This window comes from Paenibacillus sp. F024 (assembly GCF_057814255.1).
The window spans coordinates 288,358-402,946 of sequence record NZ_JBVASZ010000001.1; the positions used below are offsets into that span (position 1 = coordinate 288,358).

Annotated in this window: 124 protein-coding genes and 2 pseudogenes (2 of these 126 running past the window's edge); 16 read left to right on the plus strand and 110 right to left on the minus strand. The window is 49.8% G+C overall.

All coding sequences use genetic code 11. The features are described from left to right. From ACZYR9_RS01390 to sucC, 51 genes are all read right to left on the minus strand, one after another. Window positions 1-580, minus strand: the 5' portion of a protein-coding gene (locus ACZYR9_RS01390; RefSeq protein WP_488976658.1) for a phosphatidate cytidylyltransferase. Its footprint begins 209 nt before the window's first position; only the first 580 of its 789 coding nucleotides appear in the window; the start codon lies at window positions 578-580; the stop codon falls past the left edge of the window. Window positions 581-598: 18 nt separating this feature from the next. Beyond that, window positions 599-1,366 carry an undecaprenyl pyrophosphate synthase gene (uppS, locus tag ACZYR9_RS01395; protein WP_488976659.1) on the minus strand — a complete coding sequence of 256 codons (768 nt, stop codon included), beginning with the start codon at window positions 1,364-1,366 and terminating at the stop codon, window positions 599-601. 58 nt (window positions 1,367-1,424) lie between these two features. Further along, window positions 1,425-1,979 (minus strand): ribosome recycling factor, encoded by a 555-nt coding sequence (gene frr / locus ACZYR9_RS01400; protein ID WP_488976660.1) that lies wholly within the window; start codon window positions 1,977-1,979, stop codon window positions 1,425-1,427. A gap of 2 nt (window positions 1,980-1,981) precedes the next feature. Further along, the gene (gene pyrH / locus ACZYR9_RS01405; protein WP_488976661.1) at window positions 1,982-2,707 is read right to left on the minus strand and encodes a UMP kinase; all 726 of its coding nucleotides are present in this window, start codon (window positions 2,705-2,707) and stop codon (window positions 1,982-1,984) included. Between the two features lie 97 nt (window positions 2,708-2,804). Next, a complete protein-coding gene (gene tsf, locus ACZYR9_RS01410; protein ID WP_488976662.1) occupies window positions 2,805-3,455 on the minus strand; it encodes a translation elongation factor Ts in 651 nt (216 codons plus the stop codon). Between the two features lie 93 nt (window positions 3,456-3,548). Further along, on the minus strand, window positions 3,549-4,247 hold the full coding sequence (gene rpsB, locus ACZYR9_RS01415) for a 30S ribosomal protein S2 (RefSeq protein ID WP_488976663.1): 699 nt from the start codon (window positions 4,245-4,247) through the stop codon (window positions 3,549-3,551). Between the two features lie 256 nt (window positions 4,248-4,503). Then, window positions 4,504-4,995 (minus strand): hypothetical protein, encoded by a 492-nt coding sequence (locus tag ACZYR9_RS01420; RefSeq protein ID WP_488976664.1) that lies wholly within the window; start codon window positions 4,993-4,995, stop codon window positions 4,504-4,506. After that, window positions 4,988-5,605, minus strand: coding sequence for a hypothetical protein (locus ACZYR9_RS01425; protein WP_488976665.1), 618 nt, complete (start codon window positions 5,603-5,605; stop codon window positions 4,988-4,990). The genes ACZYR9_RS01420 and ACZYR9_RS01425 overlap by 8 nt, the downstream gene beginning before the upstream one ends. Window positions 5,606-5,630: 25 nt before the next feature. After that, the gene (locus ACZYR9_RS01430; protein ID WP_488976666.1) at window positions 5,631-5,954 is read right to left on the minus strand and encodes a hypothetical protein; all 324 of its coding nucleotides are present in this window, start codon (window positions 5,952-5,954) and stop codon (window positions 5,631-5,633) included. Between the two features lie 45 nt (window positions 5,955-5,999). Beyond that, window positions 6,000-7,409 carry a flagellar assembly protein A gene (locus tag ACZYR9_RS01435; protein ID WP_488976667.1) on the minus strand — a complete coding sequence of 470 codons (1,410 nt, stop codon included), beginning with the start codon at window positions 7,407-7,409 and terminating at the stop codon, window positions 6,000-6,002. 22 nt (window positions 7,410-7,431) lie between these two features. Beyond that, on the minus strand, window positions 7,432-8,214 hold the full coding sequence (locus ACZYR9_RS01440; RefSeq protein WP_488976668.1) for a FliA/WhiG family RNA polymerase sigma factor: 783 nt from the start codon (window positions 8,212-8,214) through the stop codon (window positions 7,432-7,434). An 18-nt stretch (window positions 8,215-8,232) separates the two neighbouring features. Next, window positions 8,233-8,649, minus strand: a complete 417-nt coding sequence (locus ACZYR9_RS01445; RefSeq protein WP_488976669.1) for a hypothetical protein — start codon at window positions 8,647-8,649, stop codon at window positions 8,233-8,235. Between the two features lie 3 nt (window positions 8,650-8,652). Further along, the gene (locus ACZYR9_RS01450) at window positions 8,653-9,147 is read right to left on the minus strand and encodes a chemotaxis protein CheD (RefSeq protein ID WP_488976670.1); all 495 of its coding nucleotides are present in this window, start codon (window positions 9,145-9,147) and stop codon (window positions 8,653-8,655) included. Further along, window positions 9,144-9,731 (minus strand): chemotaxis protein CheC, encoded by a 588-nt coding sequence (locus ACZYR9_RS01455; RefSeq protein WP_488977124.1) that lies wholly within the window; start codon window positions 9,729-9,731, stop codon window positions 9,144-9,146. The genes ACZYR9_RS01450 and ACZYR9_RS01455 overlap by 4 nt, the downstream gene beginning before the upstream one ends. Window positions 9,732-9,769: 38 nt before the next feature. Next, window positions 9,770-10,231: a chemotaxis protein CheW gene (locus tag ACZYR9_RS01460; protein ID WP_488976671.1), complete on the minus strand. Its 462-nt coding sequence runs from the start codon at window positions 10,229-10,231 to the stop codon at window positions 9,770-9,772. A 46-nt stretch (window positions 10,232-10,277) separates the two neighbouring features. Next, window positions 10,278-12,335, minus strand: a complete 2,058-nt coding sequence (locus tag ACZYR9_RS01465) for a chemotaxis protein CheW (protein WP_488976672.1) — start codon at window positions 12,333-12,335, stop codon at window positions 10,278-10,280. Between the two features lie 13 nt (window positions 12,336-12,348). Further along, complete coding sequence (locus tag ACZYR9_RS01470) at window positions 12,349-13,470, minus strand: protein-glutamate methylesterase/protein-glutamine glutaminase (protein ID WP_488976673.1); 1,122 nt, start codon at window positions 13,468-13,470, stop codon at window positions 12,349-12,351. 58 nt (window positions 13,471-13,528) lie between these two features. Continuing rightward, on the minus strand, window positions 13,529-14,401 hold the full coding sequence (locus ACZYR9_RS01475; RefSeq protein ID WP_488976674.1) for a MinD/ParA family protein: 873 nt from the start codon (window positions 14,399-14,401) through the stop codon (window positions 13,529-13,531). Next, window positions 14,398-15,684: a flagellar biosynthesis GTPase FlhF gene (gene flhF, locus ACZYR9_RS01480; RefSeq protein WP_488976675.1), complete on the minus strand. Its 1,287-nt coding sequence runs from the start codon at window positions 15,682-15,684 to the stop codon at window positions 14,398-14,400. The genes ACZYR9_RS01475 and flhF overlap by 4 nt, the downstream gene beginning before the upstream one ends. Next, window positions 15,681-17,714 (minus strand): flagellar biosynthesis protein FlhA, encoded by a 2,034-nt coding sequence (gene flhA, locus ACZYR9_RS01485; RefSeq protein ID WP_488976676.1) that lies wholly within the window; start codon window positions 17,712-17,714, stop codon window positions 15,681-15,683. The genes flhF and flhA overlap by 4 nt, the downstream gene beginning before the upstream one ends. A gap of 24 nt (window positions 17,715-17,738) precedes the next feature. Further along, window positions 17,739-18,830, minus strand: a complete 1,092-nt coding sequence (flhB, locus tag ACZYR9_RS01490) for a flagellar biosynthesis protein FlhB (protein ID WP_488976677.1) — start codon at window positions 18,828-18,830, stop codon at window positions 17,739-17,741. Between the two features lie 20 nt (window positions 18,831-18,850). After that, on the minus strand, window positions 18,851-19,630 hold the full coding sequence (fliR, locus tag ACZYR9_RS01495) for a flagellar biosynthetic protein FliR (protein ID WP_488976678.1): 780 nt from the start codon (window positions 19,628-19,630) through the stop codon (window positions 18,851-18,853). Between the two features lie 11 nt (window positions 19,631-19,641). Then, window positions 19,642-19,911 carry a flagellar biosynthesis protein FliQ gene (fliQ, locus tag ACZYR9_RS01500; RefSeq protein ID WP_488976679.1) on the minus strand — a complete coding sequence of 90 codons (270 nt, stop codon included), beginning with the start codon at window positions 19,909-19,911 and terminating at the stop codon, window positions 19,642-19,644. A gap of 23 nt (window positions 19,912-19,934) precedes the next feature. After that, window positions 19,935-20,699, minus strand: coding sequence for a flagellar type III secretion system pore protein FliP (gene fliP, locus ACZYR9_RS01505; RefSeq protein ID WP_488976680.1), 765 nt, complete (start codon window positions 20,697-20,699; stop codon window positions 19,935-19,937). Continuing rightward, on the minus strand, window positions 20,696-21,172 hold the full coding sequence (gene fliO, locus ACZYR9_RS01510; RefSeq protein WP_488976681.1) for a flagellar biosynthetic protein FliO: 477 nt from the start codon (window positions 21,170-21,172) through the stop codon (window positions 20,696-20,698). The genes fliP and fliO overlap by 4 nt, the downstream gene beginning before the upstream one ends. A 221-nt stretch (window positions 21,173-21,393) precedes the next feature. Next, window positions 21,394-21,756, minus strand: coding sequence for a response regulator (locus tag ACZYR9_RS01515; RefSeq protein ID WP_488976682.1), 363 nt, complete (start codon window positions 21,754-21,756; stop codon window positions 21,394-21,396). Between the two features lie 31 nt (window positions 21,757-21,787). Next, the gene (gene fliY, locus ACZYR9_RS01520; protein WP_488976683.1) at window positions 21,788-23,077 is read right to left on the minus strand and encodes a flagellar motor switch phosphatase FliY; all 1,290 of its coding nucleotides are present in this window, start codon (window positions 23,075-23,077) and stop codon (window positions 21,788-21,790) included. Continuing rightward, window positions 23,067-24,065, minus strand: coding sequence for a flagellar motor switch protein FliM (fliM, locus tag ACZYR9_RS01525; RefSeq protein WP_488976684.1), 999 nt, complete (start codon window positions 24,063-24,065; stop codon window positions 23,067-23,069). Before fliM ends, fliY begins: the two co-directional genes overlap by 11 nt. A 51-nt stretch (window positions 24,066-24,116) precedes the next feature. After that, on the minus strand, window positions 24,117-24,596 hold the full coding sequence (locus ACZYR9_RS01530; protein ID WP_488976685.1) for a flagellar basal body-associated FliL family protein: 480 nt from the start codon (window positions 24,594-24,596) through the stop codon (window positions 24,117-24,119). Beyond that, complete coding sequence (locus ACZYR9_RS01535) at window positions 24,597-24,818, minus strand: flagellar FlbD family protein (protein ID WP_488976686.1); 222 nt, start codon at window positions 24,816-24,818, stop codon at window positions 24,597-24,599. 57 nt (window positions 24,819-24,875) lie between these two features. After that, window positions 24,876-25,709 (minus strand): flagellar basal body rod protein FlgG, encoded by an 834-nt coding sequence (gene flgG / locus ACZYR9_RS01540; RefSeq protein WP_488976687.1) that lies wholly within the window; start codon window positions 25,707-25,709, stop codon window positions 24,876-24,878. A 98-nt stretch (window positions 25,710-25,807) separates the two neighbouring features. After that, window positions 25,808-26,185 carry a TIGR02530 family flagellar biosynthesis protein gene (locus ACZYR9_RS01545; protein ID WP_488976688.1) on the minus strand — a complete coding sequence of 126 codons (378 nt, stop codon included), beginning with the start codon at window positions 26,183-26,185 and terminating at the stop codon, window positions 25,808-25,810. Beyond that, window positions 26,186-26,629, minus strand: a complete 444-nt coding sequence (flgD, locus tag ACZYR9_RS01550) for a flagellar hook assembly protein FlgD (RefSeq protein WP_488976689.1) — start codon at window positions 26,627-26,629, stop codon at window positions 26,186-26,188. Between the two features lie 42 nt (window positions 26,630-26,671). Then, window positions 26,672-28,150 (minus strand): flagellar hook-length control protein FliK, encoded by a 1,479-nt coding sequence (locus tag ACZYR9_RS01555; protein WP_488976690.1) that lies wholly within the window; start codon window positions 28,148-28,150, stop codon window positions 26,672-26,674. A 22-nt stretch (window positions 28,151-28,172) separates the two neighbouring features. Further along, entirely contained in the window at window positions 28,173-29,087 is a 915-nt protein-coding gene (locus ACZYR9_RS01560) for a hypothetical protein (protein WP_488976691.1), read from the minus strand. Window positions 29,088-29,110: 23 nt separating this feature from the next. Continuing rightward, window positions 29,111-29,551: a flagellar export protein FliJ gene (fliJ, locus tag ACZYR9_RS01565; RefSeq protein WP_488976692.1), complete on the minus strand. Its 441-nt coding sequence runs from the start codon at window positions 29,549-29,551 to the stop codon at window positions 29,111-29,113. Window positions 29,552-29,559: 8 nt separating this feature from the next. Then, a complete protein-coding gene (gene fliI / locus ACZYR9_RS01570) occupies window positions 29,560-30,879 on the minus strand; it encodes a flagellar protein export ATPase FliI (protein ID WP_488976693.1) in 1,320 nt (439 codons plus the stop codon). A 4-nt stretch (window positions 30,880-30,883) separates the two neighbouring features. After that, window positions 30,884-31,705: a FliH/SctL family protein gene (locus ACZYR9_RS01575; RefSeq protein ID WP_488976694.1), complete on the minus strand. Its 822-nt coding sequence runs from the start codon at window positions 31,703-31,705 to the stop codon at window positions 30,884-30,886. Then, window positions 31,698-32,714, minus strand: a complete 1,017-nt coding sequence (gene fliG, locus ACZYR9_RS01580) for a flagellar motor switch protein FliG (protein WP_488976695.1) — start codon at window positions 32,712-32,714, stop codon at window positions 31,698-31,700. Before fliG ends, ACZYR9_RS01575 begins: the two co-directional genes overlap by 8 nt. Window positions 32,715-32,727: 13 nt before the next feature. Continuing rightward, window positions 32,728-34,323 carry a flagellar basal-body MS-ring/collar protein FliF gene (gene fliF / locus ACZYR9_RS01585; protein ID WP_488976696.1) on the minus strand — a complete coding sequence of 532 codons (1,596 nt, stop codon included), beginning with the start codon at window positions 34,321-34,323 and terminating at the stop codon, window positions 32,728-32,730. Between the two features lie 46 nt (window positions 34,324-34,369). Continuing rightward, window positions 34,370-34,666 (minus strand): flagellar hook-basal body complex protein FliE, encoded by a 297-nt coding sequence (gene fliE / locus ACZYR9_RS01590; protein WP_488976697.1) that lies wholly within the window; start codon window positions 34,664-34,666, stop codon window positions 34,370-34,372. A gap of 22 nt (window positions 34,667-34,688) precedes the next feature. Then, the gene (flgC, locus tag ACZYR9_RS01595) at window positions 34,689-35,144 is read right to left on the minus strand and encodes a flagellar basal body rod protein FlgC (protein WP_488976698.1); all 456 of its coding nucleotides are present in this window, start codon (window positions 35,142-35,144) and stop codon (window positions 34,689-34,691) included. 3 nt (window positions 35,145-35,147) lie between these two features. After that, the gene (gene flgB, locus ACZYR9_RS01600; protein WP_488976699.1) at window positions 35,148-35,546 is read right to left on the minus strand and encodes a flagellar basal body rod protein FlgB; all 399 of its coding nucleotides are present in this window, start codon (window positions 35,544-35,546) and stop codon (window positions 35,148-35,150) included. A gap of 235 nt (window positions 35,547-35,781) precedes the next feature. Next, window positions 35,782-36,555, minus strand: a complete 774-nt coding sequence (codY, locus tag ACZYR9_RS01605) for a GTP-sensing pleiotropic transcriptional regulator CodY (RefSeq protein WP_488976700.1) — start codon at window positions 36,553-36,555, stop codon at window positions 35,782-35,784. A gap of 23 nt (window positions 36,556-36,578) precedes the next feature. Then, window positions 36,579-37,976: an ATP-dependent protease ATPase subunit HslU gene (hslU, locus tag ACZYR9_RS01610; RefSeq protein WP_488976701.1), complete on the minus strand. Its 1,398-nt coding sequence runs from the start codon at window positions 37,974-37,976 to the stop codon at window positions 36,579-36,581. A 21-nt stretch (window positions 37,977-37,997) separates the two neighbouring features. Further along, complete coding sequence (hslV, locus tag ACZYR9_RS01615; RefSeq protein ID WP_488976702.1) at window positions 37,998-38,543, minus strand: ATP-dependent protease subunit HslV; 546 nt, start codon at window positions 38,541-38,543, stop codon at window positions 37,998-38,000. 121 nt (window positions 38,544-38,664) lie between these two features. Beyond that, entirely contained in the window at window positions 38,665-39,993 is a 1,329-nt protein-coding gene (gene trmFO / locus ACZYR9_RS01620) for an FADH(2)-oxidizing methylenetetrahydrofolate--tRNA-(uracil(54)-C(5))-methyltransferase TrmFO (protein ID WP_488976703.1), read from the minus strand. A gap of 51 nt (window positions 39,994-40,044) precedes the next feature. Continuing rightward, window positions 40,045-42,144 carry a type I DNA topoisomerase gene (gene topA / locus ACZYR9_RS01625; RefSeq protein ID WP_488976704.1) on the minus strand — a complete coding sequence of 700 codons (2,100 nt, stop codon included), beginning with the start codon at window positions 42,142-42,144 and terminating at the stop codon, window positions 40,045-40,047. Window positions 42,145-42,185: 41 nt separating this feature from the next. Continuing rightward, the gene (dprA, locus tag ACZYR9_RS01630) at window positions 42,186-43,289 is read right to left on the minus strand and encodes a DNA-processing protein DprA (protein WP_488976705.1); all 1,104 of its coding nucleotides are present in this window, start codon (window positions 43,287-43,289) and stop codon (window positions 42,186-42,188) included. Window positions 43,290-43,395: 106 nt separating this feature from the next. Further along, window positions 43,396-44,328, minus strand: coding sequence for a succinate--CoA ligase subunit alpha (gene sucD / locus ACZYR9_RS01635; protein ID WP_488976706.1), 933 nt, complete (start codon window positions 44,326-44,328; stop codon window positions 43,396-43,398). Window positions 44,329-44,386: 58 nt separating this feature from the next. Then, window positions 44,387-45,547: an ADP-forming succinate--CoA ligase subunit beta gene (sucC, locus tag ACZYR9_RS01640; RefSeq protein WP_488976707.1), complete on the minus strand. Its 1,161-nt coding sequence runs from the start codon at window positions 45,545-45,547 to the stop codon at window positions 44,387-44,389. 273 nt (window positions 45,548-45,820) lie between these two features. Here sucC and ACZYR9_RS01645 point away from each other — a divergent pair. Together ACZYR9_RS01645 and ACZYR9_RS01650 are read left to right on the plus strand one after the other, a co-directional pair. Continuing rightward, window positions 45,821-46,715: pseudogene (locus ACZYR9_RS01645) on the plus strand (IS1595 family transposase). Window positions 46,716-46,735: 20 nt separating this feature from the next. Beyond that, window positions 46,736-46,966, plus strand: a complete 231-nt coding sequence (locus ACZYR9_RS01650; protein ID WP_488976708.1) for a hypothetical protein — start codon at window positions 46,736-46,738, stop codon at window positions 46,964-46,966. Window positions 46,967-47,158: 192 nt separating this feature from the next. Here the strand turns inward: ACZYR9_RS01650 and ACZYR9_RS01655 are convergent, their stop codons facing one another. After that, window positions 47,159-47,416, minus strand: coding sequence for a hypothetical protein (locus tag ACZYR9_RS01655; RefSeq protein WP_488976709.1), 258 nt, complete (start codon window positions 47,414-47,416; stop codon window positions 47,159-47,161). Between the two features lie 174 nt (window positions 47,417-47,590). Here ACZYR9_RS01655 and ACZYR9_RS01660 point away from each other — a divergent pair, with 174 nt between their 5' ends. Further along, window positions 47,591-49,162, plus strand: coding sequence for a YifB family Mg chelatase-like AAA ATPase (locus ACZYR9_RS01660; protein WP_488976710.1), 1,572 nt, complete (start codon window positions 47,591-47,593; stop codon window positions 49,160-49,162). Here ACZYR9_RS01660 and ACZYR9_RS01665 read toward each other — a convergent pair. From ACZYR9_RS01665 to ACZYR9_RS01810, 30 genes and pseudogenes are all read right to left on the minus strand, one after another. Then, on the minus strand, window positions 49,159-49,533 hold the full coding sequence (locus ACZYR9_RS01665; RefSeq protein ID WP_488976711.1) for a YraN family protein: 375 nt from the start codon (window positions 49,531-49,533) through the stop codon (window positions 49,159-49,161). The genes ACZYR9_RS01660 and ACZYR9_RS01665 overlap by 4 nt on opposite strands. Beyond that, window positions 49,530-49,826, minus strand: a complete 297-nt coding sequence (locus ACZYR9_RS01670; RefSeq protein WP_488976712.1) for an EscU/YscU/HrcU family type III secretion system export apparatus switch protein — start codon at window positions 49,824-49,826, stop codon at window positions 49,530-49,532. The genes ACZYR9_RS01665 and ACZYR9_RS01670 overlap by 4 nt, the downstream gene beginning before the upstream one ends. Then, entirely contained in the window at window positions 49,823-51,646 is a 1,824-nt protein-coding gene (locus ACZYR9_RS01675) for a hypothetical protein (RefSeq protein ID WP_488976713.1), read from the minus strand. Before ACZYR9_RS01675 ends, ACZYR9_RS01670 begins: the two co-directional genes overlap by 4 nt. 360 nt (window positions 51,647-52,006) lie before the next feature. After that, window positions 52,007-52,678: a ribonuclease HII gene (gene rnhB, locus ACZYR9_RS01680; RefSeq protein WP_488977125.1), complete on the minus strand. Its 672-nt coding sequence runs from the start codon at window positions 52,676-52,678 to the stop codon at window positions 52,007-52,009. A 660-nt stretch (window positions 52,679-53,338) separates the two neighbouring features. After that, window positions 53,339-53,766, minus strand: a pseudogene (locus ACZYR9_RS01685) (SRPBCC family protein). Window positions 53,767-53,909: 143 nt separating this feature from the next. After that, the gene (locus tag ACZYR9_RS01690) at window positions 53,910-54,665 is read right to left on the minus strand and encodes a spermidine synthase (RefSeq protein ID WP_488976714.1); all 756 of its coding nucleotides are present in this window, start codon (window positions 54,663-54,665) and stop codon (window positions 53,910-53,912) included. 89 nt (window positions 54,666-54,754) lie between these two features. Then, a complete protein-coding gene (gene ylqF / locus ACZYR9_RS01695) occupies window positions 54,755-55,639 on the minus strand; it encodes a ribosome biogenesis GTPase YlqF (RefSeq protein ID WP_488976715.1) in 885 nt (294 codons plus the stop codon). A gap of 44 nt (window positions 55,640-55,683) precedes the next feature. Beyond that, a complete protein-coding gene (lepB, locus tag ACZYR9_RS01700) occupies window positions 55,684-56,262 on the minus strand; it encodes a signal peptidase I (RefSeq protein WP_488976716.1) in 579 nt (192 codons plus the stop codon). 72 nt (window positions 56,263-56,334) lie between these two features. After that, window positions 56,335-56,676 (minus strand): 50S ribosomal protein L19, encoded by a 342-nt coding sequence (gene rplS, locus ACZYR9_RS01705; protein ID WP_488976717.1) that lies wholly within the window; start codon window positions 56,674-56,676, stop codon window positions 56,335-56,337. A 169-nt stretch (window positions 56,677-56,845) separates the two neighbouring features. Then, window positions 56,846-57,316: a hypothetical protein gene (locus ACZYR9_RS01710; protein ID WP_488976718.1), complete on the minus strand. Its 471-nt coding sequence runs from the start codon at window positions 57,314-57,316 to the stop codon at window positions 56,846-56,848. Window positions 57,317-57,495: 179 nt separating this feature from the next. Beyond that, window positions 57,496-57,672: a hypothetical protein gene (locus ACZYR9_RS01715; protein ID WP_488976719.1), complete on the minus strand. Its 177-nt coding sequence runs from the start codon at window positions 57,670-57,672 to the stop codon at window positions 57,496-57,498. A gap of 17 nt (window positions 57,673-57,689) precedes the next feature. Continuing rightward, the gene (locus ACZYR9_RS01720) at window positions 57,690-57,968 is read right to left on the minus strand and encodes a hypothetical protein (RefSeq protein ID WP_488976720.1); all 279 of its coding nucleotides are present in this window, start codon (window positions 57,966-57,968) and stop codon (window positions 57,690-57,692) included. A gap of 200 nt (window positions 57,969-58,168) precedes the next feature. Continuing rightward, window positions 58,169-58,933 (minus strand): tRNA (guanosine(37)-N1)-methyltransferase TrmD, encoded by a 765-nt coding sequence (gene trmD, locus ACZYR9_RS01725; protein ID WP_488976721.1) that lies wholly within the window; start codon window positions 58,931-58,933, stop codon window positions 58,169-58,171. Further along, window positions 58,930-59,454: a ribosome maturation factor RimM gene (rimM, locus tag ACZYR9_RS01730; protein WP_488976722.1), complete on the minus strand. Its 525-nt coding sequence runs from the start codon at window positions 59,452-59,454 to the stop codon at window positions 58,930-58,932. The genes trmD and rimM overlap by 4 nt, the downstream gene beginning before the upstream one ends. Window positions 59,455-59,525: 71 nt before the next feature. Next, window positions 59,526-59,756 carry a KH domain-containing protein gene (locus tag ACZYR9_RS01735; protein WP_488976723.1) on the minus strand — a complete coding sequence of 77 codons (231 nt, stop codon included), beginning with the start codon at window positions 59,754-59,756 and terminating at the stop codon, window positions 59,526-59,528. Between the two features lie 22 nt (window positions 59,757-59,778). Beyond that, window positions 59,779-60,051 (minus strand): 30S ribosomal protein S16, encoded by a 273-nt coding sequence (rpsP, locus tag ACZYR9_RS01740; protein ID WP_159886997.1) that lies wholly within the window; start codon window positions 60,049-60,051, stop codon window positions 59,779-59,781. 39 nt (window positions 60,052-60,090) lie between these two features. Further along, window positions 60,091-61,458 (minus strand): signal recognition particle protein, encoded by a 1,368-nt coding sequence (gene ffh / locus ACZYR9_RS01745; RefSeq protein ID WP_488976724.1) that lies wholly within the window; start codon window positions 61,456-61,458, stop codon window positions 60,091-60,093. 28 nt (window positions 61,459-61,486) lie between these two features. Then, window positions 61,487-61,837 carry a putative DNA-binding protein gene (locus ACZYR9_RS01750; protein ID WP_488976725.1) on the minus strand — a complete coding sequence of 117 codons (351 nt, stop codon included), beginning with the start codon at window positions 61,835-61,837 and terminating at the stop codon, window positions 61,487-61,489. Between the two features lie 157 nt (window positions 61,838-61,994). Next, entirely contained in the window at window positions 61,995-62,999 is a 1,005-nt protein-coding gene (gene ftsY, locus ACZYR9_RS01755; RefSeq protein WP_488976726.1) for a signal recognition particle-docking protein FtsY, read from the minus strand. Window positions 63,000-63,074: 75 nt separating this feature from the next. Next, window positions 63,075-66,650, minus strand: coding sequence for a chromosome segregation protein SMC (smc, locus tag ACZYR9_RS01760; protein WP_488976727.1), 3,576 nt, complete (start codon window positions 66,648-66,650; stop codon window positions 63,075-63,077). Between the two features lie 122 nt (window positions 66,651-66,772). Further along, window positions 66,773-67,477 carry a ribonuclease III gene (rnc, locus tag ACZYR9_RS01765; RefSeq protein WP_488976728.1) on the minus strand — a complete coding sequence of 235 codons (705 nt, stop codon included), beginning with the start codon at window positions 67,475-67,477 and terminating at the stop codon, window positions 66,773-66,775. Between the two features lie 88 nt (window positions 67,478-67,565). Further along, the gene (gene fabF, locus ACZYR9_RS01770; RefSeq protein WP_488976729.1) at window positions 67,566-68,804 is read right to left on the minus strand and encodes a beta-ketoacyl-ACP synthase II; all 1,239 of its coding nucleotides are present in this window, start codon (window positions 68,802-68,804) and stop codon (window positions 67,566-67,568) included. Between the two features lie 125 nt (window positions 68,805-68,929). Then, complete coding sequence (acpP, locus tag ACZYR9_RS01775; protein WP_079157628.1) at window positions 68,930-69,163, minus strand: acyl carrier protein; 234 nt, start codon at window positions 69,161-69,163, stop codon at window positions 68,930-68,932. 161 nt (window positions 69,164-69,324) lie between these two features. After that, window positions 69,325-70,065, minus strand: a complete 741-nt coding sequence (gene fabG / locus ACZYR9_RS01780; protein WP_488976730.1) for a 3-oxoacyl-[acyl-carrier-protein] reductase — start codon at window positions 70,063-70,065, stop codon at window positions 69,325-69,327. A 24-nt stretch (window positions 70,066-70,089) separates the two neighbouring features. Beyond that, complete coding sequence (fabD, locus tag ACZYR9_RS01785; protein ID WP_488976731.1) at window positions 70,090-71,031, minus strand: ACP S-malonyltransferase; 942 nt, start codon at window positions 71,029-71,031, stop codon at window positions 70,090-70,092. 30 nt (window positions 71,032-71,061) lie between these two features. Beyond that, a complete protein-coding gene (locus ACZYR9_RS01790; protein ID WP_488976732.1) occupies window positions 71,062-72,048 on the minus strand; it encodes a beta-ketoacyl-ACP synthase III in 987 nt (328 codons plus the stop codon). A 4-nt stretch (window positions 72,049-72,052) separates the two neighbouring features. After that, window positions 72,053-73,051, minus strand: coding sequence for a phosphate acyltransferase PlsX (plsX, locus tag ACZYR9_RS01795; RefSeq protein WP_488976733.1), 999 nt, complete (start codon window positions 73,049-73,051; stop codon window positions 72,053-72,055). Beyond that, window positions 73,035-73,643, minus strand: coding sequence for a transcription factor FapR (gene fapR / locus ACZYR9_RS01800; RefSeq protein ID WP_488976734.1), 609 nt, complete (start codon window positions 73,641-73,643; stop codon window positions 73,035-73,037). The genes plsX and fapR overlap by 17 nt, the downstream gene beginning before the upstream one ends. 217 nt (window positions 73,644-73,860) lie before the next feature. Continuing rightward, window positions 73,861-74,034: a 50S ribosomal protein L32 gene (rpmF, locus tag ACZYR9_RS01805; RefSeq protein WP_488976735.1), complete on the minus strand. Its 174-nt coding sequence runs from the start codon at window positions 74,032-74,034 to the stop codon at window positions 73,861-73,863. A 36-nt stretch (window positions 74,035-74,070) separates the two neighbouring features. Then, the gene (locus tag ACZYR9_RS01810; protein ID WP_488976736.1) at window positions 74,071-74,598 is read right to left on the minus strand and encodes a YceD family protein; all 528 of its coding nucleotides are present in this window, start codon (window positions 74,596-74,598) and stop codon (window positions 74,071-74,073) included. Window positions 74,599-74,738: 140 nt separating this feature from the next. Between ACZYR9_RS01810 and ACZYR9_RS01815 the strand changes: the two genes are divergently transcribed. Next, window positions 74,739-75,989, plus strand: a complete 1,251-nt coding sequence (locus ACZYR9_RS01815; protein ID WP_488976737.1) for a nucleotidyltransferase — start codon at window positions 74,739-74,741, stop codon at window positions 75,987-75,989. Here the strand turns inward: ACZYR9_RS01815 and ACZYR9_RS01820 are convergent. Then, window positions 75,986-77,068, minus strand: coding sequence for a SepM family pheromone-processing serine protease (locus ACZYR9_RS01820; RefSeq protein WP_488976738.1), 1,083 nt, complete (start codon window positions 77,066-77,068; stop codon window positions 75,986-75,988). The two genes, ACZYR9_RS01815 and ACZYR9_RS01820, sit on opposite strands and share 4 nt — an antisense overlap. Window positions 77,069-77,205: 137 nt before the next feature. On the opposite strand from ACZYR9_RS01820, the gene ACZYR9_RS01825 reads away from it, so the two are divergent. Further along, the gene (locus ACZYR9_RS01825; RefSeq protein ID WP_488976739.1) at window positions 77,206-78,465 is read left to right on the plus strand and encodes a nucleoside recognition domain-containing protein; all 1,260 of its coding nucleotides are present in this window, start codon (window positions 77,206-77,208) and stop codon (window positions 78,463-78,465) included. Between the two features lie 27 nt (window positions 78,466-78,492). Here the strand turns inward: ACZYR9_RS01825 and coaD are convergent, their stop codons facing one another. From coaD to ACZYR9_RS01840, 3 genes are all read right to left on the minus strand, one after another. Continuing rightward, window positions 78,493-79,017: a pantetheine-phosphate adenylyltransferase gene (gene coaD, locus ACZYR9_RS01830; RefSeq protein ID WP_488976740.1), complete on the minus strand. Its 525-nt coding sequence runs from the start codon at window positions 79,015-79,017 to the stop codon at window positions 78,493-78,495. A gap of 40 nt (window positions 79,018-79,057) precedes the next feature. Beyond that, window positions 79,058-79,618, minus strand: a complete 561-nt coding sequence (rsmD, locus tag ACZYR9_RS01835) for a 16S rRNA (guanine(966)-N(2))-methyltransferase RsmD (protein ID WP_488976741.1) — start codon at window positions 79,616-79,618, stop codon at window positions 79,058-79,060. 490 nt (window positions 79,619-80,108) lie between these two features. After that, complete coding sequence (locus ACZYR9_RS01840) at window positions 80,109-80,339, minus strand: helix-turn-helix domain-containing protein (protein ID WP_488976742.1); 231 nt, start codon at window positions 80,337-80,339, stop codon at window positions 80,109-80,111. A 228-nt stretch (window positions 80,340-80,567) separates the two neighbouring features. Between ACZYR9_RS01840 and sda the strand changes: the two genes are divergently transcribed. Together sda and ACZYR9_RS01850 are read left to right on the plus strand one after the other, a co-directional pair. Further along, window positions 80,568-80,717, plus strand: coding sequence for a sporulation histidine kinase inhibitor Sda (gene sda, locus ACZYR9_RS01845; RefSeq protein ID WP_488976743.1), 150 nt, complete (start codon window positions 80,568-80,570; stop codon window positions 80,715-80,717). A gap of 230 nt (window positions 80,718-80,947) precedes the next feature. After that, window positions 80,948-81,415: a glycine zipper domain-containing protein gene (locus tag ACZYR9_RS01850; protein ID WP_488976744.1), complete on the plus strand. Its 468-nt coding sequence runs from the start codon at window positions 80,948-80,950 to the stop codon at window positions 81,413-81,415. 448 nt (window positions 81,416-81,863) lie between these two features. Here the strand turns inward: ACZYR9_RS01850 and ACZYR9_RS01855 are convergent, their stop codons facing one another. Beyond that, entirely contained in the window at window positions 81,864-82,820 is a 957-nt protein-coding gene (locus tag ACZYR9_RS01855) for a 3'-5' exoribonuclease YhaM family protein (RefSeq protein WP_488976745.1), read from the minus strand. A gap of 687 nt (window positions 82,821-83,507) precedes the next feature. Here ACZYR9_RS01855 and ACZYR9_RS01860 point away from each other — a divergent pair. From ACZYR9_RS01860 to ACZYR9_RS01870, 3 genes are all read left to right on the plus strand, one after another. Further along, complete coding sequence (locus ACZYR9_RS01860; RefSeq protein WP_488976746.1) at window positions 83,508-83,705, plus strand: Spo0E family sporulation regulatory protein-aspartic acid phosphatase; 198 nt, start codon at window positions 83,508-83,510, stop codon at window positions 83,703-83,705. Window positions 83,706-84,209: 504 nt separating this feature from the next. Beyond that, window positions 84,210-84,356 carry a hypothetical protein gene (locus ACZYR9_RS01865; protein WP_488976747.1) on the plus strand — a complete coding sequence of 49 codons (147 nt, stop codon included), beginning with the start codon at window positions 84,210-84,212 and terminating at the stop codon, window positions 84,354-84,356. A 565-nt stretch (window positions 84,357-84,921) separates the two neighbouring features. Next, window positions 84,922-85,119, plus strand: a complete 198-nt coding sequence (locus ACZYR9_RS01870) for a hypothetical protein (protein ID WP_488976748.1) — start codon at window positions 84,922-84,924, stop codon at window positions 85,117-85,119. Window positions 85,120-85,309: 190 nt separating this feature from the next. Here ACZYR9_RS01870 and ACZYR9_RS01875 read toward each other — a convergent pair whose 3' ends face one another. After that, complete coding sequence (locus tag ACZYR9_RS01875; protein ID WP_488976749.1) at window positions 85,310-86,359, minus strand: alpha/beta fold hydrolase; 1,050 nt, start codon at window positions 86,357-86,359, stop codon at window positions 85,310-85,312. A 361-nt stretch (window positions 86,360-86,720) separates the two neighbouring features. Between ACZYR9_RS01875 and ACZYR9_RS01880 the strand changes: the two genes are divergently transcribed. Both ACZYR9_RS01880 and ACZYR9_RS01885 read left to right on the plus strand, forming a co-directional pair. Further along, complete coding sequence (locus tag ACZYR9_RS01880) at window positions 86,721-86,975, plus strand: hypothetical protein (RefSeq protein ID WP_488976750.1); 255 nt, start codon at window positions 86,721-86,723, stop codon at window positions 86,973-86,975. A 598-nt stretch (window positions 86,976-87,573) separates the two neighbouring features. Further along, window positions 87,574-87,789 (plus strand): hypothetical protein, encoded by a 216-nt coding sequence (locus tag ACZYR9_RS01885; RefSeq protein WP_488976751.1) that lies wholly within the window; start codon window positions 87,574-87,576, stop codon window positions 87,787-87,789. Window positions 87,790-87,845: 56 nt separating this feature from the next. Here the strand turns inward: ACZYR9_RS01885 and ACZYR9_RS01890 are convergent, their stop codons facing one another. Continuing rightward, window positions 87,846-88,112 carry a DUF1292 domain-containing protein gene (locus tag ACZYR9_RS01890; RefSeq protein ID WP_488976752.1) on the minus strand — a complete coding sequence of 89 codons (267 nt, stop codon included), beginning with the start codon at window positions 88,110-88,112 and terminating at the stop codon, window positions 87,846-87,848. Between the two features lie 152 nt (window positions 88,113-88,264). Between ACZYR9_RS01890 and ACZYR9_RS01895 the strand changes: the two genes are divergently transcribed. Continuing rightward, the gene (locus ACZYR9_RS01895; RefSeq protein WP_488976753.1) at window positions 88,265-88,441 is read left to right on the plus strand and encodes a hypothetical protein; all 177 of its coding nucleotides are present in this window, start codon (window positions 88,265-88,267) and stop codon (window positions 88,439-88,441) included. A gap of 6 nt (window positions 88,442-88,447) precedes the next feature. Here the strand turns inward: ACZYR9_RS01895 and gloA2 are convergent, their stop codons facing one another. Then, window positions 88,448-88,834, minus strand: a complete 387-nt coding sequence (gene gloA2, locus ACZYR9_RS01900) for an SMU1112c/YaeR family gloxylase I-like metalloprotein (protein ID WP_488977126.1) — start codon at window positions 88,832-88,834, stop codon at window positions 88,448-88,450. Window positions 88,835-89,194: 360 nt separating this feature from the next. Beyond that, window positions 89,195-90,166, minus strand: a complete 972-nt coding sequence (locus tag ACZYR9_RS01905) for a hypothetical protein (protein WP_488976754.1) — start codon at window positions 90,164-90,166, stop codon at window positions 89,195-89,197. A gap of 224 nt (window positions 90,167-90,390) precedes the next feature. Here ACZYR9_RS01905 and ACZYR9_RS01910 point away from each other — a divergent pair, with 224 nt between their 5' ends. Beyond that, window positions 90,391-91,677 carry a DNA polymerase IV gene (locus ACZYR9_RS01910; RefSeq protein WP_488976755.1) on the plus strand — a complete coding sequence of 429 codons (1,287 nt, stop codon included), beginning with the start codon at window positions 90,391-90,393 and terminating at the stop codon, window positions 91,675-91,677. Beyond that, window positions 91,674-92,018: a YolD-like family protein gene (locus tag ACZYR9_RS01915; protein ID WP_488976756.1), complete on the plus strand. Its 345-nt coding sequence runs from the start codon at window positions 91,674-91,676 to the stop codon at window positions 92,016-92,018. Before ACZYR9_RS01910 ends, ACZYR9_RS01915 begins: the two co-directional genes overlap by 4 nt. A 139-nt stretch (window positions 92,019-92,157) precedes the next feature. Here ACZYR9_RS01915 and ACZYR9_RS01920 read toward each other — a convergent pair whose 3' ends face one another. The 12 genes from ACZYR9_RS01920 to ACZYR9_RS01975 form a co-directional block, all read right to left on the minus strand. Next, window positions 92,158-93,498, minus strand: coding sequence for a right-handed parallel beta-helix repeat-containing protein (locus tag ACZYR9_RS01920; RefSeq protein WP_488976757.1), 1,341 nt, complete (start codon window positions 93,496-93,498; stop codon window positions 92,158-92,160). Window positions 93,499-93,610: 112 nt separating this feature from the next. After that, window positions 93,611-93,898, minus strand: a complete 288-nt coding sequence (locus tag ACZYR9_RS01925; protein WP_488976758.1) for a stage VI sporulation protein F — start codon at window positions 93,896-93,898, stop codon at window positions 93,611-93,613. A 103-nt stretch (window positions 93,899-94,001) separates the two neighbouring features. After that, a complete protein-coding gene (locus ACZYR9_RS01930) occupies window positions 94,002-94,238 on the minus strand; it encodes an NAD(P)-dependent oxidoreductase (protein ID WP_488976759.1) in 237 nt (78 codons plus the stop codon). A gap of 15 nt (window positions 94,239-94,253) precedes the next feature. After that, the gene (locus tag ACZYR9_RS01935; protein ID WP_488976760.1) at window positions 94,254-95,345 is read right to left on the minus strand and encodes a zinc-dependent alcohol dehydrogenase; all 1,092 of its coding nucleotides are present in this window, start codon (window positions 95,343-95,345) and stop codon (window positions 94,254-94,256) included. Between the two features lie 27 nt (window positions 95,346-95,372). Next, on the minus strand, window positions 95,373-96,692 hold the full coding sequence (locus ACZYR9_RS01940; RefSeq protein ID WP_488976761.1) for a Rieske 2Fe-2S domain-containing protein: 1,320 nt from the start codon (window positions 96,690-96,692) through the stop codon (window positions 95,373-95,375). A 33-nt stretch (window positions 96,693-96,725) separates the two neighbouring features. Beyond that, entirely contained in the window at window positions 96,726-97,646 is a 921-nt protein-coding gene (locus tag ACZYR9_RS01945) for a LysR family transcriptional regulator (protein WP_488976762.1), read from the minus strand. 113 nt (window positions 97,647-97,759) lie between these two features. Continuing rightward, entirely contained in the window at window positions 97,760-99,697 is a 1,938-nt protein-coding gene (locus ACZYR9_RS01950; RefSeq protein WP_488976763.1) for a TRAP transporter permease, read from the minus strand. Between the two features lie 39 nt (window positions 99,698-99,736). After that, a complete protein-coding gene (locus tag ACZYR9_RS01955) occupies window positions 99,737-100,795 on the minus strand; it encodes a TAXI family TRAP transporter solute-binding subunit (RefSeq protein ID WP_488976764.1) in 1,059 nt (352 codons plus the stop codon). A 627-nt stretch (window positions 100,796-101,422) separates the two neighbouring features. Beyond that, entirely contained in the window at window positions 101,423-103,477 is a 2,055-nt protein-coding gene (gene recG, locus ACZYR9_RS01960; RefSeq protein ID WP_488976765.1) for an ATP-dependent DNA helicase RecG, read from the minus strand. A 1-nt stretch (window position 103,478) separates the two neighbouring features. Further along, on the minus strand, window positions 103,479-104,330 hold the full coding sequence (locus ACZYR9_RS01965; protein ID WP_488976766.1) for a DegV family protein: 852 nt from the start codon (window positions 104,328-104,330) through the stop codon (window positions 103,479-103,481). Window positions 104,331-104,372: 42 nt separating this feature from the next. Then, complete coding sequence (locus tag ACZYR9_RS01970) at window positions 104,373-106,130, minus strand: DAK2 domain-containing protein (protein ID WP_488977127.1); 1,758 nt, start codon at window positions 106,128-106,130, stop codon at window positions 104,373-104,375. Window positions 106,131-106,254: 124 nt separating this feature from the next. Then, on the minus strand, window positions 106,255-106,617 hold the full coding sequence (locus ACZYR9_RS01975; RefSeq protein WP_488976767.1) for an Asp23/Gls24 family envelope stress response protein: 363 nt from the start codon (window positions 106,615-106,617) through the stop codon (window positions 106,255-106,257). 189 nt (window positions 106,618-106,806) lie between these two features. On the opposite strand from ACZYR9_RS01975, the gene rpmB reads away from it, so the two are divergent. Continuing rightward, the gene (gene rpmB, locus ACZYR9_RS01980) at window positions 106,807-106,995 is read left to right on the plus strand and encodes a 50S ribosomal protein L28 (protein WP_488976768.1); all 189 of its coding nucleotides are present in this window, start codon (window positions 106,807-106,809) and stop codon (window positions 106,993-106,995) included. A 192-nt stretch (window positions 106,996-107,187) separates the two neighbouring features. Here the strand turns inward: rpmB and spoVM are convergent, their stop codons facing one another. The 7 genes from spoVM to rsmB form a co-directional block, all read right to left on the minus strand. Further along, complete coding sequence (gene spoVM / locus ACZYR9_RS01985; protein WP_014652194.1) at window positions 107,188-107,268, minus strand: stage V sporulation protein SpoVM; 81 nt, start codon at window positions 107,266-107,268, stop codon at window positions 107,188-107,190. 418 nt (window positions 107,269-107,686) lie between these two features. Then, on the minus strand, window positions 107,687-108,343 hold the full coding sequence (gene rpe / locus ACZYR9_RS01990) for a ribulose-phosphate 3-epimerase (RefSeq protein WP_488976769.1): 657 nt from the start codon (window positions 108,341-108,343) through the stop codon (window positions 107,687-107,689). A 1-nt stretch (window position 108,344) separates the two neighbouring features. Continuing rightward, on the minus strand, window positions 108,345-109,253 hold the full coding sequence (gene rsgA / locus ACZYR9_RS01995) for a ribosome small subunit-dependent GTPase A (RefSeq protein ID WP_488976770.1): 909 nt from the start codon (window positions 109,251-109,253) through the stop codon (window positions 108,345-108,347). Beyond that, window positions 109,253-111,379: a Stk1 family PASTA domain-containing Ser/Thr kinase gene (pknB, locus tag ACZYR9_RS02000; RefSeq protein WP_488976771.1), complete on the minus strand. Its 2,127-nt coding sequence runs from the start codon at window positions 111,377-111,379 to the stop codon at window positions 109,253-109,255. Before pknB ends, rsgA begins: the two co-directional genes overlap by 1 nt. A 7-nt stretch (window positions 111,380-111,386) precedes the next feature. After that, on the minus strand, window positions 111,387-112,157 hold the full coding sequence (locus tag ACZYR9_RS02005; protein WP_488977128.1) for a Stp1/IreP family PP2C-type Ser/Thr phosphatase: 771 nt from the start codon (window positions 112,155-112,157) through the stop codon (window positions 111,387-111,389). Between the two features lie 8 nt (window positions 112,158-112,165). Then, window positions 112,166-113,215 (minus strand): dual-specificity RNA methyltransferase RlmN, encoded by a 1,050-nt coding sequence (gene rlmN / locus ACZYR9_RS02010; RefSeq protein WP_488977129.1) that lies wholly within the window; start codon window positions 113,213-113,215, stop codon window positions 112,166-112,168. Between the two features lie 121 nt (window positions 113,216-113,336). Next, window positions 113,337-114,589, minus strand: partial view of a 16S rRNA (cytosine(967)-C(5))-methyltransferase RsmB gene (gene rsmB / locus ACZYR9_RS02015; RefSeq protein WP_488976772.1) — the 3' portion only. 208 nt of this gene lie beyond the right edge of the window; only the last 1,253 of its 1,461 coding nucleotides appear in the window; its start codon lies beyond the right edge, outside the window; its stop codon occupies window positions 113,337-113,339.

The window sequence follows — 114,589 nt, forward strand, 5'->3', positions numbered from 1 at the left end:
TCAGCTCAGGTCTAAACCAGGCAAAAAGCAGCGCAACAAGGATCGAAATCACAATTCCGCCAATGGCGCCTTCCACTGATTTTTTGGGACTGATGGCCGGCCAAAGCGGTGTTTTCCCCAGCTTGGATCCAACAAAGTAGGCGCCGGAATCCGTCGACCATATGCAAAGAAAAACAAGCAATGTCCAGAACAAACCGTTGGCGGGCAGATCCCTTGTAGCAATCATATAATGAAAGCCGATACCGATATACACCATGCCGATAAAGGCCATTGCTATATGATCAATCGTTATTTTGTTTTTGGATATGACCGTCGCGGCCATAAAAAGGAACATAAGCAGCCAAACCAGCTGACTTAACGTGACGCCGGTATTATGCCACTGAAGCGTAAGAGCAAACACCCCTAAATAGCCAATGAATTCAATGGTTTTGTTCCCCTTGAGTCCGGTCATCCGCAGAAACTCATCATAACCGATCATCGACAATATCAATAGAAGTCCGGCAAACCAATAACCGCCCAAGTACAGCATGATAAAAAAAGCGATCCCTGCGACGACTCCCGTGACGATTCTCTGCTTCAATTCCATTCCTCCATAGCACTACAAACCGCCGTATCTTCTGGCCCTGCGCTGATATTCTTGAATCGCTTCATAGAAGTGCAGCTCTGTAAACTCAGGCCAACAAAGATCTGTAAACCACAACTCCGAGTAGGCAAGCTGCCACAGCATGAAATTACTGATGCGTTTCTCACCGCTGGTGCGGATCAGCAAATCAGGGTCCGGGAGAGGATCGGTTAGCAGATATTTTGCGAACATCGATTCATCGATACCATCCGGATTAATTTTGTTTTCTTTCGCATCTTGTACAAGCTGTCGAATGCCGCTAAGCATTTCTTTCCGACTGCCGTAGTTCAGCGCAAAATTCAAAATAAGACCTGTATTCTTTTTCGTCTGCTCAATCGCGTCTTCAATGGCTTTTAGCGTATAATCCGGGAGACCTTCCTGCCAGCCGGTCATACGGATTTGGACGTTGTTGGCTATCAATTCGTCGATTTCCTTGGGGAAAAATTCAAGTGGAAGTTTCATTAAATAGTCGACTTCTTCTTTAGGCCGCTTCCAGTTTTCCGTGGAAAAGGCATACATCGTCAGCACCTGCACACCAATGCTGTTCGCCGCCATCGTAATTCTCTTCACATTTTTCATCCCGGAATGGTGTCCGGCAACCCGCGGCAGTCCTCTCTTTTGCGCCCATCGGCCGTTACCGTCCATAATCACGGCCACATGGTTTGGAATATTGTCCGCATCGAGCTGACGGGCAACGTCCTCACCCACCGGTTTGCTTCCAAACCATTTCTTGAAAGGTATCATGCTTAATCCCCCATCAGGAAAGACTAAAAGCCCCCTCAAATAAGGGGGTCTTTACCAATTACACTTCCATAATTTCTTTTTCTTTTGCTGCGAGCACCTTATCGACTTCAGCGATATGCTTATCCGTAAACTTCTGAATATCATCTTGATGACGACGGGATTCATCTTCGGAAATCCCCGTCTTTTCCAGCTTCTTGATGTCGTCATTGGCATCGCGTCGAATATTCCGGATGGCTACTTTGGCTTCCTCGCCGAACTTCTTTGTCATTTTTACGAGCTCTGCACGACGCTCTTCCGTCAATGCCGGAATTACGATACGAATCGAGCTTCCGTCATTGGAAGGCGTGAGGCCAAGATCCGATTTCAGAATCGCTTTCTCAATCGCGGCCACCGAGCTTTTGTCCCATGGCTGGATCATGAGCGTCCGGGAGTCCGGCGTGTTAATATTGGCCAACTGGTTCACCGGTGTCATCGCACCATAGTACTCAACCTGTACACGATCAAGCAGCGCCGGCGTTGCGCGGCCTGCACGAAGCGATGCCAGCTCCTTCTTCAGCGCGCCAATCGCCTTTTCCATACGGTCTTCCGCATTTTTCTTTATCGATTGAGGCATCGTTACACACTCCCTTTAACTATCGTACCGATTTTTTCACCGAGTACCACCCGCTTGATATTCCCGCTTTCCGTAATGGAGAAAACGACCAACGGAATGTTGTTGTCCATGCATAAGGAGGATGCGGTGGAATCCATTACACCCAAATTTTTATTGAGCACTTCAAGGTAGGTGAGCGTTTCGAACTTTTCAGCGTCCGCATGCTTGAACGGGTCTGCGGAATAAACGCCGTCGACTTTATTTTTCGCCATGAGTATAACTTCCGCTTCAATTTCAGCGGCTCTGAGCGCTGCTGTCGTATCCGTGGAGAAGTATGGGTTTCCTGTTCCCGCCGCGAAGATCACTACTCTTCCTTTTTCCAAGTGACGCATCGCTCTCCGGCGAATATAAGGCTCGGCTACCTGCTGCATCGTAATCGATGATTGAACGCGGGTCGGCACTCCGATCGTCTCCAGGGCATCCTGAAGCGCCAGCGAATTCATAACGGTCGCAAGCATTCCCATATAATCTGCTGTCGCACGGTCAATGCCTCTTGCACTTCCGGCAATCCCGCGCCAAATATTTCCGCCGCCGACAACAATGGCAACTTCGACGTTCAGGTCCACAACTTCCTTCACCTGCTGGGCAATGGATGTAATCATTTCAGCATCAATGCCATACCCCTGCTGTCCGGCCAAAGCTTCACCGCTAAGTTTCAAAACAATTCTTTTATAAATCGGATGTTCCAAGCAACAACCCTCCGTTTCAATCAGAACGCATTCCCTCTCCTGTTTAAAAAAGAAGGAACACCAAGTGTTCCCACGTTTCCTTGCTTATTTAATTGAATTATTTTTTTACTTGCGACATAACTTCTTCAGCGAAGTTTTCTTGTTTCTTCTCAAGACCTTCTCCGAGCTCGTAACGAACAAAGCGGCGGATCGAGATGTTCTCACCGATGGTAGCAACTTTCTCGTTCAACAGCGCGCTGATCTTTTTATCCGGATCTTTAATGAAGGATTGCTCCATCAAGCAGAATTCTTCGTAGAATTTGCTCATACGGCCTTCCACCATTTTTTCTACAATGTTAGCCGGCTTGCCTTCATTCAGAGCCTGGTTTTTCAAAATTTCACGTTCTTTTTCCAGGTCTTCTTGAGGAACTTCTTCACGGCGAACGTATTTCGGACTTGCTGCAGCGATTTGCATCGCGATGTCACGAGCAAATTCTTTAAAGGAGTCGGTTTTAGCTACGAAGTCGGTTTCGCAGTTGATTTCAACCAATACGCCGATTCTTCCGCCGCCATGAATATAGGATTCCACGACGCCTTCGGTTGCAATACGGCCTGCTTTATTCGCTGCTGCCGACAAGCCTTTCTCGCGAAGGATTTCAGCCGCTTTCGTCAAATCACCGTTTGCTTCTTCCAATGCTTTTTTGCAATCGAGCATACCTGCTCCGGTTTTCTCACGCAATTCTTTTACTGATGCTGCATTAACTGCCATGATTTGGCCTCCTCGAGTTCATTATGTAACCCCAAAAAAAGGGCGGTGAAAGGATTTTGCACCTTCAAACCACCCTTTCATGTATTCAATGCATTAGGCTGTCGTTTGTTCGCCTTGGTGAGCTTCGATTACTGCATCAGCGATTTTGGCTGTGAGCAATTTCACTGCACGGATAGCATCGTCGTTACCCGGAATGACATAGTCGATTTCGTCCGGATCACAGTTCGTATCAACGATACCGACGATCGGAATACCCAGCTTGCGAGCTTCGGCAACAGCGATCCGCTCTTTACGAGGATCGATGACAAACAGAGCGCTCGGCAAACCTTTCATATGCTTGATACCGCCCAAGAATTTCTCCAGGCGATCTTTTTCCTTGCGAAGAATGATAACTTCTTTCTTAGGAAGCACATCGAACGTGCCGTCTTCTTCCCATCTTGCCAGTTCATGCAGACGGTTAATCCGGTTTTCAATCGTTTTGAAGTTCGTCAGCGTACCACCCAACCAACGTTGGTTGATGTAGTACATTCCGCAGCGCTCTGCTTCTTCCTTAACGGAATCTTGAGCTTGCTTCTTCGTGCCTACGAACAAGATTGTACCGTTCTCTTCAGCAACCGATTTGACGAAGTTATAAGCTTCCTCAACTTTTTTGACCGTTTTTTGCAGGTCAATGATGTAAATTCCGTTTCTTTCGGTGAAGATGTATCGATCCATTTTCGGATTCCAACGACGGGTTTGATGACCGAAGTGTACCCCAGCTTCAAGCAGCTGTTTCATGGAGATTACTGCCATCCTCACGCACCTCCTCTAGATTGGTTTTTTTGGCTTCCTCCGCCAATATCATCTTCTCAGCAAAACTCCGTGCATCCGCAGGCAGTATAACGATGTAACTGCCATTGCGATTGAAATCAGAGCACCCTTGCCGGAATTAATCAGCGTGTGGATTTTAACACCGACAATTACTATACCATAACTGACATTGGTATGCAACACCCGTGATTTTCATCTTAAACACGACAAAATCGGACCCTTTCAACCGGTTCCGATCCTATGGTGTCGTCAGGTTCGTAATGACTTCGGTAAGCTCTACCGGGCTCTTGAATACATGAATGCCGACAACAATTTTATCATTTAATCGCTTGCTTCGCATCTCATCCTCGAATGCTTTTCTGTCCGATATCACACCGCTTGCCATAAGCATATCCGCCACATTGGCTGCAGTCAAACCGCTGGATATATAAACGTAAGTTTCCTTGACCGGCTCGGGAGCAGGCTGCGGCTCAGCCGCTTGCTTCTCCTTTGCTTCCTGCAGTTTTTGCGCAACCAAAGCGTCGGCTTGCGTCTGATCGTATATTTTCTTGTCTTTGTCATACACCTGAAAATATTGGGATGCGGCTTCCTTCAGCTGCGCCGGGTTCATTTCATCCATAGGCGGACCGGACATTTCGGCCGCAGGAGCCGCATTCATCAATTGAAGAAGCACCGCACCCAAAATCAAGCCGGCGCCGAGTCCGGTGAGCATCGATTTATTGTTAGCCATCGGAAAGCTCCTCCTGTTTGGCCAATTGAAGAATCAGGTTGATTTCTCCTTTGTTCTTACCAAGCTTTTTGGCAATATAATCGGTTGATTTGCCCTGCTGATGCAATTCAAACAGTTCGCTGTACCGTTCTTTCATATTTGTCACGAAGGTTGCGGCAGACGGCTCCGGTATGACCATTTCATGCAGGGCTGCCTCTTTCGAGGATTCAGCATCCTGTTCGTGGATGTTCGGAGCGTTCGCATCGCCGGCGTGAGCCAAACTGCCTGGCGTTTTAACGGTTGGTCCCGCCTGCAGCTGCTCCTGAGCGTATACGAGGCGGCTCATCTCCTGCTGGAGCTGCAGCCCCTGCTTCTCAAGCGTCTCTATGCGGTAAACAAGCTGGGCGGTATGCAGCTCGAATTCCTTCTTCGTTTCGGCAAACATCTGAATTAATGCCTTGTTCTGCTCGTCCAGTTCGGCGGCAAAATGATCCATGGTTTCTTCCATTTCACTGAGCATGCTGCCCCCGTGAGATTGGCTTCCTTGGTTTGCCGCGCTTCTGGGAACGATTCTGGCATACACAATCAGTACGAGACCGACCAGCACAATATAAATCCAAGGTTGGTTCACTGCATTCACCTTTTTCACACATGGGTTAAAGCGACAAATCGATATGCTGTCCTTTGAACGGATGATCTCTTCGGGGCTCACGCTTGACGTCGCTCTGACCGGCTGACTTGCCGTTTCTGCGGCTGCCGCCTTGGCCGCTCTGCCGCCTTGACCCATCGTCCTTCACTGCAGAGCCGCTTGTTTCCTCAGCTTTGGCAGTAACATGTCGCTCTTTCAACGTACTTTTCTCAGCATCATTCGAGAGCAACGCCTGATCTTGTACAGGCTTGTTCATCATCTGATGCTGCTTTAATCCAACTTCATCGTTCTTATGAAGAGCAAACTGCATCTCAATGGATTTTAAGCTCATTTCACAAACCCTCCTTCAATAACGGGGGCCTCAACGGTTCAGCCGTTAAACGATAGGAAGCATGGCAATATCTCCGTCAAGCAATTGAAACTTCACCTTCTGGGATGTATCCTTGACGAATTTCGTATAGCGGCCGATTACAATTTTCGCTCCGCTGTAAATCGTTGAGACGACTTCCACCTTGGCTCTTTCCGAGTCCTCCAGCGACTTTTCGATTTCGAAAATTCGATTTTTGGATACAGTCATCTCTTCAGCAGCCTGTTTTTTATTATGAGTGAGTTTTACGCGCATAGCCACCTTATCCGGTCCAAGCTGACCGGCGGCAGCTAACTGATCCAGCAGTGTCAGCGCTTTTTCCGTCTTTTCCATATTCTCGCTCATGGTTCTAAGGTGCGTACGAAGCTGCTGCAGCTCATTGCGAAGCTCAGGGAGCACGCCTACCTCAATGACCGTTGTCGTGGACATGGAATTTCCTATGGTTCGAGCAGAGACGCCCTCTCCCGCCTGAATCATTCCGCCGACAATAAGACCTTTTGTCCCCTTGCAAATCACCTGCTTGCCCGCACGGATCTGCGAATGCATGATGCTTTGACTGACCAGAACTTCTTCTCCCGCTTCCACCGTTGCGTCTTGAACAAAGGAGCTTTTCACCCGGACTCCCGCACGAACGACACTTTTGTTATGTCCGAGTATGCCGGCGGTAATTTCGATGGAGCCTCCCGCTTCCAGATCGGCGCCGTCCACGCTGCCGGTGATCCGGATGTCGCCGGATGCTTTGATCCGAAAGCCTGGAAGCACACCGCCGCGGATGACAACCGATCCGACGAAGTCAATATTGCCTATATTATAGTCCACGTCCCCGTTCACTTCAAAAATAGGAAATACGTTGATTTTATCTCTATCCGTTTTCGTCACCATACCATCTATAGCTGCGTACATGGCCGTTTGCTCCGGATCCACAACGACGTTTTTGCCTATTTTAAACCGGGCTTCTTTGCCGTCTTTAGCGAACAAGGCCTCACCTGTAACCGCTCTGCCCTGCGTGCCAGGTTTGGCAGGTATCCTTTGAGCGATCAACTGTCCCTTGCGTACATTGTGGATCGACGTTACTTCTTTGAAATCCACCTTGCCGTCGCCAAGCTCTGCCGGTCTTTTGGACTGATCGTCCAGGTTGTACATCATGTGGATAAACCCGTCCTGACCGTCAATTGGAGAGTGGCCCTGAGCAATTAATGTCTTCGAATAGAAAAATGCGCTAGGGTCCTTTACTATGGAAGCAAGCTTTTCCTCATCGATTCCGAACACGATGTGATGCGATTTCAAAAACTCCTCCAGCTCTTCCCTTGAAACCTGAAGGGATTGTTCATGGTTCGTAAACTGTAAAAATGCGGACAACTTATCGTCTGACAATGTGATATCCAAATAAAAGCTGATCGGCAACGCCGCATCGCTCATCGTTTCTCCTCCTGCCCGTTCGTTAATCGTATAACAATTGGCTCTTGTGCCGACTTAAAGCGCCCTTTAAGCGAAGGATCGCTTTGGAATGCAGCTGGGAAATTCTTGAAGGAGAAAGACTCATGACTTCGGCAATCTCGCTTAAAGACAATTCTTCATAATAAAATAGCGAAACTACCGTTCTTTCCTTTTCCGTCAGTCTCTCTATCGCCTTTGCCAGCGTTTCCTTCAAGTATACCTCGTTCACTTTGAATTCAGGGTTTTTAGCCTTCTCATCAATTAATAATGAAAGCCTGGTCTCCGCATCCTCTTCCCTAATCGGATCATCAATGGAACAAACGGTTGAAACGGCAATGTCCTGCACGATCTGTTGAAAGTCGTTTTCGCTGACTCCCAAATAGCTGCTGATCTCGTGGTCCGAAACAGAGCGTAGATAACGCTGTTCCAGTACCTGATAAGCTTCCTCGACTTTTTTTGCTTTCTCTCGCACCGAGCGGGGAACCCAATCTCCTTGTCGCAGACCATCGATGACGGCTCCCCGGATTCGCCACGAAGCATAGGTTTCAAATTGCAGTCCACGCTGGTAATCAAATTTTTCAATGGCATCGATAAGTCCCATCACTCCGAAGCTGGACAAATCTTCTTTGGAAACATTTTTGGGCAGACCGGTGGAGAGACGGCTGGACACGTATTCCACAAGCGGCAAGTACGTTTCGATCAATGTTTTTTTTGCATCCAATCTCTTTTCTTCTCTCCATTGTACCCAGACGTCCATGTTGGCTAAGTGGGATTTTTGGCTGATCATGACGGATTGTCACCACCCTTATTCATCAGTCATTCGACGAACCGCTTGCGCCATCTCTTCAGGATTCGGCTCCTGTTTAACCCGAAGCTTTGGAGGATTCAAGGGAGAAAAGTCATTCAACTCTGCGGCTTTCGGATCGATTCCGGATTTTAAAAGCTCACGAAGCTCCTCATCCTGATCAGGAGTCACCGCATCGACTGCAGTACCTTTCCCTTCCACTTCCTCTGTTTCCTGGCTTTGTGCAGATAAACGATCCAGTCCGGCAAAGGTGCCCAGCAGAAAACGACACAAAAACATAAGACCAAAAAGTATCGCAAAACTGTAAAAGCTTCGAATGATCGTTGTTAGCCAAATATTATTGGACATGGAAAGCACAAAAGTGACAATAAACGCCAATGCACCTATGAAAAAATTCCATCGAATCGATCCAATCATGGTTCACAATTCCTTCACGCCGTGTTGTACGCTGCGAACGGTGAGAATGCCCGTTTGGCAATCAAACTCAATCGTTCTGCCATAATTAGCGCCGGTATCTTCCGCCTTAACGGGAATGCTATAGCTTTGGAGCACTGCTTTACAGGATTCCACATTCCGTGGACCGATCCGCATGGTATCGGATTGGGTCCCGAACGAAAACATTTGTGCCCCCCCGGCCATTTTGGCTTCCATACGTCGAATCTCCGCGCCAAGCGCCAGCATCAAACGGATCATTTCCGGAAGGGCAGAGTCCGCATATTTGGCGATATTGAGCTTCCCTTCTCTGGCAATATCCGAGCTGGGAAGCATGACATGCGCCATGCCCGCCACTTTCGCTTTGGCATCGTATAAGGTAACGCCTACGCAAGAACCTAAACCCGTTGTTTTCAGCACGCCGGTCATGTGTGCAACATTCAGGTCGGCCATCCCAACTTTAATGAGGTTGTCTTGAATCATGGAGTCTGTACTCCCAAAGCGACAAAAATTCGTTCGAACGATTCCGGATCCGGGATCAGGAAAAAATGACCCTGGATTTCGTCATGACCGTCCAAAAATTTCGTATCAATAAGCAGGGCTTGATCTCCCATTTGACCGAATTGGAGCAAGCCGTAGCTTAGAATCGCTCCCGCCATATCAATAGAAAGTGAAGGTACGGTGGGATACATGTTCAGGTTTGTAAAATCCGCCAGTGAAGTTAAATAGGAACCCGCCAATATATTGCCGATTTCGTTCAATGCCGAAAGTTCCATCTCCGAGTAGCCTTCATCGCCGCCAAGCTCAATTCCAACCAAATTTCGAAGCAGCTTTTTGGCGGAATCGATAGCTAGAATGAAGAACAGATTACCGGGCGTTTCCCCTTCCACGCGAAGGAAGATCGCGATGACAACCTCTTCAGAGCCGCCAACGCTTTCTGCGACCTCCTCAAACGGAAGCAGCCGTACATTGGGTACAAGCATATCGACCGGCTTATCAAGCAGCTTGGATAAGGCCGTTGCGGCATGTCCCGCGCCAATGTTCCCCACTTCCTTCAGAACATCCATCTGGAATTCCGCAAATGAGTTGAAAGCTTCCACTAAATCTACTCCTCTATACTTCCCAATTGGATGATTTCACTTTTATTGAGCACTTCCTTAAGATTGAGGAGCACCAGCAATCGCTCGTCACTCACTTTTGCGATGCCTTGTAAATATTTCGCTTTGATTCCCCCTACGATTTCCGGCGGATCCTCGATACTGTCACTGTCGATGTCGATAACGTCGTTGGCCGAATCCACGATCAAGCCGACCTCCAGATCTCCTACAGCTACGATAATGATTCGCGTGTTGTCCGTATATTCGCTCAACGGAAAACCAAAACGGCCATGCAGATCAATAACCGGCGTTACGACACCCCGCAGATTAATGACTCCACGGACGAATTCCGGTGTTTTGGGAACGCGGGTCATCGGCTGCATCCGTTCGATCGTCCGTACACTGTCGACCTCCACCCCATATTCTTCATGCGCTAGTGAAAAAACAATCACTTTTAACTCCTGTCCCATACTATCAGCCTCCTAAAGTTATCGTGAGAAGCGAGAATTGCCGCCTTTATTTAATTAATGCGTTCGTATCAATGATCAAAGCGACCTGTCCGTCACCCAGAATAGTGGCCCCCGATACCGCAAACAGGTTCGTTAAATATTTGCCCAGCGATTTCAAGACAATTTCCTGCTGACCAATAAATTCGTCCACGACAAGGGCTGCCAGTTTATCTCCCTTGCGGATCACCACCATTTGCATTTCCGCATCCGCCTCTTTAGTAAAGCCCGGTACGTCAAACAGCTGAGCCAAGTGAATAAGCGGAATAACCGTGCTTCGGTAGTTGATCATGGCGCTGCCGTGCACAACGCGAATTTGATCGTTTTTGACAGCCATCGTTTCGACAATGGAAGAAAGCGGGATGGCGTATTTTTCTTCCCCCAACCGGATAAGCATGGCGGAGATAATCGAGAGCGTCAGCGGTAGCTGGACCGTAAATTTCGTTCCTTTACCCCATTTGGCGTTGACGTTGACCTGTCCGCCTAAACTCTCGATTTTCGTTTTAACGACATCCAGTCCTACGCCGCGGCCGGAAATATCCGATATCTTGTCCGCTGTGCTAAACCCGGGGGCAAACAGGAGCTGATATACCTCCTCGTCGGATAATCTCTCGGATTGCTCGGTCGTGATGACGCCATTCTGAATGGCTTTGCTGAGTACCTTATCTCTGTTAATCCCGCGGCCGTCTTCTTCAATTTCGATAAATACATGGTTGCCGCTGTGATAGGCACGCAGATAGATCGTTCCGGTCTCCGGCTTGCCGATCTGCAAACGTTCCGCAGCCGGTTCAATACCGTGATCTACGGCGTTCCTCAACAAGTGGACCAGCGGATCGCCAATTTCGTCTACAACCGTACGGTCCAATTCGGTATCGGCGCCGGTAATGATCAGGTCCACCTTTTTATCGAGCGTCTTGGCCACATCGCGAATCATCCGCGGGAAGCGGTTGAATACCGAATCGACAGGAACCATGCGCAGCTTCAGGACGATGCTTTGCAAATCGCTGCTCACTCTGGCCATGTGCTCTACGGTTTCCGTAAGATCGCTCCTGCGGATCTCGCTGGAAAGCTGTTCCAGTCGAACGCGGTCGATCAGCAATTCACTGAACAAATTCATCAGTGTATCGAGGCGTTCAATATCCACCCGGATCGTGCGCCCTGCTACAGGTGTTCCTCCCCCCGAAGCAGCCTTCTTCGCTTCGGTCTTCGGCGCCTCCTGCATTGAAGCCGAGGCTTCGCTTACGGCAGGCTTAGCTTGAGCCTGCGGAGGCTCAGGAGCGTTCATCAGCTCATTGAGCTTGGACTGGTCCATAAGGACAACATCTACGTTGTCGATTTCAGAGACGCCGGCGATTTGACTTTTAAGCTGGTCTTGGTCCATCTGTGAAATATAATATACGGTGAAGGAATGGTCGAATCGTTCCTGCTCAATGTCTTCGACGGGAGGATTGGACTTAATGACCTCGCCGTTTTGCTCCAGCACGCTAAACACCATATATGCTCTGGCCGCTTTCAATACACAATCCTGACGAATGGCTACTACAATTCGAAAAACGGGCATACCCGCTTCGATCGATTGCTGCAAAATGGAGAATTGAAATTCATCCAGCTCATTACTTTTCCCGGACTTACCGGCATTCGCTGCAGATGACCCTGCTGCGCCCGCAGCAAAACCGTTCTTAAGATAATCACCGGATACAATCGACTTCAGCTCGGAGACGATGTCTGTGACATCCGCTTTTCCGGTACCTCCCTGGATAATATCCTCCACCATCGTTTCCAGCGCATCCAGGCTTTTAAAAGTGCAATCGAATATGAACGAATCCATTTTTAATTTGTGATTCCGAACCAAATCAAGCACGTTCTCCATCTCATGGGTAAGCGAGGCCAGATCCTCAAAGCCCATGGTCGCCGACATCCCCTTCAGCGTGTGAGCGGAGCGAAAAATATGCTGCACGATGCTCACGTCCTCCGGGCTGTTCTCAAGGCCAAGTAAATGCTCGTTCATCGCCTGCAAATGATCTCTGGATTCATCAATAAACATTGAGAGATACTGATTCATTTCCATAACCACACCTCCATCATTGATCGTTGTTATATATATTTCCGGGTAGTGAAGACTGCCCTCCGACGGCTTGTACCAATCTGGAGGCAATTTGCTGCAGCGGCAACACGTGGGTTATACATCCCAATTCAACCGCGGCCCGAGGCATCCCGTAGACGACACAAGTCTGTTCCGCTTCGGCAATGGTAGTTACGGCCCCCGCCTGCTTGAGTGCCAGCATCCCTTTTGAACCGTCTGCTCCCATTCCGGTCATAATCACAATATGCCGCTTCAATTCCTTAAGCGGCAGCAGCGATTCGAACAAGACATCCACAGAAGGACGGTGCCCGTTGCGCTGTTCCTCTTTCGACAGATGAATTTTGTAAGAATTCGTCCCGTTTCTGGCCGCAGTCATATGAAAACCGCCAGGAGCCACATACGCCGTTCCGCTTTCCAGTACCATCCCGGCCTCCGCTTCTACGATCCGCAGATAGGAGTCGGAATTCAGTCTCTGGGCAAGCGATTTGGTGAAATTAGGCGGCATATGCTGTACGATGAGAATCGGGGCGCGGAAGCCGTCGGGAATTTGGGATAATACCTGGTGCAGCGCTCTTGGACCGCCTGTAGATGTACCAATCGCCACCAGATGCTCAAACGGAGTTGGCTTGTGCGCTGATCTTTTCTCCTTTATTACAGCCGGTTTCACGGGCTGTGATAACGATGATGCCGGATGAGTAGGAGCGTGAACGCCCCTCACCTTCGTTCTAACGGCAACCCGTAGTTTCTCCAACAGATTCTGCTTCACCTTGTATAAATCAAGCGAAATCGAGCCGGAGGGCTTGCCGACGAAATCAAATGCCCCCAGTTCCAATGCGCGGATCGTCTCCATTGCACCAGCCTGTGTCAAGCTGCTAAGCATAATCACCGGCACGGGATGCTCTTTCATGATCGCCCGAAGCGCTTCAAGGCCGTTCATCTCGGGCATTTCAATATCCATGGTCACGGCATGCGGCTTCAGCTTTTTGACCATTTCTATCGCTTCACGGCCATTCCTGGCCGTCCCTACTACACGAAGTTCCGGATCCTCCGTGATAAAATCCGAAATAATTTTTCTCATAAACACTGAGTCGTCCACTACCAAAACATCAAACGGCGGCATCACTTCACTCCTCTTCGTTGTCTAGGTCAGAGGATCGTAAGCCCCTACCATAACCGTACTATTGCTTCAATAACCCGAACATCTTGGTAAGGAAGCCCTTGACTGCTCCTGCTTGCGACTCCGCAGGAGGTTGATTGGCGATAAAATGATCGGCCAATTCGCCAATCGATTTGGAAGCGGCACTATACGGAAAGGCAACGGTAAATGGAACTTGTTTCTTAACCGCTTTGGAGACGTTGCTGTCGTCATATACATACCCCAGTGTCGGAATGTCCAAATTCAGGAACTGTCGGGCAACCATCCTGATTTTGTCTGCCGTCTGCCTCCCCTCCTTCCAATCCGTTATCCGGTTTACCACCAAGCGGAACGCTACTTGATAGTTCATCGAATGGACCATCTTGATGATGGCATAGGCATCCGTGATCGATGTAGGCTCCGGAGTCGTGACAACAATGGTTTCCTCTGCGGCAACAATGAATTTTAACGTTTCCTTGGACAAGCCGGCTCCCGTATCAAACAGGATGAAATCAACATGACCGGTCAATTGATTAACTTGATCCGCAAAGTAATCGAGCTGCTCCTCGGACAAACGAATCAAATCGTTAAATCCCGATCCCCCTGCAATAAACTGCAAATCGTTGGGTCCGGTCTGAATAATTTCCCAGATCGTTTTTTCTCTTTTCAATAGGTGATATAAGTTGAATTTGGAGGATATCCCCATTAACACGTCGATATTGGCAAGACCGATATCAGCGTCAAAGACCAGCACTTTGTACCCTTTTTTCTGCAGCGATAAAGCGAAATTGAGCGTAAAATTCGATTTGCCCACACCGCCTTTACCGCTTGTCACCGTAATGATGCGTGTCGCTTTGTTTTTCAACTCGCTTTGATGCCGAATCAGATTACGCAGCCCTTGCGCCTGATCACTCATGACTTGCCCGCCCCCAGAATCAGATCGATCATTTGATGTTCATTCAGTTCTTGTATGTCGTCTGGTACGCTCTGTCCGTTAGCGATGTAAGAAGTTTGAAGCCCGAATTCGTGAATCAGGTTCACTACGGATCCATAAGAGTCCGTCTCATCCATTTTGGTGAACAGCACCTTATCCAGTTTGAATTTGCAGAAATTGTTGGTAATGGCCTGCATATCTTTATACTTGGTTGTCATGCTGAGCACCAGATACGTTTCGCTCTTCCCGTTGGATTTCAGAAGCGCATTCAGCTCTGAAACATACATCTCGTTACGGAAATTTCTCCCTGCCGTATCCATGAAAATCAAATCGCAATCCTTTAATTGCTCAAAGGCCTTATTCAAATCCAAAGGTGAAAAAACAACTTCAAGCGGTACGTTCAATATGGTTGCGTAAGTTTTCAACTGTTCAACCGCAGCAATCCGGTACGTATCTGAAGTAATAAACCCGACCTTGCGGTGGTGCTTTAGCACCTGCTCCGCGGCCAGCTTGGCGATCGTCGTCGTTTTGCCGACGCCTGTCGGTCCGACGAAGTGAACGACCCGGGTATCGGCGGCAATGGCTTTTTGCTTGGAATTGAACAACATGGCCTCCAGCTGCCTTTTTAGGCAGTGATAGACCCACTCCTCGGTCAGTTCCGCTCCTTGTGCTTCCGCCGCTTCCGATACATTTAGTAAAAGCTCATGCACGAGCAGGGGATCTACTTCTTGGCGCAACAGCCTTGCTTCGAACTCTTGCAGCACCGGATCCATAGCTTGCTGAACAGCGCTTTGCTGGGTAAGCTTAAGCATCATTTCTTTCATTTGCTTAATTTCATCCATCAGTACATCTTCTCTTGGTTTGACCATTGTGGTCCCCGCAGGTTCGATGGGGGCAGCAGAAGGTTGTTTGGCCGCTGGCAGTACATCGGGCACTTCGGGAAAAGACAGCGACGAAGATTCTTGCCGCCCCAGCTGAGCACCGTAAGCAGCAGCGCCGAATTTCATGGGATAAGCGGCAGCCGGTTCAGGCTCCGTTTTCGGGATGGCCGCTGTCACCGCCGCTTTGGGAGAATGGGCTCCGCCTCCGGAACCAGCGGTGTCCGTCGCTGCAATGACCTCGATCTTCTTCTTCGTGAACATCCCGAGAAAACCGCCGGAACGAATTTCTTTCGTATTTATGATGACAGCGTCTTTCCCAAGATCTGTCCGAATTTTTTGAAGGGCATCCGGCATCGAATCAACGACGTACCGCTTTACTCTCATAGATTCACAACCCCCATACTTTGAATTTCAACGCTCGGCTCGAGCTCGCTGTATGACAATACAGGAATATCCTGCATCGTGCGCTCCAGCAATTGGCGGAGATACATCCTGATGGTCGGCGAAGTCAACACCACAGGCTGCTGGCCCGCTTGAATCAGCTTGGTAACCTGATCGTTAATTCGTTGATAGATCACTTGAGTGGACGTGGGATCCAATGCCAGATAGCTGCCTTGATCCGATTGCTGGACCGACTCTGCAATTTTCTTCTCCAGGGTTGGTCCAACGGTAATCACCTTAAGAGAATCACCGCTTGTCGTAAACTGTTGAGTAATTTGTCTGGACAGCGCCTGTCTTACATATTCCGTTAAGATTTCCGTATCTTTGGTATAAGTACCGTAATCGGCCAGCGTCTCAAGAATCGTAACCAAATCACGCACCGATATTTTTTCACGGAGAAGCTTGACAAGCACCTTCTGTACATCTCCCAGCGATAAGACGTTGGGTATAAGCTCGTCCACAAGCGCAGGATAGTTTTCCTTGACGTTCTCAACGAGCGCTTTGGTTTCTTGTCTGCCAAGAAGCTCGTGCGCATGCTTTTTGATGATCTCGGTCAAATGCGTTGCTACAACCGAAGGCGGATCTACCACGGTGTACCCGGACAGCTCGGCGCGCTCCTTTGTACTTTCATCAATCCACAGGGCCGGCAATCCGAATGCAGGCTCCAGAGTATCAATCCCAGTAATGGAATCATCTTCGATCCCCGGACTCATCGCCAAATAATGATTCAGCAGAAGATCACCGCGAGCTACGGTATTCCCTTTGATCTTAATCACATATTCATTGGGCCTGAGCTGAATATTGTCGCGAATCCGTATGACCGGAACGACAACGCCAAGCTCCAGCGCGCATTGTCTGCGGATAAGGATAATCCGGTCCAACAAGTCTCCCCCCTGCTGTGTATCCGCCAGAGGGATTAAGCCGTAGCCGAATTCGAATTCTATCGGATCCACCTGCAGCAATCCGATGACGCTTTCCGGGCTGCGGACCTCTTCGATTTGCTGCTCTTCTTCAAGCTGAACCTCTTCTTCTTGCTTGCGGGTCAAATTCTGCTGCATTCGGTATGCGGCAAAAGCCAGCAATATCGCAATAGGAAAGGTCGTGATGACATGAATCGGAGTAAAAATGCCGAGTGCCGCAACGGTACCTGCTACGATATAAAGCAGCTTTGGATAAGAAAACATTTGGCCTGCAAGATCCTGTGCCAGATTGCCATCGGACGCCGCGCGGGTAACGATAATTCCCGCCGCCGTAGAAATGAGCAGTGCAGGGATTTGGCTTACCAGCCCGTCGCCAATCGTCAGAATCGAGTACAGTGCCCCTGCTTCGGACAGGGACATATCATGCATAGCCATCCCGATGATCAGACCGCCGAGAATATTGATGATCAGCATGATGATGCCGGCAATGGCGTCTCCCTTGACGAATTTGCTGGCACCGTCCATCGCGCCGTAGAAGTCGGCTTCACGAGCGATCTTCTCGCGTCTTTCCTTGGCTTGCTGCTCATTAATCATCCCCGCGTTCAAATCCGCGTCGATACTCATTTGCTTACCGGGCATCGCATCGAGCGTAAAGCGTGCAGCGACCTCGGCAACGCGCTCAGAACCTTTGGTAATGACGATAAATTGAACTAACACCAATATAAGGAAGACAACAAAACCAACGACGATGTTGCCCCCTGCTACGAACTCACCAAAGGTTCTGACCACACTACCGGCATCACCGTTTGCCAGAATGTTTCTCGTGGTGGATACGTTGAGGGCCAAACGAAACAACGTTGTGATCAGCAGCAGAGACGGAAAGATGGAAAATTGAAGAGCATCCTGCGTATTCATGCCAATCAATATAATCAGCAAAGCTGCAGAAATATTAATGATGAGAAGAAAATCCAGCAGCCAAAGCGGCAGCGGAATGACCATCATGAGAACAATACCGATTACACCTATAAGAACGACTAAATCTCTGGCTCTCACTCCGTTACCCTCCTTTCCTTATCTCTAGTTCGCTTTACCCTTTAATTTGTATACATAGGCAAGCACTTCAGCTACAGCCTGGAACATATCGGCAGGAATAGCGTCGCCGATTTCCACTTGAGCATACAGCGCCCGGGCCAGTGCTTTGTTTTCCATCGTAATGACTCCATTATCCTTAGCAATCTGCCTAATCTTAAGGGCAATATAATCCGTTCCCTTGGCAATGACGGTCGGCGCTTGCATTTTGCCTGCATCATATTTAATGGCTACCGCAAAATGAGTCGGGTTGGTAATGACTACGTCCGCTTTCGGTACCTCCTGCATCATCCGCTGCAGCGCCATCCTCCGCTGCTTTTCACGGATTTTACCTTTAATAAGCGGATCACCCTCCGATTTTTTGTATTCGTCCTTAATGTCTTGCTTAGACATCCGAAGACTCTTGGCATGCTCGTAACGCTGGTACATATAATCGAAGATCGCCAGAACAATTAGAATCAAGCCAATCTTAAGCCCGAGAGAAATGGTGATCGACCATGTAAACATCGCAATTTCTTCAAGCGGCATCTGCGCCAGTCTCATGATGTAATCCTTCTGCGCCATCAGCGTCATATAAACGACAACCCCGATAATCGACATCTTAAGCACCGATTTCAAAAAGTCGACTACCGCCCTCATCGAGAATAGCTGTTTCACGCCTTGAATGGGGTTGATTTTATTAAATTTCATCATGAGCGGGTCAGTGGCAAGAAGAAACCCGAACTGCAAATAATTACCGAGTATGGCGATCACGACGGCAATCAAAAAAATCGGCCCGACGATCAGCAGAAGCTGATAAGCAATCTTCTCAAACAACACGATAACGTTACCGGGAGTAAGATTGAGAAGGAGAAAGTCATGAAGTGTCGATTGGAATACCCCGATCAAATGTTCCTTCATAAATACTCCGAACAAAGAAAAAGACAGAAAGGAAAAAAACAAGATAAACGCAGCCGGTAGATCCATACTTTTGGCTACCTGGCCTTTTTGTCTGGATTCTTGTTTTTTCTTGGGCGTAGCTTCTTCCGTTTTTTCTTGAGAGAACAGCTGCAAATTGAGTTGTAAACGAAACTGAGCCACGTCCGAGCCTCCGTTCTTTCTTATCCGTTGAACAATCCGAAGAAATCCCTGATCGAATCCAGCATCGCAGCAAACATATCTTTGTAAACCGTCTCATAGCCGGGAAATAATAAGAGCAGCATGACGAATCCGAGCAAAATTTTGAGCGGCAAGCCGATAACAAAAATATTGAACTGCGGCGCCACTCTGGCCAGCAAGCCAAGTCCTACGTCAGCCAGAAACAATGCGACCACCAAAGGAGCGGCGATCTGAAAGCTTATCGCGAACACGCTGGAAAACGTACGTATCATAAAATCGGATAGCTGTCCGTTATTGTTCAAATAGAACAGATTGTTATCGATCGGAATCCATTCATAGCTTCTCATAATCCCTTCAAGCAATAAATGGTGGCCGTTAAAAGACAAAAATAACAGCAAAGCGATCATATATTTCAAATTGCCGAGTATCGGACTTTGGGCTCCCGTCATCGGGTCAATGACGTTCGCAATACCGAACCCTATTTGAAGATCAATGAATGAGCCCGCAATTTGTACAGCCATAAAGAACATGTACGCGATGAAGCCCAGACACAAACCTACAAGCACTTCACGAATGACGGTTAACAGATACAGCGAATCCATTGCCACCGGTACAGCCATGCCCAAGCCGAAATATGTGATACATGCTGTAAAAAACGCAAGCCCGATCTTGAAATGAGTCGGCACATGCTGAGCTGAAAACACGGGAGATACAACGAAAAACGCGGTAACCCGGCAAAGAATCAGCAGAAATCCAGGGAAATACGTGAGAAGCAACTCCATGAACTCACAACCTAACCCACGTATCTATGCAAGTTATTCAATAAGTGATACGTGAAATCAACCAGCGTATTAAGTATCCAAGGTCCAAATACCAGCATCGCAAGCAAAACAACGACAATTTTGGGCACGAATGCCAACGTCTGCTCTTGGATTTGCGTAGTCGCCTGAAATATGCTGATGATCAGTCCGACCACTAGCGCTAATACCATCATCGGCGCACTCGCTTTTAAAGTCGTATACACGGCCTCTCCTGCTATTCTGATTACGAATTCCGAACTCAAATCGTTCTCCTCCTGAAGGCCTTCTATGTGCTGTAGCTAAGCAGCAGTGAACGTACGACCAAATACCAACCATCTACCAGAATAAACAACAAGATCTTAAAAGGCAGAGAAATCATCACCGGCGGAAGCATCATCATTCCCATCGCCATCAGTGTGCTTGCTACCACCATATCAATGACCAGGAACGGAATAAAAATCATAAAGCCCATCTGAAAGGCTGTCTTCAGTTCGCTGATCACATAAGCCGGTACCAGAACCGTCAAAGGCGTATCTTCTACTCCTGTCGGCGGAGCCGCTTTGGAATAATCCAAGAACAGCTTTAGATCCTTTTGTCTCGTATGCTGGAACATAAATTTTTTCATCGATACGGAGGCGTTGTCCAGCGCCGCTGTTTGAGTAAGCTCTCCTCTCATGTAAGGCTGAAGAGCGGTTTGATTGATCTCGCCGAAAGTCGGAGCCATGATAAAAAATGTAAGAAACAGAGCTAACCCGATAAGCACTTGATTCGGCGGCATGGACATCGTACCAAGCGAAGTACGAACAAATCCTAATACGATGATGATTCGAGTAAAACTGGTCATAAGAACCAATATAGCCGGGGCTATACTTAAAACCGTAATCATCAGCAAAATCGTAACGGTGCTCGAAGCTCCTTGCGGATTGCCGGACGTTCCGATATCGATATTGATCCCAGGAATCGGATCTGCCGCGAACGCTTGACCGGAGAACGAGCCGAGCAAGCATAAAAGAACGAGAACCAGATAAAGCTTGTGTCTGTATTTCATCATTTATCATTCAACCGATCCGAATTATTCTCTTGCTTCAACATCTCTTCCATCATTTTCTTGCGGTCTGTCATCTGCTGCATTTTAGTTTGAAACACCTGCTGAAACGATGCCGTCACTTCCACTTCTTCATCCACCGCCGATTTGCTGCGAAGCTTTTTCAGAAAGCCTCCAAGCGATTCGAACGAAGGTCCCGTAAATGCCATTCCATTAGCCATCATCTCTGTGATCAGGGAAACCTCAGCCTCATCGGTGATTTTGTCAAGCAGTTGAATGCTGTCACCGATACCCACAACATACAAGGAATTCCCGATTTCTACGATTTGAATGGATTTATTCGGCCCGAGCGGCAAGCCTCCAAGCGAGCGAAGGGTCCGCCCCGATAAAAACTTGTTTTTTTGTTGCGAGATGATCTTCATTATGATGAAGAAAATGCCGATGATAAGAAGAAGAAACAATATGACTTTTACGATCATCCAAAGCGTCTCCCCTGGTGAAACTTCAAATATCGGCTCAGAGGAATCAAGCACCCCCGACTCAGGGGAAGTCGTGCCCGTTTCGGCGTAACAAACAGCAGCAAAAGCTGCTGTTTGTATCCAAAAGGTTGCAGCGAAAAACAACAATCTGGTTGTGAGTCTGGTCAACGCTTCACATTCCCTTCCGTTTTCGTAGACTCTCCCCATTTCTTTGGTATCATCTACCCTAATGTTTTCTTAATCGCTTCGATAACGCGGTCAGCCTGGAACGGTTTTACGATAAAATCCTTTGCCCCCGCTTGAATCGCGTCGATAACCATCGCTTGCTGTCCCATAGCGGAGCACATAATCACTTTCGCATTGCCATCGAGCTTCTTGATTTCCTTTAACGCTTGAATCCCGTCCATCTCCGGCATCGTAATATCCATCGTAATCAAATCCGGGGAAAGCTCCTTATATTTCTCAATCGCTTGAATTCCATCATTCGCTTCACCGACGACCTCATAACCATTTTTAGTTAAAATGTCGCGGATCATCATTCTCATAAAAGCTGCATCGTCTACAATTAGAATTCGGTTTGCCATAATTTACACAGTCCTCCCAAGGTTGCTTAATCTAATATTGTAATTTTTGAATTCGGTCCCATTGATTTACGATATCCGTTACACGGACACCGAAATTTTCATCAATTACGACCACTTCGCCTTTAGCAATCAGTTTGTTGTTTACTAATATATCTACCGGTTCCCCTGCCAGCTTGTCCAGTTCAACGATCGAGCCTTGAGACAGCTCCAAAATGTCTTTAATGACTTTGTGTGTTCTGCCCAGCTCTACAGTAACCTTCAGAGGTATATCGAGCAGGAGGTTCAAATTCGTATCTTCCGCAGGCGTCAGATTTGCCGGCGTAAAATTGGCAAACTGAGCCGGTTGTACATTTACGTTACGCGATGTTGGCATCCCGTAAGCGGCTGGCTGCGGCGGATACGCCTGTTGATTTGGCGGAGCCATCGGCGGTTGGCCATACATCGGTTGTTGATATACCGGCGGCTGCGGCGGTTGGCCGTATGGCGGCTGCTGCACTGGCGGCGCTGAATAGTAGTCGTTCATTGGTTGATTCCCCATATCCTGCAAATATGGCTCAGGGGCTGGCGAAGCAGATGCAGCTGGTGGAGCAGGCGCCGGCGGCGCGATAACGGTATCTTCTTGAATTTCCCCCCCTCCCATAAGAATGGATACCATATCTTTAGCAAAAGGAACGGGAAGCAGCTGCATAATGGTCGAATCGATCAAATCACCAATCGTTAAACGGAAAGAGATTTTGATGAACACTTCTTCCGGAGGCAGCGCAGCCTCTCCTCCACCTTCCGTTAAGTTAAGGATATCAATTCCAGGTGGTGAAATGTTAACAAACCGGTTAAAGATAGTCGACATGGATGTAGCCGAGGAGCCCATCATTTGGTTCATCGCTTCTTGGACTGCACTAATATGGATCTCGCTCAACTCCTCCGTTTGTCCAGTTCCGTCACCCCCCATCATTAAATCAGCTATGACTTGAGCATCCCGCGTTTTAATGACAAGAAGGTTGATTCCGTGAAATCCATCAACATAATTGACATGAACAGCTACGTGCGGCTTTGGAAACTCTTCGATTAAATCATCACGTGCAATGACAGACACTTTCGGCGTGGTAATATCTACCTTTTTACCAAGCAGTGTGGATAATGCAGTAGCTGCACTGCCGAAGGTGATGTTGCCGATTTCGCCGAGGGCATCCTGTTCCAACGAAGATAAATAATCTTCTACATGAGGAACAAATCCGGAACCGCCCTCCGCATCCCCGTCAACCGATTGTCTCAACAAGGCATCGATTTCTTCTTGAGACAAATAATCCTTATTATTCGTCATTTTCTTCTACTCCTTCTTGGACAATCTCATTGATTTGCACAGCCAGCTTACCTCGGGTAGTTCCCGGACTTCCGAAAAATTTCAATTTTTCGCCGATACGGATATGCAGCGGCTCCTCAACGGATCGGTTCAGCGTAATCACATCGCCGGCGTTGAGACTCAGAAATTCTCTGACGGAAATTTGGGAAGTGCCCAGCTCCGCAATCACCGGCAGCTTTGCTTTATGAATCCTGGATTGGAGGGCCGTCATCTCTTCTGGCGCGCTGGTTTTTTTCTGGGACACAAACCAGTGATGAACAGACAGTCTCGGCATAATCGGCTCTATGACCACATGCGGTATGCACAAGTTGATCATCCCGGTTGTATCTCCAATTTTTGTACTCAATGAGATTAACGCAATCGTTTCGTTAGGAGATACAATTTGCATAAATTGCGGGTTGGTTTCCAACGCCTCCAGCCTCGGAGACAAATCCACAACCGTTTTCCATGCCTCCTGCAGACTCTCAAACGCCCGGCTGAAAATACGTTCCATCACGATCGTTTCAATTTCCGTCAGCGCATTAATTTTGGATGGAGACGTACCCGCTCCTCCTAGCAGTCTGTCGAGCATCGCAAACGCTACGTTAGGATGTACCTCCAGCACCATTCGTCCTTCCAAAGGCTCGGCTTCAAAAATGTTAAGAATCGTCATTTTCGGTATGGAACGAATAAATTCGTCGTATGGCAGCTGCTCGACTTGAACGACATTGATTTGCACAAAGGTTCGGAGCTGGGCGGAAAAATATGTGGTCAGATACCTTGCAAAGTTTTCATGAATTCGGGTAAGACTCCGGATATGATCCTTGGAGAACCGAACCGCTCTTTTAAAATCGTAGGCCCTGACTTTTTTCTGCGTCTCTTCCTTTTTAAGCTCCTCCGCATCCATTTCTCCTGAAGATAGCGCCGCGAGCAAGGCGTCAATCTCATTTTGAGAAAGTACATCTACCATTAGCGTCACCTCCTTCGTGCTGTTGCTCTACATGCTTCATTAAGCTTCCTGCTATTGGAGTACAATATCGGTAATCAAGATTTGATTCAGTTTCCCTTGCTGCAAAAGAGGGCTCATTTTATTCATAAGGGCCGAGGTTAGATTATCAAAGCCTTTGCTTCCCGACACTTGATCCGGAGTCATATCGGCAAGTGTCTGGATCACGATCGCTTTCATTTGCGTTTCAAGCTTCTCAAATTCCTCCTTCGCCTTCTTATTTTCGAGTTCAAATGCAAAGCTTACTTTAATAAACTTGCTGTTTCCGCCAGACAGGTTAGTCAATACATCTTTCATAATGACGGTATTTTCTTGCACCTCGTCCGGAGTAAGCTTCTTGCCCGACTTGACTTCATTGGCAGATTGCTGCGCCTGATCCCGGGGGGTGCTGCTAGCCTTGTCCATATAATTCCAGAGGACAAAGGCTGCCGTCAAAATTAATGTAATGGCGATGAGAATAGCCACCACCATGATAAATATTTTACTCTTAAACAACTACGACCCCTCCGAATTCACGCTTTTTATCGTACTGCCTACAAGCCCGACCGATTGCAAGAAACTTTGTACCATGGCAACTGTCTCATCCACTTTTTCCAGTACCATTATTTTCTTACCGGTTACTAGTGTAATCATCGTATCCGGTGTCTCTTCGATCGTTTCAATCAAGAGAGCGTTAATCGTAATTTGCTTTCCGTTAAGCCGAGTCAAACGAATCATCAGCAACCTCCGGTTTAACTTAATCATCGGGGGAGAGTATCCTCCCCCTATTTCAAATTATCGTTTCAGATTAACGACCTCTTGGAGCACTTCATCCGAAGTCGTGATGATCCTGGAGTTAGACTGGAAGCCCCGTTGTGCGATGATCATCTCGGTAAACTCCGAGGTCAAATCGACATTGGACATTTCGAGCTGTCCGGAAATAATCGCGCCGGTGCCTGTAGCGGCATTATTAGCCTGAGCCTCTTCTCCGGTAGGCAGTTCTTGCGCGTCCGGCGGCATGGCGTTAGGCGTAACGCGGTACAGGTTGCCGCCAATCTTTTCAAGCCCGGAAGGGTTCGCTACTTTTACGACCCCAATAAAAATACCACTGGGGGTCGCTGCGCCGTCTTCACCAACGGTGATTAACTCTCCTGACTGGGAGATCGAAAATGCCGTCACCGTATCCTCAAGCTGGATAACCGCTCCCTCGCTATCCGACACAAACAATCCGTCGGCATTAACCAGTCTCCGGTTGGAGTCCAAGGTAAAGTTCCCTGCACGGCTTAAAAACGGCTGTGCTTGATCCGGCGTTGCTCTCAACATGAAGAAGCCGTCACCGTCGATTCTCAGGTCGGTTACAACGTTTGTCGTCATTGCGCTGCCCGGCGTATGCAGTGTGTCAATGGCGCCGACGGTAACCCCAAGTCCAATTTGTTTGGAGTTGACGCCCCCGCGCTCGTCTGTAGGTGCCGTAACGCCTGAAACGGTTTGGCTTAAAATATCCTTAAACATGACGCGTCCGGCCTTGAAGCCAACCGTATTGACGTTGGCAATGTTATTTCCGATAACGTCAAGCTTTGTTTGAAATCCTCTCATACCTGATACTCCTGAATACAGAGATCTTAACATCGATAGATTTCCTCCCCAAATGCGAATATGAAATCAAATAACGGTTGTTTCCGTCGTTCCACAACCGAGGCCTCCGCACAGCGGGCCGGCCTAAATTTTTAAGAGATAATCATGGCACTGTCAATTTGTGTAAACAAGTTGTCTTTCATGGATGTTTCGTCCATCGCTGTAACCACGGTACGGTTCTTAATATTGACAATCAAGGCCGTATCATTGATCAGCATAAGCGAATCTTTCGCTCCCTTAGTCGCAGCTTTGTCAATAGCCGAATTGATTTTGGCCAGCTGTTCGGGCTGAAACTCGATCCCTCGCTGTCGCAGCCGTTCTTCGGCATGATGGCTGAAACGCAGTGCTTGTTTTTGTAAAATGGAATCAAACGATACGTTACTGCCAACGGGTTGTGCCGAAGACTTCGTTGTTCGGCTGGAAGTCACCACATTCGGATAAAGCCGCCCTATCGTTATTCGCTCCGTCATTTATTCTACCTCCGGATTCGAAATTCGGCTGATTTTATCGAGCGTAACTTCCTCCCCATTTACCGTTGCAAATTGTTCGCCCTTTTTCACCGTGATGGACTCAACTACACCGGATTTGGTTTGCGTGTTTCCATTACTGTCCTCATAAGTCCACGAAATGCTTTTTCCAATCAATCCGGATGCAAAACCGAGCGATTGGCGGAGCATTTTCATTTCACCGGCCATATTCGTCAACTGTTCCACCGAGGTGAACTGAGCCATTTGGGCAATAAATTCTTTATCCTGCAAGGGCTGGGTAGGATCTTGGTTTTTTAATTGGGCAACTAAAATTTTCAAAAATTGATCTTTGCCTAATTGATTCTTGTCCTCAGAAGCTGCACGCTGAACATTCTCTTTGGCATAATAAGGCCATACATTTCGGGTACCGATAATGGAGTCTGACATGGGATCACCTCCGCTCAAGCCGTTATAATCAAACATTTTCGTTTATGCCGTCACATCGATCGAGCCATTATCGTCAACTGTCCGATTTATATTCGCACGAATGTCTACCTGCTGCTCATCCTCCATGCCTGCTACATTCCCGCTGCCTGATTTATTTTGTCTAGAGGATTGACCGGACTGCTGCTGTCGGCCTTCTTGGAACATACCGGACTGAAAGCCCTGACCCTGGCTAACCTCTAGCTTCTCGACCTGAATGCCTTGGCCTTGCAAAGTGGCTCTAAGCTGAGCTAATTGACTTTCAAGCATTTCTTTGCCAGTCAAGCTGTCCGCCATAAATTGGGCTACAAGCATCCCGTTTTGCATCGTCAGTTTGACTTCCACATGTCCCAGATGCTGCGGAAACAATGAAATTTTGGCTTCCGTTAAACCGTCATCTGAAGTTGCGAGCGAGAAAGAACTTACGACAAACTGGGTCATATCATTGGTAAATGAACCTGCCGACATATGTAGCACTGGATGTTTGGGCACCGAATGCCCCATTTGGATTCCTTTCATCCAATCCTGCACTGTCATTACGGGCTGCTGTCCATTTGCGGCGTCTGAATCGGCCGATGTCAGAGGTTCAAATAAGGGTTGATCCTGATCTGCCGGCCGCTCTGCAGAATGCTTGGCAATCAAATGCTTAGGTGCCAGAGTTTCGAGCTTGTTCAATTGGTTAGTTAACATTCGTACGGTATCTTGCGCCTCCGAAGCCTCTGTACCTGACGCCTGTGCTGCATTCAACGACGGTTGAATCAACTGTCCGGACTCCTTACGCAGCTGACTTCCGTTTGCTGCCGCTGAGACTAAAACCGCTGGAAGCTCCTTCAATGTTTGCTGAAGCTGGGGATCTTTTTGGCCTTGATCAACCATCTCTTTCAACTGTTTCAACAATTGAACCGCTTCGGCTTGGGTGATTCCAGGCTGTACAGTACGCCCTCCCCCTTCACTTCCACGATTCTCCGTCACAGCTGAGGTATTGATCAAAGGAATAAACAGCATAGGATTTAATGCTACTTCCCATGGATCGACTGCATTGGATTTCGGATCAAGACCGCCTTCTGCATTCCCTTCCTTAGGAGTGCTTTGCTGAGCCGGAGCCAATGCCAGTGAAGCCAAGACCGACTGCAGTTGAGCGAGCCATGCCTGCAGGTCAGGGTTCGATAATAAAGCCTCTTCCTCTTCTCCATCTTGCGGTTGCTCCAACAGCTGGATTAAGCCATTGATTTGCTCGCCAGTCAGCGTTTCTCCAGATGCGTTTGATTGCCCAGAAGCCATAAGCATGGGCGTAATCAAGCCCATTATAGCCGAAAGACTTGTCGCAGCTGAAGCCAAAGCCTCCTGAGAATTGGCTGAAACCAGCATCCCGTTAAGCATAGTGGAAAAACCGGAGCCTCCCGATCCCGAATGAACAGCAGCTGAGGCTGCGCCGGTCGTTGCGGCAACAGATGCGTTAGTTGATGTTTGGGCAGTAATTTCCATTTCATTTCACCTCCTTTCAAGTTTATTGAACGAGTCGTGCGGAAAGTAATGCTGCGGTCTCTTTGGATTGATCGGATACGGCCGATAAAACTCTGGAACGCCCCATACTATCCATCGATTTTAAAATGGAGAGTACTTTGTCCGGATTCGACTTCTGCATCTCGATTAGAACGGCAGCAGCGCTTTTGGGAGTCATATTCGCAAAAGTGGCACCAAGATCATCTTTACTTAAATTTGCAGCGGTCTGTGACGGTGCTGCCACCGTTTGATTCAATCTTTCCTGAAGTGCGGCAATTTGCGTATCCCGTACGCTGGTTTGGTCCTTTAACAGCATGGAAGCTTCCGCAGCTTTCGCAGGATCCATGCGCTCCAACACTTTGACCCTCTCATCTGGTTTCATCATACCCAGAACAAGCACCAATTCGTTTTTGGTTAAGTTCTCCATGATTGGCGCTGCTTTTGTTGGAGACATTTTGGCATACATTCCGGCAAGCTGTTGAATTTGAGCTGTATACTCATCTTCAGAGATCGTTTTGGTCTTCATCTGCTCTTCCAATGTGCTGTTTTTCAGCTGCAGATCTTTGATCGTTTGATCACGCTGCTGAATTGCAGCTTCAGCCTGCTGCAGTTCCTGCTCCTTTTGCTCAAGCTGTGCCGACTGATTTAGAGCCGTTTGCTCCTGCGAAGGTACATCCCCTCCCTGTGCCTGCGTCTGCTGCGGGTCTTGCTGGTTTTCCGCAATTGTTTTCGGAAGGATCGAATTTACAATCGGGATCTTGTTCGCAGCGCGCAGAGCATTATCCATGACATTATAGCCGAAGATCGTCATCAATACGCCTAACAGCACAGCTGTAAAAACAAAAGGAATGAGGAACCAGATCAAAAACCGTTCCATGGCCCCGTACGACGATGATTGCTCCGTATTTGCGTTTGCCATGACCTCACCTCCTTTAAAAATCATTAGGAAAGCCTTTGATACCGGTTTGTAGCCATTTCGTCCAGCTGATCCTGTTCCATTTTGAGCATACCGGCGGAAAATTTTTGATAAGCCTTTTCCTTGGCCTTGGTCCACACTTTTTCTTCCAGCATTTTTCCGGTTAGATCGTCCTGCCTTATCCGTACGTTCGTCTGGGCCGTATGTAAATCTTGATGTTTGTCTTTTATACGCAGATCGATATGATCAACAAAACTTTGCAGCAGCATCAGATTTGAAACCGTTGTGCGGCTTTCGGAAACTTTATGCAGTTCTTGCTGCAGCTCCTGCTTCGCATCCTCCAGCTTAGCTAGTGTCGATTCTTCTTCGCGCATTTTTACAAGCGCTTGAGATAACATCCATTCCGCTTGAGTCTTTTCATTCGTTTTAAGATCTACGATTTTTTGAAAAGCGTACCGAAACCGCATGCTTCATCTCATCCCCTGTAAAATTCTCGAATTAACCGCTCTTGTGCATCAGCATAAGTCAGCTTCTCATTTACCCGCTGCTTGGTATAATCCCAAATCGATTGGATCGAATCGATAGCCAAATCAATTTCTGGATTGGACCCTTTTTGATACGCCCCAATATTGATTAAATCTTCCGAATCCTTATAAGCAGACATCAGTAACTTTAATTGCTCAGCTGCAAGCTGCTGCTCTGTCGGAACGATTTCCTTCATTACGCGACTTACGCTGGACAGCACATCAATGGCCGGGTAATGCCCGCGGTTGGCGATGCTCCGGTTGAGGACGATGTGCCCATCCAATATCCCTCGAACCGCATCGGCAATCGGTTCATTCATGTCATCCCCGTCGACAAGCACAGTGTAAAACGCAGTGATGGAACCTTTAGGCCCCGTTCCGGAGCGCTCGAGCAATTTGGGCAATGTTGCAAAAACGGAGGGCGTGTACCCTCTCGTAGCCGGAGGCTCACCAACAGCCAGTCCCACTTCACGCTGAGCCATAGCAAAACGAGTAACGGAGTCCATCATCAGCATGACATTTAATCCGCGATCGCGAAAATATTCGGCTATGCTTGTAGCAATCAATGCGCCTTTAATACGTATAAGAGCCGGTTGATCGGACGTTGCAACAACAACGACGGAACGAGCCAACCCTTCTGGGCCAAGGTCACGTTCGATAAAATCAAGCACTTCCCTGCCCCGTTCGCCAATTAGTGCAATTACGTTTACATCGGCCGATGTATTGCGGGCGATCATGCCCATCAGCGTACTTTTTCCGACGCCTGATCCGGCAAAAATACCAACACGCTGTCCTTTGCCGATCGTCAGCAAACCATCAATGCATCGTACGCCGACGCTAATCGGTTCCAGTACACGCGGTCGTGTTAACGGGTTACTCGGTATGTTATTCGTAGAGTAATGCGTCATCCGCGACGGCAAATAAGTTCCGTCGAGCGGTTGACCCAGGCCGTCAAGCACCTTGCCGAGCAGCTCATGTCCTACCTGAACCGTAAGCGGCTTACCTGTACCAACGACATCGCAGCCTGGACCTATGGATTGAAGCTCCCCAAGAGGCATTAGAATGACTTTGTTGTTTTTAAAACCTACGACTTCAGCCTTTAGAGGAGTACTCGACTTCAAGGGATAGATGTAACAAACATCTCCAATGCTTGCATCGGGCCCTTCCGATTCTACCGTCAGCCCGATCACCTGCGTCACCTTTCCGTTCACCCGGATCGTATCCATTTGATGAAGGTGTTCAATATACTTTTGAGCGCTTGGTGCCTGCATAAGTCTATAATCCCTCGTTTCGCACAGCCAACTGCTGGAGCGCAGTTTTAATTTCCTTCAGTTGGGTATCGATTCTCGCATCGATGCTCCCAAAAGAAGAGCGGACGACGCATCCTTGATCCAATACGGAGGCATCAGGTATGATTTGCAGCTCCGCTTGCGAATCGATAGCGAGCAAAAGCTCGTCTCGCGCGTCTTGTATATAGGAAAACTGGGCTGGTGATACACAAAGTGTGATGATTCCTTTTTCCCTTCGTCGGGAAAGCACATTGCGAATCGAATCGATGATCCATTCAGGTTCAAGCGTCAATTGGCGCCCGATCACTTTTTCTGCAATGGAGCAGCTAAGCTCGATCAAGAACGGCTCTGCTTCCTGAATAATTTGCTGTTTTAATTGGTAAGCTTGCTCTAAAATCTGCGATGCTTCCTGCAATGTGGCTTCATATTGCTCACGAAGCTCCATCTCTACCTGTGCCATGCCTTCTTGATAGCCTTGAGCGTGACCACGATCTCTTGCATCGTTCAGGGACTCTTGATCCTGGAGCCTGCGTTCGTGCCACCAAGCCTCAATTTCGGCTTGCGCCTGCTGTTTGATTGCTGCCGCCTCATCCATGGCCGCTCTCACTTGTTCTTCAGCAAAAGACTCGGCATCTTGAAGAATTTGTTCTTTCATTTGCATCAGTTCGTTTAATTCTTGATTTTCAGACGGAAGCTGTTCTTCCGCTTCTTCCGATTGTTCTTGTTTAAGAACAGGGGAAGCCGGAGGCTCCACAATTTTCGTATCTTCGATAGCTACGTACTGAAATAATTTGATGACATTAGACAATAATATCATCTCCTCCGCCGCGAGCGATGATAATTTCACCGGCTTCTTCCAAACGTCTTATCGTTGCTACAATGCGTGTCTGGGCTTCCTCCACATCACGCAGTCGAACAGGTCCCATATATTCCATCTCTTCCTTGAAGGTTTCCGCCATCCGTTTGGACATATTTTTGAAAATCGCCTCACGGACCTCTTCGCTGGCAACCTTCAGCGCCAATTGCAAGTCGGCATTCTCGATATCGCGTATAATGCGCTGAATCGAACGGTTATCGATATTGACGATGTCTTCAAAGACAAACATCCGTTTTTTGATTTCTTCAGCCAATTCGGGATCCTGAATTTCAAGAGAATCCAGAATCGTTCGTTCCGTTCCCCGGTCAACACCATTCAAGATTTGGACTACCGCTGAAATTCCTCCGGCGTTCGTATAGTCTTGGGTAACGGTAGCAGAAAGCTTCTGTTCCAATACACGTTCGACTTGACTAATGACCTCCGGCGAAGTGCTGTCCATAAGCGCAATCCTCTTGGCCACATCAGCCTGCTTCTCCTGCGGCAGCGACGATAAAATAATCGAAGCCTGCTCCGGCTGTAAATAAGATAGCACGAGAGCAATGGTCTGGGAATTTTCATTTTGGATAAAATTCAGAATCTGAGCCGGATCCGCTTTACGAGCAAAGTCGAATGGTCTGACCTGAAGCGTCGCCGTCAATCGGTTGATAATATCAAGTGCTTTTTGGGAACCTAATGCTTTCTCCAGGATGTCCTTGGCATAGGCGATGCCCCCCTGAGAAATGAATTCCTGCGCCAAACAAATTTGGTGAAACTCGGCCAGTATCGATTCCTTCTCGACATTATCTACTTTCCTGACATTGGCTATTTCCAAAGTGAGCTGTTCGATCTCTTCATCACGAAGATGCTTGAAAATTTGAGCGGACACTTCCGGTCCCAAACTAATTAATAAAATAGCGGCCTTTTGTCGGCCCGTCAAAGTCGCTTGCTGTACTTTAGCCAAGCCATGCACACCTCTATTCGTCTACTAACCAAGTACGCAGAAGATTAACAAACTCTTCCGGTTTCCTCTTGGCTAATTGCTCCAGCTGCTTACGTACCTGATTATCATTGTTTACATTATCGATATCAATGGTTGGAAACTCCACTCTTGGTGTTTCATCCACGATTTCTTCCCCGATCTCCTGCCGGGCTCTGCGTCTACGAATCAGCCAGTAGGCACCGCCGCCGAGCAGAGCAAGAGCCAAGCCGCCGAGCGCTCCGTAAAGCAGCATTGTATTTGCATTTGCACCCTGATTCTCATTTGTTCTAGCGAACACTTGAGGGAACACCGTCACTTTTCTGGCTAATTCTTCTTCCGTAAACGGCGTTCCGCTATCCGCTAATGCGGCCCGAACTACGTTAACCAGAATTTGCCGAACGGCCTCAATCGTCTGTGGTGTTAAAGAATTCGGATTTTGCGGATCCGGTGGTTCAATTCCCACATTAATGGTTAAATCCTTAACAACATGCGGCGTGAGTACGATTTCGTTCGTTATACGATTGACTTCACGGTTGACTGTTCTTTGCAGCTCTTCGGAATTGGTTCTTCCATTGTTTGCAGTGCCCGGGTAGCCTGGTACGTCTGTAGCTCCGGTCCCGGGAACCCCCCCCTGCTGGGCCCCGCCATCACTTGTATAGTTTTTTTGGATCTCTTGAATCGAAATGTCCAGTCCGACTTGATCAACTGTATTCGGAGCCGTAACAAGCTGTTCTTTACGTCTAGTCTGATCAAAGTTCATTGTCGAGAATACACTGACGACAATTTTATCTCTGCCGAGAATGGTTCCCAGCATTTGCTGAACATTCCGCTGAACATCATTTCTGAATTTGTTATTAATTTCGAACTGCTGCAATGCTATGTTTGAAGCATTGCCAGATTGACTTTGGTTCTTGGAATATTCAAGCAAGTTCCCGTTCTGGTCCGAGATGGTAATATTCTCTACCGGCAGATCCTTTACACTATGGGAAACCAGGTTGTACATGGTATCGATTTTGGCCTGATCCAGTGAGTATCCCGGTTTGATATCCAGCACAACCGACGCAGACGCTTTTTCCGGCTCTCCGCCGGTCGGTAGAAAGACGCTTTCTCTCGGCAAATTAATTAGGACTTTTGAACTACTTATGGCCGTGTTAGAATTGATCAACTGCTGAAGCTCACCTTGCACTGCATTAAGATATTTGACATCAAACTCGCGATCCGTCGTCCCGAACGTACTGCTTTGGCTGAAGGAACCATAACCGATGCTGCCGTTCTTGTTCAGTCCCTGAGACTCGACGCCCAATTTAACATTGGCTACCTGGCTTCTCGGAACACCGATGCTTCTTCCATCTTCACTAAGCTGATATGGAATCTTGGCTCCATCCAAATATGCTTTGATCGCTGCCGCATCACTCGGCTGCAGATCCGTATAAGCAAGCGCGTATTCCGTTTTGGATAAATTATAACTGATGATTCCAATCGTAAGCATAACGATAAACGCCGTTGCGATTAATGTTAATTTCTGTACTTTACTAAACTGAGTCCAATATTGCTTCGTTCTATTCCAATATTGGAGTAGGTTTTCACTCACTGTTTCACCCCACCCGATTGACCATCACCAGAATTTATCAAGAAGATTATACCTGCATCCTCATAATTTCTTGATAAGCTTCAATGACCTTATTCCTCACTTGTACCGTCAATTCCAATCCCAAGGAAGCTTTCTGTGAAGCGATCATCAATTGGTGAACATCGGATATTTCGCCTTTTACGAACCCTTCATTCAGCTTGTCGACCGTATTTTGTTGGGCATTTAAGTCAGCTATAGCATTATTCAAAAAACTTCCAAACTGATCAGACACTTCTGCAGCGCTCATTTTCGGCTGAATGCTATCTGTGATTATCTGCGGCTGTAAATTCACTTTCTCAATCATTTAAATAGCCCCTTTAATTTAATTATCTTCCGATTTCCAGCGCTTTTCCGACCATGGCTTTCGATGCGTTCAGGGCGGTAACATTCGCTTCATATGAGCGGGTTGCGGAAATCATATCCACCATCTCTTTAAGCACGTCGACATTCGGCAGCATGACAAACCCGTTCTCATCCGCGTCCGGATGCGTTGGATTGTAGACCTGCTTAAAGGGAGAAGGATCTTCAATAATTTTTGTGACGCGCACTCCTTCTCCAGCTCCGCCTTCTTTACCTGCCATTGCATTCTGAAGCGTCTCCGCGAAGTTCGCCTGTTTGGGTTCTATCGTAACAAGCTTACGCTGGTAAGGAACCCACCTGCCGTTTACCACCCTTGCCCTTGTTGAATCGCTGTTGGCAATATTGGAGGAGATCACATCCATGCGCAAACGCTGCGCCGTCAGAGCAGATGCACTAATATCGAATCCGTTGGTCAGCCTCATTCGTTACATCCTCCCTATGGCCGTTCTGACTTTATTAATCTCACTGTTCACCTGCTGGACCATTGTATTGTAGCGAAGCTGATTTTTGGCCATGAGGGTCATCTCATAATCCATATCCACATTATTCAAGTTGTTGTTAATCATCGATTGGTCATCACGTATAATCTGCGGCTGAGGATTGGAAGGCCGTCCTATGTAAAAATGCCTTGGATCCGTTCGATAGCCTTGTAATTCCCCACCGTTCAACTTCTGCTGCAAAAGCTCCTCAAAACGCACTTCCGATCGCTTAAAAAAAGGAGTATCAACATTAGCGACATTATCGGCTATCACTTTTTGTCGAAGTGTAGATGCATTGAGTGACTGTTCCAGCAGTCGGAATGAGGGTTTACTTAAGATATTCATGGACAAACTCCCACTTTCCCGGATTGATCTGATTTTTAAATATTCAACAGCTTTAGAACAATTCCTCCTTTGTTCGACATTTTCTTCAAAAAAAATATAGCATTGCTGGGATTATTTGCACTTCAATAGAACTATATTTATATTGATGAATTTCGGAAATGATTACAATGAGAAAAAAGCCCTATATTTTCATACAGGGCCATAATTTAAAAAATATTTACAAAACATGCAGATGTCAGGATTTGGCGCTTTGAATCCCGTTTAACAGTTGATCGTTCAATACCCGAATGTAGGTTCCTTTCATTCCGAGCGAACGGGTTTCAATCACACCTGCGCTTTCCAGCTTCCGCAGCGCATTCACAATGACCGAACGAGTGATTCCGACACGGTCCGCAATTTTACTGGCAACAAGAAGTCCTTCCATCCCTTCCAGCTGTTCAAAAATATGTTCGACCGCCTCCATTTCACTAAACGACAAGGAGCCGACCGCCACCTGTACTACTGCTTTTGACCGCGCCTCGATTTCAATTTGCTCCGCTTTTTCCCTCAAAATTTCCATGGCAACCACGGTGGAGCCGTACTCCGCCAAGATGAGGTCGTCATCGATGAACTGGCCGTCTCTCTTGGTTAGAATAAGCGTCCCCAGCCGGTCTCCGCCACCAATGACGGGAACAATCGTAATATTAAAAGACGTATCCGCAGAATGGTCCCCGAATACATCAAATGGACTGCCTGCGGCAAGATTGGAAGAGGTTTCGTCGACTTTCAACAGCAGCTGGTTATACTCTGACGGAAACCTGTTCTCTTGAAGAACCGAACCGTTTAACAGATTATCTTGGGCTAAAGATACGTATGCGCTGCCCAGCACCTTGCCCTTCCGGCTAACGACGTAAATATCAGCATTCAGCAGATCGCTGAGCACCACGGCCATATCCATAAAGCTGACCGGATTCCCCGCTTCCTTCTGCAGTAGTTTGTTCAGCCTTCTGGTCTTCATTAATAATGTCATGATCTTGCCTCCAACTTGAGCAATTACAAAATATATTGGCTGAGGTCTCTGTTCTGTACGATATCAGACAGCTTTTCTCTCACATACTCGGGAGAGATGACGATTCGTTCAAGCGTAATTTCAGGCGCTTCAAAAGACAAATCCTCCAGCAGCTTTTCCAAAATCGTATGCAATCGGCGAGCCCCGATATTATCCGTATTCTGATTAACGTCCGCAGCGATTCGCGCGATCTCAAAAATGGCCTCATCGGAAAATTCCACATGAATGCCTTCAGTTTCCAGCAGTGCGGTGTATTGCTTCGTGAGCGCATTCTGGGGCTCTTTGAGAATTAGAACAAAATCCTGCTGCGTTAGGCTGTTAAGCTCCACCCGAATCGGAAAGCGTCCTTGAAGCTCAGGAATCAAATCCGAAGGCTTGGCGATGTGAAACGCGCCGGCCGCTACGAACAAAATATAATCCGTTTTGACGGGACCGTACTTGGTCATCACAGTAGAGCCTTCGACGATCGGCAGAATGTCGCGCTGCACCCCTTCTCGGGATACGTCCGGTCCGTTACCTCTGCTGGAGCTGCAAATCTTGTCAATCTCATCAATAAAAATGATGCCGGCCTGCTCTGCGCGTCTGACCGCCTCCTGCATAACCTCATCCATATCGAGCAGCTTTTGCGCTTCTTCCTGCAGCAGCACCTTGCGCGCCTCTTTCACAGGAAGCTTCCGCTTCTTGGTTCGCTTGGGCATCAAGCTTCCGAACAGCTCCTGCATATTCATGCCGGCCTGTTCATTACCTTGTCCTGCCAGCATATCAAACATGGAGGGAGAATGGTCTTCCACTTCTATCTCAATGATTTGATTTTCAAGCTCGCCTTTTTGCAGCTGCTCCTTGACCTGATGTCTGCGCGTAAGTATGGTTGCATCGGTTTCCTGCTCCGGCTCCGACTGTGCAGCGTTCTGCTGTCCGAAGATCATCTCCAGCGGATTGCGTTGGCTGCGCTGCTTCGATGGGCTGGGAACCAAAATGGAAGCCAGCCGATCAACGACCATTTGCTCGGCGCGGTCCTTGAGCTTATCGGTTTTTTCCGCTTTTACCATTCGAATCGAGGTTTCTACCAGATCCCGGACCATCGATTCCACATCCCGGCCAACGTAACCGACTTCGGTGAATTTCGTTGCTTCCACTTTAATAAAAGGAGCGCCGACAAGCTTTGCCAGCCTGCGGGCAATTTCCGTCTTTCCTACCCCTGTCGGTCCAATCATAAGGATGTTTTTGGGCACAATCTCATCACGGATCGACTCGTTCAGCAGACTTCTGCGATACCGGTTGCGAAGGGCGACGGCAACGGATTTCTTTGCCTGCTTCTGCCCGACAATATACTTATCCAGTTCGGCTACGATTTCTTTGGGAGTCAAGGCATTCGATTTCAAAATGTCATAACCTCCTTGGAATCATTCGATCTCTTCAACAATAATGTTATGGTTCGTAAACACACAGATCTCTGCAGCCATCGTCAACGAAGCCAGTGCAATCTCCTTTGCGCTCATCTGCGGCGCATAGCGGTGAAGCGCTCTACCCGCTGCAAGAGCAAAGCTTCCGCCGGAACCGATAGCCAGTATGCCATCGTCAGGCTCAATGATTTCCCCGTTCCCGGAGATGAGCAGCAATCCGGTTCGATCCATGACGACCATCATAGCTTCCAAACGGCGAAGCACCCGGTCCGAGCGCCAATCTTTGGCTAATTCCACGGCGGAACGCTGCAGGTTCCCATGATGCTCCTCGAGCTTCGCCTCAAACTTTTCAAATAAGGTGATGGCATCGGCTACAGAACCGGCAAAACCGGCAATGACTCCTCCGCGGTACAATCTTCTCACCTTTTTGGCATGACTCTTCATTACCATACTATTTCCAAACGTCACTTGACCGTCACCGGCAATGGCTCCCTTGCCTTGATGTCTGATAGCGAAGATCGTCGTGGCGTGAAATGTTTGTTCCATCCTCCCGAATTCCCCTCCAATCATGACGAAAACTAAGCTGTTTCAAGCTTAGTTTAGCGTTAACTCCCGTTATATACTTTGAAAACAATTGAGACGGGTATATCGTACCATAGTACATGTTTTATTTACAAGTCGAATTGTATACGTTTTGTGAAAAATTCTGAATTTTCTCAATTGCCCTTAATGCAATTTTCTCATTTTTAAGCTTTTTATTCCTGACCTTCTCCTCTAATGGAGGAAATAAACCAAAATTGGCATTCATCGGTTGGAAATGCTTAAAATCGGCTGTGGTAATATATTGCGCCATGCTTCCCAGAGCCGTATCCGCCGGAAGCACGAGACACTCCAAGCCTTTTGCATACCTTGCCGCATTCATCCCTGCAATCAGACCGGAGGCCGCGGATTCCACATAGCCTTCCACTCCCGTCATCTGTCCGGCAAAAAATAGATTTTCCCGTTCTTTAAACTGGTATGTCGGACGAAGCAGACTTGGAGAATTAATAAACGTGTTTCTATGCATGACGCCATATCGTACAAATTCGGCATTTTCCAGACCGGGTATGAGCGAGAAAACCCGTTTTTGCTCTCCCCACTTCAAGTGGGTTTGAAAGCCTACCAGATTATACAGTGTGCCGGCTGCATTATCCTGCCTCAGCTGGACAACGGCAAAAGGCAGCTCGCCTGTGTGCGGATTCACCAACCCAACGGGCTTCATCGGGCCGAACAGAACGGTTTGCCGCCCCCGCTTCGCCATCACTTCGATCGGCATACAGCCTTCGAAATAGATTTCCTTCTCAAACTCCTTCATCGGTGCGCTCTCTGCCGTAATCAAAGCTTCGTAGAATCGGTTAAATTCTTCTTCGGTCATCGGACAGTTTAAGTAGGCCGCCTCGCCCTTGTCATAACGGGAAGCGAGATAAACCTTGCTCATGTCGATAGAATCTTTCTCTACGATCGGCGCGGCCGCATCGTAAAAATACAGGTACTCCTCTCCCGTCAGCTCCTGCAAATGCTTCGACAACGCAGGCGACGTAAGCGGGCCCGTCGCTACAACCACAATGCCTTCGGGCAGCGACTCCAGTTCTTCGTTACGCACCTCGATCAGCGGGTGGTTGCGCAGCATTGCGGTCACCTCTGCGGAAAAGCCTTCACGGTCGACCGCCAAGGCCCCTCCCGCAGGTACTGCATGCTTGTCGGCAGCACGCAAAATCAGGGAGTTCAATAAACGCATTTCTTCCTTTAATACTCCGACCGCATTAGTCAGGCCGTTTGCCCGCAGCGAATTGCTGCATACCAGCTCAGCAAATTGATCGGATATGTGAGCCGGTGTTCTTTTTACCGGACGCATTTCGTACAACACGACCGGAACGCCAAGGCTTGCTATCTGCCATGCGGCCTCGCTTCCTGCGAGACCGGCGCCGATCACGGTCACTTTCGGTACTTCATTCACTGCAGTGTTCCTCCTTGTGGCTTTTAACGCCAAGCCGTTCTAAGAGCAGGCTTAATCGTGATCCTGCTCTTCCTTCGCTTCCTCTTTAAAATCACAGGCGACGCATTGAACAAACGTTCCTGATTTGTTTCGCTTCTCCACCAGCATGGCTCCACATTTTGGACACGGCTGCTCCACAGGCTTATCCCAAGAGACAAATTCACAATCGGGATAACGGTCGCAACCATAAAAAATCCGGCCCTTTTTGCTTCTGCGCTCAATAATTTGACCTTCATGACAGGTCGGGCAGGTTACCCCGGTATTCTTAACGATCGGCTTGGTGTTGCGGCAATCGGGAAAGCCGGAGCAAGCCAGAAATTTACCGAAGCGTCCCATTTTGTATACAAAATGACTGCCGCATTTCTCGCAGATTTCATCGGAAACCTCGTCTTGGATTTCCACCTTCTCCATCTCTTCCTCCGCCACTTCCAGCCGCTTCTCAAACGATTCATAGAATTGGCTGAGCACCTGTACCCAATCTTCCTTGCCTTCCTCGATATGATCGAGACCTTCTTCCATTTGGGCTGTGAACTCCACATCCAGAATCTCCGGAAAAAATTCGATCATTTGCTGAATCACTAGCTCACCAAGCTCCGTCGGTACGAATTTTTTCTCTTCGATGGCAACGTAGCCGCGCTTTTGAATCGTTTCGAGTGTCGGCGCATACGTACTGGGTCTACCGATCCCCATTTCCTCCAAAGCCTTGACCAATCGCGCTTCGGTATAACGAGGAGAAGGCTGTGTAAAATGCTGTTTCGGATCGATCTGTTTTTTGATCACTTGATCGCCCTGTTTAAGCGGCGGCAGCAGCTTTTCTTCATCCCCGCTGTCCGCCGCGGCATCATCATTGCCTTCGACATATACCTTCATAAAGCCAGGAAATTTTATTTTAGAGCCGACGGCGCGAAATACGACGGAATCGGCGGACAGATCGACCGTCATCGTGTCCATCACGGCAGAAGCCATCTGACTCGCCACAAACCGCTCCCATATCAGCTTATACAGCCTAAACTGGTCACGGCTCAGATATTCCTTGATCTGGTCCGGCTCACGCAGCACGGAGCTTGGGCGGATCGCTTCATGCGCATCCTGAGCATTGGCGTTCTTTTTCAAATAATTGCGCGGCGTCTCAGGATAGTAGGCTTCCCCATATTTTTGAACGATGTATTCTTTGGCTTCTTCCTGGGCCACCGGTGAAATCCGGGTAGAATCCGTACGCATATAGGTAATTAAACCGACAGTACCTTCGCTGCCCAAATCAATTCCTTCATATAATTGCTGGGCCACAGACATCGTTTTCGCGGCACGGAAATTCAATTTGCGCGCGGCTTCCTGCTGCAGCGAGCTGGTAATGAACGGAGGGGAAGGATTGCGCTGACGCTCCTTCTCCTTGACTTCGCTTACAACAAAGTCGGAGTTCTTCAATACGGCAAGGATCTCGTTGACTTCCGCTTCGTTCTTCAGATCCTTTTTCTCGCCGCTGCTGAAAAATTTCGCCTCAAACTCCGCTGTTCCGGCAGCGAGCTTGGCGGTAATCGACCAGTACTCCTCCGGAACGAATGCTTTAATCTCATTTTCACGGTCGTAAATCAGCTTCACGGCAACCGACTGTACCCTTCCGGCGGACAGTCCCTTTTTTACTTTTTTCCATAAGAGCGGACTGATTTTGTAGCCGACAAGCCGGTCCAGGATACGCCGCGCCTGCTGGGCGTTAACCAAATCCTGATTGATTTTGCGCGGTGTTTTGAAAGCGTCCTTTACTGCCTGTTTCGTAATCTCATTGAAAACGACACGGCAGGCCTCTTGATCGGGAAGCTCCAAGTAATGCGCCAAATGCCAAGCGATAGCTTCCCCTTCACGATCGGGGTCCGCCGCCAGATAAACTTTTTTGACTTTTTTTCTGGCGTCCTTCAACTCTTTGAGAACAGACCCCTTGCCGCGGATCGTAATATATTTTGGTTCAAAGTTTTTTTTGACTTCAACCCCGATCTGACTTTTGGGCAGATCGCGAATATGACCCATGGAGGCTTTAACAATATATTTACTGCCTAAATATTTGCTGATCGTTTTGGCTTTTGCGGGTGACTCCACAATGACTAACGAATCGGCCATAGGCGTCCTTCCCCCTTCGACAAATGAAATATGTACGATCATCAAGGAACTGTGTAGACTGAACCTGGAAGCTCGACGATTCGCTGCATCATTAGTAAATTTATCAGAACTGAATGCAAATGTCCAAATTTATATTGACTTTGCGCCAGCAATTCTTCGATTTGCATCGGTTTTTGGGTCAGTAGATCGTAAATTCGCTGCTCATCCGCAGACAGAACCGCTTCCGCAGCTCCCGTATGATTAAGGTTTGTTTTTTGCCTCAAGGCTATCCGGCCCGCATACTCTTCTATGATATCGTCAGGTCCGGTAACCAGCTTGGCTCCCAGCTTCAACCAATGAAGCGTCCCCTCGCTTTTAGGCGAGGTAATCGGACCGGGAACGGCAAACACGTCCCGGGAAGCTTCCAGCGCCAAATCCGCTGTGATCAGTGAACCGCTGTTCATCGCCGCTTCAACCAGAACTACGCCAAGACTTAATCCTGCAATGATCCGATTGCGCTGCGGAAACAATCCTGGACGGGGCTTGGTGCCAAGCGGATATTCCGACAGAAGCAGGCCGCCCTCCGCCGTTCTTCGATAGAGCAGCTTATTCTCAGGAGGATACACCTCTTCAATGCTGCACCCAAGCACACCGATGGTACCCCCTGCTTCTCTTAAGGCTCCTTCATGAGCTGCACTGTCAATTCCACGTGCTAATCCGCTGACTACACACAATCCAGCCGAGGAAAGCGATGCCGACAGCCGTTCTGCTGTTACTTTACCATAAACTGTAGGTTTACGCGTTCCAACCATGGCAATACACGGCTTATGAGCGAATTCAAGATGTCCGCGGTAATACAGAATCCATGGCGGTGCAGCCGTCTCCCTGAGGAGCTCAGGATAATCATGATCCCACAGACAGATCCATCCGATTTGCCGGTCTTCATATAGCTTAAGCTGCCTTTCCGTTCGTCCCGTTTCAAGTTCCTTCAGACCCTTGATCACCTGTTCAGAGCGAACTGGAGTAAGACCCAGCTCCAGCCAATCCGCATATCCGAGCGTCATGATATCGCTCAGTTCGGAAAACTGTCGTACAAGCTTGTCGATGGTTTTCCAGCCTATTCCCTGCATTTGATGCAGCGCGAACAAGATGAGGCGGTTGTCCATATAGTATATACACTCCTTCGCCAAGATGCAAAAAAGCCCCTCAAATCCGGTGAATACACGGAAATGAGAGGCTTCTTGCCTATCTCAATAAGACATAATGAATAGCTTACTTTTTAGTGATGCATTTCTCGAGCAGACCTTTTTCTTCCAAAACGCTCACCAATGTGGAACCCATTTCAGAAGGTGTCGGAGCTACTTTAATGCCGCAGCGTTCCATTGTTGCTACTTTTTCTGCTGCTGTACCTTTACCGCCGGAGATGATCGCGCCCGCATGGCCCATACGTTTTCCTGGAGGCGCCGTTTGTCCGCCGATGAAGCCGACAACAGGCTTTTTCATATTGGCTGCAATCCACTCAGCTGCTTCTTCTTCTGCGGAGCCGCCGATTTCACCGATCATGATTACAGCGTAGGTGTCCGGATCTTCATTGAAAAGCTTCAGGATATCAATAAACTCGGAGCCTTTTACCGGGTCTCCGCCGATACCTACAGCTGACGATTGACCGATTCCGCGTGTCGACAGCTGATGAACCGCTTCGTAAGTCAATGTTCCGCTTCGGGATACGACGCCGACATGTCCAGGAGTGTGGATATAGCCAGGCATGATACCGATTTTACATTCGCCTGGAGTAATGACGCCTGGGCAGTTCGGTCCGATCAAACGGGATTTCTTGCCTTCCATATAACGGCTTACTTTCACCATGTCAAGAACAGGAATGCCTTCTGTAATGCAGATGACGAGCTCGATCTCAGCGTCAACAGCTTCCATGATGGCATCTGCCGCGAAAGCCGGCGGTACGTAAATAACAGACGCGGTTGCACCCGTTGCCGCTTTAGCTTCAACTACTGTGTTGAATACCGGAATCGAAACGGTCGAGCCGTTCTCCAGCGTGATGTCGACGTTAGTACCGCCTTTGCCCGGAGTGACGCCGCCTACCATTTGTGTACCGTAGTCCAGTCCGCCCTTTGTATGGAACATCCCTACGGAACCGGTAATCCCTTGTGTAATGACTTTTGTATTTTTATCGACCAAAATACTCATGATCTATGTTCACATCCCTTGATATTATTAAGAAAAAGAAACATATGGAAAATCGTTATTATTTCACAAGAGCAACGATTTTCTGAGCGCCGTCCGCCATCGAGTCAGCCGCTACGATGTTCAGTCCGGATTCATTCAAAATCTTTTTGCCAAGGTCAACGTTCGTACCTTCCAGACGCACAACAAGCGGTTTGTCAAGGCTAACTTGCTTTGCCGCTTCGACAACACCGTTGGCAATAACGTCGCATTTCATAATTCCGCCGAAAATGTTAACGAAGATTCCTTTGACACTTGGGTCGGAAAGAATGATTTTAAATGCCTCTGTTACTTTCTCCGTCGTAGCACCGCCCCCTACATCGAGGAAGTTAGCCGGTTCGCCGCCGTAATATTTGATGATATCCATCGTTGCCATAGCCAGACCCGCACCGTTGACCATGCAGCCGATGTTGCCGTCAAGCGCGATGTAGCTCAAATCGAACTTTGAAGCTTCGATTTCCTTCTCATCTTCTTCTTCCAAATCGCGGAGCTCCAAAATGTCTTTGTGGCGGTACAGCGCGTTGGAATCAAAGTTCAGCTTCGCGTCAAGCGCCATAACATTGCCGTCACCCGTAACAACAAGCGGGTTGATTTCAGCAATCGAGCAATCTTTATCAACAAATGCACTATAGAGTGCAATCATAAACTTAACGGCTTTATTGACGAGCTCGCTAGGAATATTGATGGCATAAGCCAGCTTGCGAGCCTGGAACGCTTGCAAACCGATAGCCGGGTCAATGACTTCTTTGAAAATCTTCTCCGGCGTGTGAGCAGCCACTTCTTCAATCTCGGTACCGCCCTCTTCGGAGGCCATCATAACGACACGGCCTGTACCGCGGTCAACAACAACGCCGACATAATATTCTTTCTTAATGTCGCAGCCCTGCTCAATCAATAAACGCTTAACTTCTTTACCTTCAGGTCCTGTTTGATGCGTAACGAGGACTTTACCTAAAATTTCATTAGCATATGTACGAACTTCATCGAGGTTTTTGGCTACCTTAACCCCGCCCGCTTTACCGCGGCCGCCGGCATGAATTTGCGCCTTCACCACTACTACAGGCGTACCCAACGATTTTGCCGCTTCTACCGCTTCGTCCACCGTAAAAGCAACTTTCCCTTCCGGTACGGCAACCCCGTACTGCTTCAGCACTTCTTTGCCTTGATACTCATGGATATTCATTTAGCAAAATCCTCCTATCATGAATGACTTCCTATATGGTATAAGCCTCCGCCGTTTCCGGTAAAAGCCAACCGTTACAACCATCCGTCTGCCAAACGTTAGCATGTCCGGATTGACAAACCTTTATTATTGTATCACTTTTTTCGACCAGTTTCCTTATTATTTTTGTTAATGATGCGATTTATCTTTTTTATAGGCTCTTTTCTAAACCATTGCTGCTAAACAACGCTGCTGTTATAATTAAATAGGAACATTCGTTTGTACCATAAGTGAATGACAATGGATTGGAAATCGGTCTATGAAGAATTTGATGAATTGCCAAAAGCAGAACAACTACGATTATTTGAAGAAATACGGAAATCGCTGTTTCCAGAAAACAAAGAAGATATTGCCAGCCTGGTTGGTGATATACGTAAAGCTCGATTTAATGGCGGGTTGACTTGCGTTCATTGTGGTAGTATTAGTGTGAAACGAAATGGGAAATATCGCTCTCGCAAACGTTATCTTTGTCATGACTGCGGTAAGTCATTTAATGACATGACGGCAAGCCCAATTTCAGGGACTCCTCACCCTCACAAGTGGCTAAAATATTTTCAATTGATGGTCGATGGGTTCACTCTACCAAAAATTGCTGAAGAATTGAATATCCACGTTTCAACTGCTTTTTATTGGAAGCACAAGGTTCTTAATGCCTTACGCTCGCATGGATTTACAGCCCTAAAAGGCATTGTTGAAAGTGATGAAACATACTTCCTCGAAAGTGACAAAGGGAAGAAGCAAATAACACATCGAAAACTGACGAAATCGACCATGTTCTAAGCAAATGCTTAGATAATGAAACTGTTCTTTGTACGGATTCTGCCAAAAACTACAAGGCATATGCTAAGAAGAAGGGCATATATCATGAAATTTTGAATGCTAATAAAGGTGTTCGAGTGAAGAAAGGTATCTACCACATCCAGCACGTCAATGCATATCACAACGTTTGAAGAAATGGATGGAACGGTTCAATGGTGTCGGTACAAAATACATCGACAACTACTTGTTCTGGTTCCGTTTCTTAGAATTGCATAAACAAATGAATAAGCAGCTTCGCAAACATACGATGGTTGTGGAATCTTGCAAAAATGCTAACTTTACAACAACAAGACTACTTAAAAGCTCGTAACAAAATAGTGTCATATGGAGGTGGAGCTATTGAACAATAAAAACATGAAGCTTAGAATTGCTTGGATTGTACCAAATGTTTTCATGTATCTTCTTTTCATATGTTGCGGTGCTTTTGTACTTATCAATGCAGATGGGATAAGAGATATAAATAGACTTGGCATTTGGGTATTCATGTTGTTTCTTGTGCTACTTGTGGCATTGTTTGGTTCCTATCGTATTTGGTCTTGGATAAAGCAAGGAAAAATGTAGCATCAAATAAAGCAACAATTTTTACGAAAAGAGCCTTTTTATAAGACGCAAAAGTATTGGTTATTCCAGGTATCCGCTTTCCGCAATATCCAACAAAATGCGTATGAGCCCGGCGTCAAGGTTCTATGCATGTTCAAAATAAAGGCGCATCGCCTCCCCTAAAGGAAGCGTGCGCCGTGTTCAAGCGGATTGCTAATAGATCGAATTGATCTGAGTGGCCGTTCTGGGCTCACGCTCTGCCTGTTTGACGAAACGCATCTCATTGCCGGTAAAATGGCATACCTGGCACTGGATCGTCGGTTCGCTTTCCTCCAATTGCTGAGGATCGCTTATTTCTTGGACGGAACCGGTTATGGCATCCTTCATAAACCGTTGTGAGTAACTCAATATCATGCTGAATTTTACACGGTTGGAACGGCAATTTGGACAAAAATAAGGTTTTTGTTCCATTTTTCATCACCTCTGGTACTCATTATGACCAAAGGTTAAGCTATGTAATCCTTGGCTAGAAAAATGTTATACGGGTTGCCTTACAGGGGCAAATGAACTAGAATGACAATATATACATGAGCGGATAGGGAAGCACCTTTAGCCATGAATTTCATGGGAAAGGTGTTTTTATTTATGTATGGAAAAGTAGTCAGCGCGTGCTTGCACGGCATCGACGGAAAATTGGTGGAAGTCGAAGTCGATTTGAGCAATGGTCTGCCTCAAATGAATATTGTCGGTTTGCCCGACAGTGCAATAAAAGAGTCCATGGAACGGGTGCGCGCCGCCATTAAAAACTGCGGGTTTACCTTTCCGCTGCAGCGGATCACTATTAATTTAGCTCCTGCGGATGTGCGTAAAGAAGGGTCCGCGTTTGATTTGGCAATTGCCGCCGGCATTCTTGCCACGAGCGGACAAATTCACCAGGAGCGGATTGAAAAAACACTGCTGATCGGCGAACTTGCTTTAGATGGCTCAGTCAGGGGGATACCCGGGGTGTTGTCCATGATCGCTTCCGCCAAAGCGCACGGAATCGCTCGGATCGTACTGCCGGCGGACAATACGGAGGAAGCCTTATGGTTTGAAGGCTGTGAAGTTGTCGGGATCCGGCATTTAAGCCAGCTCTTTATCGAACTAAAAGAGAACAAGGACAAGGGTCCCGCACCTGCTGCGAATTTCATCCATCCCTCTGCTCTTGAATTAAATGCAAAGCCCTTGTCCGCTCAAGAAGACTATGCCGATGTGTACGGGCAGCAGCACGTCAAACGGGCCTTGACGATCTGCGCCGCCGGAATGCACAATATTATGCTCATCGGTCCGCCGGGTACAGGCAAAACGATGCTGGCCAAGCGCCTCCCTTCGATCATGCCGGCTATGAACGAACAGGAATCGCTGGATGTGACCAGAATTTACAGCGCTTCCGGAAAATTCGCGGATCGGAGACAGCTGGTCCGCGAACGGCCTTTTCGTATGCCGCATCATACGATTTCCGCCGCAGGATTAATCGGAGGCGGGGGAATTCCCAAGCCGGGTGAAGTCAGCCTCGCACATCGCGGCGTATTGTTTTTAGACGAGCTTCCCGAGTTTTCCAGAGTTGCCCTGGAAGTGCTGCGACAGCCTCTGGAAGACCGGTCGGTCACCATCGGTCGTGCCCGGGCTGTGTACAAGTTCCCCGCACATTTCTTGCTTGCCGCTTCCATGAATCCGTGTCCGTGCGGCTACTGGGGAGCCGAAACCGAGCAGCAGGGCTGTACTTGCAGCCCTGTCAAGGTAGCGCATTATCGTTCCAAAATATCCGGTCCGCTGCTTGACCGTATCGACCTTCACGTAGAAGTTCCTCGTATCGAATATAAGCATATCGCGCCTGCACAAGGACAGATGACCTCAGCCGAAATGCGCGCCGTCATCGAAAGCGCCCATCACATTCAGCTTCGCAGGTACCACGGCTCCGGAGTTCTATTTAATAGTGAGCTAAGCGGAAAAATGCTGCGGGAGCATGTCCAAATCGACCAAGCAACGTCCAAGCTGCTGGAGCGTTCTTTTGAAGTATTGGGGTTAAGCGTACGAGCACACGACCGGATTTTAAAAATTGCCCGGACGATCGCCGACTTGGAAGGCCAAAACGACGTTCTGCCCGAGCATGTCGCCGAGGCCCTGCAGTATAGGGCTTTGGACAAAAAAATAAATCCGCTCACGCTCCTAGGTTAAAAAGCGTTGCGGATTTGCTCGATATGCCGTACAGCTCCCGCCAGGTCCGTTAGCACGGCCAGAACATCATAACGAACCTGCCGGCCGTGCTGCCGTTCCTGATGAAGATATACTTGAGAGGTTTCGTAAATTTGCCTCTGTTTCCGAACATTCACCGATTCTTGGGGCGTTCCGAAAGCTCCCTTCCCGCTGCGGGTACGCACCTCGACAAATACAAGTATTTCACCGTCCATGGCGATGATATCAATCTCCCCGGTCCTGCACCGCCAATTTCGTGCAAGCAGCTTAAACCCCTGCTCTTTCAACCGCTGCTCTGCCGCCGCTTCACCAATGGCCCCAAGCTCTTTGCGTTTTAACCGTGACTCCGTCAACCGCCTTCCCTCCTCCACTGTTTGGCTCTCTGGTCGGATCGGTAAATAAAGGTCAGCACCTCCGCTACGAGCTTGTAAAGCTCCGGTGGAATTTCTTGATCCAAATCCAATTTAGACAGCACCTCAACAAGAGACGGATCCTCTTGGATCGGAACACCGTTTTCCTTGGCTTTTTCCATGATGGATTCGGCAATTCTCCCTTTTCCCTTAGCAATGAGCTTGGGGGCCGCCGATGATTCCGGAGCATATTTTAAGGCAACCGCCTTCTTGATTCCCTGTGGCTTCTGGGTCATATACGAATATCCACACCTTTATAACGCTGCTGCGCATATACAGACGGAAGGCCGCCTTCCCTTGGTAGCGACGCCGAACCCGACGCTTCGGAGGATTCCGGAGCTTCGGTTATCCTGGAAGGATAAGAGCTGCATTTCATGGAAATAAACTGATACCCGATTGAATTCAGTCCTTGGGCTATATCGTCTTTATGAGCCTCCAGCAGTTCTCTAGTGAACGGCAGATCATTATGAACATGTAAACTGACAATCCGGTTTACGACTTGAACATCCACCATGGTATCTCCTAACGCTTTCATTCTCAAATCAAAAACAAGCCGGCAGTTACTCTCGTCAAGCCGGCCGTTATTCCCTTTGCGGGACTGGATGTGAATGGCCGCTGTCTGTTCTCCGTTGGCATGAATCAACGGCACAAACAAAGTCACATGAGAAAACATGGCTCCCCGGTCTTGACTGAGCAGCAGCTGCTGCCCTGTGATGTGTTGAACCGCCTGCTGAGCAGCATCCTTTAAGCTCTGGGGCGCATCACTTGCCTGAGAAAGCTGCATCAGTACGCTTTTCAACGAATCGGCCGTCTTGGCCGCCTCCCCTTGCGAACCCGTAGATAATCCCACTGCACTCAACTTCTGCTCCTGCATAGTCTGTTCCAGATGTTTAATTGTCTGGTGTTCATGATCCATACCCAGCGCCTTCATCAACCGCCCCAGCAGCTGCCCTCCTTCCGGCTGATCTGACAAAGGCTGCGCCTGCGCCAACGCTGCTGCGTTCTGTTCAGCCGTGCCCTGCGCTGCCGCTCCGCCGCCTGCGCCCTGCGCTGCCGCTGCCTGCTGCTGCGCTCCCGCGCCCGCTGCCGCTCCGCCGCCTGCGCCCTGCGCCGCCGCTGCCTGCTGCTGCGCTCCCGCGCCCGCTGCCGCTCCGCCGCCTGCGCCCTGCGCCGCCGCTGCCTGCTGCTGCGCTCCCGCGCCCGCTGCCGCTCCGCCGCCTGCGCCCTGCGCTGCCGCTGCCTGCTGCTGCGCTCCCGCGCCCGCTGCCGCTCCGCCGCCTGCGCCCTGCACTGCCGCTGCCTGCTGCTGCGCTCCCGCGCCCGCTGCCGCTCCGCCGCCTGCGCCCTGCGCAAGCGCTCCACCGTCAGCTTTGCCGAGCAGCTGTCCAGCCGTCTCCCGAATCTGCTGTACCAGCTGGCGTACGCTTTCCAGCAGCGCACGGGTCTGCGGCGAATGCTCCGTCTGACCATCCAGCTCCTGTTGAACCAGCAAGCTTATATTTTCCAATGCCTTATGAAAAGGAGGACCCTGTACGGCCTGCCGCAAGGAAGCCACTGTCTCCTGCGTCAACGGCAGACCTTTTTGAAAAGCGATCACAGCCGTTGGCACCCAGTCTTCCGGCGGCACCTGCGCAGGCATACTCGACTGCAGCTGCGCGAATGCATTTGCGTTTTCCCTGGTTAGCGGAACTCCCGCTTGGTGCAGCATTTGAACCAACTGCCGATTTGCCGGAGTATCCTGAAGTCCTACCCCTTTTAATACATCTCCCAACGATACCTCCGCAATCTGCACTGTGGAAGATTGCAGGGGCTTAAGCATTACCTGCCCTCCCGAGGCTTCCGGCTGAACCTGAAGCATGGTGACCTCTCCCTGCTTTAAAGGCGTCTCCAGCTGCGCCCGAACCTGCACGCCGTTGATTTGGACCAAAGCCTCCTTATCGGATAGGAGCTGAGCCACCTTCCCTTTGACGACCTGTCCCGCTTTGAGCTCCAGCGACTTGGGCTCGGACATTTGCGTCTCACCGATCAAGCTCCGCACCATTCCGCTAATGTTCACGGCTGCCCCCCCTTTTAGACCTGCGTAATAAGAAAAGCTTCTGATCGATGCCTTTTCGATGAAGATTCATTCGTGTTTTAGATGAAGCTTTTCTTGCGATTAAGAAAGTCTTCAGCTCCGCTGAAAACTTATACTTTCTTATATCTAAAAGAAAAGCTTCTGATCGATGCCTTTTCGATGAAGATTCATTCGTGTTTCAGATGAAGCTTTTCTTGCGATTAAGAAAGTCTTCAGCTACATCGAGCATTAATGATTTTACTAGCTTAACGAACGCAAAGCCGGCTCGGGCTCGTCCGCACGCTCCCTGCCGGCTTCTTTTCCGGTTATCTTGTATATCGGCAAAACGCTTCCGTCATTTCACTAAAATAACAGCTGCTGCTCATGAACAATCTTTTTAAGGAACGTCTTTCGATGCATCGGCGAAGGTCCGTACTCCAGTATGGCCTCACGGTGCTTTTTGGTTGCATAGCCTTTATGTATGGCGATCCCGTACTCCGGATAATCCACATCCCACTGGAAGCACATCCGGTCCCGAGTCACTTTGGCGATAATCGAAGCCGCTGCAATCGACTGACTCAACGCATCTCCATGAATGATTGCAAGCTGCTCTATGGGGACATCGACTTTCTCCGCATCCACCAACAGCATATCGGGAGTCAAAGCAAGCTTTTCCACAGCTTCTTTCATGGCCAGCCTCGCCGCCTGCTTAATATTGATCCGTTCGATGGTGGGCACGTCTACAATACCGACTCCGACGGCGAGAGCCTCCTCCATGATGATCTCATACAGAGCCTCCCGTTTTTTTTCGCTTATTTTTTTGGAATCGTTCACATCCTCAAGGACAAGCCCTTGCGGCAAAATTACCGCAGCTGCAACCACATCTCCAAATAAGCAGCCTCGCCCGACTTCATCCACTCCGGCGATACAAAGCTTTCCCCGCTGCCATAAATCACGTTCGTATTCCAGCATCCGTTTCACCTGCAATTGTTGTACATTCTGCCATGATGTAACATTATACCTTACCGGGTGCAGCTTGCCTACCCCTATACCGAACCACCCACATTTTCGTTAAAATTTTAGTTAGCGGCCTAATATATGAAAAAATCCTCGATGATCGCCGTCACTTTTCAATTAATCGTTTCTCGCAGCTTAATTGTCAGTAACATAAACCTGCCTCAAAAAACATACGACAGAGCAATCCCAACTGTTTAGCTGCCGTTTTGGGAGTTAACTATTTTGGCGAAGCTTTATTCGGATGCCGCAACGTTCCAATGACGTTCCTCACCCGGTGATAGAGCCGTCTCCTTGACTTTGTCTGATGGCGCAGCGTTAGTTAGATCTCTAGCAGAACGCTCCTGAATCAACGTTAGCATGTTCGAATGGCAGATTGCTTCCTCTGCAATAAGGCTCTACCTTATCCTTTAAAAGGAGAAGCCTCCTTCTAATATTGCCCGCGCTGGAAAACATGAAGTAAAAACAACTGCTTTCGGAGATTTCAAAGTAAACTGTCGAAATTAGATGGGGCAATCCCTCTTCATTTGACCACTCGGGCAGCTGCAATCGAATTAAATCCATCTTTTCCCGTTATTTGCGGGGTATCCTGTTCGGCGCAACGTAACATTAGTTATTTGCAGTCACCGTTCTACTTCGCACGCAAACCGGCTATGCATTCGCACAGCTAAAAAGCGACTCTTAACTTTTAACATGGGCGTCAGGCGCCTTGTCCGCTACCAAATCCAAGGCGACGTTATGCTCAAGAAGCGCCTTTAGCCCGCAAAGCACCATCATATATCCTCCCATCGCGTCCATAGCTTGATTTACGATATCGTCTCCATCTCCAGTAAACCCTGAGTTTGTAATCGTGACAAAGGTTTCGTTATCTGGTCGGGGAGTAAATATCCACTCGACCTTGGTGCTGTCTGATGATTCTATCCAAATCCGCTTGTTTTATTCGATTTCCAGTACATAAACGTCATCAGAAACGCCGTACATCTCCAATCCCGCGGCACATGCTTTCCCGCCTCTAATCTTCCGCTGCTTTTGGTGAACCAACATTTTGTAATTATTTCCAGATTGATAAGAGCTTCAAACCCTTCTTCAACCGGTCTGCGAATCAGCATTTCCGCCTTAACTACCGGTACAGATTCAGTGCTGCCATCCGGATTTTTCCTTTCATCGTTCTAGGTTTCTTAAATGATAGCATATCACATACGCTAGGGTTTCTTATCCATTGCTCTATTACCCTGTTATGTAGATACCCGTTTCATTCAAAAAAGCTTGGATCTCTATCCAGCATGACATGTCCTTGCCCTAGCTCGATCTCAAAGAAACCTGCCATATCTTTTGGATTATCAATGATATTGTCGCTTCCGATGAGGATGATATTCCGTAGGTCAGACGCGTCCTTTCCCTGCAGGGAAAATGCTCTTGAGTAAGCATAAGTTTCTCTAAGCGTCATATGAATGGCATTCATCAGCCGGTCGTTCTTCGGTTTTCCCATTAGATTTAGGATAATACCCCCTCGGGAGTTGAGCTTTTCCTTGGTCATCTTGAAAAATTCCATGGTTGTTAAATGAAGCGGCGTCCCCTCTTTGGTGAACGCATCCAAGATAATAAAATCATATGTATTCGGTTCTTCATTCAAAAGGATCCGGCGCCCATCTCCGACAACAACATTATCCTTGCGGTATCCAAAAAACACCTTGCTTAATTCCACTACCTTCTCGTCGATTTCCGCTATTTTAAATTGCTTGTCCGGGTAATGGCCGGCGATCGTGCCAATCCCATGCCCGATGACAAACACGTTTTCGAAATAAGGAACATGGCATTCCATCAGATGTATAATGGCCCTCGGGTATTCCAGCACGATGCGCTTTTGATCCTTCAAGTCTATTGCGCCTTGTACAGCATCGTCTGAAAACTGCAGGAATCGATATTTCCCTACCTTCCCATACAACTGCGCAGCATCGTATACCGCAATCTCATTATATTTGCTTAACACCTTAGCCAGCAGATGCAAATCATCGATCTCCTTCCGTGTAAAGAATCAGAATTCAACAAATGAAAAAAAGAAGCGGATCACCTGACGGCCGTCCCACTTCTTCCTCATTACGTATATGCTTCTGTCATTTCATCCGGCGTTTCCATGCTGAACCTGCCAAGCTTACCGGCTCGAAGCTCGCGCAATATGGCAAGCGACGCTTTCTCCAGATCCACTCGGCCACCGCTCATGAGGGCTCCGCGTTTACGGCCGATCGCTTCCATTAATTCCACGATCGCGTTCGGATCTTCGAGCTCCTCCGGCATTTCATCTATGCCGAAGCGTTCTTTCAGGGCCTCGCCATAATGCCCGGCCAAATAACGCACCGCAAAAAACGCAATCTCTTCCGAATGCAAAATCTCCTCTTTGATCGCTCCCGTAGCCGCTAACCGCAAGCCGACCGTTTGGTCTTCAAACTTGGGCCACAAAATGCCCGGCGTATCCAGCAGTTCCATTTCCGTTCCCACTTTGATCCACTGCTGGCCTTTGGTTACCCCCGGCCTGTCACCGGTAGCCGCTATTTTACGGCCTGCCATTCGGTTGATCAATGTCGATTTACCGACGTTCGGAATGCCTACGATCAAAGCGCGGATCGAACGAGGGTTGATCCCCTTACGCTGCTGGGCTTCGATTTTGTTCGCCAAAAGCTCTTTGCTGCGCTGTATGATCTCTTTGACCGGATTGCCCTGGACAGAATCGATCGGAAGCGCCCGCAGTCCCTGCTCCGCAAAGTAATCAATCCACTGCTTCGTCACGACCGGATCTGCCAGATCGCTCTTATTCAGCAGCACCATACGGGGCTTATTCAGCAAAATCTCATCAATCATCGGGTTACGGCTGGACAAAGGAATCCGCGCATCCAGCAGCTCAATCGCCAGATCGATCAGCTTCAGCTTATCCTGAATTTGCCGCCGCGCCCGCGTCATGTGACCCGGAAACCATTGGATCGTCATTGGTAGGCCACCTCAACTTTACACCTTTAATCTATGCTCTAAGTCTAAAAATGGACCAAACTTATTTTATCAAACGGCCAGAAAATCAAATCGGCTCGTCCGACAATCTGTTCGTATTTAACAAAGCCTACCGTACTGTCCCGGCTATCCGAGCTGTTGGAACGATTGTCCCCCATGACGAATATACTTCCTTCCGGTACGGTTTGCTCCGGGTAATTTCTTGTGTTATAAGGTTTCCCTTGTTGCGCCGCTTCATCCAAAGCCTGCTTCAGGTACGGCTCGTCCAGTAATTGATCGTTAACAAACACCTGATCGCCGTCCACCCGCACTTTTTCTCCAGGCAATGCAATGACGCGCTTGATATAATCTTTGTCTTTGGTGGCATGGAACACAAGGACTTCCCCTCGTTCCGGCTCGCCGAACTTGTATGTTAGCTTATTGACGATAAGGCGTTCACCGGTGTAAAAATTCGGCTCCATCGAAGGCCCTTCCACAATGAACGGGGCGAAAATGAGCCAGCGTATAAAAAACACGAGAGCGGCTGCGATCAGCAGCGCTTTGATCCATTCCCAAGCTTCGTTTTTGATCGGGTTCGCTTTTTCTACGGTCTGATCCTGCTCCATATTCTTTCCTGCCCTTTCGCCAATGTAAGTAAAAAACGAAAAGGAGCTTGGTTCGCAAGCCCCTCTTGTTTCTTATCGAATTTCTTGAATTCTAGCTGCTTTACCGCGCAGACCGCGAAGATAGTAGAGCTTCGCGCGACGGACTTTACCACGGCGAGCCACTTCAATCTTATCGATCTTTGGAGTGTTAATCGGGAACGTTCTTTCAACGCCGACACCGTAAGAAATTTTTCTTACTGTGAACGTTTCGCTGATTCCGCCGCCGCGACGCTTAATTACAACGCCTTCGAACAACTGAATCCGTTCACGCGAACCCTCGATAACCTTAACATACACTTTCAAAGTGTCGCCAGGACGAAAGCTTGGAATGTCTGTGCGAAGCTGTTCCTTCGTAATCTCTTGGATCAAATTCATGGATGACTCCCTCCTTCCACACAGGTGTTCTTGCCGCCTCTTCAGATGTAGGATTCTTTCGTTGTTACGAGCAGAGGACCACCGTATTCGAGCAAAAATGCCACAACGTTATGTATCATAGCATAAATAAAAGAGAAACTCAAGAATAGGATTTCATTAAATGACAAAATCATTCAAAAGCTTCACTTTTACCGTATAGCACCAAATAGTAGAATCCATCATGTGCCGAAGCACCTCCGCCGCTTCCACCCCCTAAGGCACTCAGCATTTTGGACAAGCCGGGAGCCGGATATTTCAACACCAGAGTGATCGTGGGGTCCGCCGCGTCCCGAAAGACCTTTGTTCCGGTGCTTCCTGTAAAGGCCGGGTATGCGGTCCCATCTATCATAACCGGACCCATCCCCAGCTCGGCTAGTCTGGCGCGCAAGTTCGCTTCTATAAGCGGGCTAATATACCCTACCGCTTCGGCTTCCTTTAAACCGTGATTTGCGATCGTATTCAAATGGTTTCCTTTCATCACATAAACAAAAAAAGGGACAATCGCAAAGGATAAGAACAGCATGATCGGTATAATGAATAAAGTAACAAGGACATTGGCCATTCCCTCTTCGTCGTGCAGGATCGAAATCCTTCTTGTCATCTTTGTCTCCCTGTCAATTGGTTACGTAATCAAAGCTGCGGACCTTCTCTGTGATCCTCATATGACCGTCTCTAATTTGCTCATTCACGCCCTGTCCGCCCGCCGGACGGAAAATATAAATGCAAATCCCAAATATCAGAACAACGCTCAAGCAAGTAATAATCAGCTTGCTCATGGTCTTATGGAGCCGCAGCCGTTACTGTGCCGTTGGTCAGATTAACTGCAGCTGTAGTGATACTGGTATTCAAGCTCGCGCCCTTTGTGCTGACCGCGGGTCCTACCTGGGTTCCGGCGACAAACATGGCCGCCCCTCCAAGCAGTACGGTAAGAAGGCAGGCAATCACTAATTTTCCCATGAATATTCATCATCTCCTCATTGGAATGCGCTGTCGATTTGCGCTCTCGTCTGGTTTCCCGCGGATCCTGCTGCCGGAACAATCTGTGCCCCCAGGACATAGAGTGTGGCGCCTGAAAGCAATACGGACATGAGAACCGCTATGACAATCTTGGACATATATGCCTCCTCATCGGAAGTCGCAGCTCCTTCAGCCAGAGAACCGCTTTCCTTCTCCATTTCGTGCGGGACACGCGCAAGCCCCCTTTCTGTTTTATGTTCACGTGCCGGCTCCCGATTGTGCAAAAAACCAACCAAATACAAAAACCGCCCTATGCATGCACATCAAGCATGACATAAGGCGGTTCTTCCGCACGTGTATTTCGTTATATGTATCTTATCATATTTCTATCAAAAATGCAATAAATAGGAAGTTTTTCATTTAGAGGTAACTTTTCTTGAAATGATAGAAGGGTTGAGCTCCGCTGAAAACTTATACATTCTATCCTGATAAGAAATCACTTGTGCCCTTCCGTTTGATCCCTGACAGCTTCTGCCGCCTTTTGCTCCTCAAGCCAGCGGCGTTCTTTCTCCGTCAGCTCAACCTGCTCCAGCAGATCCGGACGCTTCTTCCATGTCCGCAGCAGCGATTGCTTACGGCGCCAATCCTCAATGTTGCCGTGATGTCCGGAGATCAGGATGTCCGGTACCTCCCAGTCACGAAACTTAGCCGGACGGGTATAGTGGGGGTATTCAAGAAGTCCCGTACTGAACGAATCGGTGACGGCCGACGTTTCGTTGCCAAGAACACCCGGAATCAGGCGCGCCACGCTATCGATAATCACCATGGCAGGAAGCTCGCCGCCCGTAAGCACGTAATCGCCTATGGAGAGCTCGTCGGTCACCAGATGCTCCCGGATCCGTTCGTCATACCCTTCATAATGGCCGCATATAAAAATCAGATGCTTCTCGCGCGAAAGCTCCTCTGCTTTTTTCTGCGTAAAGGGCTCGCCTTGGGGACACATCAGAATGACTCTGGGACGCTGCTCAAGACCGGTAGTCAGCTCCTCTACGGCGGCAAAGATCGGTTCGGGCTTGAGCACCATGCCGCCGCCGCCCCCATAAGGGTAATCGTCGACGGTGTTATGCTTGTTGTTAGCATAATCCCGGAAATTTACCGTACCCAGCTCTATAAGACCTTTTTCCCGTGCCTTTCCTAATATGCTGGAGGAAAACACACCTTCAAACATTGCCGGAAACAATGTCAGTACATCGATTTTCATAGATCCCGCAGACCTTCCATCAGATGCACCGTCACCTTTTTTTGCTCTACATCCACGTTCAGGACTACCTCGTCAATGTAAGGAAGCAAGAGCGGTTTCCCTTTAGAGCGCTCCACCACCCACACATCGTTAGCGCCGGGAGATAAAATGTCGCTGATGGTTCCAAGCTCCTCCCCCTCTTCCGTAAAGACGCGGCAGCCTATGATTTCATGGTAGTAAAATTCTTCATCCTCCAGCTCGGACAAATACTGCTCTTCGACCTTCAGAAGCCAACCCTTGTACTTCTCGACTTCATTGATATCGTTATAGCCTAGGAATCGGGCGATGATCATATTTTTATGTTCCCGCGACGATTCAACGACTACCGAAATCTGCGCTCCGTTCTCAGGGTTAAAAAACACGAGCTTACTGCCCTTGGCAAACCGTTCTTCCAAAAAATCGGTCTGCGACACGATCTTAAGCTCGCCGCGAATGCCGTGCGTATTTACAATTTTGCCAACCGTGTATAACTTTTCGCTCATCGTTACCTCCGGAGCCTGCTTTATAATAGAAGAAAAGAGTTAGGAGCAGCTCCTAACCCTCATCTTTTCCATTACGACACGATTTCAACCGAAACCCGTTTGGGTTCCTTCACTGCAGCGGATGTGACCACGGTGCGAAGCGCCTTGGCAATACGTCCCTGCTTGCCGATCACTTTCCCGACATCGTCCGGGTGAACGGACAGCTCGAACGTAATGGAGCGTTCATCTTCCACCGTATTCACGCGTACTTCTTCGGGATGATCCACCAACGCCTTAGCGATAACGGTAATAAGATCCTTCATCGTACCCTCCGAATCTTACAGATTACTTCTGCAGTTTGGATTCGTGAAACTTAGTCATAATTCCGGCTTTGCTGAACAAGCTGCGAACAGTATCGGAAGCTTGAGCACCGGTTTGAAGCCATTTCAGTGCTTTTTCCTCGTCAATATTCACAATAGCTGGTTGAGCCACCGGATTGTATGTGCCAATCTCCTCGATAAAGCGACCGTCACGCGGAGAACGGGAATCCGAAACCACTACGCGGTAAAAAGGAGCTTTGTGAGCGCCCATACGCTTCAGACGAATGCGAGTTGCCATGCATATCACCTCCCCAATAGAGTCAAAATTAGTGCATCTTTAAAACGGGAACTTCATCCCGCGGCCGAGCTTCTTGAGCTGTTTCATTTGCTTGGCCCCTTTGGGCCCCATCATGCCTGAGAACTGCTTCATCATTTTGCGCATGTCTTCAAACTGCTTGATAAAGCGGTTGACGTCCTGAATGGAGTTGCCGCTGCCCGCCGCCAGGCGCTTGCGCCGGCTCGGGTTCAGCAGATCGGGGTTTTGCCGTTCTTCCTTTGTCATCGATTTGACGATTGCAGCGACCCGCGACATCTGCTTGTCGTCCACCTTGAGGTCCTTCATGCCCTTCATCTTGCCGGCGCCGGGCAGCATGTCGAGAAGCTGATCGAGCGGACCAAGCTTTTTGACCTGCTCCATCTGATCAAGGAAATCGTCGAACGTAAATTCCGCTGTGCGCAGCTTGCGTTCCATCTCCTTGGCTTTATCGGCGTCGATGGTCGCCTGCGCTTTCTCGATCAAGGTCAGCATATCGCCCATGCCGAGAATCCGCGAAGCCATCCGTTCCGGATGGAACGGCTCAAGCGCATCCAGCTTCTCGCCCATCGCAGCGAATTTGATCGGGCAGCCCGTGACCGCTTTAACGGACAGAGCGGCACCGCCGCGCGTATCGCCGTCAAGCTTCGTCAGAACAACGCCGGTGAGCTCCAGCTGTTTATGGAAGCTCTCCGCGACATTGACTGCGTCTTGTCCGGTCATCGCGTCGACGACAAGCAGGATCTCGTTGGGATTCACCGCTTCGGCGATTTGCTTCAGCTCATCCATCAAGCTTTCGTCAATGTGCAAACGACCTGCGGTATCGATGATCAAATAATCGTTGTTATGATCTTTCGCATGCTGCAGCGCCTGCTTGGCGATATCGACCGGGCTTACCTTATCGCCGAGTGCGAATACCGGGATTTTGAGCTGCTCCCCAAGCACCTGCAGCTGCTTGATCGCGGCCGGACGGTAAATATCCGCCGCAGCAAGCAGCGGCCTGTGATTTTGCTGCAGCAGCATCTTGGCCAGCTTGCCGGAGGTCGTCGTTTTACCCGCACCCTGCAGACCCGCCATCATAATGACCGTCGGCGGCTTGGTCGCACGCGCCAGCTTGCTCTGCGTACCGCCCATTAAGGCGGTGAGCTCCTTGTTTACGATGTCGACAACGACCATGCCCGGCGTGAAGCTTTGCAGCACTTCCTGTCCAATCGCCCGTTCCTTCACCTTCGCGACGAATTCTTTGACGACCTTAAAGTTCACGTCCGCTTCCAGAAGAGCAAGACGCACCTCGCGCAGCGCTTCGTTAACATCGTCCTCCGTAAGCTTGCCTTTTCCTCTAAGCTTACTGAACACGCTTTGCAATCGGCTGGATAATCCTTCGAATGCCATAGGGCGTCACCACCTTCCGAAGGGAATATTAGTCAAGTTCATAAAGGCGTTCCGTTATAGCCTTGGCTTCCGCTTGCTTTGCTGCGGACAAGTCCCCGACTACAAGCTCAAGCTGCTGAAGGAGCTTCCGCCGCTCCTCGTGTTTGGCGAGCAGCTGCAGCTTCGCTTCATAATCCTCCAGCACGGATTCGGCCCGTTTAATATGCTCGTATACCGCTTGGCGGCTAATATTGAATTCCGCCGCAATCTCCCCAAGCGAATAATCGTCATGAAAATAATGCTTCAAAAAGATTTGCTGCTTCTCCGTCAGCAGCCGTTCATAGAAATCGAACAGCAAATTGATCCGAGTCGTCTTCGAAAGGACGGTTTCTTCCGTCATCCGTGCCTCACCTCCGTTAAGGTAAAACACTTTACAGCAAGCAACATCACCTATCATACTGAATTCGCAGATCGTTGTCAAGCATTTGTCCTTGTCAGTACAAATCCCTGCCGGCATGCGGCTGGGAGAATTCAAGATCTAGCCTTAAAACGATGTGTCAGCTCTCCGCCTGCTCCTGGTTCTTGTCCGATTCCGCAATCCATTTGCTGAATAGGGCATGGACGAACTGATCGGAATCGAAGGGCTGCAGATCGTCCATCTTCTCCCCGAGGCCGACAAATTTAACCGGCAGCTTCAGCTCTTGACGGATGGCCACGACGATACCGCCCTTGGCCGTTCCGTCCAGCTTCGTCAACACAAGGCCGGACAACCCCGACTTCTCGTCGAACAGCTTCGCCTGGGTCATAGCATTCTGTCCCGTCGTCGCATCCAGTACAAGCAGCACCTCATGCGGCGCTTCCGGTACTTCGCGGCGAATGACGCGGTAAATCTTGTTGAGCTCCTCCATCAGGTTTACCTTGTTCTGCAGCCGTCCGGCCGTATCGCACAGCAGCACGTCCACACCCCGCGATTTGGCCGCCTGCAGCGCATCGTACATCACCGCCGCCGGATCGGACCCCGCCTGCTGCTTGATGACATCCACGCCGACCCGGCGCCCCCATTCCTCCAGCTGCTCAATCGCGCCGGCCCGGAAGGTATCTCCGGCCGCAAGCAGCACCTTTTTGCCCTGAGACTTCAACATATGCGCCATTTTGCCGATCGTGGTCGTTTTGCCGACCCCGTTCACGCCGACGAACAAGATGACCGTCAGTCCGGTATCCGCCATCTTAAGCTCCGCCTGCTGATTGCCCTTGAGAAGAGCAATCAGCATTTCAGACAAAATCGGCTGAAGCTCGCTCGGGCTTTCGATTTTGCGTTTGCGAACCTCGCTGCGAAGGTCGTCAATCAGCTTCAACACCGTATTTACGCCCACATCGGCACCGATTAAAATTTCCTCAAGCTCCTCATAAAAGTCCTCGTCGATCTTTTTACGGCGCGAGAACAAATCCTCCACCCGTTCGACGAACACGTCTCTTGTTTTCGCCAAGCCTTCTTTAAATTTATTGGTTACCGATTCGGTTTTGCTCGAGATCGATTCCCTTAGACGTTTGAAAAAGCTCACTGCTGGGCACCCGCCTTTATGTTCAATATGGACTATTCGCTAGTCCTCCATCTCTTCTTACCGTTCAAAACCCGGTCAACCGGCCTCCATGATCGCTTCGTCTTCCTCCAAGCGGACGGAGACGAGCTTGGATACGCCGCCTTCCTCCATCGTCACGCCGTACAGGACGTCCGCTTCCTCCATCGTCCCTTTGCGGTGCGTTACGACAATAAACTGCGTTTGCTGCGAGAACTCGCGCAGGTACTCGGCAAATCGCGCCACATTGGCTTCATCCAACGCCGCCTCTACTTCATCAAGCACGCAGAATGGCACCGGCTTGACGCGAATGATCGAGAACAGCAGCGCGATGGCGGTCAGCGCCCGTTCGCCGCCGGATAGCAGCTGAAGGTTCTGCAGCTTTTTGCCCGGAGGCTGCGCCACAATCTCGATGCCTGTATCCAGCAGATTATCCGGTTCGGATAAGATGAGATCCGCCCGTCCGCCGCCGAACAGCTTCGCAAAGACAATCACGAAGTGGGAACGAATCGCATCGAAGGTCGAACGGAACCGTTTGCCCATTTCATCGTCCATCTCGCGAATCACCGTATACAGCGCAGTCTTCGCCTCTACAAGGTCATTCTTTTGCTCGGACAAAAATTGGTAGCGCTCATTGACGCGCTGATACTCGTCGATCGCGCCGAGATTGACCTCGCCGAGTATGGCGATTTCCCGTTTCAGGTCGCGAACCTTGTTCTGCGTGCCGAGAACATCCTCAGGAACCGGGTAACGCACCTTCGCCAACTCATAGCTAAGCTCATAGTCATCCCACAGCTTCTTGAGCAGATTTTCCAGCTCCACGTCCAGTCGGTTTACGCGTACCTCCGTCTGATGCAGCTGTTCCTCCACCTGACGAAGCTTCGTCCGCTGATCCTTCGTTTTGCTTTCTTCCGCTTCCAGCTTGGCGACCCATTCGGCACGTTGCGCACGCTTCATATCCAGCTGCTCGGCGCACTGCTGCTTCCTCAGCTTCAAATCGTTGAGCTGCTCGATCTGCAGCACGCTTTCCTGCTCGTGGTTCGCCATATCCGAATCCAGCTGCCGCTGCAGCTCCCGATTGGTCTCAAGCTCCGCTTTCATCGCCTCAAGCTCTGTTCTCAGACGGCGTTCCTGCTCCTGCAGCGACTGCTTTTCCTGCGACTGCGAGGCTGCGGTTACCTTCAGGTCGGTCAGCTGGGTCTGCAGCTCCTCCTTGGCCGATTCGCTCGCTTTACGGCGGATTTCGGCCTCGCGAATCGCAGCCTGCAGCGCCGTCTCTTCGCCTTGCAGACGCTCTAATGCCTCAAGCGCGTTAATACGCCGTTTCTCCAGCTCGGTCCGCTCTTCTGACAGCGATTGGCCGTCTGCTCCATAAAGCTCAAGCTGTTGAGCAACCTGCTTGGCTTCATTCTCCAACGGCTCCAGCGATGCCCGGATTTGCTGTTCTTCGATCCGCCGGCTCTCGCCAAGCGCCCGCAGCTCGTCCAATTCCTTCGTCGCTTCTGCAATCTCGCGCCGCATTTGTTCTGCTTTCCCGCGCAGGCCGCGAAGCTGGGACTCGGATTGAGTAATTTCCTTGTCCATTTCCTCAATCTGTCGCTGCCGGCTGAGCAAGCTGGTCGTTTTCTTTTGCTGGCTTCCCCCGGACATCGAGCCCCCGGGGTTGACCACATCGCCCTCCAGCGTTACAACGCGATAGCGGTACTGTACTCTGGCCGCTATCCTGTTAGCCACTTCCAGCGTCTGTGCGATAATGACATTGCCCAGCAAGCTGCCGGCAATCTGGCGGTAAGGCTCGTCGAACTGCACCAGATCGACGGCAATCCCGACAAACCCTTCCATTCCCTGCACCTGCCGCTGCTCGCTTTCCGGAATCGCTCGTCCGCGGATTACATCAAGAGGCAGAAACGTAGCTCTGCCAAGCTGGCGACGCTTCAGGAAAGCAATCGCTTCCCGCCCGTTCGCCTCGTTATCCACGACGATATGCTGAAGCGCTCCGCCTAATGCCGTCTCCACGGCCGTCTCCACATGTGCAGGCACCTTTACCAGCTCAGCCACAGCGCCGTGAACGCCGCGCAGATCACCGCGATTTTTCGCCTTTAGAACCTCTTTAACACCGTGCATAAAGCCGTCGTAATCGTTAGCCATCTCACGCATCGTATCACGCCGGGACACCATCGCGTCCAGCTTTTGCTCCCATTTGCGAACGGTCGCCTGAGCCTCTTCCGACAGCGTTTGCTTCGACTTCAGACCCTGACTTACATCCAAATACCGGTTGCGCACCTCGGCAATGCCATCGACGGCCTGCTGCAGCCTATGCTCCAGCTTCGCCTTGCGTTCGGCGATGCTCTCCCGCTGCTCAGTCCATTTGCGGTGCTCATCGCCCAGCCGGTCCATCCGACGGGTCAGCGCCTCAAGCTGCTGCTCGGCATACCTCGCTTCGTTGCGGGCGTTGGCCGCATCGTTGAGCACCTCAAGCAGCTCGCTCTTAAGCTTGTCTTCTTCGGCACTGCTGATTCCTCCGGTCACGCCCAGAAGACGATCTTCCTCCGCCCTGAGGATCGCCTCCGTTTCGGACAGACGGCCTGCAATCACCCCAAGCTTGTCCCGCAGCGCGGTGATTTCCGCTTCCTTATCGAGCAAACGCTGATCTTGCTGCCTTATGGTCAGCTCCAGCTGATTCCGGTTGGCAGCGTAGTTTCTTTTCCGCTCCTTCAATACTTCCCCATGACCTTCGCACTTCTCGAAATCTTCGCTGAGCTGCAGTAAATGCTGCTGCAGCTGTTCAATCTTCTCCTCCAGCTTTCTCATTTCCAGGCGGTCGGTTTCGAGCTGTGCATCGTGCACGCTTACAAAACCGGACAGTTCCAGCTGGGCTTGACGCAGCTCTTCGAGCTTGGCATTGGTTTCACTCCATGTGGCGTGTATCTGCTCAATCTGGTATACATACATGGCGATTTCGTTTGATTTCAGCTGTTCCTTCAAATCCTTAAATCGAACAGCCTTCTCCGATTGAATGCGCAGAGGATCCAATTGATCCTCCAGCTCCGTTACGAGATCGTGTATCCGCAGCAGATTTTGTTCCGTTTCCTGAAGCTTCTTTTCGGTTTCCTTCTTACGCGATTTATATTTTACAATCCCCGAAGCCTCTTCAAATATCCCCCGGCGATCCTCCGACTTTGTACTCAAGATTTCCTCGATGCGTCCCTGGCCGATAATCGAATAGGCTTCCTTCCCGATTCCCGTATCCATGAACAGCTCGGTAATATCCTTCAGCCGGCAAGGCTGCTTATTTATGAGGTATTCGCTTTCTCCGCTTCGGTGGACCCTGCGGGTTACCGTCACCTCATTATAATCGAGCGGCAGCGATTGGCTCACATTATCGAGCGTCAGCGAGACCTCACCGTAGTTCACTGCTTTGCGTGCGTCGCTGCCTGCGAAAATGATGTCTTCCATCTTGCCTCCGCGCAGCGATCTTGCGCTCTGCTCTCCCAGCACCCAGCGAATGCCGTCGGAAATGTTGCTCTTCCCGCTGCCGTTGGGTCCGACCACCGCGGTAATCCCCTGAACAAACTCAAGCTCAGTCCGGTCCGCAAACGATTTAAAGCCCGAAAGCTCAATACGTTTCAAAAACAAATTGGCTCACCTCTTACGGCTATTGTAACATATTCCTCCGTCTTAGTAGATACAGCTGCTTTAACGAACAAAAAAAGAGCGACGACCCGTTACACCGGCCGCCACTTGCAATGGCATTTCCTTTATGGCTTTTGAACCTTGACCTGCAGTGTGTCTAATGCTTCCGCCGCCGCTTGCTGCTCCGCTTCCTTCTTGGACCGTCCGGTTCCTTGACCCAGCAGCTGATCGTGAAGATAAACCTCCGCAACAAACTCCCGTTCATGGGCCGGTCCCCGTTCGTCTACGATTTTATATTCGAGCGGACCCAGATTATGCTGCTGCGTATGCTCCTGCAAAAACGTTTTGAAATCGGCCGTAAGCAAACGGCCTTGCTGAGGCAAATGCGGGAACATATGCTTTTGCAAAAACACTCTTACGGTTTCCAACCCCTGATCCAAATACAAGGCGCCGATAAACGACTCAAACACATCTGCGAGCAGTGCCGGACGGGTTCTTCCGCCGGTCAGCTCTTCTCCTTTGCCGAGCAGCACATAAGCTCCAAACTCGAGCTGTTCGGCAAAGCCGACAAGCGAGGGCTCACAGACGATCGAAGCTCTTAATTTGGTAAGCTCTCCTTCCGGACGGTCGGGATACTTCTCAAACAAGTACTCCGACACCGTCAGTTCCAGAACAGCATCCCCTAAAAACTCCAACCGTTCATTATCCTTGTATTGACCTACGCGATGTTCGTTTACGTATGAGGAATGCGTAAATGCCTGCCGTAGAAGATCCGGGTTCTTAAAAGGCAAGCGCAGTTCCGACTGGAGCTGCTTCAGGTTGCGATGCATGTCTTATCACCTTCGTGTGGGCGGATGGTTTCGTGGAACGAACGGGTTCCACGAAACAAATGTTAGTATAGACAACCGCTAGAAAACTTTATGCTTCAAATTTTTTAAGTACGACGGTGGCGTTATGGCCTCCAAAACCGAACGAGTTGGACATGACTACATTAAGCTCCGCTTGACGCGGCACATTCGGAACATAATCCAGATCGCACTCGGGATCTTGATCCTCCAGGTTGATCGTCGGCGGGATCGTTCCGTGCTTCAAGGCCAGCGCGCAGATCAGCGCTTCTACTCCGCCCGCAGCGCCAAGAAGATGGCCTGTCATCGACTTCGTAGAGCTTACAGCCAGCTTATAGGCATGATCGCCAAAAGCTTTCTTTACTGCCGTGGTCTCGGATTTATCGCCGATCGGTGTTGAAGTGCCGTGCGCATTAATGTAATCGACCGCTTCAAACGCAATCCCTGCGTCCTTCACCGCCGCAACCATACAGCGGGCTGCGCCGTCCGGATCAGGGTCGGTCATATGGTGAGCGTCTCCGCTCATTCCATAACCGATGACCTCGCCATATATCCTGGCGCCGCGCTTTAACGCATGCTCAAGCGATTCAAGAATGAGAATGCCCGCGCCTTCTCCCATGACGAAACCATCACGTCCGGTATCAAAAGGGCGGCTCGCCTTTTCCGGCTCGTCATTGCGTGTAGACATCGCGCGCAGAGCACAAAAGCCGGCAACGCCGGTCGGGCTGATCGTCGCTTCCGCGCCGCCGCAGATCATGACGTCCGCATCGCCATACTGAATCTTTTTGAACGCGTCGCCAATGGAATGCGTACCTGTGGCACAAGCGGTTACGGCCGTGCTGTTCGGCCCTTTGGCTCCCGTCATCATGGAGATTTGGCCTGAAGCCATATTTGCGATCATCATCGGAATAAAGAAAGGACTCACGCGCTTCGGCCCTTTTTCAAGCAGAATTTTATGCTGCTCTTCCCAGGTGGACAGACCGCCGATTCCCGAGCCTACATAAACGCCTACGCGTTCAGGATCGGTATCTTCCTTAATATTCAGCCCCGAGTCTTTCAATGCCATAAGCGAGGCCGCTACGGCAAATTGAACAAACCGGTCCATCCGCCGGGCTTCTTTTTTATCAAAGTATTCTTCAGGATTAAAGTCTTTGATTTCCGCAGCAATGCGCGTAGGATATTCGGTTACGTCGAAGGACTCAATCAGGCTTACCCCGGATTTGCCGGCAAGCAGGCTTGCCCAAAACGTTTCAAGATCGCGCCCGAGCGAGGACATCACGCCAAGACCCGTAATTACGACTCTTTGTTTCACTTTAACCCACCTCTATTAAAAATAACTTTCGTTATTTGCTTCTTTTTTAAGATAACGCTATGAGAAGCCTCCCGGGTTCGGAATGGAGATAAGTCCCGTCGCAAAAGAAACGGGACTTATAACGCTTAGGTATGAGATTTTATGTACTCAACTACTTGACCTACAGTAGTAATTTTCTCTGCATCCTCATCAGAGATTTCCATATCAAACTCATCTTCCAATTCCATAACCAATTCTACAACATCGAGAGAATCGGCACCTAAATCATCTTTAAAAGATGCTTCAAGCGTCACTTCCGCCTCATCAACACCAAGACGGTCAACGACGATACGTTTTACACGATCCATTACATCGGACATCCGGTTCACCTCCTCTTTGGTATTATACTTAACTTATGGACAAATTGCCATAGCCAGCATCGGGGACACAGAAAAAAACAATGAAACACCATTTCCTTACTTCTAACCGCTTAACCCTGCCGATGAAAAGGCGCACTGTCTAGTAGTTGCCCCGGGAAGGGTTACATATACATGCCGCCGTCGATATGAATCGTCTGACCGGTCATATAGGAAGAATCCTCGGAAGCCAGGAAGCGAACCGCCCTGGCAATATCCTCCGGTTGGCCCAGCCGGGCAAGAGGGATTTGCTGCAGCAGCTGATCTCTCATTTCGCCCGACAGTTTGTCGGTCATGTCGGTTTCGATAAATCCGGGAGCCACGCAGTTCACCGTAATTCCACGGGAGGCGAGTTCTTTGGCCGCCGCTTTCGTCATGCCGATGACCCCGGCTTTGGCGGCTACATAGTTGGTTTGCCCGGCATTGCCAAGCACTCCGACTACGGACGAAATATTGATGATCCGGCCGGAACGCTGCTTCATCATCGGACGGCTTGCCGCCTTAAGACAGTTAAACACGCCCTTCAGGTTCGTTTCGATCACCTGATCGAATTCTTCCTCTTTCATACGCATGATCAAGTTGTCCCGCGTAATGCCTGCGTTATTGACCAGAATATCGATCCGCCCAAACGTTTCCTGGACATGCTTAAACATATCCTCAACCTCTTGTGCCACGCCTACATTTGCCTTAATCTTGATCGCTTTGCGTCCCATCGCCTCAATCTGCTGCACTGTTTCCGCCGCCGCCGTTTCGCTTCCTGCGTAGTTGACGGCCACGTCCGCGCCGGCCTCCGCCAGCGACAGAGCGATTGCCCGGCCGATTCCGCGCGAAGCTCCGGTCACCAGGGCTACTTTACCCGTAAGCATATGCTTCAATCCCTCCCATACAGATTATACGCCGGATTCCAGTTGGAATTTCTCAATCGCTTCCAGACTGTTCACGGAATACACCTTGACGCTGCGGTCGATTTTTTTGATCAGTCCGGCCAGTACGGTGCCGCTTCCGATTTCTACGAACGTATCCACGCCCTGCCCGATCAGCCACAACACACTATCCTCCCAAAGCACGGACGAATGAACCTGATCCACCAGCAGCTGCCGGATCTCACCCGGCTCTTCCACCGGCTTTGCCGTAACGTTGGCTACGACCGGGATGCTCGCCCGATTCATCTCCAGTCCGGAAAGAACGCCGGATAAACGCTCTGAGGCCGGCTTCACCAGAGAGGAATGAAACGGTCCGCTGACCTCAAGCGGAATGACGCGCTTAGCTCCCGCCTCCTTGCCGCGTTCGACCATCGCCTGCACGCCTTCCTTGCTGCCGGAGATGACGATTTGTCCCGGACAGTTCAGATTGGCTAGCTCTACCACAGCTCCGCCGCCGCTGACCTCGGCACAGAGAGCTTGCAAAGCCTCGCGCTCCGCTCCGAGCACGGCGGCCATCGCCCCTTGCCCGGCGGGTACGGCTGCGTCCATAAACTCACCGCGCGCCCGGACGGTTCGGATAGCGTCCTCGAAGCCGAGCACGCCTGCCGCCACAAGGGCACTGTATTCACCCAGGCTGTGTCCTGCCGTATAGTCCGGCTGCAAGCCGTGACGGGAGCGGAACACCTCCAGGTAGGCCATGCTTGTCGCCAACAGTGCCGGCTGCGTATTATAAGTCAATTTCAGTTCACTCTCGGGTCCTTCAAAGATCAATTTCGTCAATCCGAAACCCAGCGCCTTGTCCGCCGAATCAAAGATCGATCGTGCCGCCGCTTCGGCTGCATAAATATCCTTGCCCATGCCTACGGCCTGGGCCCCTTGACCCGGGAACACAAATGCGATTTTCCCCATGCCAAAACCTCTCCTTTCCATCCCGCGTTATTACCACACCAGTACGGAGGCTCCCCAAGTCAGGCCGCCGCCGAAGCCGACGAGCACCATCTTGCTGCCTTCCTTCACTTTGCCTTGTTCCACGGCTTCCGCAAGAGCAATCGGAATGGAAGCTGCAGAAACGTTGCCATATTTATCCAGATTGATCATGCACTTATCTTCGCTTAGGTTCAGTCGGTTCAGCGCTGATTGGATAATACGGATATTCGCTTGATGCGGCACAAGCAAATCCACTTCAGACTTTTCCATTCCCGCTTTGCGGAGCGCTTCTTCCGCGGCGCTGCCCATGACCCGTACGGCAAACTTGAACACTTCCGATCCGGCCATGAAAATAAAATGCTGCTTGCCTTCCAGGCTTTGCGGCGATGCAGGATAACGGGAGCCCCCGCCCGGAACCTTAAGAAGCTGCCCTCCGGTGCCGTCGGCGCCAAGCTCGAACGATTTGAAGCCGCGGCCTTCCGGAACGGTTCCGAGGACGACGGCACCTGCCCCGTCACCGAACAAGATGCATGTATTCCGGTCGGTGTAATCCGTAATCCTGGACAGACATTCGGCTCCCACTACAAGCGCATATTTATACGTTCCGGTCGCGATGAAATTCGCCGCGTTGGCCAGACCGTAAATAAACCCTGTGCAGGCTGCAGACAAGTCGAAAGCCGCCGCTTTTTTGGCTCCCAGCTTCTCCTGCAGAATGCAAGCCGTTGAAGGAAAGGCCATATCCGGCGTGACCGTCGCCACAACGATCAGATCGATTTGTTCCGCCGTTATTCCCGCATTCTTCATCGCCTGCAGCGAAGCCTCATAAGCCAAATCGGACGAGGCTTGCTCGGGGGCAGCCACCCGGCGTTCACGAATACCGGTACGGGTCACAATCCACTCGTCGTTGGTGTCCACCATTTTTTCCAGCTCTTGATTCGTCAGTACCCGCTCGGGTACGTATTTTCCTGTTCCTATAATACCTACAGGCAATAGGCTCATTTGTTTACAACTCGCTTCCGTTACGGATTTCTGTCGATATGCTTCGGACCAAATCGTTCTTTAGGGCGATACGGGCCTGCCGCACCGCATTCTTGAATGCCAGCGCATTGGAGGAACCGTGGCTTTTCAGCACCAAGCCGTCGATACCCAGCAACGGAGCGGCGCCGTGCTCCGTATAATCCAGCTTTTTACGGAATTGGCCGAGCCCCTTCTTTACGATCGCAGCGGCAAGCTTGGTGTACCAGGTACGCGTAAATTCCTCTTTCAGCGCCGAGAAAATAACCGATGCCGTACCTTCCATCGACTTCAGCATAATGTTGCCCGCAAAGCCGTCGCACACCACAACATCGCAAGGCTTGCGCAGCACATCCCTGGACTCCACGTTGCCGACAAACCGGATCGGCGCCTGTTCCAGCAGAGGAAAGGCCGCCTTGGTTATTTCATTGCCCTTCATCGCTTCTGTCCCCACGTTAAGCAGGCCGACGCGCGGCTCATGAAGGCCGTGCACCTTGCTCCGGTATAGGCTGCCCATGATCGCATACTGCACCAATTGCTCCGCAGTGGCATCCATATTGGCTCCCAAATCGAGCGCCAGTATGCCTTCCCCGTCCGTCGTCGGAAGCATCGGGGCCAACGCCGGGCGCTCAATGCCCGGGATCCGGCCGACCACGAGCAGGCCCGTCGTCATCAGCGCACCCGTATTGCCCGCCGAGATCATCGCATCGGCTTCCTTCTCTTTGACCATCCGGCCGGCAACCACCATGGACGCATCCTTTTTGCGCCGAACCGCCTTAACGGGCTCGTCGTCGGCTTCAATGGTTTCGGAGGTATGCCGAAGTTCGAGATTGGCCGGCTTGTTTGCTTGAAGCAGCGGCTCCAGTCGGGCGGCATCCCCCACCAAAACGATGGTGATATCGGCCCATTCGTTAGCTGCTAAGACAGCTCCTTCTACCGCCGCTTGAGGCGCATGGTCTCCACCCATCGCATCAATCGCGATCCGCATGAATGTCTCCTCCTTCGGATCGGTCTTTCTTCGAATGATAAATCACAAAATTCCCTTGAAACACGACCTCGTCTCCGACGTAGGTAAATACCTCCACCTTTGCTTTCCCTATAGAAATGGAGCGCACATATGCCTTGGCGATACACTTTTCCCCCAAACGGACCTGCCTCACAAAACGGATGTCCGCCGCCGCGGTAAGCGCGACCTGATCGTTGATCAGCGCGACGGCAAGCGAATTCGCCTGAGAGAAAATATGATGCCCCCGCGCGATTTTCGTACGGGAGAAGACATGCTCCTCTTTGATTTCAAAGATGGAAATCCCGCTTTTATCAAGCTGAAGATCGATCACATCCCCAATGATTTCATGAAGGGGAAGAGACCGCACCTGGTCATAGGACTGTTCGGCCATCAGCTTCATCCGCTCGCGCAGCTCGGGGATGCCGAGCTCTAACCGGTCCAGCCGGATGGTTTGTATACTTACCTGGAACAATCGCGTTAATTCTTCATCCGTAATAAAAGGGTTCTCTTCAATCGCTTTGGCCAACTGCTGCTGGCGCTGTCGTTTCGGTATGCGTTCGATAACGAGCACCACCTTTGTTCACATATGTACGAAAAACTTCATTCAAACCCTTTTTAAACCGGCTCTTGGCATGTAAGCATGAGCTTTCTCGCTTATCACCTGAATACTTCATCTTATGACCAAGTCATAAAGAAAAGTATAAAGGATTCCCGCATAAAATGGAAGTTAGCCAAACAAAAAAATAGTGCCTTACCCGAGAGGGAAGCACTATTTTTCGAAGCGTATGCGATTACTGGTTTACGATCTCTCTTTTCTTGTAATGACCGCAAACTTTGCATACACGGTGAGCCATTTTCAACTCTCCGCAATTGTCGCATTTAACCATGCCCGGAACTTCTAATTTAAAGTGAGTACGGCGCTTGTCACGGCGCGTTTTGGATGTTCTCCTTTGAGGTACTGCCATATTCCCACCTCCTTCAACGAATTCATTGCTGCCTGCCTACGATTGATCTTTAAAGAAATCCGCCAGACCGGCCAGACGCGGATCCACCCTGTCCTGCTTGCAGCCGCAAGCCCGTTCGTTCCTGTTGGTTCCGCAAACGGGACACAGTCCCTTGCACTCTTCACTGCACAGCGGAATGAACGGCATGGCGAGCATCACGCTCTCGGCCAGATAAGGCTTCAGCTCTATTCGATCCTCTGAGACGTAAAGCACGTCTTCCTCGTTCTCTTCTTCGTCATCGGATGCTTCCGGCAGAATCTCTTCGCCCTTGACGAACGTTTCGTGAAACGGAACGGTCAAATGCTCAGACACCGGAGCAAGGCATCGGGAACAGGCTTGTTCCACATCGATTTCCAGCTCGCCGGAAACTTCTGCGGCACCGGCTTTATCCTGCGCCTCCAGTCGGACGTGCAGGGGACCATAGTTCAGCAAGCTTCCCGACTTCGGAAGAAGCCCGGTCAAATCCTCGGTGCCTTCGAGCCGTATCGTGCCTTTGGCAGCCAAGTCCTTTAAATGTATGAACACGAGTATCACCCCAAACAAACAAAGATTATTATATCGACAACCGTTACATTTTGTCAACATTTTCAGTTCGTGCTATAGTGAATAATCATGTGTCTAAATTGTAAAAATGCACTGTACGGCATGAACGGAGGACTTTACCTATGCGAACGGTCGGTTTGATTGTCGAATATAATCCGCTGCACAACGGCCATTACTATCATTACCAAGAATCGAAAAAGGTATCGGGAGCCGACAGTGTAATTTGTGTCATGAGCGGCCATTTCCTTCAGCGGGGCGAACCGGCCGTGGTCAATAAATGGGCGCGTGCCGAGATGGCGCTCCGAATGGGAGTCGACCTTGTGCTGGAGCTGCCTGTCGCCTTCTCCGCCCAGCCGGCAGAATGGTTCGCTTACGGTGCGGTATCTGCTTTAGACGCGACCGGTGTCGTAGACAGCCTATGCTTCGGCTGCGAAAGCGTCAGGATCGATTGGCTTAAGACGGCAGCGGACAAGCTTTACGAGGAGCCTGAGGAGCTGAGCCGGCTGCTGCAGCTCGAGCTGAAAAAGGGCATGCCGTATCCTTCGGCCTACAGTAAAGCAGTATCCCATTTCCTGCCTGATGTCAGGGAAGAAGATTTGGCGAAGCCCAACAACACGCTCGGGCTTCACTATCTGATTGCGCTGCGCCGTCTTCAAAGCGGCATCGAACCGCTCGCCATCACACGAACGAAAGCCGAGTTTAATCAAGCCGATATTACCGATAAGCAGATTGCAAGCGCTACGGCCATCCGACGGATCCTGATGACCGACCGGTCGCTTACGGGCATCCGTTCTTTCGTACCCGCGTCCACACTGGAGATATTGGCCCGCGAATGGGAAGCCGGCCGCGGACCGGTCGATTGGGAACGCTTTGCAAAGCCGCTGCTGCTGCAGCTGATGCATCACCGTCCGGAGCAGCTTGCGTCCTTTTACGAGGTGAACGAGGGGCTCGAGCATCGGATCCCCAAGGCATTGGCGGATATCTTTCCGGACACCGGCGGAGCCGGATCGCAAGCTTGGGTGGACACGCTGATCGGCAAGCTCAAAACGAAACGGTATACGCGCACGAAGCTGCAGCGGACCCTGCTGCGTATCCTGCTGAACCATACCAAGCAGGACCTGTCCTCGGAGAGGCTTCGGCAGGGCGTACCATATTTACGGGTGCTCGGCTTCAGCCCAAAAGGGCAGGAGCTGCTCAAGCGGATGAAAAAAACGGCGAAGGTTCCTATCGTCACCAAAGTGACCACAGAAGCCTCACCGTTGTTGGAGCTGGATCTCCGTTCAACGTCCGTCTATGCCTTGGGCTATGCGTCATCATCCCCCGACGATTGGTTTCGGGATTATTACGAAGCTCCTATTCGCCTCCAGCCTTAGCTGCTTGGCTTGACCGGCAGCCCGGCCAAGTACTGCAAAGCCTCATCCAACGTTCCTACGGGAACGATGGTCATGTTTGTACCGATTTCTTCAGCCCGCTGCTTCGCATCCGTATAATTGGGAATCGTCCGTCCGTCCGGAGTACGGTAATCCTTGGGGCTGAAGAAAATGTCCGCTCCCACCCGGTCGGCCGCGACGACCTTATGCTGAATGCCTCCGATGACCCCTATGTTACCCTCCGAGTCAATTTCTCCGGTGCCTGCGATTTTATACCCTTTCGAAATATCTTCCGGCACAAAACGGTTATAGATCTCCAGCGAGAACATCAGCCCTGCGGAAGGACCCCCGATGTTCCCCGCCTTAATCGACACTTGCTTGCTTTCGTCTTCGGCCTTTATGCTGTGAACCTCTGCAGGAACGATACCCAGTCCGGCTCTTGGCGTCGCGGCGCCTGCCGGAGCAGAGGCATCCTCGTTTGGCAGAACAGCCAAAGCGATGCTGTCCGTACGGGTCACATCCCCCCGTTTATAGCTTATGGCCGCAGTATCCCCTGCTTTTTTATTCGCTAACGCCGCCCTTAATTCATCCGCCGTTGCAATGGGCTTATCATCTACCCTGACGATATAATCACCGGCCCGTAGAACCTCATGAGCCGGGAAATCGGGATAAATATGCTCTATAACGACCCCGTCATGGCTGATTTGATACGGAATGTTCAGTTTGTTGTAAACGGCCTGAACCGCATCCGCCTGCGATGTCATCATGACGACCGCTTGCCGCTGGGCGTACTCTGATTCAGACTCTCCCTGGCGCAGCAGGTCCTCCTTTAAACGCAGCTCCTGATAAGGGGTTATGAACGACATCAGGTACCCGTACACCGTAGCATCGCTTACCGCGACCGTCGTCAGCATAAACTGCCCTCTTTCCTCGGATGCATCCTGCTCCACTTGCACCATAGGCTTAATCACATCCGCCGTACCGGGTTTGAAAATATACAGCGGCAGCGGCATAAAGTAAATTAGATACAACAAGGCTATGGCAGTGAAAATCGAAAAAACGATGCGTGACGCCCGTTTCATATGCCGAGCCTCTCCCATAAAACGTTCCCCCACCCGTTCGTATGATAACCATCTCTCTGTATGGTACGTCCGCATGGTCTAATCCATGCGGACAAAGCGTAAATATGTACCAATCTATTTAAGCTGGAGTGATTCGGATGAAAGCGTTGCAGGCCCTTCTCTCCCCCCGCTTGACTACATTGTACTTAGGCGCTGCGGCGCTTGCTTTGGTCATCAGCATCATTTTGTTCCCCGACCAAGCGTTTCAAGCCTCCCTTCAAGGCTTGAGCCTGTGGTGGAAGCTTGTATTCCCGGCGCTGCTGCCGTTTCTGATTATTACCGAGTTAATGCGCGGCATGGGCGTTCTGCACGGCCTCGGCGCACTGATGGAGCCTTTGCTGCGCGTACTCCTTAGGCTTCCCGGCGCCGGAGGCTGGGTGATCTCCCTCGGCTTCACGGCAGGTATGCCCGCCGGCGCCGCAGGGGTAAGCGCCCTCCGGAAGGACGGGCTGCTCACCCAAGAAGAAGGCGAAAGGCTATTGGCCGTATCCCATATCGCCAGTCCCGTATTTATGATCAGTGTCGTCGGCGTCGGTTTCCTTGGCAGCCCCGCCGCAGGTCTCGCGCTCGCCGTCATTCATTATGCCGCGGCTTTGCTCATGGCCGTCTTTTACCGATTCGATTCCAGAAGGCACGCTGCCGTGAAAGCATATGCCAGCAAAGGCTGGCTCTCTCACAGCTTTCAAGCGTTTCATGAAGCGAGGGCCAACGACGGCCGAACGTTCGGCAAGCTGCTGGGCGATGCCGTCTCTTCCGGTGTGCAGCAGCTTTTCATTATCGGAGGGTGCATGATGATGTTCTCCGTGTTGATTCATGCCCTGTCTCTTTCCGGCCTGCCGGAGGTGGTGGCCTCCGCCTTTTCCCTGCTCGGTGCCAATTCAAGCGACTCTTTATCGCTCATTTCCGCTCTTTTGACCGGTTTATTCGAGCCCCATTTGGGTGCTTACGCGATGGCACAGGCGGCCGGGGCGGCCCACAGCTCTTTCTTTTACGCGCTTGTCAGCATGCTGCTGGCTTGGGGCGGCTTGTCCACCCACGCACAAGTCAAAAGCTTGACCGTCTCAACGGATCTGCGGTACTCGCATTTTGTCCGGTCTCGCATCCATCATGGAAGCCTTGCCTTCCTACTGACGCTGCTCTCCTGGAAGCCGCTGATGGGTTGGATTGGTCAAGAGCAGCCCGTTCTTGCCAACTACGTGTTCTCCGGCTCCGATTGGAATAGCGGACGCGACAGTCTTTGGCCGTTCATCAGTCCGATGATGCTCCAGTTCGGCACCGTTATCCTGATCCTTCTGGTGCTTTCGGTATTCGCAGCCTTTCTGTTTTACCGGGGACGTCAAGGGCATGGCCCATTGTAAGAAGCAACAATGCCTTTGCTATGCCGCTTAACTTTTCTCCCCGGTTCCGTATTTGTCCTGCAGCGCCTTCTCTACCTCGGGAGGCACCAGATCAACGACAGGCCCGTGGAACCGGGCAACCTCTTTGACGATACTAGAGCTTAAGTACGAGTACTTAGGCGTGGACGTCATAAAGAAGGTTTCAATATCACTTTTCAGCTTGCGATTCGTGGAAGCCAGCTGCATCTCATATTCAAAATCCGAAACTGCGCGCAATCCTCTGACGATGACATTCGCATTTTTTTTCTGCATATAATTAATAAGCAAATCGCGGAAGCCGTCGATTTCTACATTCGGCAGATCCGCCGTCACCCTGCGCAGCAGCTCCATCCGTTCCTCCAGCGTAAACAGCGGATTTTTGCTTGTATTGTTCAGCACCGCCACCACCAGCTTATCAAATACCTTGGCGGCCCGGCGAATGATGTCCAGATGCCCGTTCGTCACAGGATCAAAGCTTCCCGGATATACCGCCACGCGAAGCACTCGTTCGTTTCCCTGCTCTTTTACGTCCATTCGTATGGTCAGCCCCCTCTAACATTACCCTTTGATGTTTCTATTCCCTTGTACGGTTTTGATAAATCGTTATCGCCGTATCCCCGTATTCCGCCCGGCGCACCTGTTCCAAGGTCCCGTAGGTTTCCTCATGCCGATCTTGTGCATCATGCTCGACGATGATACGGGCTTCATCGGCCAGCAAGCCGCTTTGCTGTAATTGCTCCAGCAGCTCCCCGACGATCTTTAACTTGTATGGAGGATCCACAAAAACCAGATCAAACTGCGCTTCCCGCTTGGAAAGCGCTTTGATGGCGCGAAGGGCGTCATTGCGGTAAATCTCGGCGCGGTCCGAAAAGCCGGTGTTCTGAAGATTGTGACGGATCGTATCGATCGCTTTCTTGTCCATATCCGTCAACACGGCCCGGTCTATTCCGCGACTGAGCGCTTCGATGCTGAGTCCGCCTGTCCCGGCGAATAAATCCAGCACCAGTCCGCCATCGAAATAAGGTCCGATCATGCTGAATACCGCTTCCTTCACCTTATCCGTTGTGGGCCTTGTCCCCATACCCGGTACCGCTTTCAGCGGACGCCCCTTGGCACTGCCCGATATGACTCTCATTCTTACAGCCTTCCTTTACCTGCGTAATAATGCTATCGTACCATAAACGAATTCTTTTGCACAAAAAATCCAAAAAAATTTTTCCCGCCGATGTATATCTTGGTACCGAACGGGCCATCCTTATATCATCGACATCCGAAAATGTCGTAGACAACCGCGGAGAAGACTTACGTTCCCCATAAGCTCTTCGTCCGGTTTCTCCTCTCCCATGAAAGGGCCTCGTCGCGAGACGGGGCCCTGAATTATTATAACGAATCCTCTAGACCCTTGATATTACAGGGATTTTCTGATTAGATCAGTTCTTTTGTTTTCCGATTAACAAATTTGAATAATAAGCCTGGGGACGAGTTGGGGACCAAATTCTATTTATAGGATCATTATTTCTATAATTTGACCGCTAACAAAACTAAACGATTAATACCTAAAATTCCTTTATAAAAATAGAGTTTAACTCTTGTTAATCCATAAATCGATCGGGATTAATTTTTGGTTAATTCCCTATTGTTTTTCTTTCCCAAGCTTCTATGATAACAATATTCTCCGGATCTTCTTCCTTCCATAATATATAGCCTTCCTTTTCTAAGGCAGACAAAACTAATAATACCCCGTGTTGACTTCGACCAGTCTTAATCTGAATTTCTTTAATGGTGGGCATTCTTCGGCGGATACTCGAATAATTACCAAGGATTCGCAATACTTTTCGCTCTATATCGTTAAGCAAGATCAACCCCTCCAATCTTACTCACCTAAATATAAGACCGCACGTTCTTTTTTCAAGTGTCGAAATTACCTCTTTCATTGATTAGTTGAAAGTTTAATTTAAACGTTTCGACATCCTTTTATGTTATATACTATCTTTTTTAGATTTTATGTGCATTTTATTCCATTTATAGGTATCCTGAACTACGGTGAAGGGATAGAATCCGTTCGCTTCAAAGGAGAGATTTGAATGCGAAGGATATCTGACGTTGAATTAATTTATGCATATAAAATTGCCATTGAACAAGATTTAGATAGGGACTTTGTAAAAATGCTCAAGGAGGAGTTAGAACGCAGAGGAATTCATATTCAAACTGCTATCGAAGAACTAGACAAGTAGGAGACGCCGCTAATTACTGACTAATTCTTACTAAATCTGAAGGGCGGATGGGTTCTACGCCCTTCACTGGTGGGGCATTGTGTCCCACCTTATTCTGTTCGAAGTCCGTTGGCCGGGCGTTTGAATTCTGCCATCCCTTTTTTCATCGCCCGCTCCGCTCGGGGTTTCGCCGGTCTTATTCAACATTCGAACTTTTTAAATAAAAAGCACCAAATACTGCGCTTATAAAGTTGATTCGTTTTTCGTTTGTGAAAAAATCAGTCATTCCTAAATTGAATAAAGTTCGTAATGGTGCCTTTCATCGTGTAAGGTTGTTTTTTAATTCTGGATTTCTTCCATCTCGGTCGGGCAAACTATGGTTTGGAACTGCACTGGTAAAGCAGCTGCTCTTCCTTATCCAAAACAAAGGAGTGAGATGGATGACTGAAAAAAATGATGCTCGCAACGATGCTCGTGACCAAGAGGCAGCCAATACGACTGGCCTCGATGCCGGTGAGGCTGTGGGAACTGCGGGCGGTGCAGCAGCAGGTGCTGCCGTTGGTTCCGTTTTGGGACCGGTTGGCACCGTTGTAGGAGGCGTCGTCGGCGCCGCGTTGGGCAACAAAATGGGTGATGGTATAGATGCCACCGACAACGAGACAAACGCGCGTGGGGCAACAGGTTCCGGCGGCGACACGGCACCGGATCGAAAAGAATAAAAAGCGCTAGAACTTAACCTATTAGGTAAGAAGAAGCAGGGTGCAGGGGCAACACTCTGTACCCGCTTATTTTATTGGACGGCACTTCACTGAGGATCCACCGCTTTTCACCTTTGACGATCGTCATGTCGGACCGGACCACAATCGATTGAATTACGAGGTGGTATGTTCAGCCCTCCCAACTCAAATAAAAAATCGCCCAAATTCGGACGATTATTCAGGGAATCAATCACGGGTTAATGAAATCAACATTTGCAAAGTGTACAGAGCCATTACCTTCTGCCTCAAGGATTAGCTGTAAGACGCCTTTAAGATCAATTTGCACTTTGCCTGTGGCGACCTCTTCAAGGATCTGCTTAGATTCTGATTTGATAATTACAATAATAAATCCGGCTATGCGGGGTTCAGCATTTACTGATTTGGGTTCCCCTTTGTTTGTAATTCGGGGTCATTTGTTCATTCGATAAATTTGTTTATTTTCAATCACTCGAATAGGCTGCGTCCAAACCTCAGATTCAGGCATGGTGTCCAACGCATCCTCAACGGCCTGTAACTTTGCATCCAACTGATCGATATAGTGAAGTGCCACTGCCTCTGGAATTTGCGGCTGAACAGGGCTCCCCCATTCTCCTAAATTGTGGTGAGAAAGAACCAGGTGTTGAAGAAGAACAATCTTCTCGCTTGAACTATCCATACCTAACGCTATGGCAGCTTCAACAATCCAGTTGGCCGCCATCGATATGTGCCCCAGGAGTTTTCCTTTAAAGCTATAATCCGTGACAATCCCAAGCTCTGCATTCATTTCCTCAGGTTTTGCGATATCATGCAATATGATGCCGGCTTTAATGTAATCCTTATTTAAAAATGGCCTTTGCTTTGCTACAAATTCACCGAGCTCCAGCATGCGGCATATGTGATAGGCCAACCCGGCGTAATAAGCGTGATGCATGGCTTTAGCCGCTGGATAATGCATCAGCTTTTCTTCTACTTTGCTTACACAAAACTGAACAACATTTCGAATTTCACTATCCTCAATACTTGCTACCGTTTGGTTAATGATATGTATCAAATCTTCTGGCCGGATCGGTGCTGACCTAACGAAATCAGTTAACGAACATCCGTCATCATCTTTGACCTTCCGAATACGAACTACCTTTAGCTGTGGCTTTTCTCGGTACAATTGGACAATTCCCTGAACCTTGACCAACATCATGGGGAAGTAGGTTTCTTTATCAACAGAAGAAACCTCCCAAAGCTTTGCAGGAATCTCCCCGCTCTGATCAGCAAGTACCAGATCAAAATAATCTTTTGAAGGAGATGTGCTGGTTTGCTTTAGATCCGCTCTTTTTAGCAGATAAAACCCGATGATTTCGTCGCCTTCTGCGAATGTTCTAATCAATGTCATGGAGTAGGTCTCTCCTTTCTCGTATATTAACCACTTATTACACATTACAACGGCCGCAATATGGCTGCAACCTTAAAAGATTTAGACCTGAGATAAGCTGCATCACACCCTCTTGCAACAATCTCTTTTCTAATTCAGTGGAGTCGAGTTAAAACTTAATATTCAAACGTTGTTCGTCTTACGGCAGGCTTTATTGGCACTAATCTTAGTGACATTGGGAACGTTGTTTGAAACTAATCTGCTTTGGATTTCGTATAAGCTTTTATAAAAAAGTAACAGCAGCAAGGATGATGACGAAAGTTTGTTACTACTATAGAGATTAGTTTAAATGACAAAACATATCGAGAGGTGCTTTATGAACAAAGAATTAGTATTCCGCATCGTCCCTTCCTTGGCTGTAGTGATGGCTTGTGTCCTATTATGGAAAGAAACAATAACCCCTACTGCATACTTTATACTTATCAGTCCATTCGTGCTCCTTTACGTTTGGGGCAGGATTAAACGATAAGCCTCGCCACGTGTGTGAACTTGTAAGAACTAATTTAACCCTTCCTTCTTTCTTTTATATGCGATATGATAACCCCTTAAATTAACAGAATGTTCAAAATAACATTAAAATCTTACATACATTTCCTTACAAAATATCCTATAATGTGATTAACTAGTGATTGAGGGAGCGAATTCAAAGTGTCAGAATCATCTTTAATGGAATTAATTGAAGGGTTACGTGAACAAATGATTCAATTAGCATTAGAAAAAGAAACTATGCTAGATAGTGAAGTCATAGCAATTAGTCAACAATTGGATGTTTATCTTCTTCGATGGCAGCGATTAGTAAACAAAAAAACTTCAAAACCGATTGGTATAAGCAAATCATCTGCTTAACCTCTATTTCGCTTTATTGATCACTGCTCGTTATTCTTCCTTACTTAAATGCGATCAGCCCCACTGGTTTATTCTCTTCGCTTTTACATATACTTTCCTTTATCTTTTTCTAAGAGATATTACAGGGACCCTGCCCCCATTCAACATGTCCACTTACGTGAACCGATAATAACCCATTAATTTCAAGGTGTCAGTTAGATGAAGCAGCGTCCATATGTAATTTCCAACCGAACGTCGATTTGCTCATTAAGTCGGTGGATCCGTTCAATACTGCTCGTTGCGATTTTATATTTGTTATATAATTTACGATTTTGATGCGGGGTCACTGCTTTAGAAGTTTTATCCGCATACATCCTCTATCCTAACCCCTCCATCAATAAATTGAATGATTCCATGTGCTCTAGACCTCAGCATTCAGATGCATCTCCACACATAAAAATAGTAAAATTGGAAACCGTAATACATGAATTTCCACCAGTGGTCTGATGAAAGGAGCAATAGGTCATGAATAACAAAGAAAGCACTGACCAAAAACAAGACATCAACAGTAATATCACAAAAAATGCCCAATCTATGAATAAGTCCGGGATTGACTATATCTGGGGAAGCGATCAAGATGAATTGGTCGAAAATCAGGATAAAGGGGAGTAATCCTCATTAAGATGGGATTTAAGGCAGTCAGGCAAAAATACCCGACTGCCTTTTTGATTTTTATACAGCTTTCCTTCCCCGTAATAAACAGAGGGCAGTGGAAATGGCCCCCTCCTAGATGATTCTATCTATAATGGTGGTCAGACTTAATGCTCCTGAATGGTCTGAGCAATTGCTGCCAGCCGTCCAATGCCTTCCCGCTATCTTCTTCCTCTCGTTTTCGTATATCTCATGCTGCCTAACCCTATTGCGTTTGCCCCTCCTCATCCAAACCTCCTTTCTTATTGAACATTTGTTTGTTTTTCCTTTTATCCCGGCGGAGTTCAGTTTCGATGTAGGAGACTTATGTCTGCATTGTGTGTTCTTGCATCTTTGGAATTCCGCCATGCTTCGTCATCGCCGCATCGTTCTACTCCTTCCTCCAACCCGTGATTACTCACCGATGTTCCTCCACGTCTTTTGAAAAATCGCTCCCAGACATCTGACAAGCATCATCATATTATAGTTGTGGCCTCTTCGTTTTCGAGCTATGATGAAATCAACACACACCATGGGAGATGGTAATATGTCAATCCGCAAATCGTTTTTGAGCGTGTCCATCGGATTACTTATCGCTGTTTTAGCCATCGGATTATTGCCATTTTTGATAGTATTAAGCTTTTCTGAAATTGGCATGTTTTCTGAACTAAGTGCAACCCCATTGCTGCTGAAGCGTTTATACAAGAATGACACTCAGAAAGTAAAAGTGAAATCATCTAGATAGATAACTCAGATGTAAATTGGTGAGAAAGAGCAAACCGCTTCTTTTTTTCGCCGAAATAACAACCTCATACTATGTTTTTGAATGTTCACGAGCTTCCATCCTCATATGCCGCCGCTCACTTCCGTTGCCGAAAGGAGAGCGGCGATTTCCTGATACCCTGCCCGAATCGTTTTATGTAAGCTCACTACCTTTATACGGGTGTCGCCAGCAGTTCGCTAAGATGCTGATCCAGTTGATTCCAATACGCCTCCTCCGTGCCGAACAATCCGAAGTGTCCGCACAGGCTGCTGATGACCCGCAGCTCGCTGCCGGGTATAAGCTTCTGCTCGTCCTCGCAATCCTTCGGCGGAAAGAACATATCCGTGTCGATGGGCAGGACGAACACCTTCGCTTTAATTCGGCCGAGAGCTGCCTTCAAATCGCCTCCCGTATTTCGGCTAACATCCCCCCGTTGCCATTTCCACGCCATGGTGAGCAAAGCATTAGGATCCATGACCCTGAAGGTCGGGTGCATGAAGTCCTGCATGAACGCATCCAACGACTCGACTCCGAACAGCCTCCACCCTTCCCGCTTGTAAAACTCGGTACATAAACCCATTACCGCCCAAATGTCGGCGTGCCGCCTGAGTCCGTCAACTACCTCTGTAACGGAGCGATAGCTGCCGTTATTCCAGCCCGGATCAGATGTAATCGCTTCCATGAGTGTCGCGGTAAATAAGAAATCATGATGGGTATTCTTGGCTGTGCCTGCGATCGGAGCCGCCCGCTTGACCATATCGGGGTAGCGCACCGCCCATTCGTACGTTTGCTGAGCTCCCATAGACCCACCGACAACAAGAGCCAGCTCCTGTAGGCCGAACTTCTGTGTCACCAGTTGGTGCTGGGCACGGATATCATCGCCGATGCGAACCTTCGGAAAACTGGCCATTCCATACGGCTCGGGCATATTGTGAGGTGAACTGGAAAGGCCGTTGCCGATTTGATTGATTAGGATGATGAAGTACCGGTCCGTATTAAGCGCCCGGTTCGGCCCGATATAGCTTTCCATGATTTTGGTGGTTCCGGAAAACCATGTAGGGATCAAAATGGCATTATTCTTCTGCACATTCAGCTCGCCGAAGGTCACGTAAGCCAGCTTGCAATCTGGGATGACGCCACCCTCTTCCAACGCGAAATCACCTAAAGAATACATCTCATAAGGACCATGATTTTCTTGCGAATAGTATGGAACCTCGATCACGGAAAAAACCTCCTTTTAAAAGATGTCTGAATATTATCAAATTTTAGATAAAACGTCTAGTGTACTGTCTGATCAGATTGATACAATATGGATATGAATTTCTTCTCAATTATCTCAACTGACATCGCATAATTATATTCTGTACAGGGTGACTTCAATAGAGCAAATATTGAGCAATTTGAACTTAACACCTATTAACCGGACGGCACAATTGTCGACGATGCCCTCTCTCATAAACTGAACCATTTCATCGCGCTCCCCCGTTCATATCCCCCAATTGGGGGATTGTAATAAAGATTTGCTACGTATAGAATGCAGATAATAACACTGAAGCGCACAACGATCTGAAAGGATGAACGGCATGAATGGCGTGACCTTAACCCATTTGAAATCATTGAATTCTATAACCATATCTGTCGATGCATCCCGTAAATATATCGTTAAAGTATCCGGGTTAAAATTTGACGGCTCTGAACAATCCGGCTTATTAGATATTTGGGATTCTTTAAAAGAAGCGATGATCTGCGCCAAAGGAATCGCAAAAATGTTCAAGCTGCATTACAGGTTTATACTCGTTGAATTTTTTTCGGCGGAACCCGCATATGAGGTGCTTTAGATTCCACATCGATTTTTCACAATCTCCGTCCTACCTCTGTAACCTTGCGCATCAACCAGGGGTTTACGCTAAAATAAGTATTTGTATAAAAAGAGAAAAGAAATGATTGAGCGTTATTCAGGACCTCGTCGAGAGACGGGGTCCTGAATGGTTTTATAGCCGCCGGATCATAAGAAAAAGAACCCCTTTCGGAGTTCTTTTCAACGGTGAATTGAATTTGGTACTGCTGCATTGAACCCTGCGAAAGCTTGGTTTTTTACCTGTCCCACACTTCTGCAGTACGGATACTACATTAACGTGCTGAAGGCACATCCCCTCACTATCTATTTAGATTCAATAACACCTTCCCCGGTATTTCTCGTTAGATCGCCCAACGGAACCACACCTCTCTTTTCACCGTTATAGCTAGCATTAGCTTACGGTTTATCTTTTATGCATGTCCTGTTCGGCACCCCCTAAAAAATTAAATTGATTCCATTTATAAAAAAAAATGATATACAAAATATCCCAAACAGCTATTCCAAAGAAAATTTAATGGTACAATGTAACTAGTTCTAAAGGTCTAATATCGACACAATATGACAAGGGTGATTACAACTTGAAATCCAACATCTATAAAGAATTGCGAAGCACACAGCAAAGCGAAGAAGTTCGCTTATATTATCTTATGCAAGAAATTAAAGAGATCCTCAATGAGAAGAGAAACAAGACCGTACTGGAAAAAGTCATTCATTGGGCATCAAACCGTAAGCCGCGAATCAAGCCCGTCGTTTGGAAAAACAATAGCCCGTCACAAGCCGGCGATAAGCCGTAATTTATAAAATGAAGGAGCGCCCCATTTTTATGGGAAGCGCTCCTTCGTTACAGCTCTTATTCCTCCATAGCGGCTTCAAACGCATGGGATACTTTTTCGAATTCCTCGTCACTTTCAATCATAGAAAGCTCATCGTTTTCGTCCACACGCAAGAAAAAGATATCAACTTCCTCTTCCCCTCTATTTTCATCTTCAAGCTCGTCCAGGTAAGCAACAGCTATGTAATGCCGGGAATCGATATCAAGCGAGCCCAGCACCTCGACTTCCTGCTCGACTTCTTCTTCGTCTACAAGGGTAAATACTTCGCCAACTTCAATTGCCATTTGTATATTCCTCCTTCGGTTGTAGGTTCTATCTTAACCTATTTTGCCGCGATTGTACAAAGGATCTGCATCCTGCGGAATCGCTTGAATACAAAGAAAGGATTCCGTACAACATACAAAGGATAAAAATCCCTGAAAGGACGAGACATCCAATGGAAAATAAAAAGGACTATTTAAACGAGACATCCAACACCGCTGCCGGAATCAATACACCTCCCGATCAGCAGGACACAGCCGCAACCGATTTGTTGAATGATTTCGTTGAACAGACGATGGATAATATCCAGCATACGTTCGATGGCGAATCCAATGAAAATAAGCAGTCCTAAAATACGTTATTTCTCGTACAGCTCGAGTGGAAGGGCATCCGGGTCGGAAAAGAAAGTGAACCGCTTTCCCGTGGTTTCGTCGATACGGATAGGCTCGACAACAACACCCTGAGCTTTCAGCTTTTGGACCGCCGCTTCGATATCATTCACCTCAAAAGCCAAATGCCTCAGCCCCTGCGCTTCCGGGTAGCTGGGTCTTGGCGGAGCGCCCGGAAAAGAGAACAATTCAATCTGATGATCCTCTCCGACCAGCAGGTCCAGCTTATAGGAATTCCGCTCTGCCCGGTACGTTTCGCGGAGCAACGGAAGGCCGAGCACCTTCGTATAAAAGAATTTGGACTTCTCGTAGTCGGAGCAAATGATCGCGGCGTGATGTATTTTATTGATGTTCAGCATGATGGATGGACAAACCTCCTGTTTAGCTCTTCGGGATCCAAGCGACCGCCCGAACCGGTGAGCCGGAGCCGCCTTTAATCTTGAGAGGAAACTCGATAAAGAAGGATTATCCGGCAATCCGGTCCAATCCCTTCAGATTTTCAAAAATCGTAATGCCGTTTCCAAGAAGCTCATCATGGGCCGGATGGTTCCCTGAGGCTGAGCTGTCAATGGCCAGCGTATCGCATCCGACCGCTTTTATGTTTTTGGATACCAGGTAGGCGGCATATCCTCTTCCAGCACATGAGACAGATCAATCATCTCCATGCTTTGAACGGCTTGAAGCAGAGTTCGAGCGTGACTCATCGTTGATCTTCCTCACAGGTTATGACCCATCCAAACATACAACATCATCAATCCAAATAACAGCACGCAGAAGTTTACAAGCACGAACAAATAACGCCAAAGCGGCGAATGGTGAAATTCGAAAGGCGTTTTGAAGACGCCATCGCCTACAATCAAAAACATGAGCAGCAGCGTATGTATGATCGTGTGCCCCACCACTTCCATGAAGCCGAATACGGCTGTCGTCGTGATAAACACGAGCGTGACGACGATCGAAATAAACCGATGCAAGATGCCTACAATGAAGGTCCAGGCCAGCCCCAGCTCGATAAATGCGCTGATCAGCACAAAATCCTCCATACCAAAGCCGAACGTTGGAATCCCGAACCTGTGAATAATGTCGTAGGACTTTTCAGGCATCGTTATTTTTTCCAATCCCAGCCAGGCAAGCGATAAGCCCGTAAACAAATACAGCACCGGCGTCGCCGTCGGCTTCCACCTTGTCCCCGCTACGAACAGGTAATATATGATTCCGATATAGAACATATAATCCAACGCGTGAAACAGCCCGTATTCCAGCAGCGCATACCCGTATAACAAAGCCAGAGCGGCGCCGCTTAGGGGAAGCCATCTTTGATGCAGAAGGCCGGCTAAGGCCAGCACGACGATGCCTTTGATCCACAAAGCATCCGCTGCAAATTCCGGAGCCAGAAAAGATGAATAGACGAGCTGCATCAGCAGTCCGGCCCCCAGCCCGATCCGCAAAATGTTCGGAACGTACGGCTTCCATGTGTCCAATACTCCGTGTATCCGCCGGATAAAACCGACCCGTTCCAGGGAGTCGTTGAGCAGGGCCGACACAAGCAGCCCGGCAAGCGTTACCCCCAACCAAAATAAAAACGACGGCGTTAGCACCTCCAACGTGGGGATCGGCAGCGTTCGGTCCTCTTTGGTAAACCATTTGACGTGTGTATACGCGATATTCCCACTTATCACATCCAGCATCGTTTGATCTCCCCTAACCTATTCCTTCCATTGGGAGTATAGACCATCCCATGGATAGAGCAGAAATGGCATCTCAGGCTTTTCCCGCTCATGTTCAGTACCTTCTTACCCCAAAATCGGGTATCAGAAAATTTTACCTGAAAATCTCTCTTGAAATGCGAATGTTTGTTCGCTATTCTATGTATGATAAGAACATACGTTCCATGAGTGAGGGTGAACAGCATATGCTGAATTCCGTTTCAACTTCCAAACAGAGCAAGCGCACCATCATGCTGGCGGACTGCCAATCGTTTTATGCCAGTGTAGAAAAAGCGGATTACCCGGAATACAAAAATAAGCCCGTGGCTGTAGCGGGAGATCCCGCACGCCGGTCCGGAATCATCCTGGCTGCTTGTCCGATAGCCAAAAGCTATGGCGTAACTACAGCCGAACGGCTTGGCGAAGCACTGAACAAATGCCCGGATCTGGTAGTGATACGTCCCCGCATGCAGCATTATATCGACGTTTCACTGATGATTACACAAATCTATGAAGAGTATACGGACCTTGTTGAAGTATTTAGTATCGACGAGCAGTTTTTGGACGTTTCGGCAAGCCTGTCTATTTTTGGCGACCCTGCAGCGATTGCCCAATCGATTCAACAGAAGGTCCTGAGTCAAACCGGAGTATGGGTACGAATCGGGATCAGCTCCAACAAAATACTGGCTAAAATCGCAACCGATATATGGGCTAAAAAAAATCAGAGCGGCGTGTTTACCTTACCCGCTTCCGATGTAGAGGGGCTGCTGTGGCCCGAGCCCGTAAATAAGATGTTCGGAGTCGGATCCCGTATGACGGCTCACTTTACCCGCCTTGGAATGCATACCATTGGCGATATCGCAAGAACGCCGCTTCCGCGCCTTAAAGATAAATTTCGTGCCTACTTTGGCAAACAGTCGGACATCCATGCTGAAGTGATGTGGCGAACGGCGAACGGCCTGGATGAAAGTCCGGTTACCCCCAAAACCTTTGATACGCAGCCCAAATCCGTCGGTCACATGATGACTTTGCCTAGAGATTACACCGATACGACAGAGGTCGATACGATCCTGCTCGAGCTTACGGAGGAGGTCTGCCGCGACTGCCGGCGCAAAGGATATATGGGCTCCGTAGTGACGGTCAGCTGCATGTGCAGCCCTTACGAGGCACCGACCGGATTTTCCCGTCAGATGAAGCTGCCGGACCCTACGAATCATACGAATACGGTATTCCAGGCCGTGAAGGAGCTTTTTTATCGCTTTTGGGACCATATGCCGGTACGCCGCCTCGGCGTCACCTTAAGCCGGCTGACCAACGATCAGCATTATCAGCTTACCTTATTTGAGAATCAGGAGAAGAACAGATCTTTAGAGAAAGTAACCGACGGTATAAAAAACCGGTATGGGAGTTCAGCCATTGTACGGGCTTCTTCGCTGACGGCAGCCGGTCAGGCTATGGAGAGATCATTGAAAATCGGAGGACACTATAAATGAAAGACAACAAGCTCACACCCGGCAAAAACATCCTCTGGGAATCCTCGCGCATGATGCTGCCTGAGCATAAGGAGCAATTGCTCCGGCACCGACGCGAGCTGGGCAGGCACGAGAAGCCAACACTTGACGAGCAGCGCTTGGAGGAGCTTGGACAGACGCTCGGTACGGCGCTCCAGGAAGATGCAGCGCTGCGCCTGACCCTATTTGATCACGGTGAACGCACATCGATCGACTGTACGATTGTGCAGGTGGACCTGCACCTGCGACGGATCAAGGTGCGCTGCAGTGAAGGCTCCGCATGGGTGAGGCTTGCAGACGTGATCGGCACAGAGCTGCTGTAAGGCGGGCCCCGTCTTCCCGCAGCAGGAGCATTCGCTCGCTTCCTATCCCGCGCTTTCATAAGAAAAGGACTGCAAAGCGAGGAATGCTCCTAACCGCTGGCCTCACCGCTTCAATCCCGGCATCATCGGACTTTATCCGTCAGAAGCCGGCGTTGGCCGTATCCGTCCCTTGATCCGCAAGGTTTTCGCTATTTGCCGCACCGGCGTTGCCATATACCGTAGTGCTTTCGCAGCGGGCGGTAGCGAGCCGGATGGCCGCCGAGGAGCAGCTGAACAGCGTATTACCTGACACCAGGTTGCTGCGGCTGCGGGCTCCGCTTCCTTCACCTGCGGTGTTCAGCAGGATGCCGGTTTGCACACGCCGGACGTCGTTGCCTGTCACGGCATTGCCGTCGCTGTTCAGCAGGACAATGCCTTCCGGCGTGCCATCAACCTTATTTCCGGAAATGAGATTACCCGCCGGACGCTCCAGCTCTGCCGCCCCCACTCCTTCGAGCCTAATGCCCGTAAGCGCCGCCCGGGAAATCACATTGTGCTGAATCAGATTGTCCGTACTGTAGTTGCGCAGCAGGACCCCGTGGGTACAGCTCGTCTCATTCTTGCCCAACCCGGCGCCGGAAACCGTGTTTCCTTCAATCCGGTTATGTGAGCAGGGCTTCAGTCTTGACGATACGATGACGAAGGCGTCCTTGCATTTTTCCGCCGTGTTACCGGCTATGGTCGAATAGGAGCACCCTGCCGATAGATAGATGCAGGTTTTGGGAAGCTGAGCAAAATGGTTTTCCGTAAACCGGAGTCTTTCCCCGGATTCAGCTACGATACCGTATCCCTCATTGTCATTCTCTGCTGTAAGCAGAGCCGAGAACAAGCAGCCGCTCACTGTGACATGCCTGCAGTCCGTCAGCTGTATACCGTTGATAATCCTGGTGAAAGAGCAGTTGCGGATCTGAACATGCTCACTATCTTTGAGCTCCAACGCGCGTTCCGGTTTATTAAAGCCTTCCTGATACAAATTGCCGGTGCCCTCAAAGCCCAGATTGACCACCTCGGCATGCTTAACCCCGCTGCCAACCACCATCGCCAGGTAGGGCTGCATGGCCTTGAGCACCGATGCTTGATTGGAATCGCCAAGCAGCCTGACCTTGGGATAAAGCACAAGACTCGTTTTCAAATAATAGGTGCCTGGAGGGAAATAGACGGTCCCCCCGCCTACGGCCCTGGAAGCGGCATTCATGGCGGATTGGATGGCAAGCGTATCGTCCAAGTCGGCTCGCAGGCCGCCGCTCGCCCCGTAATCCTTCACATTAAACCACGCCGGCGTTACCTCACGCTGAACGCCCGGCAGTGCATTGGCAGACGCCGTACCCCAGCCGGAACCCGCCGCCAGCATCATTCCCGCCGTGGCTGAACCGACTGTGGCGAGCAGTTGGCGCCGCGTCAACGATTTGCTGTCTTGCTCCGGCTTTTCCGAATGTGACATCCTCTCTCCCCCTATGACAAAAACTAGCAATCTATTCAAAATTATAACTTTTGCACCGCAGCTTGACAACGTCTCCTTCTTTCAAGCCATAGAAAAAAGAACACGTCCCGCCTCAGCGGAACATGCTCCACAACTTAATCAAATGAAACGTATTGTTCGGATCAATTTTTTGGGAAATGACGAAATTGACCAAATGCTCCGTCTGCTGCTCCGTTACCTTCTCGCCCAGCGTCTTGGTCAGCATCCCGACAAAACGGCGTACCTTCACCCGGTCCTGCAAATCGTACTTGTTCACGCCCTTCAAAATCATCTTGACGCGTTCCTTCGTTTCCGGGTTTTTCATCTTTAGCTTGATCCTCTCCACCTGCGCGGGATCAAAACCGTACTTTGTATAGCTCATTGAGCTGCACCTCCGCATTACGTAAGTAGAGTGGACTTCCATCCCACACAGTAAGTCTATGACGGAGGGCTTGGCCATGTGTACCTATTTTATTATGCGTTCATTACCACACCTGAATGACATCCGCTTCATCAACCGCTTCATATACGGATACGACCCTGAAGCCCTCTTCCACCCAACCCGTCGAGGGGACTTCATGCCTTAAGGCCACCACCACACGGATTCCGTTGTTTCTTAATTTAAGAGCATGATCCCGGCCATGATCGGCATATCCAAGAATGGCCACCGTTTTTCCTTTAAAATACGAAAGATCGACATCTTGTGTTCCTTTACCCGTCAATGGATTCCGCCTCCTCTAATTCCACGGATCGACAGAGCAATGGATCGCTCCCGGCAAGCCTTGCCCCCCAACCGTTTTGAGCGCCAAGTCCACCTGATCTAAACCGAATGTATGCGTGCAAAGCTCATGAAGCGGAAAGTTACCGGAGGCCATAAACCGGATAGCCTGTTCCACCGCGCCGTAGCTGTGACCCCGAACACCCTTTAGGGCCACATATTTGGATACCAGGACATCGCTCACGAAGTTAGGGATCTCTGTATTTTTCTTGCCGGCTACGATCACCGTGCCCCGTTTTTTCACGACATCGATTCCTGCAGTCACCGTTGAGGGGCCTCCGGAAGCCACATCGATGACGACATCGACCATTTTCCCTGTCGTGATCTCTTGGATTCTTTCCTTTAAATCCTCGGCGGCGACATCAATCGTAGCATCGGCGCCGAAACGCCTGGCAATGCCAAAGCGTTCTTTGTCCGCCGTAAGTCCGCTGACGATCACCAAGTCCGCACCGGCCTGCTTGGCAGCGAGGACACAAGCCAGGCCTTGCTGTCCGGGACCCTGAATAAGAACGGTTTTGCCTATGCCTGCTCCCCCTTCATTCACCGCCCATTCGATTCCGTTGCCTAAAGGAAGGGCAAGTGCGGCCACTTCGGCCGGAATCTGCTCGGGAACCCTGTGAAAAACCGAATTCGGGTGAAGATAAAGATACTTGCTGTACCCTCCCCATAATGACGGTTCGATGGTGGTCTTCGTCGAGCCATAGCGTATGCCGCCCATCCATTTGTCCGTAAAATCGCATAAGCGAAACTCCCCTGTTCTGCATCGGTCGCAATAACCGCAGGGCAAATATTCCTCAAGAGCGACCCGGTCGCCTTCCTTTAAACCCCACCGTTTTTCTGCAATTTTGCCGATTTTGGCAATTCGTCCCACGACCTCATGCCCAAGAATCCGGGGGCCCTCATCCTTTTTATAATCCGGCCAATCGCTTCCGCATATGCCGGATAACTCCACTTTGAGCAGACCTGCATCAGGCGGAATATCCGGCAGTTGAAATTCCCGTATTTCCGTCGCTAGCGCTCCAGTCTGAACCGCGGCAGTCGCTGTTTCCAAAGGCATCCGTCTCCCTTCCAAACAATATTAAACCGCATCCGATTGCTGAACAGATTCTACATCAATATAATCGCCCGGCTGTGTCATCAGTTTGTCTTTGGCGCCGATTTGAAAGGCCACTCCCTCCGGCAGTACAAGCGACACCGAACGGACGTGATGGGATTTGGGATCGAGAGCGGGCGGCTCCACTCCCTTCCGAAGGTTTTTCACTGCCTGCAGCATAATTCTTCGGGCGGCAATAATCGCCGCATCGCTGGTACCCAACCTTTCCACACTGCGGTCGGCAATCGCACCTTGTGTTTCCTGTACCGCGCTGTCCTGCGCGCCTATTCCTTTGATGCCAGTGAATGATTTGCCGGAAGCCTGCAGCTCACGGTCAATCAGATACTCGTTATCCTTATTCTGTACCGGTCTTAACGTACCCGGGATCAGCTCCATATGAATGCCACGGCCCTGCTTTAAAATATCCCTTTCTTCCTCCGTCAGAGCCCGAAGAGGGTTCCAGTTAATGTTCCAGGTATACACATGCTCGTCATCCATCGGAACCCAAGCATGTGCACCGCGGGGAGCATGCTCAAAAGGCGGAATCATCGTGTAGAACGGCATCAAAAATTGGGTGATTCTCCAATACAGATGTCCGGGATCGGCATTGCGCTTGGCCCCGACCATCATCCCGTAATCCGATTTTTCGATTTCAAATTTCGGAGCGGTATCCTGGGTTAAATAGGATGGAGCCGAGCTTTTATCATATGCTTTCGTCCCCATAAACCCTTGGCCGCCCGAGTTTCGATGAAGGAAAGAGATGTGACTCGAATCCAATCCCCCTTCAATCGCTTGGAAATAATTGCACTCCTGTATTCTTCTTGTCGTATACCGGTGGCTGTCGGGCACCAATGCCCATTCCAATTCCGGCAGCTCCGGCATCAGCTCGGGCGGTCCCATATAGGTCCATACGATACCGCCCCGCTCCCGGCACGGATAAGAGGTCATCTTAACTTTATCCTTAAAGCTGCTTTCCGGTGGCTCGGAAGGCATATCTACACACTGTCCGCTGGTATCGAACTTCCAACCGTGATAAACGCAGCGTATGCCGCACTCTTCATTCCTTCCATAGTACAAAGAGACCTTGCGGTGCGGGCAAAATTCATCGATCAGACCGACATTTCCGTTCGTATCCCTAAACGCCAGCAGCTGCTCCCCGAGCAGCTTCACCCTGACCGGTGTACAATCGGGACGGGGGAGCTCATCGGAAATCATGGCCGGTATCCAATACCTGCGCAATAGCTCCCCTGCCGGTGTGCCCGGCCCGGTTCTGGTCAACAATTCATTCTCTTCGCGCGATAACATGTGTGTTCCCTCCTATATGTCATGATTTTACTATCAGCCTGTAGTCGTCATTTGGGATAACTCAAGACTGAAATGGTTTAAAAAGGTGTTGATCATCAGTTCCATCAAAGGGTAAAATTCTTTCTTCTCCATATAAATCATGGAGGAATACTGATTGATCACTTCCAGCTCCTTGACCTTGAGCTTCACAAGCCGCCCCAGCGACAGATCACGCTTCACGCTGATGTGCGGAAACATACCGACGCAGCATGCGGAGGCATGAACCATCTCTTTGGCCGCCTCAATCTGATTCAGCTGCATCGCTACATTAGGGGACGCATCGTGTTGGGCGAAAAGCTTCTTGATTTTCTTCCATACGTCCGAATTTTGTTCATAGGTGACAAGCGGCATTTCCACCAGCTCTTGTATGGATACTTTTCCTTGTTTAACAAGAGGATGGTTAGGCCCGCATACCAGCTCGAAATCGTGAAGGCATAAATTCACCTGCTTAATTTGCTTCTTCTTCACGTCCGATGAGACCATTCCCAAATCGACCTGGTTTTGCATCAGCATTTCCGTGATATGGGAAGTGTTCCCCGTCACCACCTGAAATTCGATTTGAGGATGCTTTTGCCACAGCTTAGCCAATATTTCCGGAAGAAGGTACAGCGAACAGGTGGCCGTTGCACCGATAATAATTTTCCCTTGCAATTCGTCGTTGAGGCTTTTCAGCTTCTCTTCCGCCGCCTTCTCAATCTCAAGCATTTGTAGTGCGAAAGAGAAAAACGCTTCGCCTTCCTTGCTCAATTGGATGCCCCTGTGCTGCCGGATAAACAACGATTTGCCAAGCTCCGATTCGAGCGCCTGTATTCTTGCCGTAACAGAAGGCTGGCTTAGATGAAGAATTTGAGCCGCCTTCGCAAAGCTTAATTCCCTGGCAATGAGCACAAACGTTTGAACATTTCTTAAATCCAAGTCATGGTCCACCCCCTGCTCATCATAAACGCTTACAATGAGATTCTAATTTGATAAAAACGAATTGTGAAATCGATATTTTCTAATCAAAGGAGATCGATTCCTATGCTTCATTAAACCAAGGCAGGCGGATTTTCCAACGATTTCTTCGAATTTTTGCCTCTGTTACCCCATTGCCACGCCAAAACGATAATCGCGATGACTAGTCCAAGGGCAATCAGATACAAATTCGGTGAAATGAACAATAAGCCGGAAGCGGCCATGAGAATTCTTTGGACCGGGCTCATATTCGTAAGCGCGAAGCCGCAGGTGCCGCAGGTCAGCAGCGTACAGCCGATAATAGCCGTTAAGGTAGCCCAAATGATCTCCATAGGCGTTCCGTTTAACATCAATCCCGGGCTTAACACGAAGGCAAAAGGAACCAGATAAGCCGCTATCCCGATTCTCATCGCTACCCAGCCGGTTTCCCATATTTTGCTGCCGCTGATGCCGCAGGCCACAAAAACCGACAGCGCCACCGGCGGTGTAATGAAAGACGCCAGGCCCCAATACACAACAAACAGATGGGCCGCCATGATCGGAACTCCCATGTCGATAAGAGCGGGTGCCATGAGCGTGGCCAAAATAATGTAAGACGGTATGGAGTCCAGCGCGGTGCCGATGATCAAGCATGCAACGCCTACAAACAGCAGTGTGAGCAGCAGACTCCCGCCGGAAATATCGAGCGTGAAGCCGGAGAATTTAATGCCGAGCCCGCTAAGCTCAAGAGCGCCGACCATAATCCCGATCGCGCCGGTAATGGCTGCAATGCCTACCCAGCTTTTAATAGCGCTTTGAAAGGACATTTTTATTTTGGCCAGGTTGATCCAACAGCTCCGGTCTTTAGCAAAATAACTGCTGATGATTAAGAACGGCAGGGAATAAATACAGGCCATCTCAGGGTCGTAATGCTCGAAAAGAAGAAAATAAGTCAAGGCAACCATAGGGATTAAATAAAACCATCCGCTTTTAAACACGGCCCAAAAATGAGGAAGCTCACTTCGGGACATCGGTTGAATCCCATCCTTATGCGCCTGAAAATGCACGGAAATGAACAGGATCAAAAAATACAGGGCTGCCGGAATCGCCGCTGCAAGCGCCACTTCCGCATAGGGAACGCCTATCCATTCGGCCATCACGAACGCGATCGCGCCCATAACCGGCGGGAGAATTTGACCGCCCGTGGAGGCTGTAGCTTCTACCGCAGCGGCAAATTTAGGGCTGTAGCCTACTTTTTTCATCATCGGGATCGTAAAGATGCCGATGGTCGCTGCATTCCCGGAGGGAGAACCGGAGATCATGCCAAACAATGCGCTGGAAACCACTGCGGCTTTGGCAGGGCCGCCCCGTGACCTGCCGGTGATGGCTAAAGCCAAATCAATAAACCATTTCCCCGCTCCGGAAAGCTGCAGCAAGGATCCGAATATCATAAAGATAAAGATGATATTCGCCGCGACGCCTAACGGCAGACCAAAGATCCCGCTGGTGCCTATATAAGAACTGAATAACAATCGGTCCATGGAATATCCCTGTCCGTTCAAAATGCCGGGCAGATAGCTTTGAAACAAGGTAGCGAAGACGAAAAACAGAATAATGATCGGAAAAGACCATCCGCTCATACGGCGGGAAGCTTCCAATAATGGCACAGACAGCAATAGAGCGAGAACCATGCCCTTCGTATCGAGAAATCCGTACATGCTGTACCTTAAACCTTCATCATAAAAGAAAACGATAAACCCTGCGCCCAGTAAAGCCGATGCCATCAGAATGTAATCGTACCACGGCACTTTATCCGGCTTGCCGGAATCGTTTTTTTCAATGATCTCCTCACCCTGTACCTCTTTGGCACGGAACAATATAAAGATGACGACCAGAGCGCTGGCCAAACTGATGGAGCGATGCATTTGAGCGGGAATAAAGATATCGAACCAGGACAAAAATCTCCCTGCGACGATAATGTGATACAATGCGATGATGACAGACAACCAACCCAAGATTGTGCTTCTTTTCATTCCGCAAGCCCCTCTCAACAAACTGGAGTGAAAACGGGTTTACTTTTTCTCCAAGCTTTTTTGGAGTTCATCCATTTTTGAGTCCCATTTCCCAATCTCTTTGTAGTATTTCACGGCACCCGGATGAAATGGAAGACTCGGTGCTTTCAGGGAGTTTTCCACCGTCCATTCCGCCGCTTCCTTATGCACCTTTTTGAACTCCACCACATTTCCGAGTATCGCCTTTGTGATTTCATATACGGTCTGTTCGGACATTTTGCCGCTTGCTACAAGGTTGGCATTAAAGGCAAAAGCATTAATATCCTTGTCCTGGTTTTTGTACGTGTTTGCCGGAATAACCGTAGTAAATATCGATTTCGGCAAATGGGCCAGCATGGCGGTCTGCTTATCCTTGTCGATGTTGAGGAACTCCACTTTCCCTTCCTGTAATAACTGCATCAGGTCCGCTGCTCCCAAGCCCGCGGGCAGGATGGCCGCATCCACGCTTCCCAGGTTCAAGGCTTCTACCGCTTCTTTCGTTTCCGCCGTCGAAATGATCTTTACCTTATCTTTAGGGATGTGATAAGCATCGAATAGGGCATTGGCGACCAGCTCGATTTCAGGTAAAGCCGGGCGCTTGGCGATGATCGATTTGCCTGCCAAATCCTCCGGTTTTTTGATTCCCGATTTTTTCGTCACTACAATTTGTCTGAGCGATTTCTGTCCCTGAGCCAATAACTGCAAATCCACGTGCTTATTAAACGGCGCCTCGCCGTAATAACCTTTTGAAGCGGAGTAAGCCGTAAGCATCGCAATATCCACCTTCCCCGCATCGATGGCAAACACATTCGGATCCGAGCCGCCTACCGGCTCAACCGTTGCATTCATATTCGTATGTTTTTTGATCAGCTCGCTCATCCCGACGGACAGGACGTAAAATGGACTGCCGGAGCTCGATGTTCCGATTCTAACGGAGGTGGCGCCGCCTTCTTTATTCCCTTCCGCTTTAGCTCCCGGTGTTCGGTTATCAGATGAAGGTTGAGAACTGTTACCGCACGCTGCCACCAGTAAAACAAGCAATAAAAAAATGAGTGAAAAACAAACCATTTTTTTTACCAACTCAACCAGCTCCTTTTATTGTCGTACCAAACGTTCTTCCTTGCCTCAGAATTTGGACCACTAAAACCGGACCACCTCCATTTCAAAATAAAGGCGCGCTTGAAATCGCTTTCAGTATAGATTGATTTTTTCATTCTGTGAAATCGTTTTTTTCTATTGACACCGAAATGAAAAATAGAAAAAATCTAATTGTCTCATTGGTTCTGTCTATCTTAATACCTGATTGTAAACCCGCTTGAAGGGCTGTTGTATAGGGGCATTTCATATAGAGGAATGCAGCGGCAAAATGATTTCCATCGAAGGGCTTAATCTTAGACACAGGTTTTCATATCCAGCCAAATACGTTAATATAGATTATGTCGAATATTATCGTATAAAGGCGGAAAGAAATGAACAACGGCGGAGTTACAAATGAAGAGTTTTCTTTACTGCTGTCCAAGGATGTTAGAGATGCGTCGATATCTGTTGAAAATCATTCCAGTACTTTTATTCCCCGAGCCAAGCGGCAAAGACGAAGAAAAAAACGGTTGTTTTTTTCTCTATCGCGAAACGGTAAGGTCTAAAGCATTCATCCACGAAAAAAAGCATCCCAGCAGGCCTATATCTGCTAAGATGCTTTTTGATTTATCAGTCCATCATTTCATTATCGAAAATGTGCTCGCGCTGCAAATATTCCCGAAGCGGCGCATAGCTAGCCCCGGTCCAAAAGTCGGGACGCCGCACCAGTTCGGCCGCGTCATCACGGGCCTGCTCCATGATTTCAAAGTCCGTCACCATATCCGCAACCCGAAAATCAGGGACGCCGCTTTGCTTGGTGCCGAAGAAATCTCCGGGACCGCGCAGCTCCAAATCCCGCCGCGCGATTTCGAAACCGTCGTTCGTCTCCGTCATCACCTTCATCCGTTCTTTTCCCACTTCATTCTTAGGATCAGCGATGAGCACGCAAAAGGATTGGTGCTCACCGCGACCGACGCGGCCCCGAAGCTGGTGTAGCTGCGAAAGCCCGAACCGGTCGGCATCATATACTACCATCAGCGTGGAGTTAGGCACATCAACGCCAACCTCAATAACGGTCGTAGATACAAGTACCTGCACCCTCCCCGCGCTGAACTCCCGCATCACCTCATCCTTCTCGCCAGGCGTCATCCGGCCATGGAGCAAACCGACTTTGTATTCGGGAAAAGCGAACTGAAGCTGAGCATGCACATCGATGGCATTTTGCACATCGAGCTTCTCGGATTCTTCAATCAAAGGGCAAATAACATAGGCCTGCCGGCCGGCGGCGACCTCGCGGCGGATGAAGCCGAGCACCCGCTCCAGCATATCATGTCCTACCGCATACGTCTTGATCGGCTTGCGCCCCTTCGGCAGCTCTCTGAGTGTAGATACATCCATATCCCCGAAAGCGGTGATGGCCAATGTGCGCGGAATCGGGGTTGCCGTCATCGTCAGCACATCGGGATTTAACCCCTTTCGGCGCAAAACGCTTCGCTGCTGCACGCCGAAGCGGTGCTGCTCGTCCGTCACCACAAGCCCCAAATTCCGGAAGAATACGTCTTCTTGAATGAGCGCATGGGTACCGACCACGATATCGGTCAATCCCATTTGCAAGGAGGCCAGCACCTCCCGCCGCTGCTTGCCCGTCAAGCTGCCGGTGAGCAAGGCCGTTTGAATGCCATAGGGCTCGAACAAGCGGTCAAGCGAACGCTTATGCTGTTCCGCCAATATTTCCGTCGGCGCCATAAGCGCCCCTTGATAGCCTGCCTTCACAACGGCGAACAAGGAGGCCGCCGCCACTACGGTTTTACCGGCCCCGACATCGCCCTGCAGCAGCCGGTTCATGGCATAATTTTGCTGCAGGTCATGAAGAATTTCAGCCAACACGTTTTTTTGCGACTCCGTCAATGTAAATGGCAGGCCGCGAACAAAGCTGCGTACACCAGGCAAATCGATGGGATGTGCGACCCCGTCCGCCCGTTCATGATGAAGCGCGCGGTAAGCCTGCATCTTGAGCTGGAACAAAAACAGCTCCTCATAGACCATTCGGCGTCTGGCCCGTTGGCCTTGCTCCATCGATCCGGGCAAATGCAGCAAGGTCACCGCCTGCTTCCTCGGGAGAAGGTCGTATTTGCGCAGCAGCTCGGCCGGAAGCACCTCCGGGATCATCTCACTGAACTGCAGAAGCGCTTGTTTCATCGTTTGGCGAAACCACTTCTGCGTGATCGATCCGGCCACCGAATAAACCGGCTGCAGCGTACCGATCTGAGAGGTGCCGCGACCCGGAAATTCGACCTCCGTTACGGTTAGCTGCAGCCGTTTTTGATCCCATTTGCCTGTCAGCACAATGTCGCTGCCCGCGATAAGCTTATCCTTTAAAAAATGCCGGTTAAACCAAACGGCCGTGATGAACAATCCGTCGATAACGATTTTGCAGCTCATACGGGATTTGATCCGTCCGTACATTTGAACCTGGGGAACCCCTACCAATGTTCCCTGCACCGTAATTTTGTCGCCATCCTTCACCTGCGTCAAATCCCGAAGCGTGTAATCCTCGTAGCGGAAAGGATAATAATCAAGGAGCTCCCCGACGCTCGAAATACCGAGCGCCAGCAGCTCCTCAGGCTTCTTGCCTTTGACGCCGGACACCTTCGTGACCGGAAGCGAATATAAACCAACCGTCATATCAGACAGGTACCGCAAATGCCGCTACAGTTCCAGGCCCGACATGGGTGCCGATCACGGGGCCAATGTGTGTGTAATGCACACTCTCAATCGTAAAATGCTGAGCAATGAACGACTTAAGCTCTTCCGCCGTTTCTCTTCCCGTCGTATACGCGAGAATCAAATGGATCGGCTGACCTCCCAAATCCTGCTGAAGCAGCTCGACGATCCGATTCATGGCTTTCTTTTGCCCCCGTACTTTATCTACGGAGTATACGTCCCCTTCCGGCGCAACGGACAGGATCGGCTTAATGTTCAGCAGCGATCCGAACAGCGCAGCCGCTTTGCCGATACGTCCGCCTTTGTGCAGGTATTCCAGCGTATCGACTAAAAAATACAGCCGCTGCGTTTGGCGCAGCTTCGCAATCAGCGCGAGTATTTCTTCTTTGCCTTTTCCCTGCCTGGCCGCTTCGGCGGCCGCCACGACAAGCAGTCCGTTGCCATAGGAAGCTGAACGGCTGTCCACCACTTCAATATCCGCTTCGCCTTCGACCATGGATTTGGCCAATACCGCCGACTGGTAAGTCCCGCTCAACTTCGAGGACAAATGAATCGAAATGATTGGACCGTCCCCTTCCCCGGCAAGCTTTTGATACAGCTCCTGAAATTCCACAGGAGACGGCTGGGAGGTGGTCGGAATATCGTTTGACTCGGTCAGCCTGGCATAAAACTGCTCCGGCCCGATATCTACGCCATCCCGCAGCACCTCTTGACCGAACAGCACCTTCAGCGGCACCATAGCGATGCCTAGCTTTTCCCGCAGTTGGGCCGGTATGTCCGCCGTGCTGTCCGTTACAATTCGAACTTGACTCAAAAAGCTCCCCCCATCCTTCATCAAATCACTTTTCAACTCTATCTATTCCGCAGAAATGATGTAGTAGTACAACGGCTGTCCTCCGTCGTGCACTTCCACTTCCACATCGGCGTACGTATGTGCTATATAGGCTGCAAGCTGTTCCGTCTGTTCCGGCTGAGCATCCGCACCCGCGTACAGCGTGACGATTTCGGCACCGCCTTCGACAAGACTGTCAATGAGCTTCCGGCAGGAAGCAAGAATGTCCGGCTCTGAGGAAACGATGCGGCCATTATGTATGCCGATATAATCCCCCTGCTTGATATCCATCCCATCCATCTGTGTATCGCGAACCGCATAGGTCACTTGTCCCGCCTGAACATGCTGCAGCGCCTGCTGCATTTCCTCGGCATTCTCCTCCGGCGCGGCATCCTCCTGAAAAGCGATGACGGCTGCAATCCCTTGAGGAATGGATTTGCTCGGGATTACGATGACCTGCTTGTCTTCCACGAGCTCTACCGCTTGCTGCGCTGCAAGAATAATGTTGGAGTTGTTTGGCAGAACAAAGACCGTCTTGGCGCCGACCCCGGCTACCGCACGCACGATATCCTCCGTACTCGGATTCATGGTTTGTCCGCCATGGAGTACCCGGTCAACACCGAGACTTGTAAAGATACCGGAAATGCCTTCTCCCGCAGATACGGCTACAAATCCGTAGCGTTTAAGCTCTTGTGCGCCTTCCGCCTGTAAAGCGGCATCCTTAGAATCCGCAGAAGCACGCCCTGCTCTCCCCGTTTGCGCTCCATACAGCTGCTCCGCTTCCTCCATTAGAATATGCGTATGCTGATCACGCATATTCTCAATCTTGATGCGGCTCAAGTCTCCGTAGTTCTGCGCCAGATTCATCACGCTGCCCGGATATTCCGCGTGAATGTGTACCTTTACAAGGTCGTCGTCGGCTACAACCAGAAGAGAGTCTCCGAACGCGGACAGCTCTTCGCGAAAACGATGCTCGTCGAACGTCCGGCTAGCCTCCTTGTCAGGGTTTAACGTCACCATGAATTCGGTACAGTATCCGAATTCGATGTCCTCCGTCGCCAGCTTCGACTGAGCGCTGTGAAGATCTCTATGCGTGTTTTCGGCCGTATCGGGTACGAGGGCATTGGTTTCCAACATCTCATCCAGCGGCTGTAGGGCCCCAAAAGCGGTATAGGGCATATCCGCAGGCTCTTCATCAGTCAGCTCGGACGCCAATGCAGACATGAACCCCTCATAAATGAGAACAAGGCCTTGGCCTCCGGAGTCTACTACACCGACCTGCTTCAGCACGGGAAGCAGGTCTTGCGTTTTCGCAAGAGCCTCCCGCGATTTTTCGAGCAGCTCCTCCATGACGATGCGGATATCCGGCTGCCGATCCGCCGTTTTCACGGCTTGCTTCGCCGATTCCCTCGCCACGGTTAGGATCGTGCCTTCCACCGGCTTGACCACCGCTTTGTAAGCCATGTCAACACCATTCTGGAACGCTGCGGCAAACTGCTTCGCATTGACCGACTCCAAATCCGACACAGCCTTCGCAAAGCCGCGGAACAGCTGCGATAGAATGACACCTGAGTTACCGCGTGCGCCCATCAGCAGCCCCTTGGCCAGTACTTCTCCCGCTTTGCCGATATGCTCCGAAGGCCTGCGGCGCAGTTCCTCCACTCCGGACGTCAACGTCAGGTTCATATTCGTCCCTGTGTCACCATCCGGCACCGGAAAAACATTCAATGCATTGACCCGGTCTACGTTTGACTTCAATGCATTGGCACCGGCCTCTACCATCCGGATAAAGTCTTGTCCGTTAATTTGAATTAAGCGCTTACCCAAAAAGACCAATCTCCTTCCCTGCTAACACCCTGTCGGCGTCTCCGTATATCTGTTCGGCGACAACTGCTGTCTATCAGTCTTATTGCGCGATCCGCACGCCTTGAACGAAAATATTGACGCGATCCACTTGAAGTCCTGCAACATCGCTCAGCATGTACTTCACTTTGGTCTGAACGTTGTGGGCTACGACCGAAATTTTCGTGCCGTAGCTGACTACGATATATAAATCAATGGTCAGCACACCCTGCTCATCACGATGAACCTCCACACCCCGGCTCAAATTTTCCCGACGCAGCAGCTCGGCGATTCCGTCCTTGAATTGGTTGCGCGAAGCCATCCCCACGAGTCCATAACAATCCAAAGCAGCTGACCCCGCGAGCACAGCAATCACCTCATCTGTTATGTATACTTTGCCATATTGTGTGTCGAGTTCGATAGCCATCTCCCTAACAGCTCCTTTAATCTAGATTAGGATGGACTATGTTCCATTGTACTATAATCATCAGAAGAAATAAACAAACTTGACCAAAGCGGAAGAAAAACCACGCTCTCTCGTTGACGGCGTTTATTCTGCTGTGATATGATATTCAAGTGTGTTTTGGAAGCGTGTATGCTTTAAGGAGGTGTAACAATGTCCCGCAAATGTTTTATTACTGGTAAAGGTCCGGGTACCGGCAACCACGTGTCCCATGCGAACAACAAGTCTAAACGTACTTGGGGCGTGAACGTTCAAAAAGTTCGCATTCTGGTCGACGGCAAGCCTAAGCGTGTTTGGGTAAGCACAAAGGCGTTGAAATCCGGCAAAGTTACTCGCGTGTAATCTGCTTCGCAGACAAAAAGCACCTGTTTCAGGTGCTTTTTTTAGTGCTTCAGAAGATAGATCTCCGGCGGCTCTATACATGTTTTTGAATCACCATTACCCATTCCTCGTCCCTAGAAGGACGGGACAGCCGTTTATCCCTGGTTTGCTGCGCAGCATACAGCAAACTCATAAGTACAAGCGCTCAACCCTTCAGTTTTTACTAAAAGTATTAAGTACGGCCTTTACAAATCCACCCAAAAACTTCGGAAGCTTAATCGTATAAAATTTCATTCAGCACCCTCCTCCCGGTAAATCAGCCTCGCCTAACCAGTATATTACTGCTTCCGTCAAAACGTGCCTGACGATCCTTTTTACGAAAAAACAAAAAGGCTACAAAAGTAAGCCCTACTTTTGTAACCATGTTATGCCCCGCCCGTTCAAAATATGCTGTTTTTGCTTATGCCGTCTGCTGCTGTACGTTAAACAGATACACCGCATAAAATACATAAAAGATAAAATAAAAATAAGATTGCAGTCAATACCAAAGCCAATCTCGTATGCAGGGTCTCATATCTCTTAAACAACTGAATTCCTGCATAAACGGCGCCGAGCGAGAAAACGTACTTCAGCAGATCCTGGATGCTCGAGAATAAGAAGAGCAGTGCTGCCGTAAGCATGCCGGGACCGATGAGTTTAAGCATTCGCAGGTTTAAGCCAGCCCGCGTATCGCACGTATCGCATCCGCACGGTTAGGTTGATTGAACACCGCACTGCCGGCCACCAGCACATTAGCTCCGGCTTCAACCGCAAGCTTGGCCGTGTGCTCGTTGATTCCGCCGTCCACCTCGATATCCACGTCATGGAGTCCCCTCTCATTCAGCATTTCCCGAAGCCTGGTAATCTTGGGCAGCATACCGGCGATGAAATTCTGTCCTCCAAAACCCGGATTCACCGTCATGAGAAGCACCAGATCGAGCTTGTCGTCCATAACGTGCTCCAAGGCGCTTAGCGGAGTAGCCGGATTCAGCACGACTCCGGCCTTTACCCCATGCTCCTTAATCAAATGAAGCGTCCCGTGAAGATGAACGCAAGCCTCCGCATGTACCGAGATCAGATCTGCACCCGCCTTGGCGAACGCAGGAATATAGCGGTCCGGCTGTTCAATCATCAAATGCACGTCGAGCGGAAGCCTTGTCTTCGGCCGGATAGCCTCCACTACCAGCGGGCCGATCGTTATGTTCGGAACAAAATGCCCGTCCATCACATCCACATGAATCCAGTCCGCTCCTCCGCGTTCCACATCGGCAATCTCTTGGCCAAGCATCGAAAAGTCGGCGGATAAAATGGAAGGAGCAATCCGCAGCATGTCAGTACCTCCTTTTTTTATCCCGGATCTCCCCCAGGAATTGCAAATAATTCTCGTAGCGCGTGGCCGCGATAAGCCCGGCATTTGCGGCTTCCTGTACCTTACAGCCCGGCTCGTGGAGATGAAGACATCCGCGGAAACGGCAGTTTTCGGCATAAGGTGCAAATTCACGGAAGCAGTCGCTAAGCCCCTCCGCATCCACCTGCAGAAAATCCAGTTGGCTAAAACCGGGCGTATCTGCCACAATCCCTCCGTTTTGAAGGCGAATCAGCTCGACATGCCGGGTAGTATGCTTTCCCCGGCCGAGCTTCATGCTGATTTGATTCGTTTCCAGCTGCAGCCCCGGAACCATGGCATTGAGCAGCGATGACTTGCCTACGCCGGACTGTCCGGCGAACACGCTGATCCGGCCGGAGAGCTGATCCATGACCTGATCAACGCCGATGGCTTCCTTGGCGCTCGTGACCAGGATCGTATAACCGATCGTTTCGTACAGCTCGATCACCGGCTGCAGGCTTAATGGAATTCCTTGCTCTTGAGCATCGGAGAGCAGGTCGTGCTTGGTCAAGCAGATCAGCGTATCCAGACCGGCGCTTTCCGTATGTACGAGAAACTTGTCCAGCAGAGGAAGATTGAGCGCAGGCTCATCGACGGAAAATACCAAAACGACGAGGTCTACGTTTGCAATCGGCGGACGGATAAGCTCGGAGGAACGGGGCAGTATTTCATCCACCGTTCCCTCCCCGTTCTCCGTCAGCTGGTAGATCACGCGATCTCCTACAAGAGGTGAGATGCCCCGTTTCTTAAAAATACCCCGCGCCCGGCATTGAATCGATTCCGTGCTTTGCGAATCTTCCGGCAGCACATAATAATAACCGCTTAACGCCTTAACGATAAATCCCGCTGGCATTATGAATGTCGTCCCCCTGTACTTGAGGTTCCTCCGGCCGGTCCGGCCGGTGCATGGCTTGGTGCTTGATTGGCCCCGCTCCCGGTGCTACCGGAGCCGCGAGGCCCAGGCGCGCTCGCCGGAGCTTCCTGACCAACGCCTGTCCCCGGTATCGCGCCGTTTTTTTGCGCCAAATAATCCTGATACGTGACGGTAATCACATCGGCAATATTGTTGTCAACCTTCACCTGAATAACCGCATTCTTTTCCGGAGAAACGACAAGACCGACCTCCAGCGTTTCCGTCTTGACCACATTGTTCAGTGTCTGGTACTCATAATTGTCATATTGGGCGTCGCTTAATATGATTTTGACCGTGGAAGGCTTTCCTTCGCCCGCAGGCTTGATCGGCACATGCACCGACATCGGCCCGGCCTCCTCAGGAAAACCCGAGCTGACGATCAGCTTGATTTCCGAACCCGGGGATACCTCATCACCCGGTTCATAAGGAAACTGCTTGATTACGCGGCCTTTGGTTTGCTTATAGCTCGCCTCGTAACTGATATCTCCGCTGGCCAGCTTCAAATTGTTGACCATGATCATATTCTGCGCTTCTTTTTCCGTTTTTCCGATCAGATTCGGCATTTTGAACGTTTCCGGGCCTTTGCTTACGACCAGCTTGACCGTCACGTTTGACGGATCAGTAAACTCCCCGCCGGGCGGCGGAGTCTGGGTCATTACCGTATCCATCTCCTCGTCCATATACTGCTGGTCGATTGAAATATTTTCCGGTTTAATCCCCAGCTGAGTAAGCCGTTCTTTGGCATCGCTCAGCTTCAATTTAACGACCTCCGGCATCTTTTGCTTTGCCGGACCTTCACTGACATACAAGGTAATCCTGTATCCGGGCTTGACCTTCATGCCTGAAGGATTTTGTCTGACAACCACATCTTTTGGAACATCCGGAGATTCCAAATACTCCACCAGCGCTTCAAGCTGCCTGCTCGCAAGCTCCTGCTTCGCCTGATCCAGAGGCAGATTGACGACGTCGGGTATATCCACTTCGGAGGGAACCGCGATCATTTCCTTTACATAACCTACCGAATACCACATTATGCCGAGCATCGCCGTCAGGATGATAAACCAAACTACCGGCTTTCCCCAGCTTTTCTTCTTTTTTCCTTTTATCGATCGCTCCTCTTCCTCATCGGACTCTTCTTCATCGTTCATCACGGCATACTGCCCGGGACGCAGGGCCGGCATAACCCGTGTCCGTTCTTCATCCAGCTCATCCTCGTCCAGGAAGCTCGCCTTCGGCTCACCCCGCCGGTGCGGAAGCAGACATGATCCCAAATCATTCATCATTTCTTTAGCCGAACGGTACCGTTCCGAAGTGCTTTTACGCATAGCTCTCAAAATAATGTTCTCCACACTTTGCGGAATGAGAGGGTTCACCTTACGAGGCTCCTCTACATCCTCCTGCAGGTGCTTCAGCGCCACACTAATCGGACTTTCCCCAAGAAACGGCAGGCGCCCCGTCAGCATTTGATACATCACGATCCCCAAGGAATAAAGATCGGACTGCTCTCCTGTCGGCGTTCCTTTGGCATGCTCCGGCGAAAAATAATGCACCGAACCGACAACAGAGCCGGTTTGTGTAATGGTGGAGGAGGTGACGGCGCGGGCAATCCCGAAATCCGTAACTTTGACACGGCCGTTCTTTCCGATTAGAATGTTGTGAGGTTTGATGTCGCGGTGAATGATTTGATTATGATGCGCATGATCCAGCGCATCACAAATTTGACCCGCGATATGAACGGCTTCCTCTACCTGCAAGGGGGCTTTTTCTTTGATCAGCTCATTAAGCGTCGTGCCTTCGATGTATTCCATAACGATATAATGTACATCTTCCTCTTGGCCGACGTCATAGATGCTGACCACGTTGGGGTGTGATAATGAGGCTGCGGCCTGCGCTTCACGTCGAAATCTCTGGATGAATTCTTCGTCATGCACATATTGCTGGCGCAATATTTTTACAGCAACATGCCGATGCAATAATATATCTAGTCCTTTGTAAACAATAGCCATACCGCCGCCGCCGACGCGCCCCAGAATCTCATAACGTCCTCCCAGCTGCCTACCGATCATGATGTGCTCACCCCGCTTCCCCAACATTATCGTTTGCCGGATCCGCAACGTTGGCAAGCAGCACCACCGTGATATTGTCGTCGCCGCCGGCATCCAACGCTTCCTGTACCAACTGCTGAACCTTGCTCTTAAGCTCCCCTTCGCCCGACACGGTTTGGAGCAGCTTGTCCTTATCCACCAAGCTGCTCAACCCGTCGCTGCATAGAAGGAGCAGATCGCCCGGCTGCCATAAGATTTCCTGCACATCCACCTCAGTGGTCGGCTCCGTACCGAGCGCTCGGGTCAGCACATTTCGGCGCGGGTGATGGTTCGCATCTTCCCGGCTGATCTGTCCGCTGCGGACCAGCTCATTGACAAGAGAGTGATCCTCGGTAAGCTGCTCGATGTGTTCACCGCGAATGAGGTAAGCCCGGCTGTCGCCGATATGTGCTACAACCGCACAGTCGTCTTTGGCCAAAACCGTGACGACCGTCGTTCCCATGCCGTGATAATTCTCCCGTTGAGAAGCGAATTCAAAAATCTTATCATTGGCCAATTCAATAACCGTTCGCAGCTGACGCTGGCGTTCTTCCCCCGAAATGTTAGGGTCCATGGGCTGCAGCCCGTCTTGGATCAATTCCACCGCCATCGTGCTTGCGATATCTCCGGCTTGATGGCCGCCCATCCCGTCCGCTACAATGGCAAGAGTCCAGCCGTGCAAGTCCTCTTGTACGACCGCACGGTCCTCATTTACCATCCGTACCCGGCCAATATCGGATTGATAGGCCAATCTCAGCATCGTTTGTCTCACCTCGCACCCGACTCCAAATGCTTCGCACGCAGCTGTCCGCAGGCTGCAGCAATGTCGCTGCCCTGCTCCCGGCGAATCGTAGCATTGATTTTGTTTTTCTCCAGAATGCGTTGGAATGTAAATATGTCATTACGCGGCGTACGCACATAATTGCGCTCCGAGACAAAATTGACCGGAATTAAATTGACGTGCGCCATAGGGAACTTCTTCAGCACCTGCGCAAGCTCCTCCGCATGCTCGGGCTGGTCATTGACCCCGCCCATCAGCGCATATTCGAACGTAATGCGCCGGCCGGTTTTGGCCACGTAATATTGGCACGCCTCGATCAAATCCGCAAACGGATAACGGCGGTTGACAGGCATCAGCTTGGACCGCAGGGCATCGTTGGGAGCATGAATAGAGATCGCAAGATTGATTTGCGTATCTTCATCGGCAAAGCGGTAAATGTTCGGCACAATCCCGCTTGTGGATACCGTTATATGTCTTTGCCCGATATTCAGGCCCTTAGGATGAATCATGACGTTTAGAAATTTCATCATCGCATCGTAGTTCTCGAACGGTTCCCCGATCCCCATGATTACGATGCTGCTGACCCGCTCTTGCGTCGCGTCAAGCAGCTGCTGGGCTTTAACCACCTGTGCGATAATTTCGCCGGGGGTTAAATTCCGCTTTAAGCCGGTCAGCGTCGAAGCGCAGAACGTACACCCGATCCGGCAGCCCACCTGTGTCGTCACACATACGCTGTTGCCGTAGTTATGCTTCATAATTACGGTTTCGATCGCATTCTTGTCATTAAGCTCAAACAAAAATTTGACGGTCCCGTCCTGCGACTTGTAATTGGCCACCTCAGTCAGCGTGACAAAATCAAACTGCTGCTGGAGCTTATCTCTTAAGGCCTTCGGCAGGTTCGTCATTTCTTCGAAGCTTGATACTCTTTTCACATACAGCCAGTCGAAGATTTGACCGGCTCTAAAGCCGGCTTCGCCGATGGACTTGACCCACTCCTGCCAATCCTCAAGAGTATAGTCATATACATACGGCTTCATTTCCTGAGCCTTGGTTTCTTCTTGATTCATGATATTTATCACAACCCGTTTTTTCTATAGTGAAGGCCTTCTGGGCAGACTTGCCGAAAAGGCCACATTTAGTTTACCACACTTTAAATTTTTATGCTCGTTTGCGGAGTCTGGAGATAAAAAAGCCGTCCGAGCCGAAATCATACGGCATGATTTGTACCGAGGCTTGACCGGCCGGCAGGACGAGCCTGCCGGTTTGCCCTTGCGCCGGCGCGTCCGGCTCAAACTCCGGATGCCGCTCAAGGAAGGTTCGGACCATATCCTCATTCTCCGCTTTTTCCACCGTGCAGGTGCTGTATACCAGCACTCCGCCCGGCTTAAGCAAGGAATGGACCGACTCCAGCAGCTCCCGCTGAATCTCGCATACGGTCTTAAACTCGCTTTCCTGCTTGCTCCACTTCATATCCGGCTTGCGGCGGATCACGCCCAAGCCCGAGCACGGAGCGTCAAGCAGAATACGGTCGAAGCTTTCGGACGGGAATTGCTCGGTAAGCTTGCGCGCATCGGCCCTAACCGTACGGATGGACTTGAGCCCGAGACGATCCGCCTGTTCGCGGATCAGCTGCTCCTTATGCTCGTGAACGTCGCAGGCGATGATTTCTCCGCTGTCCTGCATCTTCTCCGCCAGATGCGTCGTCTTCCCGCCGGGCGCCGCGCAGCAGTCCAGCACCCGCTCGCCCGGCTGCGGGTCGACCCATTCCGCGACGAGCATCGAGCTCTCATCCTGGATGGTGAACAGGCCTTCCGCGTATTCCGGCGTCAAGGCCATGTTCCCGCCGCCTCGTACGACCACTCCGGCGGGGGCCACCTCCGAGGACTCCGCTTCGAGCCCTCCTTGACGAAGCCGCTCGGCCAATTCGGCTGGAGCGAGCCGGAGCCGGTTCGCACGGATGCTCACGCGCGGCGGCTGATTGTTCGCCTCGCAGATCCGCTCCGCAGCCTGCTCGCCGAACTGCCGGATCCATCTGCGCACCATCCACTCCGGGTGCGAGGTGCTCAAGGCAATCCGCCGATCGGCCGGGAGTCCGTCGGGCAGGACCAGCTCGGCTCTGCCGCGGAGCACGCTGCGCAGCACACCGTTGACCATGCCTGAGATGCCTTGATGCCCTCTTCGCTTTGCCAATTGCACCGCTTCGTTCACTACGGCATGCTCCGGAATCCGGTCTAAATAATAAAGCTGGTAGAAGCTCAGCCGAAGCAGACTTCTCACCCAAGGCTGCAGCTTGGCGAGTCCCCCTTTAACGAACTTCTCCAGAAAATAATCGATCGTTCCCTGACGCTGAATCGTGCCATAGACGATTTCCGTGGCCAATCCCGCATCCGGCCTGTCGAGCTTATATTGCT

Excerpts from the sequence above, each read along its gene's own strand:
- uppS (WP_488976659.1), bottom strand. The coding sequence starts at position 1,366 with ATGATACCTTTCAAGAAATGGTTTGGAAGCAAACCGGTGGGTGAGGAC.
- frr (WP_488976660.1), bottom strand. The coding sequence starts at position 1,979 with ATGCCTCAATCGATAAAGAAAAATGCGGAAGACCGTATGGAAAAGGCG.
- tsf (WP_488976662.1), bottom strand. The coding sequence starts at position 3,455 with ATGGCAGTTAATGCAGCATCAGTAAAAGAATTGCGTGAGAAAACCGGA.
- rpsB (WP_488976663.1), bottom strand. The coding sequence starts at position 4,247 with ATGGCAGTAATCTCCATGAAACAGCTGCTTGAAGCTGGGGTACACTTC.
- ACZYR9_RS01420 (WP_488976664.1), bottom strand. The coding sequence starts at position 4,995 with ATGGCTAACAATAAATCGATGCTCACCGGACTCGGCGCCGGCTTGATT.
- ACZYR9_RS01430 (WP_488976666.1), bottom strand. The coding sequence starts at position 5,954 with ATGAGCTTAAAATCCATTGAGATGCAGTTTGCTCTTCATAAGAACGAT.
- ACZYR9_RS01435 (WP_488976667.1), bottom strand. The coding sequence starts at position 7,409 with ATGAGCGATGCGGCGTTGCCGATCAGCTTTTATTTGGATATCACATTG.
- ACZYR9_RS01440 (WP_488976668.1), bottom strand. The coding sequence starts at position 8,214 with ATGATCAGCCAAAAATCCCACTTAGCCAACATGGACGTCTGGGTACAA.
- ACZYR9_RS01445 (WP_488976669.1), bottom strand. The coding sequence starts at position 8,649 with ATGATTGGATCGATTCGATGGAATTTTTTCATAGGTGCATTGGCGTTT.
- ACZYR9_RS01450 (WP_488976670.1), bottom strand. The coding sequence starts at position 9,147 with ATGATTCAAGACAACCTCATTAAAGTTGGGATGGCCGACCTGAATGTT.
- ACZYR9_RS01455 (WP_488977124.1), bottom strand. The coding sequence starts at position 9,731 with ATGGATGTTCTGAAGGAAGTGGGGAACATTGGCGCGGGACATGCCGCA.
- ACZYR9_RS01460 (WP_488976671.1), bottom strand. The coding sequence starts at position 10,231 with ATGGGACAGGAGTTAAAAGTGATTGTTTTTTCACTAGCGCATGAAGAA.
- ACZYR9_RS01465 (WP_488976672.1), bottom strand. The coding sequence starts at position 12,335 with ATGGAAATGAATCAGTATCTCTCAATGTTTATTGATGAATCCAGAGAT.
- ACZYR9_RS01470 (WP_488976673.1), bottom strand. The coding sequence starts at position 13,470 with ATGCCGCCGTTTGATGTTTTGGTAGTGGACGACTCAGTGTTTATGAGA.
- ACZYR9_RS01475 (WP_488976674.1), bottom strand. The coding sequence starts at position 14,401 with ATGAGTGATCAGGCGCAAGGGCTGCGTAATCTGATTCGGCATCAAAGC.
- flhF (WP_488976675.1), bottom strand. The coding sequence starts at position 15,684 with ATGAGAGTAAAGCGGTACGTCGTTGATTCGATGCCGGATGCCCTTCAA.
- fliR (WP_488976678.1), bottom strand. The coding sequence starts at position 19,630 with ATGGAGTTGCTTCTCACGTATTTCCCTGGATTTCTGCTGATTCTTTGC.
- fliP (WP_488976680.1), bottom strand. The coding sequence starts at position 20,699 with ATGATGAAATACAGACACAAGCTTTATCTGGTTCTCGTTCTTTTATGC.
- fliO (WP_488976681.1), bottom strand. The coding sequence starts at position 21,172 with ATGATCGTAAAAGTCATATTGTTTCTTCTTCTTATCATCGGCATTTTC.
- ACZYR9_RS01515 (WP_488976682.1), bottom strand. The coding sequence starts at position 21,756 with ATGGCAAACCGAATTCTAATTGTAGACGATGCAGCTTTTATGAGAATG.
- fliY (WP_488976683.1), bottom strand. The coding sequence starts at position 23,077 with ATGACGAATAATAAGGATTATTTGTCTCAAGAAGAAATCGATGCCTTG.
- fliM (WP_488976684.1), bottom strand. The coding sequence starts at position 24,065 with ATGGTAGATGTACTTTCTCAAAATGAGATTGACGCCTTGCTCGCGGCG.
- ACZYR9_RS01535 (WP_488976686.1), bottom strand. The coding sequence starts at position 24,818 with ATGATTCGTTTGACTCGGCTTAACGGAAAGCAAATTACGATTAACGCT.
- flgG (WP_488976687.1), bottom strand. The coding sequence starts at position 25,709 with ATGTTAAGATCTCTGTATTCAGGAGTATCAGGTATGAGAGGATTTCAA.
- ACZYR9_RS01545 (WP_488976688.1), bottom strand. The coding sequence starts at position 26,185 with ATGACGGAGCGAATAACGATAGGGCGGCTTTATCCGAATGTGGTGACT.
- flgD (WP_488976689.1), bottom strand. The coding sequence starts at position 26,629 with ATGTCAGACTCCATTATCGGTACCCGAAATGTATGGCCTTATTATGCC.
- ACZYR9_RS01555 (WP_488976690.1), bottom strand. The coding sequence starts at position 28,150 with ATGGAAATTACTGCCCAAACATCAACTAACGCATCTGTTGCCGCAACG.
- ACZYR9_RS01560 (WP_488976691.1), bottom strand. The coding sequence starts at position 29,087 with ATGGCAAACGCAAATACGGAGCAATCATCGTCGTACGGGGCCATGGAA.
- fliJ (WP_488976692.1), bottom strand. The coding sequence starts at position 29,551 with ATGCGGTTTCGGTACGCTTTTCAAAAAATCGTAGATCTTAAAACGAAT.
- fliI (WP_488976693.1), bottom strand. The coding sequence starts at position 30,879 with ATGCAGGCACCAAGCGCTCAAAAGTATATTGAACACCTTCATCAAATG.
- fliE (WP_488976697.1), bottom strand. The coding sequence starts at position 34,666 with ATGATTGAGAAAGTGAATTTACAGCCGCAGATAATCACAGATAGCATT.
- flgC (WP_488976698.1), bottom strand. The coding sequence starts at position 35,144 with ATGAGGCTGACCAACGGATTCGATATTAGTGCATCTGCTCTGACGGCG.
- flgB (WP_488976699.1), bottom strand. The coding sequence starts at position 35,546 with ATGAATATCTTAAGTAAACCCTCATTCCGACTGCTGGAACAGTCACTC.
- codY (WP_488976700.1), bottom strand. The coding sequence starts at position 36,555 with ATGACATTATTAATGAAGACCAGAAGGCTGAACAAACTACTGCAGAAG.
- hslV (WP_488976702.1), bottom strand. The coding sequence starts at position 38,543 with ATGGAACAAACATTTCACGCCACGACGATCTTCGCTATCAGACATCAA.
- topA (WP_488976704.1), bottom strand. The coding sequence starts at position 42,144 with ATGGCCGATTCGTTAGTCATTGTGGAGTCACCCGCAAAAGCCAAAACG.
- dprA (WP_488976705.1), bottom strand. The coding sequence starts at position 43,289 with ATGGACAACCGCCTCATCTTGTTCGCGCTGCATCAAATGCAGGGAATA.
- sucD (WP_488976706.1), bottom strand. The coding sequence starts at position 44,328 with ATGAGTATTTTGGTCGATAAAAATACAAAAGTCATTACACAAGGGATT.
- sucC (WP_488976707.1), bottom strand. The coding sequence starts at position 45,547 with ATGAATATCCATGAGTATCAAGGCAAAGAAGTGCTGAAGCAGTACGGG.
- ACZYR9_RS01655 (WP_488976709.1), bottom strand. The coding sequence starts at position 47,416 with ATGGAACAAAAACCTTATTTTTGTCCAAATTGCCGTTCCAACCGTGTA.
- ACZYR9_RS01660 (WP_488976710.1), top strand. The coding sequence starts at position 47,591 with ATGTATGGAAAAGTAGTCAGCGCGTGCTTGCACGGCATCGACGGAAAA.
- ACZYR9_RS01670 (WP_488976712.1), bottom strand. The coding sequence starts at position 49,826 with ATGACCCAGAAGCCACAGGGAATCAAGAAGGCGGTTGCCTTAAAATAT.
- ylqF (WP_488976715.1), bottom strand. The coding sequence starts at position 55,639 with ATGACGATCCAATGGTTTCCGGGTCACATGACGCGGGCGCGGCGGCAA.
- lepB (WP_488976716.1), bottom strand. The coding sequence starts at position 56,262 with ATGGAGCAGGATCAGACCGTAGAAAAAGCGAACCCGATCAAAAACGAA.
- rplS (WP_488976717.1), bottom strand. The coding sequence starts at position 56,676 with ATGAATTTGATCCAAGAGATTACGAAGGAACAGCTTCGCACAGACATT.
- ACZYR9_RS01710 (WP_488976718.1), bottom strand. The coding sequence starts at position 57,316 with ATGACAAGAAGGATTTCGATCCTGCACGACGAAGAGGGAATGGCCAAT.
- ACZYR9_RS01715 (WP_488976719.1), bottom strand. The coding sequence starts at position 57,672 with ATGGGAAAATTAGTGATTGCCTGCCTTCTTACCGTACTGCTTGGAGGG.
- trmD (WP_488976721.1), bottom strand. The coding sequence starts at position 58,933 with ATGAAAATCGATGTACTGACATTGTTTCCGGCAATGTTTGAAGGTGTG.
- rimM (WP_488976722.1), bottom strand. The coding sequence starts at position 59,454 with ATGAGCGAAAAGTTATACACGGTTGGCAAAATTGTAAATACGCACGGC.
- ACZYR9_RS01735 (WP_488976723.1), bottom strand. The coding sequence starts at position 59,756 with ATGAAGGATCTTATTACCGTTATCGCTAAGGCGTTGGTGGATCATCCC.
- rpsP (WP_159886997.1), bottom strand. The coding sequence starts at position 60,051 with ATGGCAACTCGCATTCGTCTGAAGCGTATGGGCGCTCACAAAGCTCCT.
- ffh (WP_488976724.1), bottom strand. The coding sequence starts at position 61,458 with ATGGCATTCGAAGGATTATCCAGCCGATTGCAAAGCGTGTTCAGTAAG.
- ACZYR9_RS01750 (WP_488976725.1), bottom strand. The coding sequence starts at position 61,837 with ATGACGGAAGAAACCGTCCTTTCGAAGACGACTCGGATCAATTTGCTG.
- rnc (WP_488976728.1), bottom strand. The coding sequence starts at position 67,477 with ATGCATCGCAACCTGAAGCAGCTCCAGTCGGAACTGCGCTTGCCTTTT.
- acpP (WP_079157628.1), bottom strand. The coding sequence starts at position 69,163 with ATGTCCGATGTAATGGATCGTGTAAAACGTATCGTCGTTGACCGTCTT.
- fabG (WP_488976730.1), bottom strand. The coding sequence starts at position 70,065 with ATGCTTACGGGTAAAGTAGCCCTGGTGACCGGAGCTTCGCGCGGAATC.
- fabD (WP_488976731.1), bottom strand. The coding sequence starts at position 71,031 with ATGGGGAAAATCGCATTTGTGTTCCCGGGTCAAGGGGCCCAGGCCGTA.
- ACZYR9_RS01790 (WP_488976732.1), bottom strand. The coding sequence starts at position 72,048 with ATGAGCCTATTGCCTGTAGGTATTATAGGAACAGGAAAATACGTACCC.
- plsX (WP_488976733.1), bottom strand. The coding sequence starts at position 73,051 with ATGCGGATCGCGATTGATGCGATGGGTGGAGACCATGCGCCTCAAGCG.
- rpmF (WP_488976735.1), bottom strand. The coding sequence starts at position 74,034 with ATGGCAGTACCTCAAAGGAGAACATCCAAAACGCGCCGTGACAAGCGC.
- ACZYR9_RS01815 (WP_488976737.1), top strand. The coding sequence starts at position 74,739 with ATGCGAACGGTCGGTTTGATTGTCGAATATAATCCGCTGCACAACGGC.
- ACZYR9_RS01820 (WP_488976738.1), bottom strand. The coding sequence starts at position 77,068 with ATGAAACGGGCGTCACGCATCGTTTTTTCGATTTTCACTGCCATAGCC.
- ACZYR9_RS01825 (WP_488976739.1), top strand. The coding sequence starts at position 77,206 with ATGAAAGCGTTGCAGGCCCTTCTCTCCCCCCGCTTGACTACATTGTAC.
- coaD (WP_488976740.1), bottom strand. The coding sequence starts at position 79,017 with ATGGACGTAAAAGAGCAGGGAAACGAACGAGTGCTTCGCGTGGCGGTA.
- rsmD (WP_488976741.1), bottom strand. The coding sequence starts at position 79,618 with ATGAGAGTCATATCGGGCAGTGCCAAGGGGCGTCCGCTGAAAGCGGTA.
- sda (WP_488976743.1), top strand. The coding sequence starts at position 80,568 with ATGCGAAGGATATCTGACGTTGAATTAATTTATGCATATAAAATTGCC.
- ACZYR9_RS01855 (WP_488976745.1), bottom strand. The coding sequence starts at position 82,820 with ATGACATTGATTAGAACATTCGCAGAAGGCGACGAAATCATCGGGTTT.
- ACZYR9_RS01865 (WP_488976747.1), top strand. The coding sequence starts at position 84,210 with ATGAATAACAAAGAAAGCACTGACCAAAAACAAGACATCAACAGTAAT.
- ACZYR9_RS01870 (WP_488976748.1), top strand. The coding sequence starts at position 84,922 with ATGTCAATCCGCAAATCGTTTTTGAGCGTGTCCATCGGATTACTTATC.
- ACZYR9_RS01880 (WP_488976750.1), top strand. The coding sequence starts at position 86,721 with ATGAATGGCGTGACCTTAACCCATTTGAAATCATTGAATTCTATAACC.
- ACZYR9_RS01890 (WP_488976752.1), bottom strand. The coding sequence starts at position 88,112 with ATGGCAATTGAAGTTGGCGAAGTATTTACCCTTGTAGACGAAGAAGAA.
- ACZYR9_RS01895 (WP_488976753.1), top strand. The coding sequence starts at position 88,265 with ATGGAAAATAAAAAGGACTATTTAAACGAGACATCCAACACCGCTGCC.
- ACZYR9_RS01905 (WP_488976754.1), bottom strand. The coding sequence starts at position 90,166 with ATGCTGGATGTGATAAGTGGGAATATCGCGTATACACACGTCAAATGG.
- ACZYR9_RS01910 (WP_488976755.1), top strand. The coding sequence starts at position 90,391 with ATGCTGAATTCCGTTTCAACTTCCAAACAGAGCAAGCGCACCATCATG.
- ACZYR9_RS01915 (WP_488976756.1), top strand. The coding sequence starts at position 91,674 with ATGAAAGACAACAAGCTCACACCCGGCAAAAACATCCTCTGGGAATCC.
- ACZYR9_RS01920 (WP_488976757.1), bottom strand. The coding sequence starts at position 93,498 with ATGTCACATTCGGAAAAGCCGGAGCAAGACAGCAAATCGTTGACGCGG.
- ACZYR9_RS01925 (WP_488976758.1), bottom strand. The coding sequence starts at position 93,898 with ATGAGCTATACAAAGTACGGTTTTGATCCCGCGCAGGTGGAGAGGATC.
- ACZYR9_RS01940 (WP_488976761.1), bottom strand. The coding sequence starts at position 96,692 with ATGTTATCGCGCGAAGAGAATGAATTGTTGACCAGAACCGGGCCGGGC.
- ACZYR9_RS01950 (WP_488976763.1), bottom strand. The coding sequence starts at position 99,697 with ATGAAAAGAAGCACAATCTTGGGTTGGTTGTCTGTCATCATCGCATTG.
- recG (WP_488976765.1), bottom strand. The coding sequence starts at position 103,477 with ATGACGGTTGGTTTATATTCGCTTCCGGTCACGAAGGTGTCCGGCGTC.
- ACZYR9_RS01970 (WP_488977127.1), bottom strand. The coding sequence starts at position 106,130 with ATGGTAGAGGCCGGTGCCAATGCATTGAAGTCAAACGTAGACCGGGTC.
- ACZYR9_RS01975 (WP_488976767.1), bottom strand. The coding sequence starts at position 106,617 with ATGGCTATCGAACTCGACACACAATATGGCAAAGTATACATAACAGAT.
- rpmB (WP_488976768.1), top strand. The coding sequence starts at position 106,807 with ATGTCCCGCAAATGTTTTATTACTGGTAAAGGTCCGGGTACCGGCAAC.
- spoVM (WP_014652194.1), bottom strand. The coding sequence starts at position 107,268 with ATGAAATTTTATACGATTAAGCTTCCGAAGTTTTTGGGTGGATTTGTA.
- rpe (WP_488976769.1), bottom strand. The coding sequence starts at position 108,343 with ATGCTGCGGATTGCTCCTTCCATTTTATCCGCCGACTTTTCGATGCTT.
- rsgA (WP_488976770.1), bottom strand. The coding sequence starts at position 109,253 with ATGCCAGCGGGATTTATCGTTAAGGCGTTAAGCGGTTATTATTATGTG.
- pknB (WP_488976771.1), bottom strand. The coding sequence starts at position 111,379 with ATGATCGGTAGGCAGCTGGGAGGACGTTATGAGATTCTGGGGCGCGTC.
- ACZYR9_RS02005 (WP_488977128.1), bottom strand. The coding sequence starts at position 112,157 with ATGCTGAGATTGGCCTATCAATCCGATATTGGCCGGGTACGGATGGTA.
- rlmN (WP_488977129.1), bottom strand. The coding sequence starts at position 113,215 with ATGAAGCCGTATGTATATGACTATACTCTTGAGGATTGGCAGGAGTGG.